The 115,343-nt window shown below is 42.5% G+C and carries 103 protein-coding genes, 6 tRNA genes and 3 pseudogenes (1 of these 112 running past the window's edge); 105 read left to right on the top strand and 7 right to left on the bottom strand.

The window, feature by feature from the left end; genetic code table 11:
• The 13 genes from rimM to D1155_RS04780 form a co-directional block, all read left to right on the top strand.
• Positions 1–490, top strand: partial view of a ribosome maturation factor RimM gene (rimM, locus tag D1155_RS04840; protein WP_160201252.1) — the 3' portion only. It extends 8 nt beyond the left edge of the window; the window shows 490 of its 498 coding nt (coding positions 9–498); its start codon lies beyond the left edge, outside the window; it ends in the stop codon at positions 488–490.
• Positions 490–1,233 carry a tRNA (guanosine(37)-N1)-methyltransferase TrmD gene (trmD, locus tag D1155_RS04835; RefSeq protein WP_160201251.1) on the top strand — a complete coding sequence of 248 codons (744 nt, stop codon included), beginning with the start codon at positions 490–492 and terminating at the stop codon, positions 1,231–1,233. The genes rimM and trmD overlap by 1 nt, the downstream gene beginning before the upstream one ends.
• A 14-nt stretch (positions 1,234–1,247) precedes the next feature.
• A complete protein-coding gene (locus tag D1155_RS04830) occupies positions 1,248–2,231 on the top strand; it encodes an HlyD family efflux transporter periplasmic adaptor subunit (RefSeq protein WP_160201250.1) in 984 nt (327 codons plus the stop codon).
• Positions 2,232–2,261: 30 nt separating this feature from the next.
• Positions 2,262–2,966, top strand: coding sequence for a YggS family pyridoxal phosphate-dependent enzyme (locus tag D1155_RS04825; RefSeq protein ID WP_160201249.1), 705 nt, complete (start codon positions 2,262–2,264; stop codon positions 2,964–2,966).
• 31 nt (positions 2,967–2,997) lie between these two features.
• Positions 2,998–3,504 (top strand): cell division protein SepF, encoded by a 507-nt coding sequence (sepF, locus tag D1155_RS04820; RefSeq protein ID WP_160201248.1) that lies wholly within the window; start codon positions 2,998–3,000, stop codon positions 3,502–3,504.
• A 6-nt stretch (positions 3,505–3,510) separates the two neighbouring features.
• Positions 3,511–3,798 carry a YggT family protein gene (locus D1155_RS04815; protein WP_160201247.1) on the top strand — a complete coding sequence of 96 codons (288 nt, stop codon included), beginning with the start codon at positions 3,511–3,513 and terminating at the stop codon, positions 3,796–3,798.
• A 21-nt stretch (positions 3,799–3,819) separates the two neighbouring features.
• Positions 3,820–4,551, top strand: coding sequence for a DivIVA domain-containing protein (locus D1155_RS04810; RefSeq protein ID WP_160201246.1), 732 nt, complete (start codon positions 3,820–3,822; stop codon positions 4,549–4,551).
• Between the two features lie 45 nt (positions 4,552–4,596).
• Positions 4,597–5,052: a signal peptidase II gene (gene lspA / locus D1155_RS04805; RefSeq protein WP_160201245.1), complete on the top strand. Its 456-nt coding sequence runs from the start codon at positions 4,597–4,599 to the stop codon at positions 5,050–5,052.
• Between the two features lie 8 nt (positions 5,053–5,060).
• On the top strand, positions 5,061–6,005 hold the full coding sequence (locus D1155_RS04800; RefSeq protein WP_160201309.1) for an RluA family pseudouridine synthase: 945 nt from the start codon (positions 5,061–5,063) through the stop codon (positions 6,003–6,005).
• A gap of 3 nt (positions 6,006–6,008) precedes the next feature.
• Positions 6,009–6,656 carry a flavin reductase family protein gene (locus D1155_RS04795; protein WP_160201244.1) on the top strand — a complete coding sequence of 216 codons (648 nt, stop codon included), beginning with the start codon at positions 6,009–6,011 and terminating at the stop codon, positions 6,654–6,656.
• A gap of 373 nt (positions 6,657–7,029) precedes the next feature.
• Entirely contained in the window at positions 7,030–7,878 is an 849-nt protein-coding gene (locus D1155_RS04790) for an alpha/beta fold hydrolase (RefSeq protein ID WP_160201243.1), read from the top strand.
• 10 nt (positions 7,879–7,888) lie between these two features.
• Positions 7,889–8,551, top strand: a complete 663-nt coding sequence (locus D1155_RS04785; RefSeq protein WP_160201242.1) for a GTP pyrophosphokinase family protein — start codon at positions 7,889–7,891, stop codon at positions 8,549–8,551.
• Positions 8,552–8,582: 31 nt separating this feature from the next.
• The gene (locus D1155_RS04780; protein WP_160201241.1) at positions 8,583–10,562 is read left to right on the top strand and encodes a hydantoinase/oxoprolinase family protein; all 1,980 of its coding nucleotides are present in this window, start codon (positions 8,583–8,585) and stop codon (positions 10,560–10,562) included.
• 107 nt (positions 10,563–10,669) lie between these two features.
• Here D1155_RS04780 and D1155_RS04775 read toward each other — a convergent pair whose 3' ends face one another.
• Positions 10,670–12,343: an NFACT RNA binding domain-containing protein gene (locus D1155_RS04775; RefSeq protein WP_207709513.1), complete on the bottom strand. Its 1,674-nt coding sequence runs from the start codon at positions 12,341–12,343 to the stop codon at positions 10,670–10,672.
• Between the two features lie 127 nt (positions 12,344–12,470).
• Here D1155_RS04775 and D1155_RS04770 point away from each other — a divergent pair, with 127 nt between their 5' ends.
• The 48 genes and pseudogenes from D1155_RS04770 to D1155_RS16080 all read left to right on the top strand — a co-directional run bounded on the left by D1155_RS04770 (position 12,471) and on the right by D1155_RS16080 (position 64,738).
• Positions 12,471–13,355, top strand: a complete 885-nt coding sequence (locus D1155_RS04770) for a YicC/YloC family endoribonuclease (RefSeq protein ID WP_160201239.1) — start codon at positions 12,471–12,473, stop codon at positions 13,353–13,355.
• Positions 13,356–13,421: 66 nt separating this feature from the next.
• Positions 13,422–14,042, top strand: coding sequence for a guanylate kinase (gene gmk / locus D1155_RS04765; RefSeq protein ID WP_160201238.1), 621 nt, complete (start codon positions 13,422–13,424; stop codon positions 14,040–14,042).
• A complete protein-coding gene (gene rpoZ, locus D1155_RS04760) occupies positions 14,042–14,269 on the top strand; it encodes a DNA-directed RNA polymerase subunit omega (RefSeq protein WP_160201237.1) in 228 nt (75 codons plus the stop codon). Before gmk ends, rpoZ begins: the two co-directional genes overlap by 1 nt.
• Positions 14,270–14,557: 288 nt before the next feature.
• The gene (locus D1155_RS04755; RefSeq protein WP_160201236.1) at positions 14,558–14,899 is read left to right on the top strand and encodes a LytTR family DNA-binding domain-containing protein; all 342 of its coding nucleotides are present in this window, start codon (positions 14,558–14,560) and stop codon (positions 14,897–14,899) included.
• A gap of 178 nt (positions 14,900–15,077) precedes the next feature.
• Positions 15,078–15,830, top strand: coding sequence for a 30S ribosomal protein S2 (gene rpsB / locus D1155_RS04750; protein ID WP_160201235.1), 753 nt, complete (start codon positions 15,078–15,080; stop codon positions 15,828–15,830).
• 38 nt (positions 15,831–15,868) lie between these two features.
• Positions 15,869–16,801 (top strand): translation elongation factor Ts, encoded by a 933-nt coding sequence (tsf, locus tag D1155_RS04745; RefSeq protein ID WP_160201234.1) that lies wholly within the window; start codon positions 15,869–15,871, stop codon positions 16,799–16,801.
• 340 nt (positions 16,802–17,141) lie between these two features.
• A complete protein-coding gene (locus D1155_RS04740) occupies positions 17,142–17,540 on the top strand; it encodes a hypothetical protein (protein ID WP_160201233.1) in 399 nt (132 codons plus the stop codon).
• Complete coding sequence (locus D1155_RS04735) at positions 17,537–18,364, top strand: ParA family protein (RefSeq protein ID WP_160201232.1); 828 nt, start codon at positions 17,537–17,539, stop codon at positions 18,362–18,364. Before D1155_RS04740 ends, D1155_RS04735 begins: the two co-directional genes overlap by 4 nt.
• On the top strand, positions 18,318–19,256 hold the full coding sequence (locus D1155_RS04730; RefSeq protein WP_160201231.1) for a ParB/RepB/Spo0J family partition protein: 939 nt from the start codon (positions 18,318–18,320) through the stop codon (positions 19,254–19,256). Before D1155_RS04735 ends, D1155_RS04730 begins: the two co-directional genes overlap by 47 nt.
• 153 nt (positions 19,257–19,409) lie before the next feature.
• The gene (locus D1155_RS04725) at positions 19,410–20,615 is read left to right on the top strand and encodes a fibronectin type III domain-containing protein (protein ID WP_160201230.1); all 1,206 of its coding nucleotides are present in this window, start codon (positions 19,410–19,412) and stop codon (positions 20,613–20,615) included.
• Positions 20,616–21,002: 387 nt separating this feature from the next.
• On the top strand, positions 21,003–27,839 hold the full coding sequence (locus D1155_RS04720) for a VaFE repeat-containing surface-anchored protein (protein WP_160201229.1): 6,837 nt from the start codon (positions 21,003–21,005) through the stop codon (positions 27,837–27,839).
• Between the two features lie 192 nt (positions 27,840–28,031).
• Positions 28,032–28,499: a JAB domain-containing protein gene (locus D1155_RS04715; protein WP_207709512.1), complete on the top strand. Its 468-nt coding sequence runs from the start codon at positions 28,032–28,034 to the stop codon at positions 28,497–28,499.
• A 26-nt stretch (positions 28,500–28,525) separates the two neighbouring features.
• Positions 28,526–29,089, top strand: a complete 564-nt coding sequence (locus D1155_RS04710; protein ID WP_160201307.1) for an MT-A70 family methyltransferase — start codon at positions 28,526–28,528, stop codon at positions 29,087–29,089.
• Positions 29,074–29,283, top strand: a complete 210-nt coding sequence (locus tag D1155_RS04705) for a hypothetical protein (protein ID WP_160201228.1) — start codon at positions 29,074–29,076, stop codon at positions 29,281–29,283. Before D1155_RS04710 ends, D1155_RS04705 begins: the two co-directional genes overlap by 16 nt.
• Positions 29,284–30,113: 830 nt before the next feature.
• Positions 30,114–30,464 (top strand): TnpV protein, encoded by a 351-nt coding sequence (locus D1155_RS15760; RefSeq protein WP_347560965.1) that lies wholly within the window; start codon positions 30,114–30,116, stop codon positions 30,462–30,464.
• Positions 30,465–30,547: 83 nt separating this feature from the next.
• Complete coding sequence (locus D1155_RS15755) at positions 30,548–35,584, top strand: N-6 DNA methylase (protein WP_347560966.1); 5,037 nt, start codon at positions 30,548–30,550, stop codon at positions 35,582–35,584.
• A complete protein-coding gene (locus D1155_RS04695) occupies positions 35,565–35,939 on the top strand; it encodes a TnpV protein (RefSeq protein WP_160201226.1) in 375 nt (124 codons plus the stop codon). The genes D1155_RS15755 and D1155_RS04695 overlap by 20 nt, the downstream gene beginning before the upstream one ends.
• A gap of 366 nt (positions 35,940–36,305) precedes the next feature.
• Positions 36,306–38,225: a tetracycline resistance ribosomal protection protein Tet(O) gene (gene tet(O) / locus D1155_RS04690; protein WP_000691758.1), complete on the top strand. Its 1,920-nt coding sequence runs from the start codon at positions 36,306–36,308 to the stop codon at positions 38,223–38,225.
• Positions 38,226–38,276: 51 nt separating this feature from the next.
• Positions 38,277–38,450: a cysteine-rich KTR domain-containing protein gene (locus D1155_RS04685; protein ID WP_002779755.1), complete on the top strand. Its 174-nt coding sequence runs from the start codon at positions 38,277–38,279 to the stop codon at positions 38,448–38,450.
• Positions 38,451–38,940: 490 nt separating this feature from the next.
• Positions 38,941–39,450, top strand: a complete 510-nt coding sequence (locus tag D1155_RS04670) for a sigma-70 family RNA polymerase sigma factor (protein ID WP_105116765.1) — start codon at positions 38,941–38,943, stop codon at positions 39,448–39,450.
• Positions 39,451–39,544: 94 nt separating this feature from the next.
• Positions 39,545–39,970, top strand: coding sequence for a sigma-70 family RNA polymerase sigma factor (locus D1155_RS04665; protein WP_000323895.1), 426 nt, complete (start codon positions 39,545–39,547; stop codon positions 39,968–39,970).
• Positions 39,971–40,053: 83 nt separating this feature from the next.
• Positions 40,054–40,528 (top strand): annotated as a pseudogene (locus D1155_RS04660) (sigma-70 family RNA polymerase sigma factor).
• A gap of 154 nt (positions 40,529–40,682) precedes the next feature.
• Positions 40,683–41,708, top strand: coding sequence for an AAA family ATPase (locus D1155_RS04655; protein ID WP_001170964.1), 1,026 nt, complete (start codon positions 40,683–40,685; stop codon positions 41,706–41,708).
• 524 nt (positions 41,709–42,232) lie between these two features.
• Entirely contained in the window at positions 42,233–43,198 is a 966-nt protein-coding gene (mobV, locus tag D1155_RS04650; RefSeq protein WP_001820668.1) for a MobV family relaxase, read from the top strand.
• Positions 43,199–43,206: 8 nt separating this feature from the next.
• Entirely contained in the window at positions 43,207–44,061 is an 855-nt protein-coding gene (locus D1155_RS04645) for a ParB/RepB/Spo0J family partition protein (protein WP_000743700.1), read from the top strand.
• Positions 44,062–44,106: 45 nt separating this feature from the next.
• A complete protein-coding gene (locus D1155_RS04640; protein ID WP_001206986.1) occupies positions 44,107–44,337 on the top strand; it encodes a PC4/YdbC family ssDNA-binding protein in 231 nt (76 codons plus the stop codon).
• On the top strand, positions 44,337–44,600 hold the full coding sequence (locus D1155_RS04635; protein WP_000253176.1) for a hypothetical protein: 264 nt from the start codon (positions 44,337–44,339) through the stop codon (positions 44,598–44,600). Before D1155_RS04640 ends, D1155_RS04635 begins: the two co-directional genes overlap by 1 nt.
• Before the next feature lie 54 nt (positions 44,601–44,654).
• Positions 44,655–46,511, top strand: a complete 1,857-nt coding sequence (locus tag D1155_RS04630; protein ID WP_001820670.1) for a recombinase family protein — start codon at positions 44,655–44,657, stop codon at positions 46,509–46,511.
• Positions 46,512–46,653: 142 nt separating this feature from the next.
• Positions 46,654–47,448 carry a hypothetical protein gene (locus tag D1155_RS04625; protein ID WP_160201225.1) on the top strand — a complete coding sequence of 265 codons (795 nt, stop codon included), beginning with the start codon at positions 46,654–46,656 and terminating at the stop codon, positions 47,446–47,448.
• A gap of 81 nt (positions 47,449–47,529) precedes the next feature.
• Entirely contained in the window at positions 47,530–47,967 is a 438-nt protein-coding gene (locus D1155_RS04620) for a GNAT family N-acetyltransferase (protein ID WP_160201224.1), read from the top strand.
• Between the two features lie 75 nt (positions 47,968–48,042).
• Complete coding sequence (locus D1155_RS04615) at positions 48,043–48,369, top strand: hypothetical protein (protein ID WP_166554388.1); 327 nt, start codon at positions 48,043–48,045, stop codon at positions 48,367–48,369.
• 185 nt (positions 48,370–48,554) lie between these two features.
• A complete protein-coding gene (locus tag D1155_RS04610) occupies positions 48,555–49,295 on the top strand; it encodes a hypothetical protein (RefSeq protein WP_160201222.1) in 741 nt (246 codons plus the stop codon).
• A gap of 18 nt (positions 49,296–49,313) precedes the next feature.
• The gene (locus D1155_RS04605; RefSeq protein ID WP_160201221.1) at positions 49,314–50,123 is read left to right on the top strand and encodes an ATP-binding protein; all 810 of its coding nucleotides are present in this window, start codon (positions 49,314–49,316) and stop codon (positions 50,121–50,123) included.
• Positions 50,124–50,726: 603 nt separating this feature from the next.
• Entirely contained in the window at positions 50,727–51,047 is a 321-nt protein-coding gene (locus tag D1155_RS04600; RefSeq protein WP_207709511.1) for a helix-turn-helix domain-containing protein, read from the top strand.
• Between the two features lie 10 nt (positions 51,048–51,057).
• Complete coding sequence (locus tag D1155_RS04595) at positions 51,058–52,020, top strand: hypothetical protein (protein ID WP_160201219.1); 963 nt, start codon at positions 51,058–51,060, stop codon at positions 52,018–52,020.
• A gap of 166 nt (positions 52,021–52,186) precedes the next feature.
• A complete protein-coding gene (locus tag D1155_RS04590) occupies positions 52,187–52,474 on the top strand; it encodes a PC4/YdbC family ssDNA-binding protein (protein WP_160201218.1) in 288 nt (95 codons plus the stop codon).
• A 131-nt stretch (positions 52,475–52,605) separates the two neighbouring features.
• Positions 52,606–53,535, top strand: a complete 930-nt coding sequence (locus tag D1155_RS04585; RefSeq protein ID WP_160201217.1) for a DUF5688 family protein — start codon at positions 52,606–52,608, stop codon at positions 53,533–53,535.
• Between the two features lie 3 nt (positions 53,536–53,538).
• Complete coding sequence (locus tag D1155_RS04580) at positions 53,539–54,474, top strand: DUF3991 and toprim domain-containing protein (protein WP_160201216.1); 936 nt, start codon at positions 53,539–53,541, stop codon at positions 54,472–54,474.
• A gap of 109 nt (positions 54,475–54,583) precedes the next feature.
• On the top strand, positions 54,584–54,919 hold the full coding sequence (gene mobC / locus D1155_RS04575; RefSeq protein ID WP_160201215.1) for a plasmid mobilization relaxosome protein MobC: 336 nt from the start codon (positions 54,584–54,586) through the stop codon (positions 54,917–54,919).
• A complete protein-coding gene (locus tag D1155_RS04570; RefSeq protein WP_160201214.1) occupies positions 54,910–56,259 on the top strand; it encodes a relaxase/mobilization nuclease domain-containing protein in 1,350 nt (449 codons plus the stop codon). Before mobC ends, D1155_RS04570 begins: the two co-directional genes overlap by 10 nt.
• A complete protein-coding gene (locus tag D1155_RS04565; protein WP_160201213.1) occupies positions 56,256–56,927 on the top strand; it encodes a PcfB family protein in 672 nt (223 codons plus the stop codon). Before D1155_RS04570 ends, D1155_RS04565 begins: the two co-directional genes overlap by 4 nt.
• 3 nt (positions 56,928–56,930) lie before the next feature.
• A complete protein-coding gene (locus D1155_RS04560; protein ID WP_160201212.1) occupies positions 56,931–57,794 on the top strand; it encodes an ArdC-like ssDNA-binding domain-containing protein in 864 nt (287 codons plus the stop codon).
• Between the two features lie 13 nt (positions 57,795–57,807).
• Positions 57,808–59,613, top strand: coding sequence for a VirD4-like conjugal transfer protein, CD1115 family (locus D1155_RS04555; protein ID WP_160201306.1), 1,806 nt, complete (start codon positions 57,808–57,810; stop codon positions 59,611–59,613).
• A gap of 44 nt (positions 59,614–59,657) precedes the next feature.
• The gene (locus tag D1155_RS04550; protein WP_243151019.1) at positions 59,658–59,930 is read left to right on the top strand and encodes a glutamyl-tRNA amidotransferase; all 273 of its coding nucleotides are present in this window, start codon (positions 59,658–59,660) and stop codon (positions 59,928–59,930) included.
• Positions 59,931–59,976: 46 nt separating this feature from the next.
• Complete coding sequence (locus D1155_RS04545; protein ID WP_160201211.1) at positions 59,977–60,813, top strand: hypothetical protein; 837 nt, start codon at positions 59,977–59,979, stop codon at positions 60,811–60,813.
• A gap of 24 nt (positions 60,814–60,837) precedes the next feature.
• Complete coding sequence (locus D1155_RS04540; RefSeq protein WP_201759525.1) at positions 60,838–61,257, top strand: PrgI family protein; 420 nt, start codon at positions 60,838–60,840, stop codon at positions 61,255–61,257.
• Positions 61,232–63,544: a VirB4-like conjugal transfer ATPase, CD1110 family gene (locus D1155_RS04535; protein WP_160201210.1), complete on the top strand. Its 2,313-nt coding sequence runs from the start codon at positions 61,232–61,234 to the stop codon at positions 63,542–63,544. Before D1155_RS04540 ends, D1155_RS04535 begins: the two co-directional genes overlap by 26 nt.
• Positions 63,545–64,738 carry a CHAP domain-containing protein gene (locus D1155_RS16080; protein WP_160201209.1) on the top strand — a complete coding sequence of 398 codons (1,194 nt, stop codon included), beginning with the start codon at positions 63,545–63,547 and terminating at the stop codon, positions 64,736–64,738.
• A 6-nt stretch (positions 64,739–64,744) separates the two neighbouring features.
• Here the strand turns inward: D1155_RS16080 and D1155_RS04525 are convergent, their stop codons facing one another.
• Entirely contained in the window at positions 64,745–65,068 is a 324-nt protein-coding gene (locus D1155_RS04525) for a helix-turn-helix transcriptional regulator (RefSeq protein ID WP_160201208.1), read from the bottom strand.
• 402 nt (positions 65,069–65,470) lie between these two features.
• On the opposite strand from D1155_RS04525, the gene D1155_RS04520 reads away from it, so the two are divergent.
• From D1155_RS04520 to D1155_RS04415, 22 genes and pseudogenes are all read left to right on the top strand, one after another.
• Positions 65,471–66,052, top strand: a complete 582-nt coding sequence (locus D1155_RS04520) for a hypothetical protein (RefSeq protein ID WP_160201207.1) — start codon at positions 65,471–65,473, stop codon at positions 66,050–66,052.
• Between the two features lie 375 nt (positions 66,053–66,427).
• Complete coding sequence (locus D1155_RS04515; protein ID WP_160201206.1) at positions 66,428–66,958, top strand: sigma-70 family RNA polymerase sigma factor; 531 nt, start codon at positions 66,428–66,430, stop codon at positions 66,956–66,958.
• Positions 66,959–66,960: 2 nt separating this feature from the next.
• On the top strand, positions 66,961–67,620 hold the full coding sequence (locus tag D1155_RS04510) for a DUF4367 domain-containing protein (RefSeq protein ID WP_160201205.1): 660 nt from the start codon (positions 66,961–66,963) through the stop codon (positions 67,618–67,620).
• A 185-nt stretch (positions 67,621–67,805) separates the two neighbouring features.
• Entirely contained in the window at positions 67,806–68,234 is a 429-nt protein-coding gene (locus D1155_RS04505; RefSeq protein ID WP_160201204.1) for a hypothetical protein, read from the top strand.
• A gap of 362 nt (positions 68,235–68,596) precedes the next feature.
• Positions 68,597–69,853, top strand: a complete 1,257-nt coding sequence (locus tag D1155_RS04500) for a hypothetical protein (protein WP_160201203.1) — start codon at positions 68,597–68,599, stop codon at positions 69,851–69,853.
• A gap of 9 nt (positions 69,854–69,862) precedes the next feature.
• Positions 69,863–70,345 carry a hypothetical protein gene (locus tag D1155_RS04495; RefSeq protein WP_160201202.1) on the top strand — a complete coding sequence of 161 codons (483 nt, stop codon included), beginning with the start codon at positions 69,863–69,865 and terminating at the stop codon, positions 70,343–70,345.
• A gap of 84 nt (positions 70,346–70,429) precedes the next feature.
• Positions 70,430–72,541: a S8 family serine peptidase gene (locus tag D1155_RS04490; RefSeq protein ID WP_160201201.1), complete on the top strand. Its 2,112-nt coding sequence runs from the start codon at positions 70,430–70,432 to the stop codon at positions 72,539–72,541.
• A 38-nt stretch (positions 72,542–72,579) separates the two neighbouring features.
• Positions 72,580–73,407, top strand: coding sequence for a hypothetical protein (locus D1155_RS04485; RefSeq protein WP_160201200.1), 828 nt, complete (start codon positions 72,580–72,582; stop codon positions 73,405–73,407).
• Positions 73,408–73,743: 336 nt separating this feature from the next.
• Complete coding sequence (locus D1155_RS04480) at positions 73,744–74,274, top strand: sigma factor-like helix-turn-helix DNA-binding protein (protein WP_160201199.1); 531 nt, start codon at positions 73,744–73,746, stop codon at positions 74,272–74,274.
• Between the two features lie 412 nt (positions 74,275–74,686).
• Positions 74,687–75,013: pseudogene (locus tag D1155_RS04475) on the top strand (type II toxin-antitoxin system PemK/MazF family toxin); the annotation flags it as partial.
• A 201-nt stretch (positions 75,014–75,214) separates the two neighbouring features.
• Positions 75,215–75,403 carry a molybdate-binding protein gene (locus D1155_RS04470; protein WP_347560964.1) on the top strand — a complete coding sequence of 63 codons (189 nt, stop codon included), beginning with the start codon at positions 75,215–75,217 and terminating at the stop codon, positions 75,401–75,403.
• A 134-nt stretch (positions 75,404–75,537) separates the two neighbouring features.
• The gene (locus D1155_RS04465) at positions 75,538–76,779 is read left to right on the top strand and encodes a tyrosine-type recombinase/integrase (RefSeq protein ID WP_347560963.1); all 1,242 of its coding nucleotides are present in this window, start codon (positions 75,538–75,540) and stop codon (positions 76,777–76,779) included.
• Between the two features lie 474 nt (positions 76,780–77,253).
• A complete protein-coding gene (locus D1155_RS04460) occupies positions 77,254–77,397 on the top strand; it encodes a hypothetical protein (protein ID WP_207709510.1) in 144 nt (47 codons plus the stop codon).
• 243 nt (positions 77,398–77,640) lie between these two features.
• A complete protein-coding gene (locus tag D1155_RS04455; RefSeq protein WP_160201196.1) occupies positions 77,641–78,759 on the top strand; it encodes an AAA family ATPase in 1,119 nt (372 codons plus the stop codon).
• A complete protein-coding gene (locus tag D1155_RS04450) occupies positions 78,756–79,154 on the top strand; it encodes a hypothetical protein (protein ID WP_243151014.1) in 399 nt (132 codons plus the stop codon). The genes D1155_RS04455 and D1155_RS04450 overlap by 4 nt, the downstream gene beginning before the upstream one ends.
• A 213-nt stretch (positions 79,155–79,367) precedes the next feature.
• On the top strand, positions 79,368–80,552 hold the full coding sequence (locus D1155_RS04445) for a winged helix-turn-helix domain-containing protein (RefSeq protein WP_160201195.1): 1,185 nt from the start codon (positions 79,368–79,370) through the stop codon (positions 80,550–80,552).
• A gap of 105 nt (positions 80,553–80,657) precedes the next feature.
• Complete coding sequence (locus tag D1155_RS04440; protein WP_160201194.1) at positions 80,658–82,748, top strand: diguanylate cyclase; 2,091 nt, start codon at positions 80,658–80,660, stop codon at positions 82,746–82,748.
• A gap of 2 nt (positions 82,749–82,750) precedes the next feature.
• Positions 82,751–83,101, top strand: coding sequence for an Hpt domain-containing protein (locus D1155_RS04435; RefSeq protein ID WP_160201193.1), 351 nt, complete (start codon positions 82,751–82,753; stop codon positions 83,099–83,101).
• A gap of 11 nt (positions 83,102–83,112) precedes the next feature.
• Complete coding sequence (locus tag D1155_RS04430; RefSeq protein WP_338545979.1) at positions 83,113–85,650, top strand: response regulator; 2,538 nt, start codon at positions 83,113–83,115, stop codon at positions 85,648–85,650.
• A gap of 178 nt (positions 85,651–85,828) precedes the next feature.
• Positions 85,829–86,845, top strand: a complete 1,017-nt coding sequence (locus D1155_RS04425) for an ornithine cyclodeaminase family protein (RefSeq protein WP_160201192.1) — start codon at positions 85,829–85,831, stop codon at positions 86,843–86,845.
• Positions 86,846–86,865: 20 nt separating this feature from the next.
• Complete coding sequence (locus D1155_RS04420) at positions 86,866–87,987, top strand: aminotransferase (RefSeq protein ID WP_160201191.1); 1,122 nt, start codon at positions 86,866–86,868, stop codon at positions 87,985–87,987.
• Between the two features lie 103 nt (positions 87,988–88,090).
• Positions 88,091–89,254 carry a PucR family transcriptional regulator gene (locus D1155_RS04415; protein ID WP_160201190.1) on the top strand — a complete coding sequence of 388 codons (1,164 nt, stop codon included), beginning with the start codon at positions 88,091–88,093 and terminating at the stop codon, positions 89,252–89,254.
• A 14-nt stretch (positions 89,255–89,268) separates the two neighbouring features.
• On the opposite strand, the gene D1155_RS04410 is transcribed toward D1155_RS04415, so the two are convergent.
• Complete coding sequence (locus D1155_RS04410; protein WP_160201189.1) at positions 89,269–89,895, bottom strand: DUF47 family protein; 627 nt, start codon at positions 89,893–89,895, stop codon at positions 89,269–89,271.
• 24 nt (positions 89,896–89,919) lie between these two features.
• Positions 89,920–90,912 (bottom strand): inorganic phosphate transporter, encoded by a 993-nt coding sequence (locus D1155_RS04405; protein ID WP_160201188.1) that lies wholly within the window; start codon positions 90,910–90,912, stop codon positions 89,920–89,922.
• 231 nt (positions 90,913–91,143) lie between these two features.
• On the opposite strand from D1155_RS04405, the gene nhaC reads away from it, so the two are divergent.
• Both nhaC and D1155_RS04395 read left to right on the top strand, forming a co-directional pair.
• Entirely contained in the window at positions 91,144–92,631 is a 1,488-nt protein-coding gene (gene nhaC / locus D1155_RS04400) for a Na+/H+ antiporter NhaC (protein WP_160201187.1), read from the top strand.
• Positions 92,631–93,458 (top strand): histidinol-phosphatase HisJ family protein, encoded by an 828-nt coding sequence (locus tag D1155_RS04395; RefSeq protein WP_160201186.1) that lies wholly within the window; start codon positions 92,631–92,633, stop codon positions 93,456–93,458. Before nhaC ends, D1155_RS04395 begins: the two co-directional genes overlap by 1 nt.
• A gap of 66 nt (positions 93,459–93,524) precedes the next feature.
• Here D1155_RS04395 and htpG read toward each other — a convergent pair whose 3' ends face one another.
• From htpG to D1155_RS04380, 3 genes are all read right to left on the bottom strand, one after another.
• Complete coding sequence (gene htpG / locus D1155_RS04390; RefSeq protein ID WP_160201185.1) at positions 93,525–95,456, bottom strand: molecular chaperone HtpG; 1,932 nt, start codon at positions 95,454–95,456, stop codon at positions 93,525–93,527.
• A 174-nt stretch (positions 95,457–95,630) separates the two neighbouring features.
• Entirely contained in the window at positions 95,631–95,939 is a 309-nt protein-coding gene (locus D1155_RS04385) for a metalloregulator ArsR/SmtB family transcription factor (RefSeq protein ID WP_160201184.1), read from the bottom strand.
• 64 nt (positions 95,940–96,003) lie between these two features.
• Positions 96,004–98,496, bottom strand: a complete 2,493-nt coding sequence (locus D1155_RS04380; protein ID WP_160201183.1) for a heavy metal translocating P-type ATPase — start codon at positions 98,494–98,496, stop codon at positions 96,004–96,006.
• Positions 98,497–99,061: 565 nt separating this feature from the next.
• Here D1155_RS04380 and D1155_RS04375 point away from each other — a divergent pair.
• From D1155_RS04375 to D1155_RS04275, 20 genes and pseudogenes are all read left to right on the top strand, one after another.
• Entirely contained in the window at positions 99,062–100,192 is a 1,131-nt protein-coding gene (locus D1155_RS04375; protein WP_160201182.1) for a helix-turn-helix domain-containing protein, read from the top strand.
• Between the two features lie 56 nt (positions 100,193–100,248).
• Positions 100,249–101,088, top strand: coding sequence for an NAD(+) diphosphatase (gene nudC / locus D1155_RS04370; protein ID WP_160201181.1), 840 nt, complete (start codon positions 100,249–100,251; stop codon positions 101,086–101,088).
• Positions 101,088–101,996, top strand: a complete 909-nt coding sequence (trxB, locus tag D1155_RS04365; protein ID WP_160201180.1) for a thioredoxin-disulfide reductase — start codon at positions 101,088–101,090, stop codon at positions 101,994–101,996. The genes nudC and trxB overlap by 1 nt, the downstream gene beginning before the upstream one ends.
• A 49-nt stretch (positions 101,997–102,045) precedes the next feature.
• Positions 102,046–102,699: a diphthine--ammonia ligase gene (locus D1155_RS04360; protein WP_160201179.1), complete on the top strand. Its 654-nt coding sequence runs from the start codon at positions 102,046–102,048 to the stop codon at positions 102,697–102,699.
• 243 nt (positions 102,700–102,942) lie between these two features.
• Positions 102,943–103,019, top strand: a tRNA-Met gene (locus tag D1155_RS04355).
• A gap of 4 nt (positions 103,020–103,023) precedes the next feature.
• Positions 103,024–103,099, top strand: a tRNA-Val gene (locus tag D1155_RS04350).
• 126 nt (positions 103,100–103,225) lie between these two features.
• A tRNA-Asp gene (locus tag D1155_RS04345) sits at positions 103,226–103,302 on the top strand.
• Positions 103,303–103,398: 96 nt separating this feature from the next.
• Positions 103,399–103,474 (top strand) — tRNA-His (locus D1155_RS04340).
• Between the two features lie 18 nt (positions 103,475–103,492).
• Positions 103,493–103,567 (top strand) — tRNA-Cys (locus D1155_RS04335).
• Positions 103,568–103,572: 5 nt separating this feature from the next.
• Positions 103,573–103,647, top strand: a tRNA-Gln gene (locus D1155_RS04330).
• A 417-nt stretch (positions 103,648–104,064) separates the two neighbouring features.
• On the top strand, positions 104,065–104,757 hold the full coding sequence (locus D1155_RS04325) for a zinc ribbon domain-containing protein (RefSeq protein WP_160201178.1): 693 nt from the start codon (positions 104,065–104,067) through the stop codon (positions 104,755–104,757).
• Positions 104,758–104,939: 182 nt separating this feature from the next.
• Positions 104,940–105,608, top strand: coding sequence for a response regulator transcription factor (locus D1155_RS04320; RefSeq protein ID WP_160201301.1), 669 nt, complete (start codon positions 104,940–104,942; stop codon positions 105,606–105,608).
• Between the two features lie 101 nt (positions 105,609–105,709).
• The gene (locus D1155_RS04315) at positions 105,710–106,624 is read left to right on the top strand and encodes an ATP-binding cassette domain-containing protein (protein ID WP_160201177.1); all 915 of its coding nucleotides are present in this window, start codon (positions 105,710–105,712) and stop codon (positions 106,622–106,624) included.
• Positions 106,617–107,444: an ABC transporter permease subunit gene (locus tag D1155_RS04310; RefSeq protein WP_160201176.1), complete on the top strand. Its 828-nt coding sequence runs from the start codon at positions 106,617–106,619 to the stop codon at positions 107,442–107,444. Before D1155_RS04315 ends, D1155_RS04310 begins: the two co-directional genes overlap by 8 nt.
• A 24-nt stretch (positions 107,445–107,468) precedes the next feature.
• On the top strand, positions 107,469–108,377 hold the full coding sequence (locus D1155_RS04305) for a HAMP domain-containing sensor histidine kinase (RefSeq protein ID WP_160201175.1): 909 nt from the start codon (positions 107,469–107,471) through the stop codon (positions 108,375–108,377).
• A gap of 85 nt (positions 108,378–108,462) precedes the next feature.
• Complete coding sequence (gene guaA, locus D1155_RS04300) at positions 108,463–109,416, top strand: glutamine-hydrolyzing GMP synthase (RefSeq protein ID WP_243151017.1); 954 nt, start codon at positions 108,463–108,465, stop codon at positions 109,414–109,416.
• A 145-nt stretch (positions 109,417–109,561) separates the two neighbouring features.
• Complete coding sequence (locus tag D1155_RS04295; protein ID WP_160201173.1) at positions 109,562–110,482, top strand: carbon-nitrogen hydrolase family protein; 921 nt, start codon at positions 109,562–109,564, stop codon at positions 110,480–110,482.
• A gap of 328 nt (positions 110,483–110,810) precedes the next feature.
• A pseudogene (locus tag D1155_RS04290) lies at positions 110,811–110,969 on the top strand (AbrB/MazE/SpoVT family DNA-binding domain-containing protein); the annotation flags it as partial.
• Between the two features lie 279 nt (positions 110,970–111,248).
• On the top strand, positions 111,249–113,501 hold the full coding sequence (locus D1155_RS04280) for a U32 family peptidase (RefSeq protein WP_160201172.1): 2,253 nt from the start codon (positions 111,249–111,251) through the stop codon (positions 113,499–113,501).
• A 25-nt stretch (positions 113,502–113,526) separates the two neighbouring features.
• Positions 113,527–115,299, top strand: coding sequence for an ABC-F family ATP-binding cassette domain-containing protein (locus D1155_RS04275; RefSeq protein WP_160201171.1), 1,773 nt, complete (start codon positions 113,527–113,529; stop codon positions 115,297–115,299).
• Positions 115,300–115,343: the final 44 nt, after the last annotated feature.

Genomic DNA, 115,343 nt, shown 5'->3' with positions numbered 1-115,343 from the left:
AATTAAAATCGGACGTGTCGTTAATGCGGTAGCGCTTCGCGGAGAAGTTAAAGTCTATAATTACTCCGGTTACAAAGAGCGCTACGAGGAATTGACACGAATTATCGTCGATGATAAAGAATATGAAGTTGAAAAAGTCAGGTATCAGCAGCACATGGTGATTTTGAAGCTTTCTGGTATAAACGACAGAAATGCAGCCGAGTCGCAGAAGACAAAGGACGTTTATATCACAGAAGATGACCTGTTAGAGCTGCCGGAGAATACCTTTTATATAAGAGATTTGATAGGCCTTGCAGTAGAGGATGTGGACAGCGGAAAGCAGCTGGGAAAGCTGAAGGACGTTCTGCAGCCTTCTAGTCAGGATGTCTACGTGGTGGAGCTTGCCGGCGGCGGTCAGATTATGATTCCAGCGGTCAGCGAGTTCATCAAGGAAGTGAATCTGAAAGAGGGCGTTATTTCTGTACATCTGATAGAGGGGATGATTCCGTAATGAAAATCAATGTATTGACGCTGTTTCCTGAAATGTTTTCTGCTGTAACGGGAAGCATACTTGGAAGAGCCTGCGAAAAGGGTATTTTGGAATTTCGGTTCATCAATATCCGTGATTTCAGTCAGGATAAGCATAAGAAAGCAGATGATTATACCTTCGGCGGAGGTCCAGGGCTTCTGATGCTGGCAGACCCCATCTTTGGCGCATTAGAACATATCGACGCAGATAAAGATAGAGACAAAAAGAAGCTGCTCTACATGTCGCCTCGCGGCAAGGTGCTGGATCAGACAAAAATTGAAGAACTTGCAGCTGAAAAAGAAATTACCATCCTTTGCGGTCATTACGAGGGAGTTGACCAGCGGGTGCTGGATTACTGGCAGATGGAGGAGGTTTCTATCGGTGATTATGTATTGACTGGTGGGGAACTGGCAGCTATGGTGCTGATGGATTCTGTCGCCAGACTGGTACCGGGTGTTTTACCACGGGAAGGATCCGCAACAGAAGAATCTATTTACAGCGGGCTTTTAGAGTATCCCCAGTATACCAAACCGAGAGACTATCGAGGCATGGAGGTGCCGGAAATTTTACTCAGCGGCAATCACAAATTAATCGATTTGTGGAGATTTGAAGAGGCGCTCCGGCTGACAAAGGAAGTTCGTCCCGATTTATTTGAAAAATTTGTGAGAAACCGTGAAGATTTGACAAAAGATGAACGAAAGGTATTGGAAAAAATACTGAAATGATGTAAAATATTTTTATGAAAAAGATTAGAAAAAGTCCAATTGTATTATTTATGCTGGCGCTGATTTTGCTGTATGTGATTATCTACATTGTACCATCAGTAACAGGGGCGCTGGTGTCTTCTTATATCGTTGAATACGGCGAGCTTAAGGTCGCCGATGAGGTGACCGGATATCTGGTTCGCAACGAACAGGTTTATACCGCAGGGACAACAGGTACCGCCAATCGGTATATTGATAACGGCACCTTGGTGCGCAAAGGCACTACAGTGATGGAAATAACCGGAGGGGCGGATGGTGAAATTGATGATAAGTTTTCGCAGATTGTGGACAGGCTGGGAGACGATGCAATTCTCACCAGTGATTATGCGGCTACAAAGGGCGGCGTTATCAGCTATTACGCCGATGGCTACGAAAGACGTATTCGCCCGAACAATATGAAAAACGGCGGATATAGCTACTACAGCAAGTTGAGTCAGGACAGCGTGCAGAACTTGCAAAGAGATACAGTTGTAAGAGGAGAGCCGGTTTTTAAAGTTGTTGATAGAACTAAGTGGTATATCGTGACTTTCGTACCTAAAGACCATGGGGCACGTTACAAAACCGGACAAGATGTCATAGTCGAATTTGAAGATGGAACTGTAGACGCAGAGGTGCACAGCGTAACAGCAGATGTAGATGGCGAACATACCAGAGTTATATTGGCATGCAGCAATTACTACGAAAAATACATGCAGATGCGTGCATGTCCGGTGACACTGGTTACTTATGAGGAGAGAGGGCTTCTTGTCGAAAACAGCAGCATCACCAAGGAAAATGGACAGCTGGGGGTTTTTGTTAAAAAGAAGACCAGCGGCTCTGACTTTGTGCCAATAAAAGTGTATGCGACTGACGGTGTTCGCTCACTGGTAGCTGACACATTCTTTGACGATGCAGAAACAGGCAAACGGTACGATACTGTAGAAATCTACGATGAAGTGCTGAAAGAGCCAAAAAATTAAAAAACTTAAACAAAGGCAGGTGCTTAAAATATGTCGATCAAGTCAAATATCGAGTATATTCAGGAGCTGAAGACAGCTGCGGCCGAAAAATCCGGCAGAAGTGGAAGTGATGTGCTGCTGGTGGCAGTTACCAAGCTGCATGGAGCAGACGAAATCAATGAGGCTATCGATGCAGGTATTACAGATATCGGTGAGAATAAAGTTCAGGAAATCATGGACAAATATGAAAAAGTAAAACCTGTTCGCTGGCATTTGATTGGACATTTACAGACAAATAAAGTAAAATATATTATTGATAAGGTGTCCATGATTCATTCCGTGGATTCACTAAAGCTTGCCAGAGAAATTGACAAGCGGGCAGCGCAGCACAATTTGACTATGGATATTCTAGTACAGGTCAACTCTGCCGAAGAAGAATCCAAATTTGGCATCACTACCGAAGAAACGGATCAGTTGATTCTAGACATTGCTAATCAGTGCCCGAATATCAGAATTAGGGGCCTGATGTGTATTGCCCCTTATGAAGAGGATCCAAATGATGCAAGGGCATACTTTTCAGAAGTAAAGCAAATTTATGATAAGTACGCAGGTAGCCAGGAAGGGAGAATTGACTTCCAGTATTTGTCTATGGGCATGACCAATGACTTTGAAGTAGCCATAGAAGAGGGTTCGAATTTAATCAGAGTCGGGACTGCCATTTTCGGGTATCGTGACTATCGAAGTGAAGAAAAATAATAAAACAAATATAATTTAGGAGGAAAACAATATGGGTTTTGCAGATTCAATCAAGAAGGTAATCGGAATCGAAGAATTAGATGACGATGAAATGATTACAGAAGAAGAAGTTAATGCAGCGAAAGAAAAGCTTGCAAAGGAGCCAAGACGTTCCTTTGTAAGTGAGACAACAGTGCTGCCAGAGAAGAAGTCGAGCGTTTCTCAATCCAAACCAAGCGAAAAGCGCTTCTCTGTAACAGGTACCAGCGCATTTAAACTGGTTCTCATCGAACCAAAAGCTTTTGAAGAATGTCCGAAACTTGTGGACAGCCTGAAAGGCAGAAGACCTATTATTATCAATTTAGAGAAATTAGAGACAGAAGTTGCAAGAAAGATTTTCGATTTTATGAGTGGTGCAACTTATGCCCTTAACGGAAATGTGCAGAAAGTAGCAAACAATATTTTTATCTTTGCTCCAGAAAACGTAGGTATTTCCGCCGCTTCTGATGATAGAACCGCCTTTGAGTTTGGTGCGGAAGAAAAGAGTCCCTGGAGGTAAATAAATTTGGCTATTGTTTTAATAAGAGCAATTTACTGGTTTGCACAGATTTTAACTATGGCTCTTGTCGTAAGAGCACTGCTGAGTTGGTTTGCAACAAATCCTTATTCAGCCGTAGGAAAGATTTATCAGTTTTTAACTAAGCTGACGGAGCCTATTGTAAATCCTTGCAGACAGCTTCTTTATAAGCTGAATATCAACACAGGCATGCTGGATTTTTCTGTGCTTCTAGCGTTCTTTCTCATCGAGATTGTAGCAAATCTTCTAGTGAAACTGGTATTAATCGTTCTTTAAGAAAAATCGGGAGGTAGAGATATGATTACTCCACAGGAAATCGAAACAAAAGAATTTTCTAAATCAATGAGAGGATATAATGCAGAGGAAGTCGATGAATTTCTGGATATGATTATCCTTGACTTGCAGCAGCTGATGGACGAAAACGCACGGCAGCAGAAGACCATCAAGAGCTTAGAAGCAGATTTAAGTCAGTATAAACGTTCAGAGACATCTGTCCTGAATACTTTGGAGTCTGCTAAAAAACTGATGAACGATATCTCTGAGAGCGCAGAAAAGAGAGCAGAGATTATCATCAGAAATGCGCAGCTGGATGCTGAGACCATTCAGAGAGAAGCACGAGACTCTGTGTCCAAGCTGACTGAAGAGGGTGAGAAACTTAAATACAGACTAAGTACATTCAGAGAACGCTACAGAAAGCTTCTTGAAGATCAGCTTAGCCAGATTGAAGGCTCCAGCGAAGAACTTTTTGCGGAGCTTGAAAGAGAGTTTATGCCTGCTTCAATGGAGGAGACAATTGCCCCGAAAGCACCGGCAAGACCAGCGCAGTCACCAATGCAGAGTAATCCGGAACCAGCAATGCCACCTTTGCAGAAAACACAGGTGCGTTCCAAGATGGATTCCAGAGATACCATGGTAATCGGCGGTGAGAAATCTTTAGAAGAGATGCTGATGGAAGACCTGCAGAGCAGGCGAAATGAAGAAACGACCCAGGTAAACAGTGACATGTTTAAAACCAGAGTCATCAAATAAGTAAGAATTAGGAGGCGGGGCACATGTGTTGCCCCGTAATTTGTCATGAGATATTATATATTAGCCTGCTTGCTTGTTATAGCAGATCAGCTTTGCAAGCTGCTGGTACGTACCCGAATGTATCTGGGAGAGTCTGTCAGTGTTGTTGGGGATTTTTTTAGATTGACGTATATTCAGAACCGAGGTGCTGCTTTTAGCATGTTCAGCGGTCAAAAAGTGATTTTAATCTTGATTCCGCTATTGGTAGTAATCGCAGCCATTGTGATTCTTCATAGAAAAAAAGGAGAACATTTCAGTTTATACCTTGCGTGGAGCATGATTCTGGCAGGAGGCATCGGCAATTTGATTGACCGCATAGCTTTGGGCTATGTGACGGATATGCTGGATTTCTCTATTTTCCCGCCGGTGTTCAATATCGCGGATATTGGTGTGACAGTGGGGTGCGGCGTATTGGTATTATATGTGCTGGCTGGAGACAAATTAAAGAGCAGGAAGTCGTGAGAAAGAAGATGGAAGAAAAAATCCAATACGAGTTTGATATAGAAGAAAAGCTGCAGGGCAGTCGAATTGATTCTGCGTGTGCGCAGGTACTTTCGGGAATGTCGAGGAGTTTTATTCAGAAGCTTTTTGAGAAAGGCAATATCTCGGTAAACGGAGAAATCTGCATTTCAAAAAAATATAAAGTAAAGTTTGGCGATAGAATTAAAATTGCTATACCGGAGCCGACAAAACTGGACATTTGCGCTGAGGATATTCCTCTGGACATAGTTTATGAAGATGAAGATGTTCTAGTTGTCAATAAGCCAAAGGGCATGGTAGTTCATCCGGCTGTAGGCAATTATACGGGAACTTTGGTTAACGGAATTATGTTTCACTGTGGGGACAGGCTATCATCAATTAATGGGGTTGTAAGACCGGGTATCGTGCACAGGATAGATAAGGACACCAGCGGACTTTTGATGATTGCCAAAAATGATGCTGCTCACGAGTCCCTGTCAAAGCAGTTAGCAGACCATACTATCACCAGAGCCTATCAGGCACTGGTGTATCATAACATAAAAGAAGATGAGGGGACAGTGGAGGCTCCTATCGGCAGAGACCCGGCAAATCGTCTCAGACAGGCGGTGACCGATTTGGACCACGGAAAGAGGGCAATTACGCACTACAAGGTACTGGAACGTTTTGGAAATTTCACGCTAATTGAGGCCAGACTGGAAACGGGACGAACTCATCAGATAAGGGTTCATATGGCGCATATTAAGCATCCCTTGGCAGGGGATATGGTATACGGACCGAGGAAAAGTGCAGTCAAGCTTCCACCTGATTGCAGTGGACAGGTGCTTCATGCTAAGGTGTTAGGATTTGTGCATCCCAGGACGGGAGAGTATATGGAGTTTGAAAGTTCTCTTCCCAGGTACTTTGAAGAGTTACTCGCCAAATTGAGAAAGGAATAGAAAATGGCAAAAATTTCAATGAAGCCCGGAACTATGCTAAATCCAGTACCGGCGGTATTAGTAACTTGCGGTGACAGTCTTGCGACAAACATTATAACCATCGCATGGACAGGGATTATTAATTCGGATCCGCCAATGACTTATGTGTCAGTGCGGAAGTCCAGATATTCCCACCATTTGATTTCTGAATCTGGCGAATTTGTCATAAACTTAACGACAGAGGAACTTGCGAAGACGACAGACTTTTGCGGTGTCAAATCGGGGCGCGATGTGAACAAGGCTTTGGAGATGGAAATTTCTTTGACAGCGGCGGACCATGTGTCTTGTCCGATGATAGAGCAGTCGCCTGTGAATCTGGAATGTAAAGTGGTGGAGGTAAAGGAATATCCGACTCACGATATGTTCATTGCAGAGATTGTAGGTGTTCATGCAGAGGAAGCGCTTTTCGATGAAAAGGGAAAGCTGTGTCTGGAGCGGGCAGGACTTCTGTGCTATAGTCACGGTGAATACTTTGGTCTGAAAAAGGAGCCTTTGGGTAAGTTTGGCTATTCAATTATGAAAGCGAAGACCCGAAAGCGGATTAACAGAGAAAGAATGGAGACTAAAAAGAAGGCCGGATACAGGTATGGGAAAAAGAGGAAGAAAGGCTGAGTGCCTTGCGGCAGTCAGCCTTGTAAGCTTGCGCCCAGCCAGATGTGCCTTTCGTTCGTGTTTGAAATCAAACTGCGATATTTTGCGGTAAGAGTGGAACTTGTACGTCAGCTAATCTAAAGTTTTTGGTTACATTTGATGTATTTAACACAATCTTCACACACATATCCGCCTTTAAATGTTGTGTTGTGATAGATGTTTCCGCAGAGGGAACAGTATTTTTGTATCATGCTAACGCCTCCTTCTAAAGCACGAGGCAAAGTGCAGCTTACAAAGCTACTGTAGACGATTTTTTTCAAAAAAACAAGGGGGATGTCGGATTTTGACACTTTTTTGTAGGATTTTGATACTTTTTTGTAAAGGAGCGTAAATCATGTACGAAAATTTTGCATTTCCAGAGAGAGATAAGGCGGTGACAGGATATCATTTTTCCTGTGAGAATCCGTCTCATGTGCTTTGCCTGATTCACGGAATCGGAGAGCATGCAGGTCGTTATAAGAGAATGGCACGGATTTTAGCAGAAAAGGGGATAGCTATCGTGTCTATGGATTTACGAGGTCATGGTATTTCAAGTGGTGTGCGTGGTGATACTGCGCCGAGAAGAGAAGTACTTGCCGATGTGGATGCGTTGATTATGCGGGCGAAGACACTTTATCCAGGACTTCCTATCACGCTTTATGGACACAGTATGGGAGGAAATATCGGTCTTGACTATATGATGCGCGGAAGCAAAAATTACATTCCCGCGAAATATATTATTTCTGCGCCGTGGATTAAGCTGGTGATGTCTGTGCCCGGACCACTGCTTCCGTTGATTCGTACTGCCGCAAAGATAGCGCCGAAAGCGACTATCAGTCAGAATATCGATGAGAAGGATCTTGGGAATCCAGACTATGTAAAACCTTTTAAGAAGGATCCGTTGGTACATTCCAGAATTTCTCTGCGTTGTGCTGTGGACGGTTTTGATATTGGTACTGCCATTTATAAGGGGAGTCACCCAGATAATGGAGGAGCAGCGGATAAACCTTTTCTTTTGATGCACGGTGACGCAGATAAAATCTGCGACGTGGAGGGAAGCAGAAGGCTTGCTGCGAGACTTTCTCAGCGAGAAAACTTTACTTATGTGGAGTGGACGGGGTATTGTCACGAAATTCACAACGGAGGAAAAGAGGATACAGGAGAGGCAGTAATAGAAAAGATAGGACAGTTTATTGTAGAATAGGGGTAAAGACATGAATGAAGAAAACACAAAGGTATTGATGGATGAATTGCTTGCAGCTCATGACGGCGATCCGAAGAAAGTGCTGCAGGAGTATGATATTTTGATGATGCGTTATGATTCTGCGATTAGAGAGGTTAGGACAAAGCTGCAGATTCTAAACGATGAGCTTTCGCTGGCACAGCAGAGCCCGATTTCATCCATTACTGCAAGACGAAAAAAGACATTCAGTATTTTAGAAAAGCTGCAGAGACAGGGATTTCCGGTATCGCTGCAATCCATTGAAGAAAACTTAAATGATGTTGCAGGAATCAGAGTGATTTGCTCCTTTCTCGACGATATCTATAATGTGGCGGACATGCTGAAGGCGCAGGATGATTTAAAGGTCATTCAGATTAAGGACTATATCAAGAATCCAAAGCCAAACGGCTACCGAAGCTACCATATGATTGTGGAAGTGCCTGTTTTTTTCTCCAACGAAAAAAGACCTATGCGGGTTGAAATACAGATTCGGACAGTAGCGATGGACTTTTGGGCTACCTTGGAACACAGGATTAAGTACAAGCAGGATATTCCGAATCAAGATGAAATTATTGAGGAACTGAAACAGTGTGCGGATACGATTTCCCAAACTGATGAGAGAATGCTCAGTATTCGTGAGAAAGCCAGAGTATAAATTTTGTTTCCGAAAAGTAAAGGAGTATAGCATGATTGGAATTGGCATTGATACCGGCGGTACCTGTACCGATGCAGTAGTTTTGAATACCGACGGAAATCAGGTATTGTCTTTCAGCAAGACGCTGACGACGAAAGGAGATTTAAAAGAGGGCATTTTGAAAGCGCTGAGAGGTCTGGATGAAAATCTCGTTAAACAGGCGGAGTATCTGTCTCTATCTACGACTCTTGCAACAAATGCCTGTGTCGAAGGCAAGGGCGGTCGTGCTAAACTGGTGCTGATCGGTGTAAAACCACAGATGATTGCGAGGATGCAGGGAATCTATGGGCTTCCGCCGGTTTCAGAAATTTGCTTTTTAGAAGGAGATGCTGCTACTGTTGATAAAGGAACGCCTCTTCCGGACTGGGAGACTTTTCGAGAGACTGTCAAAGAAACCTTTCGTGAGTTTGACAGTGTCGCAATTGTGCAGATGAACGCCAAATACAATGACGGCCAGTTTGAAAAGGAAGCAGAAGCTATCATTGGTGAAGTGCTTTCTGTACCTTGTGTGCGTGGATACGATCTTTATCAGGAGCTGAACGTGCAGAAACGAGCAGCGACAGCGCTGCTCAATGCCAGATTGATTCCTGTTATGGAGAATTTCTTTGATTCCATTGACCGATCTCTGTCGGAACTGGGGCTATCTCTGCCGATTCAGGTCGTCAAAAGCGACGGCAATATTATGAGCAGAGACTATGCCATGGGAAGGCCGGTAGAAACTTTGCTCTGCGGTCCTGCTGCCAGCATTATCGGGGCTATGGAGCTTTCTGACAAAAAAGATGCCTTGATTGTGGACATGGGCGGGACTACCAGCGATGTTGCCCTTTTAAAAAATCGAGTGCCAGTGACAAGTGATGCAGGTATTTCTATCGGAACTTGGAAGACTATGGTTAAAGGGGTCACCATTGATACCTTTGCGTTAGGTGGCGATAGTGCGGTGGAATACGAAGACAACAGCCTTTATCTGGAGAAACGACGTATTGTACCTCTCTCCATGGCGGCAGCTCAGTTTCCAAGGATTCGGGAAAAGCTGACGGAGCTTAATGCTGGTTTTGCGACCTACAGCTATCCTGCCAATCAGTTTTTTATGCTGGTAAATCGGCCTAAGAATATGGAAAAGTATACCAATAACGAGCAGAAGCTGATTGAAGCGCTGGCAGGACAGCCTTTGATGTTCAGTGAAGCAGCAGAAGCAGTAGGGGTGAGTCCGTATGTGTTTAGAAGCAAGCGTCTTGAGGATGAAGGCGTAATCATCAGGTGCGGTGTAACACCGACTGACGTTATGCATATTTGCGGCGATTATGATGCTTACGATGTGGAAGCGGCAAAACAGGGTGTGATATATCTCTGCAATGCAACGAAAAAAGATTTTGATACAGTTTGCAGGGAAATTTATGACTTGGCGAAAGCAAGACTTTACAGCAGCCTTACCGGTATTTTTATGAAATATGAGACAGACGGCAAGCTTTCTTATGAAGATGAGGCGGCTGTTGAAAAGTTGGCGGCCTATATCTTTAAACAGAGACAGAGTGGTGCAAAGTTCATGCGACCGGATTTTAAATCTCAGATAGACTTTATTGGAATTGGTGCACCGACTAGAATTTTCTTACCGGAGGTAGCAGCGCTCTTTGGTGCTTCGGCGGATGTGCCGGAATATGCTAAAGTTGCTAATGCTATCGGCGCAGCAGTTGGCAGTGTAGTCGCCGAATATACCGTGTACATTCAGCCGGCACTGGGCGTTTATCGAGTCACTGGCGGCAGTAAAACGATGACCTTTGAAGAATACGACGAAGCACTTTCAGCGGCGAAGAAAGTTGCTGAGGAGCGGGCACGCGAGAAAGCGCTGGAGCAAGGTGCTGCAAAAGTGACGCGGGTTGAGACAGAAGTTTCAGAGGATTACTATCAGCTGACTGGAGAATCGCGAAAACTGTTTCTTGAGACCCTGGTGACGGCAAAAGCTGTGACCAAATAATTGTTGTTTGTTTGAAAAAAGCCCCTTTTCCGAAGGAAAAGGGGCTTTCTATTGTGATATTTGAGGCAGCTTGCGCCCTCCTTATGCTTATTACTGAATACGGATTTTTATTTTGATTCAGGCAGCTTCGGGTTGACCCAGAGGGTGCGGTTATTAGTAAAGATTACCATGCCCGGTTTGGCGCCGGAAGGCTTTTTTACATATTTAACTTGTACATAATCTACAGGAACATTTTCTGAGGTGCGTCCCTTACTGTGATAGGCTGCGATAGCAGCTGCTTCAAAGAGCGCTTCCTCAGAAAGTGCAGCACCGCCTGTCTGAACGATAACATGAGAGCCAGGGATATCTTTGGTATGCAGCCATAAGTCCGTCTTAGAAGCAGTCTTTAGTGTTAAAATATCGTTTTCTTTGTTGTTGCGTCCCACTAAAACCTGAGATCCATCGCAAAGGGTATAGCGGTGGGGCTGAGGTTTGTATTTTTTCTCTTTAAAAGCGCTTTTACGTTTTTTGATATAGCCTGTTTCGGAAAGCTCTCCGCGGAGTGCTTCTATTTCTTCTATACTATCTGTATTGTTCAGGTAAGTCAGAACTGATTCCAGATACTGGATGTCTGCATCGGTTTCGCAAAGCTGCACCTGTTTTTCCTTAATGGCTGTTTTAGATTTTCCATAACGTTTAAAATACTGCTGCGCATTTTTTGACGGGCTATGCCGAGGGTCAAGGGGAATTTTCACTGTGCTTCCGTCATAGTAGTTCATGACCTCCACTGCAGCATCGCCCGGTTTTGCAAGGTGCATATTTGCGGTGAGAAGCTCTCCGTAAAGCCTCAGATTTTCAGAGTTTTCCGCCTTCAAAAGATCTTCGGAAAGACGCTGCTTTTTTAAGTAGAGTTTATCGAGAAGACTGGAGACAGATTTTACTAGATCGTGAGATTTTTGCCTTGCCCGGTTAGATGACTGCTTGTGATCAAAATAATAGCTGAGACATTGGCTCAGGGTCTCAAAATCAATGCGCTGCGTACTTTCTTCGTACTGAGAAAGTGAAGCGATGTGAAATTCCTGCGGCACTCCTTTTTCATCAGCGTAAATATGGGGTATAAAAGTGCCACTTGCAATAGAAGAACGCTGAGCGGAAAGCCAGCTGACGCGGTCGTCATTGATAGAAAATTCGCTAGCTACAGCAGGGGAGATACCGCCAACTTTTGAGAGAATTTCTTTTGGATTTGCAGCCATTTCTAAAAGTGCTTCATCTGAGATTTCTTTGAAGGAAATTTTGTCTTGGGCCGGCGGGTAGACGTATTCCTTGCCGGGCAGAACCTGGCGTACCCGGTTAACATCGATGGAAATTCGTTTGATACTGTCGATGATTCTGCCAGTAGTCATGTCCACCAAGATGATGTTACTGTGTTTTCCCATGATTTCAAAGATGAGCTTCTTAGATACAGTGAAGCCCAGTTCATTTAAGGTTTCCAGGGAAATCTCTATGATACGTTCTGCGTCTTTTTGAGAAACCTCTACGATACGACCGCCCACAAGGTGTTTTCGGAGCAGCATGCAGAATGCCAGTGGCGCTGGCGGATTGATCGGATTTTCTTCGATAAAATGCAGGCAGCTGTGGGCGCTGTTTATGCTGGCGTAAAGTTTTTTGTTACCCTGCTTTGTGTGTATATGAAATACCAGTTCATCACTTTCCGGTTGATAAACTTTTTCGATTTTTCCAAGCATAATGGTGTCCTGCAGCTCTTTTACCATAGCGCAGGTGATAATGCCGTCAAAAGCCATAATATGACTCCTTTCTTTTGCGATACTTTCTCTATTGTACCCCGATGTAGAATCGTTTGTCAACGAAAGGAAAATATGATAAAATAAATTTATTATCATTGATGTAAGAAAGAGAGGAAAACGTTAGATGATAAAAAGTATGACAGGATTTGGCAGAGGTGAATATAATGACGGAAAACGGAGCATCATTGTAGAGATTAAGTCTGTCAATCACAGATATTGTGATATTTCGGTGAGAATGCCAAGGAGATATTCTTTTGTAGAAGATAAAGTGAAAAACACTGTGAAGGAAAAGATCAAACGCGGCAAGGTGGACGTTTCCATCATGGTAGAGAATTTGACGGAAAATGATGTCAATATTAAGCTGAATACTATGCTTGCACAGCAGTATTTGGACAATCTGAAAGCCCTGCAGGCAAACTTTGAACTTCCAGGTGAGATCACATTGCAGTACGTGGCAGGGCTTCCCGATGTGCTAAAGGCTATTCCCGATGTGGATGATGAGGAAGAAATGACCAGATGTATTCTCACCCCCGTTAGGGAAGCGGCCTCCAATCTGGAAGCCATGCGCAGCGTAGAGGGAGAAAAGCTGGCGGCTGATCTGGTTATGCGAGGAGGTATCATCAAAGATCTGGTAGACAGAATTGAAGAACGGGCAGCAGAGGTTCCAAAGGCTTATACTGAGAAACTTCGCGAGAGAATCAAGGAACTGATTGGAAACAGCGTGACTGTGCCGGAGGACAGAATCCTTGTGGAAGCAGCCATCTTTGCGGACAAATGCAGCATTGCAGAGGAACTGACCAGACTCAACAGTCATATGGATCAGATGAAAGAAATCATTGAAAAGAGCAGCCAGCCTGATGGGAAAAAACTGGATTTTCTGGTGCAGGAGATGAACCGGGAGGCGAATACGATCGGCTCTAAAGCCAATGATATCGCAGTGACTAATTTAATGCTGCAGGTGAAAGCTGAAATTGAAAAGATTCGTGAGCAAGTGCAGAATATCGAATAATTTCCTTGAATGAGAAGGCGAAAAGTGATATAATATTTACTCATACAACGCTTCGAGGAGATAAAAATGGACAGAGCCGAACACGCAGGAAAACTATTTATTATATCCGGACCTTCTGGTGCCGGCAAAGGAACGATTTGTAAGAGACTGGTAGAAGATACCAAGGTAGAAGTATCCGTATCGATGACGACCAGAAACCCTCGTCCCGGAGAGGAAGAGGGTGTTAGTTACTACTTTACAACGAAAGAAGCGTTCTGCAAGGAGATAGAGGCTGGAGGATTTCTGGAACATGCAGAAGTCTACGGCAATTATTACGGCACGCCGAAAGCCAAAGTGATAGAAAAACTTCAGCAGGGCATCGATGTTGTACTGGAAATTGATATTCAGGGTGCGCTGAATGTAAAGACTGCATATCCTGACGGGATTTTTATCTTTATTTTGCCGCCTTCTATGGCAGAACTCAGAAAGAGAATTACTGGCAGAGGTTCAGAAACGGAAGATGCGATTAACTTGAGGCTTTCGCAGACACTGAAGGAAGTTTCCTACATAGATAAATATGATTACTGTGTGGTCAACGGCGAACTGGAAGAGGCAGTAAGCAGAGTTAAGGCTATCGTAGTTGCCGAACACTCCAGAGTGTCTCAGAATGTTTACAAGCTGATTGAAAAATATAAGGAGGAAGTATAATGCTATACCCATCAATTAACGCGATTAGAAAGAAGGCAGACAGCAGATACACCATCGTAAACATGGCTGCTAAGAGAGCTAGAGATATCATTGACGGAAAACCGATTTTAACAGAATGCGAGATTAATAAGCCTGTATCTATCGCAGCTCACGAAATTGCAGAAGATTTAATCACTTATAAGAGAGAAGCACATTTAGCGGAGTTTGAAGAAATCGAAGAATTATAAGATCCAGCTGAGACTGTAAAAACAGCCCTTTGCATTTGCAAAGGGCTGTTTTATCGTGCTATACCGATATTCTCTGGCTGAATGACAAAAAATATGTTTTTCTTTTTGATTTCTCTTAGTTCTATAAGTTGCAAAATCATAATTTTGTTTTAGGGCGATTTGCCATATTTTGTCATAACCTGTCGAAAATAGTCGGAAAAAGAGGAGAAATTGCCATAGGCTCCTATTTGTGTTTATTATATAATGAAAAGTATAATACTGAGAATAATACGACTAGGAGGAACGATAATGGAAGAACAATCCATTCTCATAATAAGCGGTGCGGAAGTGGCAAGGGTTTTCGTAGGTGACATCGTCCTTGTGGAGCAGGAGGGAAGAAAGCTTCATGTGGTAACTTCCTGCCGGGAGTACCGATATTATGAAAAGATGAGCAAACTGGAGGCGGCTCTTGACGGACGGTTTTGCCCTTGTCTGAAGGGGTGTTATGTGAATCTGGAACGCATTGTGTCGATGAGAGAGCCGGAAATCCATTTTGATAACGGGTATGTTTTTTGCTTGGGTAGGACAAATTTTATTAAACTGAGACAGAAATACAAACTTTTTCTGAAAAATAGCGTAAATTTGGCATAATAGTTTTTAAAAAGGCTTGCAATTTCAAGCTAAATGACGTATAATAATGGTCGGCTTGTTTATCTTTAGCCAAAATGAATTAATTTAACACACCCGGTTGTTTTGTAGAAGCGGTGCCGCGAAAGCGGTTTTATGCACGATAGACCGAGTGGAAGGTAAAACCAGGAGGAAAAGAATCATGGCAGTAATTTCAATGAAACAATTACTTGAAGCTGGTGTACATTTTGGACACCAGACCAGAAGATGGAACCCTAAGATGGCTCCTTACATCTTCACAGAAAGAAACGGAATTTACATCATCGACTTACAGAAGACTGTAAAGAAGATTGAGGAAGCTTATGACTTCATGAAGGAAGTTGCGGCAACCGGCAAACCAATCCTGTTCGTAGGAACTAAGAAACAGGCACAGAACGCTATTATCGACGAAGCGAAGAGATGCGGACAGTACTACGTAAGCGAAAGATGGCTGGGCGGTATGCTGACCAACTACAAGACTATCAGTGGAAGAATCAAAAGACTCTTTGACATTGACAGAATGGAAGAAGACGGAACTTTTGAAAAGTTATCCAAGAAAGAAGTTATCAAGCTGAGAGCTGAACGTGATAAATTAGAGAAGTTCTTAGGCGGTATCAAAGACATGAAGGGTATGCCTGGAGCACTGTTCATCGTTGACCCTAAGAAAGAAAGAATCGCAGTAAAGGAAGCTAGAATTCTGGGTATTCCTGTAGTAGGTATCGTAGATACAAACTGTGACCCGGACGATGTTGACTATATTATCCCTGCTAACGATGATGCAATCAGAGCAGTAAAACTTATCGCTGGCAGAATGGCTGACGCTGTAATTGAAGCTAATCAGGGCGAAAGCTTTGACGAAGGCACAGAGGAAGCAGCAGTAGAAGTTGAGGCTGCTTTAGCAGCAGACGCTGAATAATTCACATCGCTATTGATATAAGATTTGGAGGTCAAAAAATGGCTGTAACTGCACAATTAGTAAAAGAATTAAGAGAAATGACTGGTGCCGGCATGATGGACTGCAAGAAGGCACTTGTTGAAACCGATGGCGACATCGATAAAGCTGTAGAAGTTCTGAGAGAAAAGGGTTTATCCAAGGCAGCTAAGAAAGCTGGAAGAATCGCTGCAGAAGGTCTTGTTAAAATCGCATTTTCCGATGACCACAAGAGTGCTGCTGTTATCGAAGTAAACTCTGAAACAGACTTTGTTGCAAAGAACCCTGAATTCGTAGAATTCGTAGATAATCTGTCCAAGATGGCACTGGCTGACGATGCAAAGTGCATGGATTGCTTCATGGAAATGACTTATGGCGATGAGGGTACTGTAAAAGACGCTCTGACCAACAAGATTTCCAAGATTGGTGAAAATATGAACATCAGAAGATTTGAAAAGCTGGCTACTGATGGCGTTGTTTACACTGGATATATTCACGGCGGCGGCAAAATCGGCGTTATTGTAGGTATTGAGACTGAAGCAGCTGCTTCTGAAATCGAGACTGTAGGTAAGGACGTAGCTATGCAGGTTGCTTCCATGAACCCTAAGTTTGTAGACGAAACGCAGGTTGATGCTGATTGGCTTGCTTCCGAAACAGAAATTGCGAAGCAGCAGCTTCTCAACGAAGGCAAGAAGGAAGAACTGCTTGACAGAATCATCCCTGGCAAAATTAAGGCTATCTTAAAGGAAGTATGCCTTGTAGACCAGAAGTTCGTTAAGAACAGCGACCTGACAGTTGCACAGTATGTGGAAGAAGAAGCTAAGAAGCTCGGCAAATCCATGAAGGTTGTAGAAATGGTTCGTTACGAAGTAGGCGAAGGTATCGAAAAGAAAGAAGAAGACTTCGCTGCAGAAGTAGCTGCACAGCAGGCAGCTGCTGCGGCAAAGAACAACTAAAGAACCAATAGCTATTAAACCCTTGAATGTGCTGAATTTCAGTGATTCAAGGGTTTTTTGCCTGCAAAAAAGAGGGTGCCATAGTTTATCATAATTTGTCATATTTTCACCCGAATTTGGGATTTTTTTGGGATACAATTTGGGATAAATTCAATCCCAAATGGCATCTTAAACTTCGCTTCATTCTTCTGGAAGTTCGCATATCATATTTTTTTAGGGATTCTTATTGATTTACATGAGAAGTAATTTCATATCATAACTTGTTATATTTTATTTATTCAGAAGTAGGTTGAATGACTTACTTCTTTTTTTATTTATAACGTCAAGAGGAGGTAACACAATGCAGATTAAGGAAAAATTTTCAGAGATGCTCCATTATGCTTTGGCGAAGAAGGAGTTTAACAAAAAAGAGGTCGTAGAAAAAACAGATGCTGTTCGAGTATTGGCGAAGATTGTTGCAGAAAAGACGGTGGATGTATTATCGGATAACACCGATAGAGATATTATGGACTTCCTATATGCTGTGCAGGAGGTTTCAGAAGTAGGCGAACATGGTGTTGCGATGGAAATTATACTGCTGGTGTTAAGTTCGGAGGACCTGGAGTATATTCGGCTGTTAGTTGAAGGATTTGTACTTAACGATGAAGAAAGTGAAATGATTTTTATAGAAGAGCTTGTAAATACAGGAACGGATTACTGCTTTTTCAGAAGTATTGGACTGGATGGGGATGAAGCATGAAGACTACGAAAGTGATTGCGATTTGTAACCAAAAGGGCGGTGTTGGAAAGACCACTACGGCAGCCAGTTTAGGTGTGGGTCTAGTCAGAGCAGGAAAAAGAACATTGCTGATTGATGCAGATCCACAAGGTGATCTTACAACTTGCTTAGGCTGGCTTCAAACAGATAAATTAGAAAACACATTAACATCAGCTATGGGAAAGATTATAAAGAAGCAGAAAGGAAATCTGGAAGACGAGATATTACATCATCAGGAGGGCGTAGATCTGGTACCGGCAAATTTAGAATTGTCGGCGATGGAAGTATCCTTAGTGAATGCAATCAGTCGAGAAAGTGTACTTAGAAGATATATCAATAGCGTAAAAGACAACTATGACTATATTTTAATTGACTGTATGCCGTCTTTAGGCATGATTACAGTAAATGCTCTTGCTGCCGCTGATGAAATTATTATACCAGTGCAAGCGAATTATCTGCCGGCAAAAGGCATGACACAGCTGCTGCAGACCATACATCTTATCAAAGAGGATATTAACCCTGACTTAAAGATTCAAGGGATTTTACTAACTTTAGTTGATGGGAGAACCAATCATGCAAAGCAGGTGGAACAGGTTATTCGGCAGAACTACGGCGAACATATTCGGATATTTGAATCCAAGATTCCAGTAGGAGTAAAAGCTGCAGAAGTCAGCGCAAAAGGTCAGAGCCTGTTTGCTTATGATCCAAAGGGCGCAGTAACAAAAGCATACAGAGATTTTGTAAAGGAGGTGCTGCTTTATGGGGAAAGGGAAAGACGAAGAACTCAAGCTGCCCTCACTCGATGATTTGTTTTCCAGCCAGAAAACCAGAGACGAGGCAGGTTCAAGTAAAATTATAGACATACCGATTACAGAGATTGATGATTTTCCAGGTCACCCATTCAAAGTTGTCGATGATGCGGATATGCTGGAACTTTGTGAAAGTATAAAGGGAAGAGGTGTTTTGACCCCGGCAGCCGTTAGAAAAAAGGAAGACGGGCGCTATGAAATGATTGCAGGACATAGGCGTAAAAGGGCATCTGCTTTAGCTGGAATGGAAACATTACGCTGTGAAGTTGTAGAAATTGACCTTGACGCTGCCACCATTATGATGGTAGACAGCAATTTGCAGAGAACTACGATACTTCCAAGTGAAAAGGCTTTTTCTTACAAAATGCGACTTGAAGCTATGAAAAGACAGGGGCAAAGGTCAGATTTAACTTCTGTGCCATTGGCACAGAAGTTAAACAGAAAAACATCGAGACAATTATTGGGTGAACAGGTAGGAGAAAGTCAAGACAATGTTCGCAGATACATCCGATTAACGGAGCTGATACCGGAAATACTTGAACTTGTCGATCAAGGTAAAATCGGTCTTAGACCGGCAGTGGAAATATCATATCTGCCAGAGGATTTACAGAAAGTTTTATTAGACGCAATAAACATGGAAGTCTGTATGCCATCTCATGCACAAGCTATCCGTATGAAAAAACAATTCCAAGAGGAAAAACTTACTCCCGATGCAATCTATATGATTATGCAGGAGGAGAAACCTAATCAAAGGGAACGGATTGTGCTGCATGGAAATCGTGTCAATGAACTGATTCCAAGGACGGTACCAGCAGCAAAGCGGGAGGACTATGTGGTTAAAGCACTTGAATTTTACGGCAAGCATAGAGCAAAAACAAAAGAAAGATAATATATATTTATTACTACCCGAAAGAATAAATTTCTTTTTTCGGATAGTAAATAATATCTAAAAAGTATGTCTCTATACTTGATTTATCTGTGTTCTTTGTTAAACTTAAATTAGGAGTAAAGAATATATCTTAGTTTAAGGAGGAATGGGCAGATGAAAAAGAAGAAATTAATAGCAGTAGCCTTAAGTGCAGCGATGATGCTGACTATGGCAACTCCGACATTTGCAGCAGAAATTCCGTCTGCAGAAGATGTAACTACACTGGTTACTGAAACCGTAAAGGTTACCAAACCATCCAAAGTGCAGGATGTGAAAGTCTTAAAGAACGGATACAAGAGCCTGAAAGTTACTTGGAAGAAAGTAGAGGGTGCTACTAAGTATGAAGTGTATAGAAGCACTACTGGAAAGTCCGGGAGCTTCGCATTAAAGAAAACCACTACCAGTACCTCCTACACAAATACAGGCATTACTTGTGGAAAAACATATTATTATAAAGTTCGTGCCGTAAACAGTAAGGGCAAAGGTAGCTTCTCTGCCACTAAAAGTAGCAAGGTACAGCCTGCAACGCCATCTGTAAAGATTACACTTGGCGGTTCTGATAGCAAGCCATACGACCATACGCCAAAGGTAAGCTGGAAGGCTGTCAGCGGTGCATCCGGATATGAAGTGTACAGAACGATTAAGGGCAAGAACAAGTGGAAAAGAGTTGTAACCACGACTAAGATATCTTATCTTGACAGTTCAAAAGCTGGCTTTCGTTCTTACTATAGATATGAATATAAAGTGCGTTCATATAGAACTGTAAGCAAGAAGAAAGTGTATAGCTACTTTACTTCGCCAAAAGAGTACGTGCCGAACTGGACCATGGATGACCTTATGCCAGAACTGATCGCATACGGCGAGAGCATTAAAGGTAAACGCCTGCAGTACAATCTAGATACAGAAGAGTTTGAACCATATACAGGACCGGAAGGTAAATATTATACTTTGTATCACAAGATTGGGTATATTGAAGATGCAAACAGTGAAACGGGATATAGAGTAGTAAAATGGGGAGATAAAGAAGCAATGAAAGACCCTACTTTTGAAATGTGTACTCCAGAGAATAGTTCTTGGACGGCAGCATTTCCAGAAGTAATCGGATATTACTATACAAAAGAAACTGTACTGAAAGAAGCAAAATCCTTGATTAAGTTCGCAATAGAAAAGGAAATGTATGGCAATCCTGCCTCATGGATGCCGGCAGATGATATGTTCCCGGCTGGATGGATTGGCACTGAAACATTTACAATCTATACTAGAAAAGTATATAACCCATCTGGGCTTGCTAATGGATATATGTTTTGGGTAATGCATTAGAGGTTGATAAAATAGAGAAAATATGATACTCTAAAACTGACAGCAGAATAAAGGAGCCAAGCGGCAGACCCTTCGGAGAGGAGCCTGTATGTCTGACTATGAACTGCTCGTAATCGTGATTATGATTATTGGGCTTGTCAGATGGGATAACCACCGCAAGTAAAAACCGCCTCGGCTCGACCCCGATAAGCGGTTTTTAAAACATTTTTTAAATTCCCAATTGAAGGGCAGCTAGGCTCCTTCTGTTGTTATCAATATTGTATAACAGAATACTTGAAAAAGCAAGGAAAGATTAAATTTAGTCTTTCCTTTTTTAGTGCAAAAAATTCAACGGGTGCAGCAATGCGTCCGTTTTTACATAGATAAAAATCAATGAAGGAGGAACTTATGGGAAAACAAAGAAAATGTGCATGGCTGCGTAAAGGGACAGTGCTGCTTCTTGTATTTGCAATATTTCTTGCATATATGCCGACGCAGAGTATGACCACTTATGCAGCGAGCAAAGGCATTAAGGCATCGGTGTATGATGGCTCGACATTAAAAGGCTCCGATGGAAAACCATATTATCCAAATACTAAAGGCGGTGGATATTACTGGGCGAAATTTTCCAACAAAGCCGGCGATGGTTTTGTTTATCGCTTGGCTAGAGCTTTTTCTGCCAAAAAATCCATTGTTGTTAAGACGAGTAAAGGCACATACCAAGGCTATTGCTTGGAGCATGGCGCCTGGATGAATGCTGGCGCTACCGGATACAGCGCTGATGAGCAGAGTGATTTAATGCATTTGCGCTGGATGAAACCATATAGCGAGAATACGCTAGAAGGTATGCGGCTTGCACTGCTCTTCGGAAAGCAGCCGGGACACACCCAAAAGGATGTACCGGTTGCAGGCTGTAATCTGGACGACTGGTACTGGGCGACCCAGAACATCATCTGGGAGTTTCAGCAGGGGCTTCGGATCTCTGTTGACAGTGGACTAAAAAGCCGTACTGGAAAATATGCGATGAATGCCAACTGGTTTCGGGATACGGTAAAAGGCAGACCGGCAGAAAAGTGTTACAACTGGATGCTTGAACAGATGAAAAAATACAAAAAACAATTGAGTTTTACAGCAAAGGAATCAGGCTTAGTAACCAAAAGACAAACTATTCCAATGACCTTGCAACCGGATGGCATATGGAAAGCTGTGGTAAAGGATAGAAACAAACTGAATCAGGATATTAAGTCTACCAATAAGAATGTGAAAATCAAGCGTAGCGGAAATGAATATACTATTACCTGCAATGTAAACCCGAATACGATTACCAAGCCGATTAAGGCGAACAAGGTAGTAGAAGCAGCGAAGCCGAAAAAGGATTTATTGGTATTCACAACTAATCAGTCCAGTCCGGTTGCAGACTCTAACCATCTGCAGACCGTAGCCACCGGCGGTGATGACCCTGTGGAGCTATATTTCAAATTAGTTGCAGCAAAAGAACCGGAACCAGGCGAACCGGATGAGCCGAAACTGCCGTCCTTTGAACTAGATGTAGAAAAGCTGGACGCCAATACAGGATTTGATGGAGATAATCATACCGGAATGGGCGATGCAGCCCTTGATGCAACCTTTGAACTTTTGGTAGATGGGGAAGTTATAGATACAAAGACATTGGATGTCAACGGCTACAGCGATGAACCATTTTTCTTTATACCATGGGAAGATGTCTCGGAGCTTACGCACAAAACGGTCGAACACCAGGGTGAAAACGCATGGACAGAACATATCTGGACGGGAAGCGTTACAGTAGCGACTAGAGAATCTGCACCGCCGGAAGGTAGATTCCCTGACAAACTTGCAGAGCATAATCATGGAACCATTCAATATGACGCACGTACCAATGAAAAAGGTGAAATGGTTTACAACATCACCTATGAAAACGGCACGTTGACTAATGCAGATGATATAGACCAGGACAATCCGCAGCCAATGCTGGATGATAAAGGTGATAAAGCCTATGTCAATGACAACTTTAGAGGGAAACTGCAGATCGTGAAGACCAAAACCGACCTTGACCCGTTTACACCGGATAACGGCAGCGGCAAGCTGGAATATTCCACTAATTCTAAGTGGACGATTGAGTTAATATCCGGCGGTTATGAGAACCACGAATATATCAGGGTTGTGCCAATCAAGGAAGGAGAACCTGGATATGATGATTATGCAAGCTGCTACCGAGTTGTAAGAGATGACAGCGGCACTCCTGCAGACGAGCAGAATCCGCTGACTGTCAGCAAGTTCGGACAGATTCGTGTAATCGACCTGCCGTATGGCAATTACCTGGTGAAAGAAATTTCCGCAGATTCCAATGGCTATGTGCTAGAATCCCATGAAATCACTGTGACTTATGACGGCGAGCTGATTAGTACGGATACTGACAACGTGCCGAAGAAAAACAAGGTGCAGATCGTGAAAACCAACAGCGAAACCGGTAAAACCGTTCGCCTAAACGAAAATGCGGCTTTCCGTATCAAGTATCTGGGCAACCCAGATATGCCAGACCCGACTACATCTCCGAACTATGGCAAATACCTGCCAAACGGAAGCAGTTATACAGATGGCGGAGAATCTGGAAAGAACAACTATATCTTCAAGTGCAACGCCGAGGGACAGATTGTGCTGCCTTATCAGCTGGAGTATGGCAATTATCAGTTAGAGGAAATTACAGCGCCGGAGGGATATTTTGTAGGGGAATATGACGAAAACGGCGAGGGAAGCTCTGCTGATATGCCGAAAGAATTTGAAGATGCCGTTGTCATTTACGATGCTGACGGCAATAAGGTAACTGACTTTACCGCAAACGGTAAGGTTATTTTTAATAAATATACATTCAGTGTTACCGAGCAGACGCCTCATCAGGACGGTAAAGATTATGTGACATATTATCTAACCGTCCCGATGCCGAACAATCCGGTTAAGGGAAAGATTGAAATTACCAAAAACGGCGAGAGCCTAGCAGGATGGCTAGAGACTAAGTTTAACGGTAACAGCGGATATTCTGCCGTTTGGGATAAGAGCAGATTAAAAGACGCCGCTTTCAATGTTTACGCAGCAGAAGATGTGCTGCAGGTGGACGGCGTACAGAGAATCAAAGCCTTTGATTCTAAAACGGATAAGGAAATCGCTTTAGAAGAAGTGACTCGTGACCACAGCGATAAAGACGGCGCTAAGAGCTTCTGGCAGAAACTCTTAGATACCGGAGAAAAAATTCTGCGCTGGATCGGACTGGATATCGGTGATGATAACGAATGCAAGACAGAATATATCGCTAAGTCAGAAAAGGGTGCCGGATATTCTACGGAATATACGATAAAGGATAAGGAAACAGGCATTACAACCACCTACAAAGTGGATTATTCTATGAGCTATACCAAAGGCGGTATGAATTACACGAATATCCATATAAAGAAAGATATGACCGCCGATGATTATGCAGCCAAAATCGACTATACCACGCCGAAGCTGGAAACAGGCGGAGAAGAAGTTGACATCATGGACCTGATTCTGCCGAACAAGAATATGATAAAGCTGAATCAGGATACTGTCGATGAATACGGTACAGACGATATTAAGGCTAAGATTTTAGAGCCTATGACAGTTGTTTTACCACTGGATGAGGATGCTAAACCGCAGGTACCGGACGGCTGGACACTTGTGAAAAAAGCAGACAAGTATCTGGCAACAAAGGAAGAGACGGCAAACGATGAGGATACCGGAAATCCAGTTACAAATACGCTTTATCAGATTTATGTCAATGACAACGGCACAAAGAAATGGGTAGAATCCGATGAAAACGGCAAGTTTGAAGATGTGAACACACCGAAGAAAGTGCCCGATGGCTTTGACAAGACCGATAAAGAGGGAATGTTCCAGGTAAGCAAAGCTGGTGAAAAAGGAACGCTCTACATGGTATGGGCTGTGGAAGATGGAAAAGGACGCTGGATCAGCTGCGATGCAGACGGCAATTTCCATAAGTCTTATCATCAGGAATATGACTTTACCATCGCACAGCACTTTGATTGTGCAGACGGCTTTGTATTCAGCTGGGATGGTCTGATTGTAGATTCTCTTGCAGATAACAAAGCGCAGACAGCGCAGGCAGTCGTAACAAATCCGTGGGGGACAAAACCGCAGATTACCACGTCTTCCGCCTATGAGCATGAAACAAAGGATAATATCACTACATTTAAGGCACAACCTGCGGACCTTGCACCGGTATATTTCAAAACCAACAACGGTATCAAGACTTCTATGATTTATCAGGGCGGTCAGACTGTTACGACAATATTGGTAAACCAGAGCCAGCTTTATCTTTTCGGGGAAGACAGCAAGCCGGAAGATACGACTTCAACCGAAAAAATCTTCCCGTTAATTGAGTATTCTAATGACGAGGAAACAGAGCTGATTGAATGGTGTAAAGACTTGACACCGGATAACAGTAAGTTTGAGAGAGTATTTGACGACAGCAATTTTGTGAAAGTAGAAAGACTGGAAGTAAGTCCGGATAACAAGGATGAAGTTGCCTATGAAATTACCATTGTAAGCAATAACGAGGATGAAGAGAAGGGATTTAAGGTAACTTACCCGGATTCTACAGTTTTACAGCCGGTGAATGGCACTGATGAGGGCAAGGATGTAGGCAAGTTGCTTTTTACTTCTATTGAAGGAACTATGGTGCATCCGATTGGCAGTCCTGTTGCGACAATTACCACCGATGAAAACGGCATCGCAACAACACCGAACCTGCCTCTTGGCAAATACTATATCCAAGAAGTAAAATCCGGAAACGGTCATATAAATAATGGCGAGTGGAGAGAATTTAACCTGACATATAAAGACCAGTACACACCGATTATCTGGGATGAAGCAACTCTGGATAATGAGGCTGTATCGGTGAAAATCGACCTGCAGAAATTACTTGAAACAGGCTATGAATCCGGCAAGTATCAGCCAGGCGGCGGCGCAGTATTCGGTGTATTTACAGCTGACATGATTGAAGCGGTAACGAAAACTGACAAAGAAATTACAACTAAGCGTATTGATGCAGATTCTTTAGTAGGCACAATTATGATTATGCCGAATGGAAACGGCACTACCACAGTCAAATTACCGCAGGGTAAATACTATGTGAAAGAAATCTCTGCGCCTGCAGGGTATAAATTAAACGGTACGAAATACTATTTTGATGCAGTAGATATCTTATCTGCAGACCAGATTGACTTTGCATATAAGGATATTGGCGTGACCGGTTATGTTACTCAGGACGGTATTGGCAATACTGTTGTGAATATCGAGAGCAAGTATAGCAAACCGATGAATAATCTTAGCATAGACGGTAAAGCGTATGATTTACTGCAGTCTGCTGTAAACGGGAATGTGAACGTAGAAAAGCTGGACGGCAGAACCAGAACGAAGATTGTGGTAACAGCGGGGAAGAGCAGCACTGTTAAATTTGCAAATGGAGCTGCTTTACAGATTATCGCAGATAAAACCGCATATACAGCAGCCTTTGATGGACAAGAACCATCAAAACTGGAGCTTGGCAGTGATACAAATCTCACCAAGGAAACAGACGGCGGAAAAACCATTGTGAAGTACAGCCCGAAAGTTACGAAGACCAACTGGATCAGCGAAGTCGTTTACAAATATGTTGCTCCAAAGAATACTGAAATCGGCGAAGGCGGATGGACAAATGTGCAGCCTGCCAATAGGGTGCTGACTTTGACATCGCCAGAAGGAAGTTCTTCTATAACTGCTTTTGTCGATTACGAATATGGCAGTGCAGATCTGCACTTCTATGACGGAGTTGTAAACAGCATTACAGTAGACGGTGAGTCTGTAGATACCCTTGAAAACGTAACGCTAAAGAGAATCGTTCGCACTCCAGTGATGATTGAAAACCCTGACAATCCGGGGGAAGAAATCCAAAAGACTGACAAGGACGGAAATCCTGTCTTTGATACTAAGGTTAAGGAAACCAGTGCGGTTATCAATTTTGATGACGGCGTATCCTATACCGTGCAGTTTGATGAAGCTGGCAACTTCTATATGGATGCCTCCGGCAGTGTTGATAACAATCTGGAAACAGAGTCTGTTCTGACTGTAGACGGAAGCGACAAGCAGCCAAAGGGCATTAACCTGAAGAACACTACAGCTAAAACTTATGCAAGAAATAATACTTATGCAGGTGTACTCAATATTATTGTCAAAGCAGTAAAGAATGACAGACTACCGGAAGAGCCGACCACACCAGCGGAACCTGGACCTGGTCCGGGCGTACCGTCTATCAAGACCACAGCAAAAGACAGCGATACCAAAGATCATATCGCAAATGCAGATAATAAAATCACCATCATTGACACTGTAGAATACAAAGATTTGACTGTAGGCAAAGAATATGTGATGAAAGGCACGCTGATGAATGCCGAAACCAAGAAACCAATCTTAGTAGGGGGCAAAGAAGTGACTGCAGAAACAAGATTTACCGCAGAAAAGGCAAACGGCAGCATAGACATGAAGTTTACCTTTGACGGCAAAGAACTTGCAGGTGTAACGACAGTTGTCTATGAGAAACTCTTTGTTATGACAGACACAAACGGTGACGGAAAGCCGGATACACCATCTGATAAACCAGTTGCAAAACATGAAGACCCTACGGATGAAGGGCAGACTGTGTACATTCCAGAAATTAAGACTACCGCATCGCATACGGCAACAGGATTGATTACTGATGTAGTAACCTACAAAAACCTGATTCCTGGAAAAGAATACACAGTAACCGGTATCTTGATGGATAAAGAAACCGGAAATCCTGTACTTTGCGATGGCAAACAGATTACAGCTGAGAAAAAGTTCACACCGGAAAAGGCAAACGGCACTATAGAGCTTGAGTTCGGATTTAGAGAAGCTGACCTTTATGGAAAGACTATTGTAGTCTTTGAAAAGGTGAAACTTAACGGAAAACTTGTCGGAAGCCATGAGGATATCAACGATAAAAATCAGACGGTTGAAATCGAAAAGCCAAAAGAACCGAAGGATACTCCGGAAAAACCGGATGTGCCAAGGACAGGTGATACAACACGGATTTTGCCATACATCCTGCTCTTGCTGTTTGAGATTGCAACAGTATCTGTAGTGTTAGCATACAGGAAAAGAGGAGAAAGGAAAGAACATTGTAAGAAGCAATAAGCAGTTTCAGGGAGAGAAAGTCTTTCATTGCAGGGACTTTCTCTTTTGTAATAGAAAGGAGCAGGAATATGGATATGAATTTTGAGGAACTGAGAGCATTCATTGAAAGTTTGTCAGAGCCTACGGTTATAATTATTGAATTTCAGGCAGAGAAAGATAATGGAAATGGAATACAACGGTGAATTAAAGACAGTGAAAGTCAGGTTAGTGGAAGATACAAGTATCTTTTCAGCTAAAGAGATTAGCAGTCCAGAAGCTGCAGTTGAAGTGATGAAAGAGGAGCTGGCGAAATATGATAGAGAGGTGTTTTGTGTTTTGAACCTAAACACTGATGGCAGTGTTCTAAATATGAATGTTATAAGCATGGGGGCGCTATCCAGCACCCTTATACACCCACGAGAAGTATTCAAAGCCAGTATTTTATCGAATGCCGCTGCAATTATAGCGTTCCATAATCATCCCAGTGGAAATCCAACACCTTCAAGGGAAGACCGTGAAACAACCAGAAGACTTGTAGAGTGTGGAGAACTTCTGGGCATCGAGCTGGTCGATCATATTATTGTAGGAGCGCGAAGTCAGAAATACTACAGCTTTTGTGAACATGATGAGTTTGAGGAATCCCATGGAAGAAGGCGAAGCGGAGCGGTATATGAACGATAGAGGAAGATTTCAGAAAGAAGGCGCATATAAAAAAGTATCAAGTTATTTATGCGGATCCGCCATGGCAGTATCAGAGAAATACTGCATCCGGCGCAGCAGAAAAGCATTATCCAACGATGAAAACCTGTGATTTGTGCAGGCTTCCTGTTAACGAATTAGCCGATAAGAACTGCACCCTGTTCATGTGGACAACCTTTCCCATGATACCGGATGCACTCGAGCTGGTTAACGCCTGGGGCTTTCTGTATAAAACCGTTGCTTTTGTCTGGGTAAAACGGAATCGCAAAAGCGAAGGCTGGTTCTGGGGCTTAGGCGGCTGGACACGCAGTAATGCGGAAATTTGTCTGTTAGCAACAAAGGGAAAGCCAAAGCGGATATCTGCCAGCGTACACCAGATTATAGACAGCCCGGTAGAGGCGCACAGCAAAAAGCCGGAACTGGCCAGGGAAAAGATTATTGAACTGCTAGGAGAAGTGCCTAGAGTGGAATTGTTTGCCCGGCAGAGGCCGAAAGGCTGGGATGCATGGGGAAATGAGATTACAAGTGACTTTATTTTAGAAGAAAGAGGAAAAGTATGGATCGAAAACTGAATCAGAGAATATTGAATCGGGTAATTGATGCAGGCTGCAAAACAGAAAAGGATATTGAGAACTTAACGATGGCAGAGGTGCTGCGGATTCCCGGAATTACAAAGGGCGATATGATATTGATTACAAAGCTGCAAGCTGCGGTAAAGGAAAAACGGCTGATTCTTTTCCTTGCAGGTATGGAACAAGAGGAATAAGTATATGGGAAGTAAAGTTAATCTGATTCACGAGCTGTATGATGAAACCAGCAGACGGGTATCTTCCAGTAAAGATGAATGGAAAGGGTTCTTAGAAACTGCGGGTTTCAATTTCAAGCTGCGGTTTGACGAACAGCTTCTCCTCTACGCCCAAAAGCCGGACGCTACAGCTGTACTTGAAATTGAAAAATGGAATTACAGGTTTCACAGGTGGGTGAATAAAGGGGCAAAGGGGATTGCTGTCTTTGATGATTATGTAAGCGGACAGCAGAGACTAAAACATTACTTTGACATTTCCGATACACATAAGAGGTGGGGCGGCGCAGAAGTTCCTCTTTGGAATATGGATGTTAAATATGAAGAAGAAGTCATCGAAGCTCTGGAAGCCGTATATGGTGAACTGGTGGAAAAAGACAGTCTGCTGCAGGCGATTTTATGTGCCGCAGAAAACGGAGCAGAGGATCATTTTGATGCATACTTTGAGGTCTTGTCAGAAGTAAAAATAAACAGCTTTTTAGAGGAGCTAGATGAGGATAATCTGGCTGCTGCTTTTCGGGAAATTATTGCGGAAAGTGTCGCATATATGATTGGAAAGCGGCTTCGCGTAGAAGACGTGCATTTTGATGAAGATTCTTTCAGATGGCTCAGCCAGTTTAATACGAAGGATACCTTGAATGCCCTGGGATACGCGGTCAGCGACATTGCCGAGATGGGACTTTCGGAAATAGCAAAGACTATCAGAAGCATAGAAAGAGAAAATCGCACATTTGCAAAAACAGAATCCCAAGGATATAATCAGGAAAAAGAAAGTAAGGCGAGGAGGAAAAAAGATGAAACTGACCTACACAGAGAAAAACGGATACCTGTATCCGGACATCGAAATGCCGAAAGAACAGAAAGTACACCTGGGCATCTGGGCAGCAAGGAGAAAGAACTATCTGATGCAGTACAAGAAAGTGATGTACTACAATCTGCTGACTTCCTGCGAGCTGAACAGCCATCTAGCGGAAATCGAGGAATCAGCGCAGCAGATGATGGAAGCGATGATAGAACAGATGATGGAACGCGAGGGACTGACCGAGAACCTGAAAGAGACAGAACCGATGAAGTGGACCGCACTGATGAACAATATCAGACAGGCAGCCAGGGAAGCAGTACTGAACGATTTGATTTACAGTTAGAATACTTTGACCGAAGAACGGAGGACAAAAGTCTTCCGTTTTTTAATACTGATAAGGTGACGAAAGCGATTCACCAGTTTTCCATGGAGGAACTTTTTGAACTTGAAACGCTGTATCAGGAGCTGGATAATCCGAATGAAAGAATCGGCAAGCTAAAGCTGTTTTTTTCAAACAAGGTGCAGGAAGAATCACCCTATGGGTGGAAACTTTACGAAAATGTACTTTTCCTTTATGAAGGCTCTTTAGAATCTCCAGTCAGCGGTGCCTATTACGACTGGAGCGTGATTGAAAGTCATATTGAGGGGATGATTACTGTTGGAGAGCTTTATCATGAAATTTCTCATACAGATTTTACTTTTTCGCAGGAACTCATAGATTTTGCGCTGACAAGAGGAAGTAACATTGAACACAGCAAGTTCCGAATCTACGAGCAGTTTCAAAAGAGTCTGTCACAAAAGGAGAATGCAGACTTTTTGAAGAAAGAGTATGGCTGGGGTGGAACTTCCAGCATAAAAGCAGGGACCGGCATTGGAGAGGATCATAACAGCAAGGGGATTGAGCTGCATCGTGGATATATGCCGGAGGCTCCAAGGATATTTTTGAAGTGGGCGGATGCAGCAAAGAGAATTGAACTGCTAGTAAAAACTGAAAGATACCTTAATCGCAGGGAACTAGAGGAATATCCTAAATGGCTTGAGCGTGAAGAAGAACGAAGACAGCTGCGACGAGCCGAAAGAGAAAAAAGTCAGGCTGTTGAAATTAGGTATGACTACCATCTTGGTGATACGGTGTATCTGGGAGCCAGTGAATATGAAATCCTGGCTGTCGATGATGAAACGGTTAGACTTTACGACAAAGACTGTCCACTGATTAATCAGGAACTTTCAAGGGAAATCTTTGAAAGAAGGGTAAGAGAAAACCCGGCAAACAATCATCTGATACAAAAGGACGAAGCCTCGAAAGCTGAGCTTTTAGAGCAGGAAAAAGAAGAAGCAGAAAGCCAGGTCGAACCAAATGAACGGGAGAAACCGGAAAAAAAGGAGGCAGAGAAGCAGACAGAATCAAACGCTCCGGAAGAACTTACAGAAATAAATGAAAGTCTATCAGAAGATCATGAAGAAGTTCTTCCAGCGCCGCCTGAAAAGAAACGGCAGGAGAAAGCAGGGACTTTTGACCTGCATCCAGAGATTCCTCTGGCAGAGCGTATAAACTTTGACCTTACTTCTCATGAGGTGCAGGCAGCAGGGAAGAAAGAGCGCTTTCGCAGAAACATGGACGCCATCAGGGTGCTGAAATCGTGTGAATCGGAGAACCGGTTTGCTGCGCCGCAGGAACAGGAAGTTTTGTCAAAGTATGTTGGCTGGGGCGGAATTCCGGAAGCATTTGAAGGACATAACAGCGCATGGGCAAGTGAATTTGCAGAGCTTTATGAAACCCTTTCTCCGGAGGAATACGCAGAAGCCCGGGAAAGCACCCTGACCGCTTTTTATACGCCGCCGGAAGTCATACAGGCAGTCTACAAGGTCTTGGAAAATATGGGTTTTCAGACGGGAAATATTTTAGAGCCGTCCTGCGGAACAGGAAACTTTATCGGTCTTTTGCCGCCATCTATGCAGGGAAGCAAGGTATATGGCATTGAGATAGACAGCATTTCAGCTGAGATTTCTCAGCAGCTTTACCAAAAGGCGTCAATCGCCGCACAGGGCTTTGAGGAGGTGAGTCTTCCGGACAGCTTCTTTGATGCTGCTGTGGGAAATGTACCTTTCGGAGATTTTAAGGTGTTTGATAAGAAATATGACAAGCATAATTTTCTCATTCACGACTATTTCTTTGCAAAGACACTCGACAAGGTTAGACCGGGCGGTGTCATTGCTTTCATCACCTCAAAGGGTACTTTAGACAAGGCAAATCCAAAGGTAAGAAAATATATCGCGCAGAGGGCAGAGCTTCTTGGAGCAGTCAGACTGCCCAATAATACTTTTACGAAAAATGCCGGAACAGAAGTGACATCCGACATTCTTTTTTTGCAGAAAAGAGACAGGCTCATAGACATTGAACCGGAGTGGGTTTACCTTGATAAAGATGAAAATGGCATCGAAATGAACAGTTACTTTGTTGCGCATCCGGAAATGATTCTGGGCGAAATGAAGGTGGTAAGCGGCAGATTCGGGGAAGAAAGCGCCTGCGTTCCTTTTGAAAAAGCAGACCTAAAGGAGCTTTTAGAAACTGCAGTTACCAATATTCATGGAACATTTGAAGAACAGGAGATAGAGGAAGTTGAAGCGGAAGTTTACAGTATTCCAGCAGATCCCGATGTCAGAAATTTTTCCTTTACGGTAGTAGATGGAGAAATCTATTTCAGAGAAAATTCTCGTATGTACCGGACGGAAGTATCAGAAACTGCAAAGAACAGAATCAAGGGATTGATTTCCCTTCGTGAAAGCGTCAGACGGCTGATAGACTTGCAGACGGAAGGTTATCCGGACAGTGAAATCAGAAGAGAACAGGAGAACCTGAACAGACTGTACGATGCCTTTACTAAGAAGTACGGCATGATAAACAGCAGAGGTAATAGCACCGCTTTTTCTGAGGACAGCTCTTACTATCTTCTTTCCGCCCTTGAAATCCTCGACTCTGATGGAAATCTGATTCGCAAAGCAGATATGTTTTCCAAACGAACCATCAAGCCGCATACACCGGTAACTGTAGTTGACACAGCCAGTGATGCTCTTGCACTTTCCATCGGCGAAAAAGCCTGCGTGGATATGGCGTATATGGAGGAACTTACCGGAAAAGAGGAAAGTGAGCTTTGTGAAGCACTGAAAGGCGTTATCTTTTTGAATCCTCTGTATGAATCTGGAAGCAGTGAAGCCAAGTATCTGATGGCAGACGAATACCTGTCTGGCAATGTTCGAGAAAAACTTGTTATAGCGAGAAAAGCTGCGGCAGCGTCTTTGCAGGAGTACGCCGTGAATGTGGAAGCTCTTGAAAAGGTGCAGCCCAAAGATTTGACTGCAGGTGAAATCAGTGTCCGTCTAGGTGCCACCTGGCTGCCGGTTGATGTGGTGTCAGACTTTATGTTTGAACTTCTCTCTACGCCGAGATATATCCAGTGGAAGATGAAAGTGCATTACTCAGAGTACACAGGCGAGTGGAGAATCGAGGGTAAAAATACCGATAAGTCAAATGTAAAGGTTCATAAGACCTATGGGACAAATCGTATCAATGCTTACAAAATTATTGAAGAAACATTAAACCTGAAAGATGTCAGGATTTATGACTATGAGGTGGATGCAGATGGCAAAAGGACAGCAGTATTAAATACAAAAGAAACGGCAATTGCGCAGAGCAAGCAGGAGCAGATAAAAAAGGCATTTACTGACTGGATATGGAAGGAGCCTGAGAGACGAGAGCGTCTGATAAAACTGTATAACGAGAAATTTAATTCCGTAAGAACAAGAGAATATGACGGAAGCCATATCATCTTCAGCGGCATGAATCCTGAAATTACCCTTAGAAAACATCAGGTCAACGCCATTGCCCACATTTTATATGGTGGAAATACCCTGCTTGCTCATGCGGTAGGGGCAGGAAAGACCTTTGAAATGGTGGCAGCGGCAATGGAATCCAAGCGGCTGGGACTTTGCAGCAAGTCCATGTTTGTCGTTCCTAATCATCTTACGGAGCAGTGGGCGGCAGAGTTTCTGCAGCTTTATCCATCTGCCAATATCCTTGTTGCAACGAAGAAAGACTTTCTACGGAAAAACAGAAAGCGATTCTGCGGCAAAATTGCGACAGGAGAATATGACGCTGTCATTATTGGACATACACAATTTGAAAAAATCCCTATGAGTGTAGAGCGGCAAAAAGCTATGCTGGAAAAGCAGCTTGACGAAATTGTGATGGGAATCAGTGAATTAAAGGGAAATAACGGGGAGCGGTTTTCCATAAAGGCACTTGAGAAAAGTAAAAAGCAGCTGAAATTGAAGCTTGAAAAACTCAATGACCAGAGCAGAAAAGACGATGTAGTGACCTTTGAGGAGCTTGGTGTAGATAGGCTCTTTGTCGATGAAAGTCATTACTACAAGAATCTGTTCCTCTATACCAAAATGCGAAATGTAGGGGGAATCGCCCAGACGGAAGCACAAAAATCAAGTGACTTATTTATGAAATGCAGATATCTTGATGAGATGACAGGCGGCAAAGGTATTGTATTTGCTACTGGAACGCCTATCAGCAATTCCATGGTGGAACTGTATACTATACAGCGGTATTTGCAGTATGAAACACTTCAAAGAAGCGGTTTGCAGCATTTTGACGCATGGGCTTCCACTTTTGGAGAAACAGTTACGGCAATTGAGCTTGCACCGGAAGGAACCAGCTATAGAGCGAAAACACGATTTGCCAAATTCTATAACCTGCCGGAACTGATGAGTATGTTTCGTGAGGTTGCCGATATTCAGACTGCTGATACTTTGAATTTGCCAGTGCCAAAAGCAAACTATCACAATATCTCGGTAAAGCCCTCTGCCTTTCAAAAAGAGATGGTAGCAAAACTTTCCGAACGAGCAGACAGAGTTAGAAACAGAATGGTTGATGCGAGAACAGACAATATGCTGAAAATAACGAACGATGGCAGAAAGCTGGCGCTTGACCAGCGCATGATGGGAGAGCTGATACCGGATTTTGAGGGGAGTAAACTCAATGCCTGCGTTGAAAATATTTTTCACACATGGGAAAAGCATAAGGAAAAAAGCCTGACGCAGCTTGTATTTTGTGATCTCTCCACACCGAAAGGAGACGGCGCTTTTAATGTATATGATGATATGAAAAAGAAACTTGTACAGAAGGGAATTCCTGAGGATGAGGTTAGATTCATCCATGAAGCGAATTCTGAAACGAAGAAAAAAACTTTATTTTCAAAAGTACGGCAGGGGAAAGTGAGAGCACTTTTCGGCTCTACTCAGAAGATGGGAGCGGGGACGAATGTACAGACAAAACTTGTTGCACTCCATGATGTCGATTGTCCATGGAGACCGTCGGATGTAGGACGGATTTTGCGGACATTCAAAATAAAAAAGAATGTGGAGGTAACAGACAATGGCAAAGACGATTTTTGAGGAACTGGGCGGCAAATATGAGCGGCAAGGAGATTATTTAATACCGTGCTTAACTGTACCCGCCGAAGAAGAACAGCCGATAGGCACATGGGGGCAACGACATCTGAATTATCTGAAGCAGTACCGTAAGGTTACATACACCAATCTTCTCACAAGCGGCAGGCTCAACGCTTATCTTGCCGACATCGACAGACAGGCACAGGAACGCTTTGAAAGGCTCATAGAGGGTATGAAACAGGCACAGGGCATAACGGAACAGCTAAAGGCAGAAAACGCCTTAGAATGGACAGGATGCCTCAATAACATAAGGGCTTGTGCGAGGGAGATTGTGGAAAAGGAAATTATTTTTGCATAAACAGATGATTAGTGGCAGGGGGAAATCCTGCCGCTTTTTCTGCTTTAGTTTGTCAGCTTGACAAATAAAGGGTTAAGGAATATAATTAGATTCAGTATTATACAAGGAGTTAATAAATATGCGGCAAGGTATTCTTAAATAAACTGTCAATTTGATAGTGGGAACAAAAAGTAGCAGTCCCGTTTCACTTTTAATATGGGGCTTAGTTTTTTGTACCCAGTTTAAGAATACTTTTATCATGTAATTTTATATGCCCGAAAACATATAAGTGTTTTGGGGCTATTGGAGTTATTTACCCAGTGATAGGAGTATTTATCACTGGGTATTTTTATGCCCTTTTTTGGGTGTTGATAGGAGGAAAATCACATGAAAATAATTAACTTAGGCATTCTGGCTCACGTTGACGCAGGAAAGACAACATTAACGGAAAGTTTATTGTATACCAGTGGTGCAATTGCAGAACTAGGGAGCGTAGATGAAGGCACAACAAGGACAGATACAATGAATTTGGAGCGTCAAAGGGGAATCACTATCCAGACAGCAGTGACATCTTTTCAGTGGGAGGATGTAAAAGTCAACATTATAGATACGCCAGGCCATATGGATTTTTTGGCGGAAGTATACCGTTCTTTATCCGTATTAGACGGAGCAGTATTATTAGTTTCTGCAAAGGATGGCATACAGGCACAGACCCGTATACTGTTTCATGCACTACAGATAATGAAGATTCCGACAATTTTTTTCATCAATAAAATTGACCAAGAGGGGATTGATTTGCCAATGGTATATCGGGAAATGAAAGCAAAGCTTTCTTCGGAAATTATAGTGAAGCAAAAGGTTGGGCAGCATCCCCATATAAATGTAACGGACAATGACGATATGGAACAGTGGGATGCGGTAATTATGGGAAACGATGAACTATTAGAGAAATATATGTCAGGGAAACCGTTTAAAATGTCAGAACTGGAACAGGAAGAAAACAGGAGATTCCAAAACGGAACGTTATTTCCCGTTTATCACGGAAGCGCTAAAAACAATCTGGGGATTCGGCAGCTTATAGAAGTAATTGCCAGTAAATTTTATTCATCAACGCCTGAAGGTCAATCTGAACTATGCGGGCAGGTTTTTAAGATTGAATATTCAGAGAAAAGGCGGCGTTTTGTTTATGTGCGTATATATAGCGGAACATTGCATTTGAGGGATGTTATTAGAATATCTGAAAAAGAGAAAATAAAAATCACAGAGATGTGTGTTCCGACAAACGGTGAATTATATTCATCCGATACAGCCTGCTCTGGTGATATTGTAATTTTACCAAATGATGTTTTGCAGCTAAACAGTATTTTGGGGAACGAAATACTGTTGCCGCAGAGAAAATTTATTGAAAATCCTCTCCCTATGCTCCAAACAACGATTGCAGTAAAGAAATCTGAACAGCGGGAAATATTGCTTGGGGCACTTACAGAAATTTCAGATGGCGACCCTCTTTTAAAATATTATGTGGATACTACAACGCATGAGATTATACTTTCTTTTTTGGGGAATGTGCAGATGGAAGTCATTTGTGCCATCCTTGAGGAAAAATATCATGTGGAGGCAGAAATAAAAGAGCCTACTGTTATATATATGGAAAGACCGCTTAGAAAAGCAGAATATACCATCCACATAGAAGTCCCGCCAAATCCTTTCTGGGCTTCTGTCGGGTTGTCCATAGAGCCGCTCCCTATTGGAAGCGGAGTGCAGTATGAAAGCAGAGTTTCACTTGGATATTTAAATCAATCGTTCCAAAATGCGGTTATGGAGGGGGTTCTTTATGGCTGCGAGCAGGGGCTGTATGGATGGAAAGTGACAGACTGTAAAATCTGTTTTGAATATGGATTGTATTATAGTCCTGTAAGTACCCCCGCAGACTTTCGGCTGCTTTCCCCTATCGTATTGGAGCAGGCTTTAAAAAAAGCAGGGACAGAACTATTAGAGCCATATCTCCACTTTGAAATTTATGCACCGCAGGAATATCTCTCACGGGCGTATCATGATGCTCCAAGGTATTGTGCAGATATTGTAAGTACTCAGATAAAGAATGACGAGGTCATTCTGAAAGGAGAAATCCCTGCTAGATGTATTCAAGAATACAGGAACGATTTAACTTATTTCACAAATGGGCAGGGAGTCTGCTTGACAGAGTTAAAAGGATACCAGCCAGCTATTGGTAAATTTATTTGCCAACCCCGCCGCCCGAATAGCCGTATAGATAAGGTTCGGCATATGTTCCACAAGTTAGCTTAACAGCTTGCAAAAGTCATATAAAATGAGATTTGAAAGGATTAGAGACTAATTATGATGAAATGCGAATGGATATTGTGTCCTGTTTGTGGGAGCAAAACCCGTAATAAAATTAGGAAGGACACTGTTTTGGAGAATTATCCCCTTTATTGTCCAAAATGCAGACAAGAAAGATTGATTAAAGTTGACAACTTGAAGATAACTGTCATCAAAGAGCCAGACGCTTAAGACGCAGAGCCGATGAAATTGTGGAACAATTCACGAATCATCGGCTCTTTTTGTTTCGTATTTGAAAGAACAAACTCACCAAATAAAAAAAACGATATTCGGGTGGGTTATTTTGTTATACCCTAAATTACCCTCTGAATTTGTTTTTAAATTTGGAGGGATTTTTTTATGTCCTTTTTTCGGGCAGTTATCTATCTGCTCATACGAAGCAAAATTTATCAATACATAGTATATCAGAGAACGGCAGGAAACCAGTTAAAAAAATTTCTGCCAGTGCAACGGTACTTCTCACCTTGAAAGTAGAAGTACAATCTCCATACAATAGAATTACTATTTCCTATAACCGTAAAGGTCACAGAGCCTTTGCGGTTTTTCTTTTGTCGATTTTTGTTGGAAAGTGCCGTAGGGCTGTTTCTGATATGCGGTGTCGTTCTCCGCCTCTCCATCTGGATTTTTTACATTTCAAAAATTCAGATGGGAGGTATTTATGGTGAAATATGCACCAAGAAAGGTATATATCAGAGAAAGTGGCGGCTATGTGGAATTATCCTACACGGAGTTCTGCCGTTGCAGGGAATCCGACCAGACCTATATGGACAAGCTGTTTATCCCCATTCAAGGCTGTCTGCTTGAAGTCGTGAGGGAGCAATACACAGACTTCTACCGTGACAAGGAACGGTGGCGTTATCTGCAAAAATTAGATACAAAGAATAGACTGCTATCTCTCGACGGATTTACGGACAGCGAGGGGAATCCTCTGGACTTTATCACTGATGAAGCGGTGGACATTGCAGAAACCGTTGTCAATGCGGTCATGGTGGACAGGCTGAAAGCCGCCCTGCCTTTGCTGTCGGATAGTGAACAGGAGCTGATACAGGCAATCTTTTTTGACGGACTTTCCGAGCGTGAAGTCGGGGCGAGGTTGGGCATAACCCAGAGCGTTGTAAACAAACGCAAAGCCAGAATCCTAATAAAACTAAGAAAGATAATAGAAAATTAAAATTTAAGGCGTTCAGCCCCCTTGTTTTTTCCTTTGGGAAGATGAGGGGGCTTTTCTCTGCCCTCTCAATCAATTCTGATTGGAGGAAGTAAGAATGGCATACAACCACGGACGGGAGGACAGGAAATGGCGTATCTGGAAAGAAGCGGAGGAAAAGCTGCTGCGTGAGTGCGGCGTTGATGAAGCGACCATTGAGCAGATACGCATGGCGGACAGGGCAGACTTCAATTCCAACAGGCGGTTTTACCGATGGACGAATGACGTTGCGGAATATCTTGAGGACATGGCAGGCAGGGAGCGGCAGGCGGAAGTGGGTACGGTTGCGGAGTTACTGGAAGAGATTGAGAGCGAAAATCTCTATCAAGTATTAGTCACGGTGGACGGGCGTACCTTGAAAATCGTCCTGCTGAAAATGCAGGGGTATTCCACAAAGGAGATTGCCCCGCTTGTGCATTTGACGACTGGTGCCATCTATGCGAGGTTAGACCATCTGCGGAAGAAGCTGCGGAAAATTTTATAGCTTCTAAAACAGCCTGCCATCCTGCGGGCTACTGGGTGAGGGATGGAAATCCCCTCACTCATTTTTTGCAGGAGGACAACAGGATGGCATACAGGGTTAAGGCATACACGCTTCGGGAGGAATCCACGGAAAGCGGCACAAGGTATTTTATCAGCTTTAAGGACGGGCAGGGCAAATCCCACGAGTTGGAAGTGTCGGAACAGTTCTTTATGGAGTTTCGGCAGATGGAGCGCAGGAACAGGAATCTTTTCTAATGGGACGAGCGGCACAGGGAGTTTAACGAGGTATGGGACGAAACCCTTTACAGACGGGCGTTGCGTGTGCCTAAGAGCCTTGATGAACGCATGGTTGAGGAAGAACGGAATGAAACGCTCTATAAGGCGGTTGGGAGCCTTCCAGAGATACAAAGGCGGCGTTTCCTGCTCTACTACGAGTATGAGTTCAATTTTTACCAAATCGCCGCTATGGAGCATTGCACCGCTTCGGCAATACAGAAATCTGTTGCGATTGCAAAGGAGAAAGTAAAGGCGGAAATTGAAGAAATATCTCCAACCGTGACCGACACCGCCCGAAAAAGAAATCTGTTTTTTATTTGTGTGGGATTGGCGGCATTACATACTCTCACTTTTTTCCGTGGGAGTAAATCTATTTTTAAGGAGGTCAACGCCTATGTGCAACGAAAACAAAGACACCGCCCGAAAGGAGGAAAGCCATGCAGAAGTTACAGACAGTCAACGCCGAAACGCTCCTTTATGAACCGCTTGAGAAACCATCCTTTGTGGTGGACAGCCTTATCCCGACAGGCTTATCGCTGTTCTGCGGCTCACAGAAGATAGGCAAAAGCTGGCTCATGCTGAAGCTATGCTTATGCGTGTCGCAGGGAATCCCTTTATGGGATATGCCGACAATGGAGGGCGATGTGCTTTACCTCTGCCTTGAGGACACGTTCTGCCGCATACAGGACAGGTTATTTCGTTTGACGGACGAAGCAAGCGGGCGGCTCCACTTTGCCGTGGCAAGCTGCAAGCTGTCAGACGGTCTTATCGTGCAGCTTGAAGATTATCTGAAAGATTACCCAGACAGCAGGCTCATTGTCATTGATACCTTGCAGAAAGTCCGTACAGCTTCAAAAGACAATGCCTATGCAAGCGACTATGGGGACATCTCCCTCATCAAAGACTTTGCCGACAGGCACTCTCTGGCGGTCATTGTCGTACACCACATCCGAAAGCAGAATGACAGCGACGTGTTCAACAAGGTGTCTGGGACGACAGGATTAACGGGGAGTGCGGACGCTACCTTTGTTCTGGAAAAGGAGAAACGTGCGTCTGACACCGCCAAGCTGTATGTGACGGGCAGGGACACGCCTTATCAGGAATACACGCTGCGTTTCCGTGATTGCCGTTGGGAGCTTGTGGAGCGGAAAACGCAGGAGCAGCTTGCGAAAGAAACGATACCAGATGTCCTTTTTCGGTTGGTGGATTTTATGAGGGATAAGGAAGAATGGATAGGCACGGCAACGGAACTGTTAGCCGCTATGGGGGAAACGGAAACCATACCCACGGTGATTACGAAATGGCTGAATGAATACCGCACCACATTTTTAAGCGAGAACCGTATCTGCTACCAGTACAGCCGCAGGAAAGACGGCAGGCGGATTGCCCTTGCAAGGAGGGCGGGTGACAGCGGTGATGGTGGTGACAGCGATATTAGGATACCCCCCTGTTACTGTCATTGACGCTTAAAGCCATGTAAAGCTGGCGGCTCTGCCCTGCGGGTGACAGCAGTGACGGTGGTGACAGTGATTTTAGGATACCCTGCCGCTGTCATCCCTACGGGAGAACACCCCGTAAACGCAAAATGCAGGCGTGAGATTTACTCGCCCTTTTCGGTCGTGTAAAACCACCCCTGCGGTCAGAAAAATCATTCCGATTTTTCCGACTGCGTTTACAGGGTGTAACACACTACACTTTGCCCTGCAAAGTCGTGTGCCAGACGTTCCCTCTGGACTCCCTTAAGGCAGGGCTGTGCCCTGCTATCCTACGCCTTACGGCTTCGGATAAAAGAATGGCGGCATGACGGTGACGGCTCTTGCGAGGGGGGTATCCCAAAAACACCGTCATCATCGACATGACCGTCATGCAGGGGGTGAGGGTGACAGTTGCGGCAGTCGGCAGGGGGTATCCCAAAACTGCTGTCACCACCGTCACCGCTGTCACCCCAAAGGACGGTCACCCGCCGAAAGAAAGGAGGAATCCGCCTATGCCTTATGCAATCCTGCGTTTCCAGAAACGAAAAGCGGGCGGCGTTGCGGCTTGTGAACGCCACAACGAGCGGAAGAAAGAAGCCTACAAAAGCAACCCAGATATAGATATGGAACGCTCTAAAAACAATTACCATCTCATAGCACCACCAAAGTACACCTACAAGAAAGAGATTAACCGCATGGTAGCCGAAGCGGGGTGCAGGACAAGGAAAGACAGCGTGATGATGGTGGAAACGCTCATCACAGCTTCACCAGAATTTATGAACCAGTTACCGCCCGAAGAACAAAAAGCGTATTTCCAGACGGCTCTTGACTTCATTTCGGAGCGTGTTGGAAAGCAGAATATCCTCTCCGCTGTCGTCCATATGGACGAGAGAACGCCCCATATGCACCTCTGCTTTGTGCCGATTACGCCAGACAATAAGCTGTCAGCGAAAGCTATCTTAGGCAACCAGAAATCATTATCCGAGTGGCAGACCGCCTACCATGAGCGGATGTCCTCACGGTGGAATCAGCTTGAACGGGGGCAGTCCTCAATGGAAACCAAGCGGAAACACGTCCCCACATGGCTCTATAAATTAGGCGGCAGGCTTGATAAACAGTATGAAGAAATCGTGTCTGCCCTATCCGACATCAACGCCTTTAACGCAGGGAAGAAAAGGGATAAAGCGTTAGATTTACTCTCTGCATGGCTGCCAGACGTGGAGAAATTCTCTAAGGAAATCGGGAAACAGCAGGCGTATATCGACAGTTTGAAAGAGAGAATTGGGCAGGAATCAGACTATGCGGGGCGTATGCGTGATGAAAAGTACGAGCAGGAACTAAAGGTGCAGAAAGCGAATCAGAAGATATTTGAATTGCAGAGAACCAACGAGCAGATGGGGCGGCTGCTGTCAAAAATACCGCCCGAAGTGTTGGAAGAATTGCAGAAAAATCATAGAAGCAGAGCGAAAGAAAGGTAGATATGTGAATGAAGAAACAGGATTTTAAGGTGTTAAAGACCAAAGACTTGTACCCGTTCCCCGACAATCCGTTTCATGTGGCAGAAGATGAAACACTGTCAGAGTTAGCGGAAAGCATCAAGGAATTTGGCATTGTCACGCCGATAATCACACGCCCGAAAGAGGACGGGGACGGTTATGAAGTGATTGCAGGACAGCGGCGTGTCCGTGCTTCTGAACTTGCAGGGATAAATACCGTGCCTGCGTTTGTCCTGCCCTTAGACCGTGACCGAGCCATCATCACCCTTGTAGACAGCAATTTGCAGCGTGAGAATATCCTGCCATCGGAGCGGGCGTTTGCTTACAAGATGAAATCCGAAGCCATGAAGCGGCAGGGTTTCCGCACAGACTTAACCTCGTCACAAGTTGTGACGAAGTTGCGGACGGACGACAAGGTGGCACAGGGCTTCGGCGTGGGCAGGATGACCGTGCAGCGTTTTATCCGCCTGACGGAACTGATACCGCCGATTTTGCAGATGGTGGACGAGGGGAAAATCGCCCTCACGCCTGCGGTGGAACTGTCCTTCTTGAAGAAAGACGAGCAGGAAAACCTCTTTGCCACGATGGAGAGCGAAGAAGCAACGCCCTCACTCTCACAGGCACAGCGGATGAAACAGTTAAGCCAGAGCGGGCGGCTTGACATGGATACGATATTTGCGATTATGACGGAGGAAAAGGGCAACCAGAAAGAAACCTTGAAAATCAACACAAGCAAGCTGAAAAAATACTTTCCGAAGAACACAACGCCGAAGCAGATGGAGGAAACCATCATCAAACTTTTGGAGCGTGAGTTGCAGAGGAAACGCAACCGTGACAGCCGCTAATCTTCTTTTTTCGGGAAGTAAATACAGAGAGTTGAGGTATGGAGAATGAGAGAAATCCAGTATGAAATCGTAAAGGAAATCGCAGTATTGTCTACGGGCGACAGTGGCTACACAAAGGAAATCAATCTCATTTCATGGAATGGGAAAGAGCCGAAGTATGACATCCGCAGCTTTTCCCCGAACCGTGAAAAGTGCGGCAAGGGAATCACGCTGAACGCTGATGAAGCGGCGGCACTCCTTAAAGCATTACAGAAAGAATTAAACAGCGAGGATTAATGGTATCTGATTGGCAGGGCGGGGACATTTCCAAACTCTTCCCTGCCCTGTCTGGAAAGGAAGATTTAAGTATGGGCGAGGATAAGAAAGCAGATAAAAAGAGAAAGCGTATCGTGCCAAAAGCACCAGTGCAGATGATAATCAGCCGTGAATATGTCGGCACACAGACCGTTACAGAAGCGTTTGTCCCGATTATCTCCGAGGATATTCGGAAGAAGATTGCCGAGGGCGACACCTTCGACAATGAGGGGCTGTCCGCTTAGAATGTACGCAATGGGACATGAAAACAGATAGGACAGATACGGAGGTTTTACAGTATGGCAGGAATCAAAGAAGAAAAGAAAATCTATTTAGTCGGCATTTATTGCCGCTTATCTAAAGACGATGGTACGGATAACGAGAGTGCGAGCATTGCGACACAGAAATCCATCCTCACGGATTATGTGAAAAAGCAGGGATGGCACATAGCAAAAACGTATGTGGACGATGGTTATTCTGGTACAAATTTCCAAAGACCAAGTTTCCAGAATATGATAAAAGACATTGAAAGCGGTCTGATAAACTGCGTGATTACGAAAGATTTATCCCGTCTGGGGAGAAACTATCTTGATTGTGGGTTATATCTGGAAGTTTTCTTCCCAGAGCATAACGTGAGGTATATAGCGGTCAATGACGGCGTAGATACCTTGAATAAATCTGCTATGGACATCACGCCTTTCCGCAACATTTTAAACGAAATGTATGCCGCTGACATATCTGTTAAGATAAAATCGGCATATCGGGCGAGGTTTCAACAGGGGAAATTCATGGGAACTACCGCCCCTTATGGCTATATCAAAGACCCTGCCGACCACAACCATCTGCTGATAGATGATAAAGTGGCACATGTTGTAAAAGAGATATTCGACCTTGCATTAAAAGGGAATGGAGTTGCCAAAATTTGCAGACATCTTAATAAACAGCATATCCTACGCCCTGCCGCTTATGCGGCGGAGCGTGGCGAAACAGGCTTTGAACGTCATTTTGAGGGGAACGAGGACAAACGCTATATTTGGAGTGGGAACAGCGTGAGGAGCATTTTAAGAAGCCCGATATATGCGGGAAATCTTGTAGGCTACAAACGGATTGCCGCCAATATGAAAAGCAAGAAACGCCCCTCTAAGCTGCCCGAAGAATGGGAAGTGATACCCAATACCCATGAGGGAATAGTCACGCAGGAGGAATTTGATATTGTCCAACAGCTTATTACAAGTCGTAGGCTTCCACAGAACAAGGGAGGATTTGTAAATATTTTTGCAGGCGTTATCAAGTGTGTGGACTGCGGATGTGCTCTGCGGGCAATGAACGTACACAGGAGGAAACGCCCAGAGATTATCGACTGTGTACAGTATTCATGTAATAATTATGCAAGAAACGGAAGAAGCGAGTGTAGTGCCCACAATATAGAAGCAAGGGATTTATTCAATGCCGTTCTTGCCGACATCAACTGTTTTGCGGATATGGCAGTGAATGATGAAAAGGCGGTCAGGGCCATAGAAAAGCGGCTCACGGAAACAGACCAGAGCAGGGCGAAAGCATTAGAGAAAGAACGTAAGAAGCTGAACAAACGCCTTGCGGAACTGGACAGGCTGTTTTCCTCTCTCTACGAGGATAAGGTCATGGAGCGTATTACCGAGCGGAATTTTGAGATGATGTCGGGGAAATACCAGAAAGAGCAGCTTGAAATTGAAGCAAGGCTGAAAGAGGTGACGGAAACTCTTAATGAAAGCTACGAGAAATCACGGGGAATCCGTGACTTCCTCGCCCTTATCCGAAATTATCAAGGCTTAAAAGAACTGGATGCAACAGTTATAAACGCACTCATAGACAAGATACTTGTTTCGGAGCGTGAGAAGATGGCAGACGGAACAGTGAAGCAGGAAATCAAGATTTACTATAAATTCATCGGCTTTGTCGATGAATTACATATCATACCTACAAAACGGTGGGCAGCAATGCCCGCTAAAAATTGTACGGTGTGCGGCGTTGAATATGTCCCGGGCTCTGGTGCATCAAGGTATTGTCCTGCTTGTGCCAAGAAGATACGGAGGGAGAAATCAAACGAGAGCAAACGCAGGAGCAGAGAACAGAAAAGGATAGCATGTATGAACTGTCCGCAAAAAATGACCGACTGATCTGGAGCAGAGAAGCGGTAGAATTATCCGGCAGGGAAACGAAAATCCGGAGGTTGAAATTTACCGCTATGTTACAGAGGAAACCTTTGACGCCTATCTTTACCAGCTGGTAGAAAACAAGCAGAAGTTTATTTCACAGATTATGACTTCTAAAAGTCCGGTCAGATGTGCAGAAGATATCGATGAGGCGGCGCTTTCCTATGCAGAAATCAAAATGCTTGCTACAGGAAATCCACATATTAAAGAAAAGATGGACCTTGATATTCAGGTATCAAAACTAAAACTGCTAAAGCAGAATTTTCTTTCTGAAAAATATATGCTTGAAGATAGAATTATGAAGTATTATCCGGCAGAAATGCGAAAGCAGGAGGAAAAGATAGCGGGACTGGAAGAAGATTTTGCACTCCTGCAAAGTCAACCGAAAAATGATAACGAACACTTTGCAGGCATGACGGTTGTCGGCGTGTATTACACAGAAAAGGCGGAGGCAGGAGAAGCTATCATAAATGCTTGCAAGAACATGAAGAATCCAGAGCCGACACCTCTTGGCACTTACAGAGGCTTTGATATGACACTTTCCTTTGATACTTTGAATCGAGAATATGAGGTTGAGCTGAAACATAAAGCAAGGCATAGAACCTCACTTGGCAGTGATGTGCATGGCAATATCACAAGGCTTGATAATGCCCTTGAAAATATTGAGAAGAAGTTAAATGTGACAAAGGAAGAATATGAGAACCTGATTGCTCAATATGAGACTGCGAAGATAGAAGTAACCAAAGAATTTCCGAATGAAGATGAGCTGAACGAAAAGACGAAACGTCTGGATGAGCTGAATATCCTGCTGAATATGGATAAGAAGGAGAATGAAATCCTGGAAGAAAAAGAAGATGTACCCGTAGAGAAGAAGCGGAAAGCAGTGGAAAAAGAGCGGTGACAAAGAGAGGTTTTGTGGTATAATCTTTATATAGTACAAAGATATGGTATCTATTGATTTGAATTTATGGAGATGGTGAGAATGGAAGCTAAGAGTGAGAGATTAATAATGAGAAGTCATATCGAAATTTGCGATGGACATTTAATATTCCCAGAAATCGAAAAAGGAGTGGATATACTTAAGAATAAGTCTAATGTGCCGGAAGATGGCGGTTTTATATTTTATAATGAAAATGACGAACAAATTTGTCACATAGGTATTGAAACAAAAAGAAAAACTTTAGAAGTTTCATATGGCACTCAAGCCGAGTACCGTGGAAATGGATATATGAAAGAGGCATTAAACTTTTTGCTTAAGCGATTCATAACTGAAAATATTAAAGATGATGTTTATGCTCTAATTTGTAAAAATCCTGAGTCTCAGCATATATTAGAAATAAATGGCTTTAGAAAAGAATCACCATATGGAAATAACGGTTTTTGGTTTGTTTTTGATAGAGAATTATACAAGGAAAACTAATACTAAATTTGGTAAAAGGTAGCTCATAGACTTTGCCTAACAGATCCACAAATCGGACTTTTAGGTACTGTTTCAATGATAGATTATATAAAAATAGGAGTATTAATAGAAATGAGATTATCAAAGGTTCAACAAGAAACAATTGATTTTTGCAAGGCGCAAATTGATGAAGCAAGAAAACAGGTTATTGATTTGAAAAAGATTAAGAAAAGTGAGCTATGTCAAGCGATGAAAATAATTGATGCTCAAAATGGGATAGTATATACACAGGGCGGTAACTGTAGTATTAGAACATTAAAGAAACTTGAAGAACTTGGAATCTTAGAAATATTAGAAGATAACTCTGGCATTGGAACAGGCTTTGGTGCGTTTCCTTCAAAAGTAAGGATTTTGAATTATTAAAAATAGGCGAATTCTAGTCCGATGAAGTGAACACTTGTAGATAAAATTTGTTCAGGCGTAGATAAGGAAAGGTTAAGAACAATGGCAAAACCCATGAGTATAGAAAATTTTTACGAAAGCAGCGCAGAAAATTGAGAATCCATTAAAAAAATAGATTTATTAATAGGAATAAAGGAGTAAATTTAATGAAAGTATGGCATATTACGAAAGATATTGGTTATGGAGGAAATTTACTTTATAATCTAACGAACAATGCAGGAAAAATACCAGAGCCTCTTCCTTGGATTGAGCCATCAATTAATTGTTTATACAAAGAAGCTGTTTTATCATTTATGGTAGGTAATTATGATAGTGCATTAACAGATTTATGTTTACTAATGGAGCACGTGTTAAGAGCGGCTCTTTTAAATGATACAGATTCGGGAATGCAAAGAGCTGATTCTACGACAATGCTAAACAAGTATGGTTCATTATCTGCAGCTATTCAAGAAGCAAGCAATACATCTTTAATGGATGGCTGTAATAAAGCATGGTGGGATGCTGTATCTAGAGTTATACGAAATAAGTCAGCACATTATGTGCTACCTGTATTATTGAAAAGATGTGCCCAGGAAGAGGAGCTTCGCAAATATATTAATAAATACGAACTTCCGGAGAATAATTCAGAATACTGGTATGAATCGCATTTAGTAAATTGGGGAGCCTTTTATCATAGTACAGGCAAAGAATTTGTTCAAGGTTTTTTACGGGATGTAACCAACGAACTTAAGATAGTGATTGCAAATACAAAGTGGCAAGGCGATGAATCATGGTGGATTTCATTAAAAGAGCAGTATGATTCCTTTTTTTCATATGAATGGAGTATTGAAAAACTAAAATATAGTTTTGAACAGGCTAAAAGAGATTTGGGAAGTAGTGAAAAATAAGGAGCTAGGAGAATGTCTATGAAATTTCCAAAACAGATAAAGGATCTAGTATATGAATTATTACAAGAACCTACGCTTGATAAATTTAGAGAATTTTTACGCGCACAGACAGGTGAACATAATGCTATTGATTTCAAAAGCCAATGGATTGAACGTGCTGCTTTAGCAAAAGAAATGTTAGCCCTAGCTAATTCACAGGGCGGGTTCATTGTATTTGGAGTAGCAGAAAACGAAGATAAGAGTGTACATACTGATGGTTTGCCGGAGATTAAAGATAAGGCTGATGTTTCTAATGGCATAAAGAATTTTATTTCATCGAATTTGAAATATGATATCTATGATTTTTCATACACTACAGCAGAATACGAAGCATTAAGGGGTAAAAAATTTCAAATGCTGGTTGTAGAAGATACACCAGAATATATCCCCTTTTTATCTAAAAAAGACAGTGGCTCACTTAAACAAAATATGATTTATATTCGCCGGGGAACTTCTTGTGAAATTGCAAATAAGGAAGAAATAGAAGTAATGATTAATAGGCGAATGAATTACCTGCATCCATTAACTGGAGAGCCACTCCAGTTGGGAGAACATTTAAAACAATTAAAGATTCTCTATGAAAATATTGATAAAAAACATATATATTATAAAAATAGTAATTTTCAGGAGATGACTTCTTTTTTTGAATCTGTTTCAGAAAAGATCATGGTGGGAGAAAAAGTGGAAACCCCCAATCCTCTTTATCCTGACGAGAGTTATGAACAGTTTATAGCTAGAATGATTGTTGATAAAAAGAAAAAAATTGAAAGAGTGTTAGATTTATACTGAATGCATTATTTGAGAGAGATTGAAAATATTATGTGAAACTCTTTAGTTTATAAACATGGCGTCTAAATATATACAGCCGAGTGCTTCAACACCGAATCTCTCGGTTTTTTGTTACCCAAAAAGAATGAAAGGAGAATCATATGGAACAAAAGAGTAAAACAATCACCCTTGAAATCATCGGTCAGTGGTGGTATTGGCAAATTTGATAGAGTGGAGAAAGAAATTTACTCTCATATCTTGGAATAGGAATGGAGTATAATATCAGAAAATGAAAGCGAAGATATGAACCTATCAGTAGAGAAATATTTTATTTAAAATAGAATTTTATGGGATGCAGAAAGTCTATGAAAAGTCCTTATAGGGAGTTAGTAGGTAATTATTTAGAGGAGAAATAAAAAATAAGGTATATAAGATATGTGTGCTTGCGTGATATTGAAGCCGCTTATAAGAGCTATAGATCAGTTTAAAAGAAATGGAGGGTGCATAATATATGGCAAGAGTCATATTGAAAAATACAATTAGAAATCGCTTGACGAATTATTAAAATAATATTATAATAATATAAAAATAATAATTTGGAGGTATAATATGTCTTTCAATTTGATGACAGTATTTAAAAATTCTGATTTACAAAAGTTTGGTCAGACTGCAGCTAATGTTGTTTCTCTTGCTTATAAAGTGAATAAAAAGAACGGAGCACGAATTGCAAGAGCAGTATTAGACAATGGAACTACATTAATAAAAACTGTAACGGCATCAGGAACCGTAATAGAGCAGGTTACTAAATTACCGGCGATTACATCTATTGAGCAGAGAAATGATGTGATTCGCGATTTAGCAAAGAATAAAATTACCCAAGAACAAATTGCTGCAATGTTAGATATTTCTCAAGCTACCGTTTCTAATGTTTTGAGAAAAAAGTAGGGAACAAAAAATGAAATATAATAGTGAAATAGTAAAGAATGCATATCGGGAGTTAGAAATAGATTTAATATCCGACTTAAATAGAATGGCTTATAATTATTTAACAGAGCTTGGATATACTGATGTGGATCAAAACCGGGCGTTATATCAATTCTTTAATGTGCAAAAAAGAAAAATTGCAAGGAAACCGAGGAATATACATAAATCTAAGGAATTTATTTGTCCTAAGGATTATAAAGAAGCTTTTAATGAATTTGAAATGAGAGCAAAAAACGGGGATGACCTAAATGTATTTATGAGTGAAAAGTTGAAAGAAGCAAACTACAATGATGGATTATTAAATGATTGGAATATTTATCATTTTCACTTAACCAGGCAATTCAGGGATGATGGATGGGCTAAGCGTAGCAAATATTTAATTTTTGCATATGTAACAGATACGGATTTGTATATGTTACAAGTGTATAAGCATAAAGACAACCATGTATTCGCTAAACAAGAACTGGTTGAAATTATACATAAAAATTGGCCAGAGTTTATCGAAAAGAATCATTTTAAGGGTAAACCATGTGTAGATATTGATGAGAAAGGATATAACTTATTACGGAAAGCCAATATTTCGACTTTTGTCACTTTAAATGAAGATGATTGTTTTGGCTCAATCGGAGGAGGATATATGTCAGATGGCTCGTCAACAGAGGCTATGTGGGAGGAAAACAAATGGAAACGCTTAATGAAAATAGTTGAGAAAACAATTATAGCTAATATGGAGTTGTTGATTGATCTTATAAAAAAGGAAGCAGAAAATGTGACTAATTGCTTTAGAATACAGTTACTTTGGATAGATAATGAGCAAGAATTTACTTTATATGAACATAATAATGAGGTGGTTTTGCAGATAAATCTTGAAAAAAATCAGTTTAGAATTTGTGATTGGTTATATGTGTTGAAAGAAAAAATACATTTGAGATGAATTCGATGAAGCATATGAACTAAATAAGGACTATTCTTTATTGCAAATTATAAAGTCAATAGTTTGCCTTAGGAATTTGATAATTTTGATATTCTAATATATACCGCCGAGTGGTTACTAACCAAACCCCTCGGTTTTTTATTGCAAAAAACGAAAGGAGAATCATATGGAACAAAAGGACAAGACAATCACCTTTGAAATCATCAGTCAGTTAGGGGTGCTGTCGGAAAACTCGCAAGGGTGGAAAAGAGAACTCAACCTCATATCCTGGAATGGAGATGAACCTAAGTATGACATCAGAAGCTGGGACCCGAAGCATGAACGCATGAGCAGAGGTATCACTTTGTCGAAAGCGGAAATGAACAATCTGCTGCTTTACATGAGAGAGGAGAGAATGCAGCAGAGAGGTGCAAGCCGGCAGCCGGCGTGCAAAGGACAGGATTATGAAAGGTAATATGAGTAAAGAAAAGGAGGTGAAAACTATGGAAGCAGACCAGAAGAAGCGGCCGAAAAATCAAGAAATGCAGAGGCGAATGCTATGGTACAAAGAAAAACTGCAAAAGGTACTGGGAAAGGAGAAAAAATATGATGAACATGAATGAGTTTACCAATTATGTAGTGGAACGTTTAACGGACTATATGCCGCCGCCATTTCAGAATGCAGAAGTAGAACTGCATGAGGTGCTGAAAGACAATGGAAAGACTTATCACGGAGTCAATCTTCACTTACCGGGCAAAGATGCATCCCCGATACTATATATAGAGGATATGTATGACCGTGTGATATCAGGAACAGCTGTAAACGATGTGATTCGAGATACTGCAGAGAGCTTCATTGCATTATTTGAAAAAACGGATCTCTTGGCAGAGCTGATTTCCTTAAAAGGAACTGATATAAGGCAGTATATTTTTTTCAAACTGGTTAGTGGTGAAGATAATGGTGCCGGCTTAAAAAATTATCCACACAAGCGAATTGAGAATCTGGTAAAAATATATTTTTTGGAACCTGCACCAGGGTGGACGATAAAGATTACCTATGATCATCTAAAGGATATGGATATAGATTTGCAGGAACTTGACAGACTCGCACAGCAGAATTCGATGGCGCAGAAACCGGCGGAATTAACCCGTATGAATGGAATATTTCTTTCAAAAGAAAGGAACCTGTTAGAAAATGACGATCCTTTGCTGCCAGATATGTATGTACTTACCAATCGGGAAAAAACAGGGGGAGCATCAGTTATTTGTTATCCGGGTGTGCTTGCGCAGATTGGCAGAAAACTGTGTGCTGATTTTTATGTGCTTCCTAGCAGTATAGATGAGGTGATTATCATGCCAAAGTTTAGGGAGTTATCTCCAAAGCACCTTGGAAAAATTGTGCGGGAAGCTAATGCAGACGCTGTCGCAGAGGGACATATTTTAAGCAACTGTGTATATGAGTACAGCAGAAAAAAGGATACGCTTGCCATTGCGCCTGGCTCACAGGAAAGAAAATTTAAGGAAAAAGGGAGGTAACAGATGTCATATTATTCAAAGGAACTCATTGCGAGGGCAAGAGAAATGGATCTTTTAACATATTTGCGTTGCTACAATCCGGGCGAACTTGTGCGCATCAGCCCCAATGTTTATTCCACTAAGAGCCACGGCAGCCTGAAAATTTCCAACGGAAAATGGATGTGGTGGGCGCAGAATATCGGTGGTATCAGCGCACTGGATTATCTGTCTAAGGTAGAGGGTGTGCCGTTTGTAGAAGCGGTAAAATACCTGCTGGGACTGGAGCGAGTGCCGGTGCAGGATATGAAACCTGTAGTAAATGATAAAAAAGAGTTCACGCTGCCGCCGCCATGTGAAAACAACGACAGGGTAATAGCATACCTGTATCATAGAGGAATTGATATGGAAATCCTATACGATTGCATTGCGAAAGGACTGCTTTATGAAGCAAAGCCTTATCACAATGCAATTTTTATTGGAAAAAATGACGAGGGCAAAGCTGCGTATGGGGCATATCGAAGCACAAATGACAAGAGAATTCTTGGTGAAATACCGGGAAGCAGCAAAGAATTTTCTTTTCGGATTGTAAATGAGCAGGCGGATTTATCGAACCTGCACGTATTTGAAAGTGCCATTGATGCGCTGTCTTTTCTTTCTATTCGGAAGCTGAAACATAGAAGCTGGCGGGAAGATACCTGTCTGTCCCTGGGTGGAGTTGCCGTTACAAAAGAGCAGAAACTGCTGCCTGCATTAAAATATTATCTTGATACGCATGGACAGACCAGGACCGTTACGCTGCATTTAGACAACGATGACGCCGGGAAAAAGGCGGCAGCCCAGATGTGGGAACTGTTAAAATCCGACTATGATGTAGTCCTGGATTATCCTAAATACGGCAAAGACATGAACGATGAGCTGAGAGAATTAAAGAGAAAAGTATCTGATCGTCATCAAAGATGACCGGCGGATGAAACTTTAGCAAGCAGACCCTTTTTACTCCTGCCGGAGAAAAAGAGCTTGTCAGGGAGATCCCTGAAACCCTCAACACAGAAAAGGAGATGAAGAACTTATGAATCGAACAATTAAAAAACAAATATGGCTAAGCGAGGAAGAAGACCGCCAGCTGAAAGAAAAAGCAGAAGCAACCTGTCTGACAGAAGCAGCGCTGATTCGGATGCTGATTCAAGGCTTTCTTCCTAAAGAAAAGCCGCAGGCAGATTTCTACAAGGCTATGAATCAGATCACTGCCATTGGAAATAACTTAAATCAAATTGCAGCCAGAGCAAATACTTTTGGCTTTGCAGATGTGAAAGCGCTGGAATTTGAAATTGAGAATTTAAGGAATTTCAGGCTGGCACTTGAGAAGAAGTTTTTAGAACCGGAAGTTTCAGAAGTATGGCAGTAACTAAAATCTGGCAGGTAAGAGGATGGATTGGCGATGTGCTCTCCTATGTCAAGAATCCTCAAAAGACGGACATGGCTTTACAGAACGTTTTAGATTATGCGGCAAATGAAAGTAAAACAGAACAGGGACTTTTTGTCAGCGGACTTAACTGCGATGCGGAAACTGCGGCAATGCAGTTTCCGCTTGTTAAGAAACAGTTTGGTAAAACGGGCGGCATCATTGCCTATCACGCCTATCAAAGTTTTGAGCAAGGTGAACTGAGCGCAGAGCAGGCACATGAAATCGGAATGGAATTTGCCAAAGAGGTCTGGGGAAAAAGGTTTCAGGTTGTGGTAGCCACGCATCTGAATTCAAACTGCCTGCACAACCACTTTGTAGTGAACTCCGTATCCTTTGTGGATGGCAAAAGATGCAGAGCCAAACAGTGGAGAGAGCTGTCTCAAATATCAGATCAGGTATGCAGAAACCATAATCTAAAGACCATAGAAATACCGGAAAACCGCAGAGTGCCGCTGCCGATTTACAAGGAAGAACAGAAAGGAAAGCCTACACGATTAAATCTAGCGAAAGCAGCGGTTGATGAGGCGATTTTAGTCAGTCATAATCTGCAGGAACTTTCTCTGCATTTAAGAAAGGAGGGATATATCTGCCGCTTTGGTGCAAACCGGAAATACTGGACCATCAGTCAAAGGGACTGGCAGCGACCGATCAGACTTGCTCGCATGGGGGCAGCGTATACCAATGAAAAAATTATGGATAGGCTGAAAAGCCCTGTCAAGTATGCAGCGTACAGTGCATATCAAAAGCGAGAGCTTTCCTATCAGGCTAAGAAGTACAAAGTGAAAGCAAACCGTCCGAAGAAAAAAGCCGGCGGTCTGCTTGGTCTATATTTTCACTACTGCTATCTGCTTGGTGTATTTCCGCAAAGGCAGAAAGCGCAAAAGAAAAGGGTCAAGCCTTTTTATCGTGACGATTTGTTAAAACTGAATTCTATCACAGAAGAAGCGAGATTTCTTTGCAGAAACCGAATTGAAACAAAGGAACAGCTGCAGGCGAAAAAAGAACTGCTGGAAATGCAGATGAAAGAGCTGGCGGCAGAAAGGGAACTCTGCCGGGGGACTGCATATCAGAAAGGAGGCTCTGAAAAAGCAAAGTCTGCGGAAAGGGAACAGATTGCAGATTTAACAGGGCAGATGAGAACTTTGCGAAAACAAATATCACTTTGTAAAGCTATCATAAACCGAAGTGATGAGATGAAAGGGAAGATAAGAGAAGCCGGTGCCAGAGAAACAAGAAAACCTAGAGAAAAAAAGAAAGCAGAAAGGGAGATGGAACTTTGAATTACGGAGGAGATGCAGCAGAACAGGTGGTACGTATGTCACTTGAGGGTATGGATGTAGCGCTGCGGGTAAGCGGCAGTGCAGCAAAAAATCTAGTTGCAATTCTTGCAGCCCTGTCCAAAGAGGATAAAACTAGCAGAGGAAGAACCAGGCTTACAAAACTGATTAAATCCGGAAAAGAACTTACGGTGTTTTCCATTCCAGGGGAAGACCTGAAAAATTTTGCGAAGGAAGCAAAACAGTACGGGATTTTGTACTGCGTTGTAAAGAGCAAAGCCGGACAACGGGTAGACGGAGCTGTTGACATCATAACAAGGTCTGAGGATGCGCCCAAAATCAACCGCATTGTGGAGAGATTTAAGATGGCAACAGTCAGCACACAGGAGGCAGGCGAGCAAGTGCGTGAACAGTCCGCTTCCTCAAACGCAGAGAAACTGCTGGATGAGGTGCTGCTGGATGTAAACCCCCGGGATGCCGGGACAGAGGAAAAGTCTCTGTTCGGGCAAGACTTAAGGAAAACGGAAGCAGAGAGAGAAACTTTTTCTAACCCAAAACTGACTGCCAAACCGTCAGTTCGAGAGAAGCTGAATCGGTATAAAGAGATGGACGATGAGGAAAGAGAAAATATCCTCAAACGAGTTTTCAAGAAAGAAAAGGAAGAAAGGTAACATATGGACAATTTATACGACTTATTATCAGAGAAAGAAACCGGAGCACAGAAGCAGTATTCGCAGGAGGAATATAAGGAGCATAAAAGAAAAGAACGGGAGGACGCATATCACTTAGTTCAGGCACAATTTGATGCAGTGATTGAAAGTCCAAAGAAACTGGAGCAGTATCTCAATTTGCAGTCTACATTTGACCGGTACTCTGTTTCTAATGTGATGCTGATTTTAGCCCAAAGACCGAATGCGACTAAACTGAAAGAATATGCAGGATGGGCAGAAAACGGTGCGTACATTCAGAAAGGTGCGAAAGGAATTTCCATTTTAGAACCTTATACTTATCAGAAGGAAGATGGAAGTGAAGGTATCGGATATAACTTGAAAAAGGTCTTTGACATCAGTCAGACTACCAGCATAGATACCAAGAGAAAACCGGTATTAACGGAAAAGCAGATTTTAAGAGCGGTGATTGCCAAAGCGCCGGTAGAAGTCAGAGCAGATAATGAGCAGACATACAGCGAACAGCCTGCGAGATTTGATGAAGCACAGCAGGTGATTTATCTGAAACGAGGTCTTGCTGCAGAGTCTTTCTTTAAGGGACTGACTCAGGAGGTGGCAAAGCTGAAACTAGGATTTACAGATAGAACATCAGAAAGTGATATGGTTTCTTTAGCCTGCATCAGATATATGCTGGACAGGGAGTTTGGATTTCAGGCAGAATGTCCTGCGCTTCCAAAGGATATGGAGCAAGAAGCACTTCGTGATGCTTTTCACCGGGCAAAGCAGGTGTATTCACAGATGAAGAACGAGGTGTATCTGTTTACGGAAAAGGAAAAAAATCAGAAAGCAAGAGGGGACAGTGAACGCTAAATATAGTGAATCCATGACAATGCTGGCATTGACTGCCGCAGGCGTGCCGTTCGTAATCTGGCTATCATTATTGACTGCACCGTATTTATCAGAGGGGCTTGCAGGGCTGATACAGGGGCTGAATTTGTCTTTGTCAGAGCCTTTTCATGTGACATGGTGCAAGGACAGTTTAAGGGCAGTCGCCATCGGGCTGCTGCTTTACGCCGGCGGAATCTGCATCTATGTTTCGTCAAGGCGCAATTACAGGAGAGGCGTGGAACATGGTTCTGCAAGATGGGGGAATCCATCCGATATTAACAAAAAGTACAGGCAGCAGCCGGCATCAGAGAACAAGCTTTTGACCCAGTCCGTCAGCATTGGACTAGACGGCAGAAAACACCGAAGAAATTTGAATGTGCTTGTCATCGGAGGAAGCGGCGCGGGGAAAACCAGATTCTACTGCAAGCCTAACATTATGCAGGCGAATACCTCTTTTGTGGCGCTGGACCCGAAAGGCGAAATCGTAAGCTCTGTTGGACATTTATTAAAATCGCAAGGGTATGAGGTCAAGGTGATTGACTTAATCAATATGGAAAAGAGCCACTGCTATAACCCGTTTGTCTATCTCAGGTCGGATAACGATGTGCAGAAGCTGGCTACCAATTTATTTAAGTCAACTACACCGAAAGGCAGCCAGAGCAGCGATCCGTTCTGGGACACGGCAGCCTCCATGCTGCTTTTAGCCCTCATTTTCTATCTCAAATATGAAGCGCCAGAAGAGGAACAGAACTTTTCCATGGTGATGGAAATGCTTAGAGCTGGCGAAATCAAAGAAGATGAGGAGGATTTTCCAAGTCCTCTTGACAACCTGTTTTACGACCTTGAAATGGAGCACCCTGAACATATCGCAGTGAAATATTACCGGGACTATCGCAGCGGCTCTGCAAAGACCTTAAAGTCCATACAGATTACATTAGCTGCAAGGCTTGAAAAATTCAACCTGAGCAGTCTGGCAGCGCTCACCCGGACGGACGAGCTTGACCTTGATACTATGGGAGAGAAAAAAACGGCGCTCTTTGCTGTTATACCGGACAACGACACCAGCTTTAATTTCCTGGTGTCTATTTTATATACCCAGCTGTTTCAGCAGCTTTTTTATGCAGCAGACCATAAATACGGCGGAAGCCTGCCTGTCCACTGTCACTTTGTGATGGACGAGTTTGCCAATGTTTCGCTGCCTGACGATTTTGACAAAATCCTTTCCGTGATGCGCTCCCGCGGCGTTTCGGTGAGCATTATCCTGCAAAATCTGGCGCAGCTGAAAGCCCTCTTTGAAAAGCAGTGGGAAAGCATTGTGGGAAACTGCGACACCTTTTTGTATCTTGGCGGCAACGAGCAGGCTACCCATAAATATGTCAGCGAGCTTTTGGGAAAGGAGACGATTGATACCAACACCTACGGAAAATCTACAGGAAAGAGCGGCAGTTACTCTACCAATTATCAAAACAGCGGCAGAGAGCTGATGACGCCGGACGAAGTGCGTATGCTGGACAACAGATACGCACTCCTCTTTATCCGGGGCGAACGTCCTGTCATGGACTACAAACTGGACCTCATAAAACACAAGCACATCAAGCTGACCAAAGATGGCGGCATGATGCCGTATCTGCATGGAGCGGTTACAGAGGCTGCGGGGACCATCAGCACGATTGGATTTTATCCCGGCGATGAAAAGGATCGCAGCAGCCAGCTGCAGGAGCATGAAACGCAAGATCAGTTTGAGCTTTTAAGTGAAGAAGAACTATTAGAACAGTATCAGGAAGAAGGAGAATTGAATTGAAAGAGAAAAAGGCATTAAAAAGAGAGAACTCTGTAAAGAGAAGACTGCTGGCAGTCTGTTTCGGAAGCGCGCTGCTGTTTCCCCAAAGCGTATTTGCAGCAGCAACAGACCCATTAGGTGTTGTAAACAACCTGTCTAAGTTCATTTTTGCATTGATTCGGGCATTTGGCTTGATTATGCTCGGATACGGCATTATGCAGGTGGGACTTTCATTAAAATCCCATGACCCGTCACAGCGGGCAAACGGGATTTTGACAGTTGTTGGCGGCATCGTAATCACTTTTACCAAAGAAATCCTGGACCTGATTACAGGTTAACGGCAGGCTGAATGTATGGGTGAAGAAAGAGAAAGGCAGGTGACTTATGTCAGATAACTGGGTTGTACAAAACCTGCAGAACGCATTATCGACCTGGAACGGGAAGCTGTCTGAAATCTGGACCTTATTAACCGAGTCACCGGAGGAATTCAGAGGCGGCGGCATCTGGCAGGTGATACTAGATATACATGGGGCGCTGCAGGCGATTGGGCTTGCCCTTTTGGTACTGTTTTTCCTTGTAGGCGTTGTAAAGACCTGCGGAAGCATCACTGAAATGCGTAAACCGGAAAAGGCGATTCTGCTGTTTATCCGGTTTGCGCTGGCAAAAGGGGTTGTAACCTATGGTCTTGAGCTGATGATGGCAATCTTTGAAATCATGCAGGGAACCATTTCGACCGTTATGCAGACAGCAGGTCTTGGCAGCGCCTCAGTAGTGCAGCTTCCGGCAGAGCTGATTACTGCCATTGAGGACTGCGGTTTCTTCGAAAGTATTCCATTGTGGGCGGTAACCATCATCGGAAGTCTTGTAATCACGGTGCTGTCCTTTATCATCATCATGAGCGTATACGGAAGATTTTTTAAGCTGTATATGTATACGGCAATCGCTGCAGTTCCGCTGTCCACCTTTGCAGGAGAGCCGACAGAACATATCGGGAAAAGCTTTCTAAAATCCTATGCTGCAGTCTGCATGGAGGGTGTGGTTATCCTGCTTGCCTGCGTCATCTTTTCCGCCTTTGCAGCTGCGCCGCCGGAACTTGCAGCGGGAGAATCCGCAGTAGCGATGGCATGGGCATATATCGGAGAGCTGATTTTTAATATGCTGATTCTTGTCGGCGCTGTTAAAATGGCAGACCATTTGGTCAGAGAGATGATGGGACTGTAATGATTGAATCGAAAGGAGAAAAACTTGGAAACGGGAAGAGCAAATAACAGTATTTCGATCAGTGTGAATCCTGAAATTCGCAACTATTCGGAATCAGTATTCTGGGGACTGACCTTGCGTCAGTTCCTTTTTAGTGGTCTAGGCTGTCTGGTATCGGTGGGCATTTTCTTTTTATTAAAGGATGCGATTGGAATGGAGGCAGTGTCATGGGCGTGTATTCTTGGTATGCTGCCCTGCGGACTTTTAGGGTTTGTGACATATAACGGGATGACGGCAGAGCAGCTGCTTGCTGCAGTGATTCGTTCCGAACTGCTGATGCCAAAGGGCTCAGTTTTTAAGCCTGTCAATGTGCTGGAGCATACTTTGCAGAAAAGCGTAAAAAGACGAAGACTACACAAGAATACGGAAAGGAGAAGAAATGGTAAAGAAAAAGCAGAAAACTAAAAAAATGCGAATTCCAAGAAGCGTGCAGGAGGCAGTGCCGATTAGCACTATCTATGATGACGGGCTTTTTGTCACCGATAAAAACACCTACAGTCAGACTTACCGGTTTACAGATATTAATTATGCGGTGGCTTCTTACGATGACAAGATGGATATGCTGAAAGGGTATATGGCATTGATTAACTCCTTTGACGCAAGCGCATCGACCAAGATTACCGTAAACAACCGGAGACTGAACCGCAAGGACTTTGAGCGGGATATTCTTCTGCCGGAGCGGGAGGACGGCGTAAATGTTTACCGGAAAGAATACAATCAGATGCTGCTGTCTAAAGCGACCGGAAATACTATCGTGCAGGAAAAATATTTTACGGTGACAGTAGAGGCGCAGAGCATAGAGGAAGCACAGATGTCCTTTGAACGCATAGGAACAGGACTGACAGCGCATTTATCGAGAATGGGAGCTTCCTGCCAGCAGCTGAATGCAGTAGAACGGCTGCAGATCTTCCATGACTTTTATCGCTACGGAGAGGAGATTCTGTATCAGCTGGATCTCGATATGCTGCGAAGCAGAGGACACAGCTTCAAGGACTATATCTGCCCGGACCACATGGAGGTAAAGCCGGACCATATTCGCATCGGAGAGCGGTATGCGAGAGTGCTCTTCTTAAAAGAGTATGCGTCATATATTCCGGACGACATTGTGACCCAGCTGACAGACCGGAAGAAGAACATGATGCTGTCGGTAGATGTGACGCCGGTTTCGACCGGCGCAGCCATTCGAGATGTGGAGAACAGACTGCTTGGCGTGGATACAAACATTACCCAGTGGCAGCGGAGGCAGAATGCGAACAACAACTTTACGGCAGAAGTGCCTTATGACATGGAGCTACAAAGGAAACAGCTGAGAGAGTTTTTAGACGACCTGCAGACCAGGGACCAGCGTATGATGCTTGCAGCTATTACCATTGTGCATACGGCAGATACCCTGGAAGAGCTGAATCGGGACACAAAAACGATTCAGGCTGCCGGGCAGGAAAGTCTGTGCCAAATCGGCGTGCTGAAATTTCAGCAGCTTGACGGACTGAACACGGTGCTTCCTGCAGGTCCGAAAAGACTTAACTTAAGCAGAACTTTAACCACAGAAGCACTTACTGCCTTTATTCCATTTCGTGTGCAGGAAGTTCGCCACGAACATGGCATTTATTACGGTCAGAATGTAAAGAGCCGCAATATGATTATTGCAGACCGCAGACGGCTTCTCAACGGCAATTCCTTTATACTCGGTGTCTCTGGTTCCGGCAAATCCTTTGCTGCTAAAAGTGAAATCACAAATTTAATGCTTTCCACGGACGCGGACATCATCATTGTAGATCCAGAGCGGGAGTATGCGCCTCTTGTCAATGCTCTTGGCGGTGAAGTCATTGAGATTTCTGCAAGCAGCGGCGCCCACATCAACGCCATGGATATGCACAAGGATTACGGAGAAGTCAATCCTATCATTGAAAAGTCCCAGTTTCTGCAGTCCCTCTGCGAACAGATCATAGCGGGAAACAAGTTTGCCAAAGGGCAGCAGTCCATCATAGACCGCTGCACCGAAAATGTCTACCGCTACTATATGCAGGGGAACTACCAGGGGGTGCCGCCGACTTTGCAGGATTTCAGAGATGAGCTTTTAAGGCAGCCGGAGCCTGCAGCAAAGTCTTTAGCGCTGGAGCTGGAACTGTTTACTACAGGCAGTCTCAACACCTTTGCCAAACAGACCAATGCAGATACCCACAGCAGACTTTTATGCTACGATATTTTAGAGCTTGGCGACCAGCTGAAAGCCGTTGGAATGCTTGTCATACTGGACAACATTTTGAATAGGATTACAAAGAACCGAATGACAGGAAAGCAGACCTTTATCTATATTGATGAAATTTACCTGCTCTTTATGCACGAATATACGGCGCAGTTCCTCTTTAAACTTTGGAAACGAGTGAGAAAGTACGGCGCTTACTGCACCGGTATTACACAGGACGTGGAAGATCTGCTCCAGTCCCATACGGCAAGAACCATGATTTCCAACTCGGAATTTGTAATCATGCTGAATCAGGCGGCAATTAACCGGGCAGAGCTTGCCAAGCTGCTGAACATTTCAGACAATCAGCTGTCCTATATCACCAATGTGGAAGCAGGAAGCGGTCTGGTTAAGGTCGGGAACACCCTGGTTCCTTTTGAAAACAGTTTTCCTAGAAATACACAGCTTTATCAGCTGATGACTACAAAACCCGGAGAGGAACGATAAATGAATGTAAAGATAAAGGAAGTAGAGCTGAAAACTTCTGAGATGAGAAAAGACAGATTCCAAATCAAGATGAGACGGCAGCTTGTTCGGTACGCCTGGATCAAAGGTGGCAGAGCAGCGAAGGAGTATGGAAAGCTGCAAAGCCGGGAAGCCTCATCGCAGCGGCAGGATAACCCTGCCGCTTATGCACAGGAACATATTGCAGATGCCTCTGGACGAATTGTTCGCCAGGGGCGTTCTCTTTTCGTGGAGCAAAGGAGAAAACAGAAAATCAAAATGAAATATATGGGGCAGAATACGCAGGTTTTGCATGGCAGATCAGAAGAACATCGCCAGAGGGCAGGGCTGCAAGGTGCAGAAAACACAGAAATGGAAGAAAGAGCAGGCGGGTTTACTTCGGCTCTAAGCCAGCCGTCAAGGCGTTTTATAGCTTCCAGAAAGAGAGCGAGAAAACAGTTTGAGCGTAGAAGAATGATACAGATTATGATTCGGAAACGGCGTTCTTCCAGTAGTACTAAGGTATATTCTTCATACCGGGGTAGTGGCGGAAACAAGGCAGTTCTGTCTTTCTTTCAGGAACTGCCAGTTTTCCAGAACATGAATGTGGCAACTTCTTTACAGAGAACTATGAGGAGAGGGAAGTTCTATAGGCGAGTAAAGATACCGATGCTTTCCAGCAGTATGTTTGTCGCTATAATTCTTGTAGTAGTTATACTCTTTGCTGCGTCGATGGCGCTTTATGGAGATGACGAGAGTGACGATATTCCTGAAAATGGGACGATTGTAGAGATTGCAGAATCACAGCTTGGAAATGTCGGGGGAATGAAATACTGGAGCTGGTATGGTTTTGAAACTCATGTTGACTGGTGCGCCTGCTTTGTCAGCTGGTGCGCAGATAAGGCGGGATATATAGAGAAGGGTGATGCACCGAAGTTCTCTTATTGCCAGGACGGTGTAAACTGGTTTATATCGAAAAAGCAATGGTACAGCGGGAAGATAGAACCCAAAGCTGGTATGATTATATTTTTTGACTGGAACGGCAACGGAGTAGCCGACCATGTCGGCATTGTAAAGGGCTGCAAGAACGATATTGTAACTACCATAGAGGGCAATAGCGGAGACCAGTGTAAAGAAAGACAATATGCGGTGGGGAATGGATGGATTATGGGGTATGGACGAATTAGCAAACTATAGATGAATTTAAAGTTGGTCACTTCTTAGTCCACTTTTTAAAGATTTAATTACAAGTGTAAAAATACGTAATTCTTCTTCTGAACAATCAGCGAGCACCCTATAGATTTCTGTATTAGGATTTTCTGCAATACCAAAAACAATCCAATCGAGAGATACTTGTAAGGTAGTTGCTAGTTTCATGAGCATTGATAATGAAGGTCCACTATATCCATTTTCTAGTGCACACATATGTGTTAAAGAGATTTCTAATTTCTCGGCTAGAGCTTCTTGGGTATAGTGTGATTGATTTCTTGCCAGTTGTATTCTTTTTCCGATATCTTTCTTATTCAATAATAAATCTCTCCTTTTTACAATAAGATTGCTTTTATTGTATCTCGGATGTAAGAAGTTTATAATATTCTAAAACAGGTATATTTATTATTGTTATAAAATGGATGTGCGATAAATATCGCTTATTTTGAACTATATCATAGCTAATAAATTTTTTAATAAGAGATTTTAATTATTTTGAAAATCCTGTCCCCAAATGTATGACTCGATTTGTTTTATATATAAACAAAGATAAAAATACCAATGAAATTCAGGTAGAAGACTTAATTGTAAAGGTAATAAAGTTTTGCTAACAAATCAAGTAGTAAAAAGAAGGTATAGACTAATGTGGAAGCAAGAGAATGAAGTTGAATGCAAATAGTAAAAAGAGCCATTGAAATATAGAGTTGGGAAAAGTCTGCCATGAAAAACAGATGTAGAAAAGCACTTCCATATATTGCACTTGTAATCCTGCTTTTGATTTTTAATGTGCCTTTTCCGGTGCATAGGGAGTTTTCCGGCATTCTGATACAGACGAAAAATCTGGATTTTTGCGAGAAAGTGACGGTGAAACTTGATGGCAGTTATCATTTGAACTGTCTGACTCATGACGAATACAAGGGATATTTTCGTATCTCCAATGATGTCCTGACTTTGAAAAAAGAACTGCTCTTCCCCGTTGCAGTGGGAGTAGGATTTGATGAGGCTGAATCGGATTTGGAATATAATCTGAAAGGCGAAAATCTTTCAAAAGCGGAATTAGAGCGGATTATGGATGATGAGCTTAAAAGGTATATTGGCGGCAGAGTTCTTTCTAAACGATTCCTTCGCAAAGTCTGTATTGTAGTGCCTTCTGTAGAAAGCTATGATGGTGGGGGAATGAGCTGGAATTATGGAGATCTATCCAATGGAAAATGCAAGGTAATTGTTACCGGTGCAGATACCTATGAGGATGCAGTGGGCATTCTGACTGCCAGTTATGGCGATGCTATTAAGCTACCATAGTTGCATAGTATTGGCATGAAGCTTTTGTTTGTACCATTTTGAACGAAGTCTTTTAAGGGAAGCAACTTGCGAAGGAAAGATGAAAGAACACCGTCGCAAGGCTTCCTTTTGATTTAATGTTAGCATACCTATTTAGTGACTTTGTCACTGCCACTATATGGTTCCTATATGGGCAATTGTCAAGGTGACTTCAATCACTAAGTGGGATTTAATTTGACAAATATAGAATATAATTTTACTAATAAAATAATCTAAACACACTTTTCATACTTCTTTGATATTGTATAAATAAAGAATTTATACTTGCAAAATCACACTATGAATACTCTCCTAAACAGAGTATAATAAAAACAGGAATTATTTAGGAGAAATTTTATGAGTGATTTAGCAAGAGATAAAGTTATAGAGCTTTTGATAGAAAAATATAGTACGGTTATACATAAAATTGCTTACGAGATATTGAAAGATTGGCATCTTGTAGAAGATGTAGAGCAAGAAATTCTTTTTAAATTGATAGAAAGATATGAAGATAAGTTATTGTTACCCCAAGATGAATTGAAAAGCTATCTTTGTACAGCTGCAAAAAATACTGCAATTAATATTGGGCGAAAAAATGGAGCTATCCAAGAAGCAGAAGAATTATATTTTACAAATGCACCATTAACAATGGAAGCGGTAGATATAGCCGTGCTCTATGATGAATACGGCTTTGGGATAGAGATGCAGGATATATTGAGGACGCTTGACAATATTGATAGGGATATTATTTGTTTACAATATGGTGAAGGATATCAACGGAAAGAGATTGCAGAAATTCTTGGTGTCAGCGAAGAGTTTGTAAAGAAAAGAGTGTACAGAGCAAGAATTAAAATTAAAAGCATTTTGGTTGACAGAAAGGAGGATTAAGGATGAACGAGCATGATATTGAAAAGAAAACCGATGAGATATTGATGGCTTTGGGAAAAGAGCTAAGCAAAAGCCGCAAAGTCTATGCTGAAGCCCTTTTGGACGAAAGTATGCCGGATCCACCTTTTGTTATGCACGAGAAAGCAAAAAGTAAAAGTTCGAAAAAAATGTTAAAGAGGGCTTTGATACTGGTTGCAGTTTTAACCTTGACACTGGGGATGCTGGTTGTTTCGGTAGATGCTGTGAGATTGAAATTGTTTGAATTTTTTATGGTGGATAAAGATGGGTATACGGATTTGCAGCCATCAGATGGAAACGTAATAGAAAATGAAATGCCTGAATTTTATTTGAGTTATGTGCCAGAAGGATATGCGCTTTCCCTTAAAAATGTAGAACAGGGGATGACGACCATTATATACAAGGATGATAATGATCAATATATTAATTTTGAGGCATATACCAGTAATGATACAACAGCTTCGATTGATAATGAGAATTTACAAAGGGAGCAGATTCGTGTAAATGAATTTGAAGGATGGCATTTTTACAATGATGACTTTGATATGGTCGTTTGGCAAGTAGGAGACTATCTTTTAAATATCAGCAGTAGTCTAGGTAAGGAAGAAACTTTAAAAATTGCTCAAAATACCTTTATAAAATAAGTTTGTTACAGTCGTATTAAAAATACAGCATGAGAGAATTGAACTATCAAGGCTCTTGTGCTTTTTTGTTACTATAAATGTAAGTGTTTACGTAGTTAAAAAAAATAAAAATTTTTCAGAAAAATTGTCCCCATAAGAACAGTCTTATTTGTTTTATATATAAAAGAATAAAGGAGATTTCTATTATGAGAAAAACAATTTTAGTAATGTGTGTATTACTATCATTAGTAATATCAACAGTTTCTGTAAGTGCGGAAACTGATTTATCAACAGCAGTAACCCCTGACATTGAACTACAGTATGAGAATTTTGCAACAGCGAATGTTACATTTTCTATAACTAATGGAACCGCAAACTGCGTGATGAGTACTCGACTGTTTCCGGGGAAAGAGATTGATTATGGACAAATAACAGCCTATATAAAAAATTCGTCAGGTAAAATAGTGAAAACTTTTAGCAAGAAAGTATATCCACAATTAAATCAATGGATATGGTCAGATAGTTACAAATTAACAAGTAAGGGAACATATCATTTGCAGGCAACAGTTAAATTTTATAAAAATGGAAAGTTAGTTGAGACAATAACAAAAACGAGTTATGAAAAAGCATATTAAACTTAAGACTTTATATATGGACTATGTTATAACAGTCTTATACAGCGCAATGATGATTCTAACTTACTGAGGTATAAAAGAAACCGTTATGGACGATGAATTAGCTGATTGAAGAAGGGAATAGGAAAGATGAGAAAGATGAATCCGATGAGGTACAAAACAGGCGATATATATTTAGCTATTCTAGCAAACAAATGGAATAGCTAAATAGAACATTTTGCATAAATACAAACTTTATCAAAATGGTAATCAGAGTAAAATTGAAGCCGTAATTTACAATGTTTTCTATATATTTTCATTACGAATAGCAATATAGGAAAAGAAGAAAGGAAGAAAAATGAAAAAAATTTTTTGTTATTGTTATGTCTGTTTTGCTTATATTAACTTCGAGTTTAACGGCATTTGCAAATTCATCGGTAGCTAAAAAAGCTACAATTAAACTGGATATTTCTACATCCAAAGAAGATAAAGAAATTATCAAACAGTATAAGAAAATAGGTGATGATACTTATTCGAAAGAGAATAATAATATTATTATGAATGTGACGGATATTCAAGAATCCGAGGACAAGGTTTTGGTTTCGGGTGATGCTGTCGCCAAAATGTTTGGAGAGTCCTATAACTTTTCTTTTAAAGAAAAGGAACTAGACATCAAATATGTGAAGAATAAAAAGTTCTATACAGGTGCTTTTGAGGTTGTAATTGACGATAAATACAATGGAATTATCGATATTACTGCAATGGCAACTTTCAGCAAGACGATTATCAGTTTTACCTTACTTGACCTAGAAGATGAAGATAATCAGTCTGTTATGCTTTATGGCAACACATTCAAGGAACAGGTTGAACTTTTTAATCAGGAATTGGAAGCTGCAGAGAAGGAAGCTGTGCAAGAGCCTGAAGTAGAATCAAAAAAATTTGCAATGGCAGCATCTACATCGGCTTATCAGCATGTAGCCAATAAGTCCAATTCCTCGCTTGGGGGAGTTGCGAGGGACAAGCAAATGGTGGTAATAAGTGTAAGCAAGTGCGATCCAAAAAATTTTGGTTCTGGGACAACTGGATTTGAGATGATTCGCGTTTTTTCAAGATCGCATAATGCGACAGAAATGAAATATGAATCTCCAATTCTTTTAGCAAAGCCGTCTCGTGTAAAAGTGACTTTTAAGGGAGATCCAGATAATTTGATGTCGGTTAATAGTACAAAACCTACAAGTGGCAATGGGGCATTAACATCAGTTTTTAAAGTGTTCAACTCTGTTGTAGGCAGCCAGGGAAGTGGTTTGATTGCTGCGATATCTGCGATTATTGACCATCTGTCTATCAGCGTAGGTGACACTATTAGCAAAAGCGGAACAAATGCAACTTTTGATATTGGAATATCTAATTTAAATGCAAGTAGTATTGATTTGCCAAGAGCAACGACTTCTTCTAATGCAAAGGATGATACAAAGCATGGGATACCTTTTAAAGTGTGTTATACGCAAGATGTAGAAGATAAAACTGCAAATATATCAGTTTCAGCTGTTTTAACTTATCAATTATTTTTGAATACTAATAGAACTGTGTCACTCAAAACGGGAGCCGCAACAATTTCTCATACAGTGAATTTGAATTAAGGTGCTAAAATGGATAAAGGTAAACTAAAAAAGATTATCTGCATTGTGTTATGCGTGGCAGTAGCCGTTGTATGGTACGCAGGAGAGGGACGACAAAAGGATATAGAAGAATATAATCTTAACGCAGACAAATCAGCTGCAACTGTTTATTCCTTTTGTGATAATGTGCTGGGAATTTATGATGAGGAACCCACAACCTTTTCTGAGTTAAATGACAGTTATACTGCTACTCAAATACGTATTTGGAGATGGCAAGCATGGAGTTACCGCGATAATAACTTAAATGGGGAACGTCCATTTGAGAATGGAGAAGATTGTGATAGAATGATAATAATAGCTGAGGATATTTCGAAATTAAATAGCGATCTCATGAACGCATACTTCCTCAAAAATCCTGAAAAGAATGTAGAACTGACAAAGGAAGAGGTGACGAAACGAGTCGAGGATATCCGTCGGCGAACTAACATACTTTGTGCCCCTTTTCCTGAATGAGAAATTTAATTTTGAGACTTAATATTGAGGAAATTCAACTTTCATATTACATTACTTTAAGATTTAAGAAAGGGGCAGAGTAAAATGAGAAAACAAATTCAAGGCTGTAAATGGACCAGGGCAATAGTAATTACACTTGCCTTTCTATTGGTATTTCAATGTGGCTGGATTACAAATGATGGAATCGCTTTAGCAGCTACTGCAAAAGATGAGTACATTATCATTACAGAAAACTCAACTGCTGCGCAAAAAGTAAAGAATGATCACGCCGTCATTACAGAAAATGGAGAGGCATTAACAGCTGAACTTTCTGCAGTGGAGGCAGAGCAACTTGAGAAGGAAAAAGACATTATATGTGTTGAAAAAGATTCTCTCATTGTGAGTCCAGTTGAGGTTGGATGGGATATGGTAAAACCAGCTGCTGAAAAGTGGAACCTGCAGGCTATCAATGCTCAAAATGTAAATGTGCCTGCTAAAGTTAAAGTTGCCATTATTGATTCTGGAGTTGACTATTCAAATAATGTTGAAGTTTACAAAAGAAAGAACTTCATTGCTGATAAACCAGTGACGACTGAATTTTATGAAGATTTAACCGGACATGGAACAAGTGTTGCTAGTTTGTTAGCAGGGAAGCAAGATGACAGTAATGTGCAAGGTACTAATGACAATATTCAATTGTACTCTGCAAGAGTGTTGGATGAAAATAACCAGGGAACAATTAGCAGCGTAGTTGAAGCTATTTTCTGGGCTATGGAGAATGATGTGAACATCATTAATATCAGCTTTGGAACACCAGTATATTCTGAAGCATTAAAGAAGGCAATTGATGCAGCAGAAGAACAGGGAATTCTAATTGTTGCAGCTGTAGGAAATAGAGGAACGGAAGGGGTGGAATATCCGGCAGCTTTTGAAAATGTATTAGCAGTTGGTTCAGTTAATGCAGCTGGAGAAGTAAGTGATTTTAGTGGAAAAGGTACGGAAGTTGATGTTGTTGCTCCTGGTGAAGCAGTATTAGCACAGTGCAATTTTGGCGATGATTTAATCTTATCCGGGACAAGTCTTGCAGCTCCTCAAGTATCCGGTATTGCGGCAGCATTATGGAGCAAAGATTTGACGAAACCTGCTGCGTTTATAAAAACTCTCATTAAATCAAGCGCAAAGAGCTTGTCAGATTCCGGTGGTGGATACGGACTTGTTGATTATGCATATGCACTTGAAATTTATGATGACGTAGCAGCAGAGTTGGAATCTGTTGTAGAAGAAAATGAAGATGGTGAAATGCTTAAAGAAAATTCTGCAAAACTTGAACAACCTCAAAAGAAAGTAGAACGTGATAATGCAGAACACAAAAAATTAACTGCTTCTTATGAATTTGAGGAAAAACTGATGGAGGCGGTCGATTACGCAAATATTGCACCAAATAGTAAGTCGGTAGAAGTCTTAAAAGACCCTTATGTCGATGGCAGTTGGGGAAGTGGTGTACATGAAGCCTATTCTGCTAATGCGGCAATGAAAGCGGGGGCTGTCTTTTCTGACAAAGAGATATCTGGGGTTAAAGGAATGACTTCACATTCAGAGTTTCATGGATTTAGCTGGCATGGCACTACAGATGATGGATTAAATACAGGGACTTGCAATTATATCGCAAATTACAAGTACTTGGTGCTAGTAGCAAACAAAGTGGGCAACGGTGATAGCTATACTTCTGTAACGAATTCTAATGTAATAGGATTAAGTGCTACTTGCTATGGAAAGTTAAAAAGCGGTGTAAAAAGTATTATAGGTACAACCGCCTATACCAACAACAAAACTGCAGCAGATAAAAAAGCATTTCTAATGGGAGTAGCTATGCATACGGCTACTGATGCATTCGCCCATTCAGCTTTTCAACAAATGCAAGCAGGGTCATATTCTTGGCGTAGAATTACACACACTAATGATGCAGCAGATAAAACAAGTGTTGTTCCTAGGCGCGCAGAAATGGCATATGCGGTCGAAAAAAATGTAATAGCAAGATTTAAGGGAAACCGTAGTGGTGAAAAGATTGGAAATGATTTTCATGATGATACAGGAGCATGTTATAAACTGGCAATTGGTTTCCGCCAAAATAAGCTGATGACTTTTGCCCAGGCAGCTGATGTAACTAAGGCTACGATTATTTCAGATTTTAAGTTAGTACAAACGGGCGCAAGATAAAAATGTTGCAATGCAAATATGCACAATAGGGGTAAGACATGATGAAAAAAATAATAAAAGGTGCGATTGTACTGACTGCTATAATAGCCTTTTTCTATTTTGGAACGGGTCAGCATATCAGTGACGACAGTCCAGACTGCAAGGCGATGGAGCCACTGTCAGTAGATACTTTTGCACATTTTCGAACTCTTGACTTTTCGAATAAAACCAGATTAACGTCTAACAAGTTTGGATTTAGAAAAAAACTGGTCATTGAGGAAGTCAGCATTGTAACTCAGGATGTTGGAGGGGCACCGGATTCAAGTGCATACTATGGCATTTACAGGGATGAACAGTTGAGGGAACCTGTTGAGGAAGTGGATTTTAACTGGCTGTATCGCGATGGAGCTTTTGAGGAAGGAAAAACCGATACTGTACCATACGACGAAAAAAAAGACGGCATTGTAATTCTGGAGCCGGGTACCTATTATGCCGCCGTTTATACGCCAAGCTTTTTCGAAGATTTTGAAGCCAGTTATCTTAGCTATATCTGTCCTCTCAATCAGCAAGGTGAATTGAGAGAGAATGAGACGAAAAAATTTTATGTTGTAGAAGAGGGGCAGAAAAATACATTTACATTCAAGAGTGAAAAAAATGGCGAGGTTAAGATAACGATTAATATTTACAGCCAGGGGACAATGAAGATTTATGATGATGACGGCGTTTTGCTTCAGCGGAAAACCGCAAAGAAAAATACGGGCAAGCCGCTTACTTTGACTTTCCATGGGAAAAAAGATCATACTTACCGTATTGAGATTGAAGATTGTGAGGTCAGCAACGATGCAAATTATATGTATTTATACAAAATCAGCTGCATATTTGTATAAATACAGTAAAGAAAAATTCACAAAAGCATATAAGCATTTTTTGAGTAATACTTTGAAATTAAAGTGATTCTTGAAATGGTAGAAAACCAGCCTAAGAAGAGGGCTGGTTTTCTTTTAAGAGGGAGTATCAATCTGAAATTAAGAGGAAACATAATGATTTTAGATATTCTGAATAGGCAGCTGACATTAATTGAAATGAAGCGATAAAGATGAAAATTGATAAATAAATATAGATTTAATATACTTAAGACAGCAAAAATGGGTTGAATACCTTGCAAAGTATCCGTGACCTCGTTTTGAAATTTTAACGAAATCAAAACGAAAGGAAACGGAACTATGAAACAGAAAATCTATTTACTTAAAAATACAGAATTCAACACCAATAGTCATGCGGAACGGCTTGTAGAGGTAACAGGAAACGAGTTCTATCATTACATAAATGCTGCGGGAAGCGAAAAGAAATATTTTGTACATATTACGGACAATTTGTTTTTTGAGGCTGCCGAAATTATTGTTGAAGTTTCTGCTTCTGATTATTACAGCTGGAAGAAAGAATACGACAGGCTGTATTACCAGGCAAAACTGTCTGAAGAAATATCAGAGATATCCTGGGATAATCTTAATGCAAAGATTGAACTTAATCCAGAGATCATTCCAGAGGAATCCCTTTTGAAAAAGGAGAATTATTGGAATCTAAAACGAGCCTTGCTTTCTTTAGAAACTGATGAACGAAAACTGATAGGAATGCTTTACTTGTCAGAAAAGCCTGCTACAATGCGACAAGCTGCGGAACATTTTGGGGTTAGTGTTTCTGCTATACATAAACGGAAGGAAAAAATCTTGAAAAAAATGAAAAATTTCTGGTGAACAAATTCGACTTTTTTTCACAATATATATAGTAGAAACAATTAAATAGTCATCTCAGCAAATACATTCCTGCAGCTGCCAGCACATCAGAGGATGCGCCATGACCACATAAAAGTGCGAGCGGACAACCATCCGACTGAAAAAGCTGAATTGCAATCAGCTATGCCATAACCAGCTGCAGGGACAATGATACGCCTGCCTAGCCACAGACATCGCAATGGGGGCAGCTCGGACGGAGTCGGAGGGGTGGAATTCCCGTGGAGTCAGTTAGCAGCTGACCGTCTGCTGAGATCCTGCGCCTCAGGGAGTTGAGAACAAATAAAGGCATTAATATATACGCAAAGCAATGAAACCGGTCTATTTTTTGGACAAGAATCATTGCTTTGCGTTGCTTTGTTTAGAAGGGGAAAACATGAAAAGAGGAGACATTTACATAGCGCAGCTAGGAGAAGCACAGGGTTGTGAGCAAAGGGGAAGACGACCGGTGCTGGTTGTGCAGAATAATATTGGAAACAAGTATAGTCCGGTAGTCATTGTTGCAGCAATCACAGGAAAGAGAAAACCTAAATTGCCAACACACGTAGAATTGTTTGATGAAAAAGGTGTTGCGAACCATTCGATTGTTTTATTGGAACAACTTCGTACCATTGACAAGCGACGCTTAATGAAAAAGGTCGGATATCTAAAGAACAGCACCATGAAGGAGATAGATGCACGCCTGCAGTACAGCTTAGGATTGACCAAAGCATATCCTTTAGAGATTACACTTTGTTCAAAGTGCCTGACGCAGTTTAACCATGTTAAATCAGGGAAGATATGGAGAGTAAATTCAGATTAGACAGAAAGGGAAGCCTGTACTTACTGCGGAATCAAGAGAGGGTACGACTACTATATATTAGACTAAGGCAGGGTTAGATGTAAACGGAAGAGGGGATTTGTTGTGGAAGGAAATGAAAAAGTGTTATTCAATGTTAAAGAAACAGCAGCATATCTGAATTTAGGCTTAACAAAAACGAGAGAACTTATGAAAGCAAATGAGGCTATTTTTGTTATACGATTTGGAAACCGGCGATATGCACATAAACTGCTACTTGATAAATGGCTGCTGGCACAGATAAAGCAACACTAATAAATGTTATAAAGAAGAAAATAATTAGTGATGCAGCTCTGCGATAGAATAATTCGCAGAGTTGTTTCATTTTAGGGGAATATGGTACTTTGATAGCGGTATACCAAATAAATTGAATTTAGGAGGAACACATCGTGGCAAAGAAATTACCGAAGGGAATTAGAAAAAGTAAATCTGGTGGATATGAAGCCAGAGCAATGGTTAAAGGAAAGCGTATTTATATATATAGCAGAGACTTGGATTCATTAGTTGTAGATTTTGAAAAGGCAAAAGAAGAAGCTGCCAATGAGGTGGAGTATCTGAAACGAAATCTTACTTTGGATAACTGGTTTCATGAGTGGTTTGAAAATGTAAAGTGCCATAAGGTTAAAGAAACCAGCAGACCCACTATGAGAAACGGCTACAAAAGGACATTTGGATTCTATATGGGACGAATGAAGATTACAGACATCCGACCAATAGATATTCAGAATACGATTAACGCGATGGAAAAGGCAGGTGCATCGCACAGTGCCATGCGTGACAACTTGGGACGCATTCGTGAATGTTTGGAATTTGCTGTTGCAAATCAATTTATTCCAGCAAATCCTTGTATTCAAATAGAGGTGCCGTGGTCTTTTAGACGCCCTAAAGAGGAAGTTGCATTATCACAGGAAGAACAAAATGAATTTTTGAGCGCAATGGAGGACAATTGGTATCGAGAACTTGCATATTTTATGTGTTTGACAGGAGTGCGAGTTGGAGAACTAGGCGGAGTAAAGTGGAAAGATATAGACGTTAAGAATAAGACAATCCGAATTGAAAGAGCACTTAGCTGCAATTATGTTGATGGTGTTAAGCGGCAGGCTCTTACGACACCAAAGACTGTGAACTCAATTAGGACAATTCCTTTTATTGGTGAAATGGAAGAAATTCTTCTTTCACAGAAGCAGAAGCAATCAGTTTTAAAAAAGGAATTGGGTAAACGCTGGAGAGGGAAAGGTGAATTTGAAGACTTAGTTTTCACAACCGGAATGGGAAGTCCTTGCAGCAGATATATTGTAGATAAAGAAATAAAAAAAGCGTTAAATCGAATGAGAACAAAGGAAGCACAAAGTGCAATGGAAGAAAATAGGGAACCTAGAGAGTTTAGAGATTTTCACCCACATTCCTTAAGGCATACTTTCGCAACACGATGTTTTGAAGCTGGTATGGAGCCCAAAGTGGTACAGATGCTAATGGGGCATTCGAGCATTACTGTCACATTGAACATTTACACACACGTAATGAAAAGCAAACTACATGAGGAAGTGAGTAAGTTTGGACTTGCCAATAAAGAACCAATAGTGATTACCCCTATAGAAACGCCAAGCTTTAGCGCTCATGCTTACTATTAAAACCCCAAAATTGAAAAAATTTATCCCATATTTCATATAACTATCCAATATGTGTGTAGATATAGAGTTCTCAAATCCCAAAAAAGAGGAATCAGGGATAGGGAAAAAGTTCAAGAAGAAATAGAGAGATTGAAGTGAGAATCTACATATCAGATGACTGATGTGCAGAATTAAGAACTCTCACAATAGCAAGCCGATTTTGCTAGAAAGTAGCATAGCAGCAGGCTGCAGCAGCTGCTAAGAACTAATCAAAACAGCAACTGGCAAATAAGTAAGAATGAAAACCCTTGAAAGACTCACCGGCTGAGCGCTTTCAAGGGTTTTTTAGTGGTTTTGATTGTAACGGTTACAAAAAAACAGCGGATTTATTTGTCAGGGCGAATAAAGATAAAGTGAGGAAGGCCTGCTACCATGATTTAGTGAAGAGCAAAGAGCCACGGCGCTGCGCATATCGCTTTAGTAAAACCGGTAGATTTGACGGTGCTGGAGCTTCGGGAAAATGATTTAATCCAGCGGCTTGTCAGCTGCTGCAAAGAGTTTGAAAAAGACAGGATTACCACCGTTATTTTAGGCTGCACCGGTATGAACCGGGCGGCAGATGCTGTGCAGCTTGCTTAAAAAGAGGTCGGAAGTTGTGTGCAGGTCATTGAACCTTTGAAAACAGGAATCAAACTGCTTGAACTGATGATACAGATGAAATTTGTCAACGGTATTAAAAGTATAGAGATAAAAAGGAGCGATTATATCGCAGAGTAGGAAATGATACAGGGTAGGCTTTCATACAAAATCAAAAAATGATTTTAAACAAAAATGTTGTTTAAAATCATTTTTTGGTGTATACTATAAACAGAGGTGATATACATGAAATTATTGAGAGTAAAAGCGAATGGATTCAAGAATTGTAAAGATGATTTTACGATAGACTTTACGGCAAAATCTAAGAAGACTGCTGAAGACAAAGAGTACGAGCTTCAAAAGATAGCGGAAGATTTGTATGTGTTCAATACGATGGCATTTGTAGGAAAAAATGCCTCTGGAAAAACGAGTGCAATAGAGCTTTTGGATTGCTGCTATTCTATACTCGGCAATTTTAGACTTGAGGAAAAATACTATCATTACGACGGAATTCAGCTTGAAATCATTTTTTTTCATGAGAATTCTATCTATCGCTATACAACGGAATTGAAAGGCGACAGCTCTCTTGGAAACAAAGCGAACTTTGTAAGTCAGCATTTGTATCAGAAACCGTATTATAAATCCAAGGTAAACGGTATTTTTGATTTGGAAGATTTCACAGAGTTAAAGGATTTGGGTGCATTGCCGGAGGATACCTCTATTCTGTTCTTTGCTTTGGAGAAGAAAAGAACGCAGGCTTTTTATTTTGATAGTTTCGGAAGCGGCACAGACACATATCAGCTTCTTTTTAAGGCAATGAAAGCTTACGAGATAGAAGAATCGGTATTTCTTACCATTATAAGGATTTTCGACGAAAATATTAAAAAAATAGAACGTGTAGATGCGCATAATTACAGATTAGCTTACGGCAGCAGTGAAGAAGTTGTATCGGATAACGAACTTTTGCATTTTCTTTCCAGCGGAACGACCAAAGGAATTTTTTTATACATTTTGATGGTAGCTTCTCTCAAAAATGGATTTGACCTTTTGATTGATGAAATAGAAAATCACTTTCATAAGACGCTGGTCGAAAATATGATTAGTTTATATAAAGATAAAAATGTAAACAGAAAAAATGCCTCTTTAATTTTTACCACCCACTATTGTGAAGTGCTGGATTTATTTAACAGGCAGGATAATATATGGATTTCCAAGGCGTCAGATAAGGTGGAATTGTATAACATGTATAGCGAGTACAATGTCAGATCCGAGCTTTTAAAGAGTAAACAGTTTTATTGTAATGCATTTAATACAGCAGTAGATTACGAGACACTGATGAAGATGAAGAAGGAGCTGATGGCATGAAAATTCTTATGATGTGCGAAGGCTCTAACGAACTGGAAATCATGAGGATTCTTTTGAAAAATAACTGTTTGAAGTATTCCGAAGATGACCTTTTGAATGTAACCCCTTATCATGCGAGACAGATTGAGAAAAACAGTGCAGTAAAAACGGCATTAAATCTCTATCAAGGCGAGGTGAAGGTTTTTCGTATCGGTGACGGATTTGGCGACAAGCTGAGAATCCCCAAAGATTATAAAGATAAAATCATCAGTGTAGAGAAATACTGCACGAAACCTGAGCTGGAAATGCTTCTTATCATTGCAGAAAAAATGACTGCAGAATTTGAAAAGGTGAAGTCATCGGTTAAGGCAAAGAATTGCAAAGAAATATATCCGCTGCGGCAGAAGAAAGTATGACAACAGCAGTGCATTTTACCAGGAATATTTTGGAAATCGTGCAGAATTACTGGTTGATTCCATAAAAGAGTATAAGAGAATAAAAGGAACGCACAAAAAAGACGAGGGATATTTGGCAGACCTTCTAAAATGACGGCAAATCTTATTGACATAGACTGGGAATTACCTATATAATAGAGGTACATTTATGTGGCGGAAATCGGAGGTATAGGTATGTCCAAAAATGACTTTGTGTGTGTTCGCATGTTTGGTGGATTCGTCATTAGCTATCAAGGCACGAAGTATAATATGACGCAGCATTTAAACAAGCAGCCGCTGAATCTTTTGCAGTATCTGCTGCTCAATCATGAAAAAATTGTTTCTAATGAGGACCTTTATGACGCACTTTGGAGTGAGAGTAAGAATCCAAAGAGTGCGCTGAAGTTCACTATCCACAGCCTGCGAGCATCCTTGAAGGAATTATTTGGAGATGATACTGACTGGATTGTTTCCAGCAAAGGCGGATACAGAATTACAAATCAGATTAGATTTGTTCTGGATACGGATTTACTCACTGAGATTTCTCAAAAACTGGAAGGAAAAGTGGAACTGACAGAGAAAGAGTACAAGTCAGCCATGAAAGTTATGGATCTTTATACCGGACACCTCTATATGACGTCTTCTCAGCATTTTTGGATTATGCAGCTTGCAGAATGGTACAGAGCAAGCTTTGCCAATATTGTAGGAAGAATCTGCAAATATCTGATTAATCAGGGCGAATATGAGCGAATGATTAAGATTGATTATCAGGCAATTTTGCGAGAACCTTTCTATGAGGGTTTGCATTACTTTTACATACAGGGACTGATTAAGACCCAGGAATATCACAAGGCGATTCAATATTACGACGAGATTAATGAAGCCTTTTACAAAGAACTGGGAACGGGCTTGTCACCAAAGTTTAAAGAACTTTATGAACTGATTGAGGAAGAGAACAAGTCAAAAATTCTTAAGATATCAGAAGTAAAAAAAGAACTCAATGACAATCGGGATAAGCAGGCAGACAGAGGTGGATTTTACTGCACCTACGATATGTTTAAGCACGTGTATGAGTTGACTTCCAAGGTTGCTAAGCGTGAAAACAAGAATTATTATCTCATTTTGTTTAATGTGACGGGTGCTGCAGAAATTGATAAGAAAAGCACCATTTTAAACAAACTGAAGGCTATGATTTTAGATTCTATCCGTTCGTCTGATATTTGTGCAAGAGTGGCAGATGATCAGTTCGTGCTTTTGGTGCAGTGCGCTAAACCGGATGATACCTATATCATTGTGCAGCGTATTTCCCAGCTCTTTTATAAATCCTATTCTTCCCGCCAGTATCGTCTGAATTACAGCGTGGAAGACATTAATGATTAAGTAGATAAAAATATCCACATATACTAAAAAAGGACTTTCAAAAAAGTCCTTTTTTTAGTATACTTAAAGTGAGACTAAAGCTTGAATTATAGAGGAAATTTAGATATGGCAGGCAAAGAAAAACAAAAGATTTTAATCGTAGATGATTCAGAGATGAATCGTCTGATTTTAAGTGATATTTTAGAGGAAGAATTTGAAATTCTGGAGGCAGAAGATGGTGAGGAAGGCATTATGATTCTCCAGAAAAGAAATATGGAAATTTCTTTGGTACTTTTAGATATCGTTATGCCGGGCATGGACGGGTTCGGTGTGCTGGAGGTGATGAATCAGAATCGCTGGATTAAAGATATTCCTGTGGTGATGATTTCCGCAGAGAATTCCACCGATTATATCGCAAGGGCCTATGAACTTGGGGTAACGGATTTTATTTCGCGTCCCTTTGACTCTTCTGTGGTTTACCGGCGAGTGAATAACACCATCATGCTTTATGCCAAGCAGAAGAAGCTGGCGACTATGGTTGCAGACCAAATTTATGAGACTGAGAAGCGAAGCGGACTATTAGTTTCCATCTTAAGCCATATTGTTGAATTTAGAAACGGCGAAAGCGGCATGCACGTCATTCATGTACAGGCGTTGACAGAACTGCTGCTTAGAAGTCTGGCGAGGAAGACGGATAAGTATAACCTGACCCCGGCGCAGATTTCGCTGATTTCCGTCACTTCGGCCCTGCACGATATCGGAAAGATTGGCATTCCCGATCAAGTTTTAAATAAACCGGGCAAGCTAACCGATGAAGAGTTTGCCATTATGAAGACTCACTCTCAGCTGGGCGCATCTATGCTTGAGGCCATTCCTTTTTACAAAGATGAGGAGCTGGTTAAGGTTGCGATTGACATTTGTCAGTCACACCATGAGCGATACGATGGAAGAGGCTATCCTAACGGTCTGGTTGGTGAGGAAATTCCTATTGCGGCGCAGGTTGTGGCTTTGGCGGACGTCTACGATGCGCTGACTAGTGAGCGCGTTTACAAAAAAGCCTTTTCTCACGAAAAAGCCATAGATATGATTTTGCATGGGGAGTGCGGCGCATTTAATCCGTTGATTATGGAGTGCCTTAGAGACAACGAAGAGGAAGTGCGCAAGGTCATGGATAATGAGACACTGGGCTCCAGCTTAGACAAGGAGTTTTATCATATTTCCGACAGCATTGCCGACCGTGAGGAACTTTCTGCAGTGGACAAAGCTATGCGTCTTTTGGAATATGAACGGAAAAAGAATGAATTTTATGCGGAGATGTCCAAGGAAATTCAGTTTGAATATATAGCAGCGCCCCCTTTGCTTACAGTATCAGCGTGGGGTGCTAAAGTGCTGGGAATTTCTGAAAATATCCTAAATCCTATGGAGGATGAGAGCTTAGGTAATTGTTTCGGGAAAGAAAACATACAGAAGCTTATTGAATGTCTGGAGCAGACGTCACCGGAGAATCCAATTGTTCAGTTGGATTTTGAAATGACGCAGGCAGGCGAGGCAAGATGGAAACGGGTCGTTGCACAGACCATTTGGAGCAGTGAAGGCAGCGAAGGTGTAGGTTCCTTTGTAAAGTTCTATGGAAAGATTACTGACATTCATGAAGAATATGTCGAGCTATCCATTCTGAAGCAAATGTCGTCAAGAGATGGATTAACTGGTCTTTATAACAGAGCTGCTGCCACGGAAATGATGGTGGAGCGCATGCAGAAAAACCCGGATCATTCCTTTGCTTTCATTATGTTTGATATAGATGATTTTAAGTCAGCTAACGACCAGTATGGGCACATTTTTGGTGACTCGGTGCTGAAGTATGTGGCAGATAAGTTAACGCAGAGTATTAGAAGTTCTGATATTGCAGCACGTATTGGCGGAGATGAATTTATGTTGTTCCTGGAATACAGAACCAGTTTAGAGATGGTTGTTGAACGTATCTTTACGGCAATCAACAGCATGTTTAATGAATTTTCTGTTTCAATCAGTATGGGCATTGCAAAATCCGACGATGTGGGAACAGATTATACGCAGCTTTACCACTGTGCGGACTGCGCTTTATATACTGCAAAGAAAGGTGGAAAAGGACGTTACTATTTTTATGATGAAACCATGAAGGACACGTTGCTTGCGACTTCGCAGAACAAAGAGGAAGAAGAGAAAGTGAGGGAGTAAAAATGACAGTAAAAGAATGTTATGAAATGATGGGCGGCGACTACGAAGGCGTACTTTCTCGCCTGCGCAAAGATGAGAGAATTGAAAAGTTTGCGCTGAAATTTTTAGATGATGGCAGCTATCAGCTGCTGTGCGACTCTTTAGCAGCAGGCAATTATGACGAAGCCTTCCGGGCTTCACACACCATTAAAGGTGTTTGTCAGAATTTAGGTTTTGATAAACTTCATGTATCGGCAGACGCTTTGACAGAAAAGTTGAGGGCGAAAGACACCGATGGTCTGGAGGCATATATAGATTGCCTGAAAGAAGATTATGCCGTTACTATTCAGGCAATTCAAGGATTGCTGAAATAAGGAGAAAGAATGTGAAGAAAAATTTTAGCAGATATTTATTAATCAGCATTATAGTCGCAGCGGTTTTGAGTACTGCTGTTCTCGCCGGGGTTACTATGTTTATGAAGGATAAGAGCGAATCCTCCATCAGTAAAATCGGTGAAATCTATATGGCAGAGATGAACCGTCAGATTCAGCAGAAATTTGATACGGTAGTTGAGCTGCGAATTTCTCAGATAGAAGGACTGATTCAAAGGACACCACCGGAGAAATATGATTTCGGTGAGGCACTGATTGCAGAATTGCAGACAGGTGTTCGTGTGCGGGATTTTCAATATTTAGCCCTTTACACCCAAGAAGGAGATTTCTATCGAATTTTCGGAGAGGAAATACAGCCTTTCGACGAGGCGGAATTTCTGCAGCTTTTGCGAGGGGATGGTAAACAGATTTCACGTGCATATACGGCGGATGAACAGAGCATGCTGATGCTTTCTGTACCTGTCAAATATGATATGGGTGGCGGAAAGAAAAGTGATGTCATCGTTGCAGGCATTTCTATGGAGTATATCAGCCAGAATCTGTTTTTAAATGAGCAGGATACGACTGCATATTCCCATATCATTAACAGCGATGGGGATTTTGTTATTCGTGGCGGCGATGCTTTTAGAGACAACTTTTTTGACCGAATGATGGCAACCTTAGAAACCTATAATGGAAAAACCAAGGAAAGTTATGCAGCGGAATTAGAGGAAGCGATTGCGAAAAATATAAAATACTCCACTGTCATTTCTATTAATGGAGAGAGAAGACATCTCTATATGACGGAGCTGTCCGATTCGGAATGGTACTTAATCAGTATTATGCCGTTTGGGGATTTGGACAAGATTGTCTATGAGTTGGACGAAGTGCGTGCTGTTGCTATGCTGACAGCTGGTGGCACCATCCTGATTATGCTGCTTCTGATTTTCCTGCTTTATTACAGAATGATGAAGACACAAATGCGGGAACTGGAGGAGGCAAAGAGAGAAGCTGTGCATGCTAATGCAGCTAAGAGCGAGTTTCTTTCTAGCATGAGCCATGATATCAGAACACCGATGAACGCCATTGTCGGCATGACGGAGATTGCAATTAAGAATGAGGGAGACAGCAGCAGAGTAGATGATTGCCTGCAGAAAATTAAATTGTCCAGCAAACACCTGCTTGGACTGATTAACGATGTTCTCGACATGTCTAAGATAGAAAGTGGAAAGATGAACCTTTCTATGGACCAGCTTTCTCTGCGGGAAGCAATGAAAGATATCGTACAGATTATGCAGCCACAGTTTAAGTCGAAGAATCAGCATTTTGATATTTTTATTCAGAAGATTGTTTCTGAGAATGTTATGTGTGATAGCGTGCGTCTGAATCAGGTGCTTTTGAATTTGCTTTCAAATGCTCATAAGTTCACACCGGAAGACGGTACTATCAATGTATATTTAGTGCAGGAAAATTCTCCTTTAGGCGAAGAATATGTCAGAAATCAGTTCCGTATTAAGGATACCGGAATCGGCATGAGTCCGGAATTTATGGACAAGATATTTGACTCCTTTACCAGAGAAAAATCTATGGCGGTAGAGAAGACTGTAGGCAGCGGTCTGGGAATGGCAATTACTAAACATATCCTTGATGCCATGGGCGGCACCATAGAAATAGAAAGTGAACTGGGAAAAGGAAGCGAATTCCGCATTACTGTTGATTTAAAGAAGGCGACCATAGAAGAAGAGGAGATGACACTGTCGGTTGATAGAGTGCTGGTGGTTGACGACAACGAAAATCTTTGTTTTAGTGCGGTCGCAGCCTTGGAAGAACTGGGAGTTAAAGCAGAATATGCCCTTAGCGGTGAAGCAGCACTGGAAATGATTGAGGCAAAACATAAAGAAGGCAAGGACTATCAGGTGGTTCTCCTTGACTGGAAAATGCCAGGTATGGATGGTGTGCATACTATGCGCGAAATCAGCAGAAGAGTAGAACATAAAATTCCGGTATTTTTAATTTCTGCCTATGACTGGAGTGATATAGAACGTCAGGCGCTGGAAGCAGGCATTACCGGCTTTATTGCGAAACCGCTCTTTAAATCTACCCTTTATTATGGGCTGAAACGTTATCTTCAGGGAGAAGCGGCAGACGAAGAAAAGGAAGCAAGTTATGACTTTTCAGGGAAAAGAATTTTGCTGACAGAGGATAATGAACTGAACTATGAGATTGCCAATGATATTTTGACGGAAGTTGGATTTGAAGTAGAGTGGGCAGAAAATGGACAGATCTGTGTTGATAAAATGAGTCAGTCACCGCTTTACTACTATGATGCAATTCTGATGGATATTCGGATGCCGGTAATGAATGGATATGAGGCGACCACTGCTGTGCGTGCGCTTGAACGTGAGGATAATAATCTTCCGATTATTGCTATGTCAGCTGATGCATTTGCAGAAGATATCCAGCATAGTTTGGACTGCGGTATGAATGCTCATACAGCAAAGCCAATCGACATCGATGAAGTGATGAAACTTCTTGTTAAATACATTCAATAGATAATAGAAAGCCCCCCTTTGAGAAAGCAGTGAACTGCCTTCTCAAAGGGGGCTCTTGTATAATTTTCAAAAAAAGCGGCGGGAGTTCTGGAATTTTACAAAACATTTGCTTTTTCAAAGTTGATATACTTTAAATAGATTTTAGACAAGAAGCGTAGTTTTGGAAAGGAAATGAGAGATGTTTACATTACGAGTATTGAGCAGGGAAGTCACAGAAAAAGTTCTGAAGCTTTCCGATGTTATCAGCACGGTAGAGGAAGTATACCGTCTAAAAGCTATGGGAGAGACTGCGGTATTTCCTCTGGTGTTTCATGAATTTGAACCGGGCGTAGCAGACATGGATATCAAGTCCGGCTGGCTGAAAGGCAGCGATATTTTCGGTCTAAAAGTGGTATCCTGGTTTGGCGAAAACACAAAGAAGGATCTTCCAGCGCTGATTGGAACCGTTCTGGTTATGGATGCAAAGACTGGCGTTCCGCAGGGAATTTTAGACGGCAGTCACATTACAGGAATCAGAACTGGCGCGGCAGGCGCAATCGGTGCAAAGCTCCTTGCAAGAAAAGATTCTAAAAGTTTGATGGTAGTAGGCGCGGGTCATGTGGCAACTTTTCAGGTGGCTGCGACTTTGACACAGCTTCCTGATATCGAGAAGGTCTATGTTTACGATGCTCTGAGCCAGGAAAATGCGGAGCGTTTTGCAGCGTCTATGCCGGAAGTTCTAACTGAAACTTTTGAGATGAAGGACTGTAGGGCAGTCTTTGAGGCGGTGACAGATTTACCGGCTGCCACAAGGGACAGCGATATCATCATTACGGTGACACCGTCCAAAGAGCCGATTATCCGCAAGGAGTGGGTAAAACCGGGCACTCATTTCAGCTGTATTGGCGCTGACATGAGTGGAAAGGAGGAAATCGACGCAGAAATCTTTGACGGCGCAAGGGTATTTACCGATGATACACCGCAGTGCATCAATGTAGGTGAAATCGAGATTCCAATCAAGAAGGGCATCCTAAAGGCAGAAGATATCGCAGGGGAAATCGGAGAAATTCTCACAGGAAAGACCTGCGGCAGAGAAAGTGATGAGCAGATTACCGTATTTGATGCAACTGGCACGGCACTGTTAGATTTGCTTACTGCAAAGTTGGCGCTTTCAAAGGCTTTGGAGCAGGGTCTTGGTGAAACCGTAAATCTGTAATAAAGAATTGGAGGAAAAACATGGATATTAAAACTTTTAAAGTAGAACGCTGGATGAATGAGTATGAAGAGCAGGCGGTATATAACCTGGCAGAAACCTGCGTAGATTCTATTACTATTAAAGAACTGTTAGAACTGGCAGGGGAGGATGTGGATAGCTATATGAGAAGCCTTGCAGACCTGCGCCTTTCCTACAGTCATATCTTTGGATCTCCGCAGCTTCTTGCCGGCATTGCGAGCCTTTATAAAGACGTAAAGCCGCAGCACGTAATTCCAACTCACGGTGCAATCGGTGCAAATAATCAGGTGATTACTACGTTGATTGGTCGTGATGACAACATGGTTTCCGTTATGCCGACTTACCAGCAGCATTACTCCATTCCGGAGTCCATCGGTGCAGATGTAAGAATTTTGCAGCTGACCCTAGAGGATGATTATCTTCCAAATCTTGATGTGCTTCGGTCCTTAGTTGATGAAAAAACCAAGATGATTACCATCAATAATCCGAATAACCCGACCGGTTCATGGATTCCGGTAGATATTATGCAGGAAATCATTGAAATTGCAAAGAGCGTGGACGCTTATGTTCTCTGCGATGAAGTATACAGAGGTATTGCTGAGGATGAAAGATATATGCACTCCATCGTAGATCTTTACGACAAGGGTATTTCTGTAGGCAGCATGTCCAAGGTATTTTCCATGGCAGGCGTTAGAATGGGCTGGATTGTTACTAAGGACGAAGCTGCACTGCATTTGTGCCACGAAAGACGCGACTACGATACCATCAGCTGCGGCGTGGTAGATGATGCGCTGTCTTCACTGGCCCTTGCTCATAAGGAGGCAATCTTTGCAAGAAACAGAGGCATATTAAATAAAAATAGAGCGATTTTAGACCAGTGGGTGAATGAAACCCCAGAAGTAAAATATCTCAGACCTGTTGCAGGAACCACAGCTTTAGTGTATTATAATAAGGACATACCATCACAGGAACTGTGCAAAAAGCTCCTTTTTGAAAAGGGTGTGCTTTTTACACCGGGCGAGTGTTTTGAAATGGAAGGAGCAGTCAGAATCGGCTACGCATACGATTCCAAAACCCTGCGTGAAGGACTGGATAAATTCACAGAGTTTCTTAGAGAACTGTAAAATGGCGGGCGGGCTGCTTTAATCATGTAAGCATAAAACTTCGTAAAACGATGGGTGATTCATTGTGCCCATCGTTTTGTTTTTAGCAGAAAGGAGAGAAAAGATGGCATTAAAAGTAAAAGATCTGCTGCATTTGCAAAGTTTGCAGGGACTTAGGCTTCTTTCCGGAGAGAGGGGGCTTGACCGGGTGGTCTGCTCTGTTGGCATTATGGACTATGAGTTTGCTGAGGGTGTGGACTATCAGAATGAGGCGCCTTTTGAGAGGGACAGCTTTGTCATTTCCTCTCTTTTGTTCGCACAGTCGGACAGCAGCAGAATTCTGGAGGCGGTTAAGGCGCTGTACGAAATGGGAACTTCTGCTTTTGCCTTTAAGAGTGTCATCTTTGATACATTGCCTCAGGAGGTACTGGATTTTTCCAGGGAAAAGAACTACCCGATCTTTGTTTTTGGGCTGGAGCGGTATTTTGAAAATATTGTCTACGAAATCATGGAAGCGGTGCAGCGAGATGACACGCAGATTTTAGACGAACAGATGATTAAACGAATGATAGAAGGCGACATGCCAGGGGATGAGGTAAGCCGTATTTGCAAGAACCTTTCACTGTTTTTTAAAGAGCATGCGCAGGCCGTTTACGTGCGACCTAGGGCAAAGGGAGAGAGGCTTAAGACTACGCGCATTTTCAGAAACTTTTATATGAACAAGGCCCTTAAGAAAAAAAGTCTGTTGTGCCGTTATGATGGCGGTGTTTTTGTGATTCTGACTGCCGCCTCTGAAAACCTTGAAGGTTTTGAAGTGATTCTAAAGGAAGTGTGCGACAATTTATCCTTTGAAGGGGCTGTATACTTTAGCAGAAGCGACATTCACCCGCCTCACGAGGCGTTGGACTTGTGTCTTCGAGAGAGTTTTCATACCTTTGCCGCCAGCATGGCAGAAGGTAGAGAATATGCAAACTATGAGAAAATCGGCGCATTTTCCTATCTGGTGCCTCTAGCAAATACGCAAGCCATGCGAACTTTTTCGGAAGGCTTCTTAAAACCGCTTTTGGGCAGAGAGGAATACCTTTCTACCTGTCAGGAATGGGTATTTCAAAAGGGCGATATCAACGCTACCGCCCTTTCTATGAACTGTCATCAAAACACCATTCGCTACAGACTCTCTAAGGTGAAAGAACTTTTGGCTGCGGAGGAAAAGACTGAAGCTGAATTTTATGGAGAATTGTCCGCAGCGCTTCGGATTCATCTGCTCCATGAAAGTGGTGTTCTGTAAATGCAGTTTGTATGTTATTTGATGGACTTGATTTTCAAATCACTGATACTGTCTGCGGCACGACCAATCTTGTTGGCGAGGCAGTTAAGGTCTTTAGAAAATTCACGCATAATAATGATTTCCTTTAAGGGAAGCGTCTGTTTGTCAAGTTCTGCGATGATTTCCCAGTAAAGTCTCTTAACTTGGTTTTCGTTCTTCTTTGCCTTGACTAGATTTTCCCAGAAAACATCACAGTTATCGTTCCAGCTTTCCATGGCTGATGTGATGGCGAGAATGGAACTTGCAATGCAGCGTGCCATTTCTACGTGCTTTTCAAAGGGGGTATAGCTGAAAAATACCAGAAAATCCTTTAAATCCTTGACTTTATCTGTCATGTCGTCGATAGAGCGGGACACGGCAAATAGATCGTGACGATCAAGGGGTGTGATGAAAGAGTTTTCTACATAGTCGATGAGGCTTCTTCTGACCTTATCGGCTTTTTTTTCGCATTGCTCGATAGAATCTGCCAGTTGGTCGTCTGGCTGATTCATAAAGTTTAAGAGCAGGGAAATACTTTTGGATGTATATTCACACTGTTTGAGCAACATGGAGTGAAAATCGGGTCTTTCGTTTTTCTTGAAAAAATTTGGTTTTCTTTTCATGATATTCGAGTTCCTTTCTACCAGTTAAATCAGGTGAAGCAGCAGGAAGACCAGGCCGCCGGTTGCTGCCGAGGCGGGAATGGTAATCAGCCACGCGAGGAGAATTTTTTTTGTAACAGTCCAGTTGACGGATTTAGGCGTATTGCCGCTGCCGACTCCCATGACCGAGGAGGTGATGACCTGGGTGGCGCTGATGGGAAGTCCGGTCAGGTTAGCAAGGGTCATTACGCTGATGGTAGCAATCTGGGAGGCAAAGGAATTGTGAATATCGATTTTACAAATTTCCATGCCCACAGTTTTAATCATATTATATCCGCCGGTGATAGTACCGATGGCAAGAGCGGCGCTGCAGCTTACGATGAGCCAGAATGGGATCTCAATTCCTGCGGAAAAATATCCGGCAAGGCCGATGGCGATAAGTCCCATGACCTTTTGGGCATCATTGCTGCCATAGCTGAACGCTAGGAAAAAACTGCTCAGTTTATGCAGAATACGAATCCTGGGCTGCCATACGATGGTAGCGTTTTTTAAAAGGGTGTTCTGCAATTTCAGGAACAAATAGCCGAAGATAAATCCCAGCAGAGGGGATATGAGCATAGCGAGAATGACTTTTACAAAGATAGAGTTCCAAAGTATGTATCCTGCGCCATAAGCGGCAATACCGCTGCCAATCATGGAGCCAATCATAGAGTGAGAGGCGCTTGAGGGAAGTTTGATGATCCAGGTCAGGATATTCCAGACCATGCTTCCTGCAAAGGAAGCAGCCACAAAGGTGTAGCACTGGTCAGAACTTCCGGCAAGAACTGACGTGATATCAATGATGTTTTCTGATACGGTGTAGGCCACTGCTGTACCCAGTGCTAGAGCCCCTAAAAGGTTTGCAAGCCCGGCGATAAAAACGGCTTTCGCAGGCGGAATAAGCCGAGAGGAAATGGTGGTGGCAACGATGGTGCCGCCATCGTGCATACCGTTGATATAGGCGAAAATAAGTCCAATGGCAATCATAAAATAAAACATAAAATACGCTCCGTTTCAGTATTGTCAACTTCATTATATATGCAAGAAGGAAGAGAAAAGTTTAGAGAATCCTAGAATTTTCGGAAGTTTTTTTGTAGAAAGTTACAATTTATAAATTCCACAAAAAAGTACCGAAATCTTTGTGTTTTATCAAATCCATATTTGTAGAAATATTGCTATAATTTACACAGTGCAATAATACTATATAAATTTTAAAGGAGGAACTTATTTATGAAAGATAAGGCTAAGACCAAAGAGCGTCCGGTTCGCGTAAAGAGAAAACCGAACATTGTGGAAGCGCTCTCAGCAGTCATCGTGCTGCTTGTAATCTTTTTCTTCGGTTCCCTTGCAGACCTGTCTGCGCCAGCGCTGATTGGCATTTCCCTGTGCTGGGTGGTATTCATCGGCTGGCGCTGCGGCTATAGCTGGGAAGAGATGGAAAAATATACCGCAGAGAAAATTAAATCTGCTGCACCGGCAATGTCGGTTCTCATTGCAGTAGGGTTTCTGCTGGGCTCCTGGATGTACTCCGGAACCATTCCAATGTTTATTTATTACGGCGTACAGCTTGTCAGTGAAAAGTGGATTTTAGTTTCCGCATTTGCATTGTGTGCGATCTTCTCCACCTGTACAGGTACTTCATGGGGATCTGCTGCAACAGCAGGTATTACTATGATGGGAATCGCAACAGCAATGCCGAACGTAAACATTGCAGCGGTAGCAGGTGCGTGCTACACTGGCGCCATCTTCGGGGACAAGCTTTCTCCGCTGTCTGATACTACCATTTTAGCAGCGCTGTCCACGAAGAACGATATTTTCGATCATATTAAGCACATGTCTAAAACGGTTATTCCGGCTGCGGTCATCGGTGTGGCAGTATATCTGGTGATGGGTATCAGTGCTTCCACCACAGGTACAGGACTTCCGGAAAACACGCTGCAGCTTCTTTCTACGCTGGATTCCGTATTTAAGTGGAATATTCTGGTGCTGCTGCCTCTGGTAATCGTAGTATACGGCGCGGTTACTAAAAAGCCGTCTACGGTAGTGATGATGATTTCTGCGGTTGTAGCGCTGCTCATCGGTATGTTCTATCAGGGATTTGAACTGGCAGACGGTGTAACTGCCCTTTACAGCGGATTTAATCTGGAAATGGTGGAAGGCGCAAGACCTGGATTTATAGCTGCAGAGGCAGGGGAAGACGCTATGACGCTTCTGAATCGAGGCGGACTTTCCTCCATGCTGAAATCTTTCATTCTAATCTATATTTGCTTCTATTTTGCAGGTATTATGGAACAGATTGGCGCAATCGAAGTACTGCTTGGTAAACTGTTGCAATCTGTAAAGACCAGATTCACGCTAATTCTGGCAACTGCGGTTTCTGTAATTATTTTGGTTGCGATCGGCGGAAGCTCTTCGCTAGCACTGATTCTGACTGGTGAGATGTATAACGAAAAGTATAAGGAAATGGGTCTTTCTACACTGAACCTTTCCAGAACTATGGAAGATTTCGGTACTGGTATGGCAGGGTTTATCCCGTGGTCTGGCTCCGGCGTTTACTATCCGTCAGTGCTGGGCGTTCCAATCAGCGCATATCTTCCGTATTGCTTCATGAGCTATGCAGTATGGGTAATCGCACTGGTATACGCTATGACCGGTATTTGCATGAAACCTCTGGAAGCAGATGCTGAACTGAAAGAAAGTGAAGGAGCTGAAGCATAATGATTGCGGATATGCATGTACATACAAGATGGTCCAGTGATTCTACAACACCGGTGGCAGAGCAGGTAGAGCGCGCCATTGAACTGGGCATGGAGTCTATCTGCATTACTGACCATCAGGACTTTGATGCACCGAGATTTCCCCCGGACTATTTTACGTTTCTCATCGACGACAGAGGCGATGATGCGGCAATTTCTGCATATGTTGCAGATTTAGCCAGTGTAAAGGAGCGTTATGGGGACAGAATTGAAGTACTTACAGGTATTGAGCTTGGCATGCAGCCTCATCTTTGTGAAAGATTGACAGAACTTGCAAATTCCTTTCCGTTTGATTTCATCATCGGTTCAACCCATACGTTTCACAAGATGGACGCTGAGGATAAGAGGCATTATGAAGGCGTAGATATCCAGCTTGCAGTCTCTCAATATTTTGAGGAGGAGCTGGAAAATATCAAACGTTTTCAGGTATTTGATGTAGCAGGCCACATGGATTTTGTACTGCGCTACGGTCCCGGTGCACTGGAACAGTTCACTTATGCTAAATATGCAGATATTCTAGATGCGATTTTGAAAGAACTCATCGAAACAGGGCGGGGCATTGAGTGCAACACTTCTAAGTTTGTTGCAAAGAACATGACCAATCCACACCGTGATATTATAAAGCGGTATGCAGAACTGGGTGGTGAAATTATCACCTTTGGTTCTGACTCTCATGTATCTTCCCGCTTAGGCGAGGGCTTTTGTGAGGTCGCAGAGATGGTGAAGGCTTGCGGCATTGATTACTATGCGGTGTTCCGCCAGCATAAACCTTCGTTCTATAAAATTTAAAAAGTAATAAAGAACCCGGATATGTAGGTCATATGCGGGTTCTTTTGCAGTTAAAAGGAAAATCGGTTATTTTGTTATTAGTTTACAGATGTCTTCACCTAGTTTCATCGGGTCTTCTACAGTGAGACCGGAGATCAGGACTGCCTGGCTGTAGAGCAGGTTTGCATAAGTTGCGACGAGATCTTTGCCGTCGTCTCCTTTTGCATAGGTTTCTTTCAGCGTTTCCATTACCGGATGGTTTGGATTGATTTCTAAAATGCGCTCTGCCTTTACATTCTGGTCTGTCGGCATAGCGTTGAGCACCTTTTCCATTTCCAGTGAAAGTCCGCCTTTAGTAGTCAGGCATACTGCGGAGTTTTTCAGGCGAGGGGACAGCTTTACTTCGGTGACCTTGCCTGCCAGGGTTTCTGTCAGGAATGCGAGAAGGTCTTTGCTTTCTTCTTCTGCTTTTTTCATTTCTTCCTGCTGGGCTTCTGATTCCTCAAAAGAAAGGTCTTCTGCGGAAACGGACTTAAACGGTTTTTCCTTGTAAGTTCCCATCATCTGCAGAACAAATTCATCGATTTCATCGGTCAGGTAAAGGATTTCATAGCCTTTATCCTTGATAAATTCAGTCTGCGGCAGCATGTCGATTTTTTCTACAGATTCACCTGATGCATAGTAGATTGCGTTCTGCGCTTCTCCCATTTTGGCAAGATATTCGTCTAGGGAAATCATTTTCTTTTCCATGGACGAGTAGAAAAGGACTAAGTCGGAAAGTACATCTTTGTGCATTCCAAAGTCGTCGTAAATGCCGTATTTTAACTGTCTGCCGAAGTGATTGAAGAACTGCTCGTAGCCTTCGCGGTCGTTCTTCATAAAGTCTGCCAGTTCTTTTTTGATTTTCTTTTCCAGGTTCTTTGCAATGTTGCGAAGCTGTCTGTCGTGCTGCAATGTTTCCCGGGAAATATTCAGTGTTAAATCCTGAGAATCTACGAGCCCCTTTACAAAGTTGAAATAATCTGGCAGCAGTTCTTTGCATTTATCCATAATCATCACGCTGCTGGAGTAAAGCTGCAGACCTTTTTCGTAGTCCTTAGTATAGTAGTCGTATGGTGTGTGTCCCGGAATAAACAGAAGGGCAGTGTAGCTGGAAACGCCTTCTACACTGGTTCTGATGACACGACAAGGATCCTGGTAATCGCCGAATTTACTCTTGTAATATTCGTTGTAATCTTCGGCTTTAACTTGGCTTTTGGCGCGCTTCCAGATTGGTTCCATGGTGTTTAGCGTATCCAGCTCCATGTAGCTTTCCATTTCCGGCATTTCGCCTTCTTTGGTTTCAGCATCTTCCTTTGGACGGCGCTTTTCGACCATCATCTGAATCGGGTAGCGAATGTAGTCGGAGTATTTTTTGATTAAATTGCGAATGGTATACTCTTCCAGGAATGTGGTATAGTTTTCGCCTTCGGTATCCTCTTTGATATGAAGTACGATTTCGGTACCTGGGCTTGTTTTTTCCGCTGGTTTGATGGTGTAACCATCTGCACCCTGGGATTTCCAGACATTAGCTTCCTCGCTGCCGTAGGCTTTAGATGTGACAGTAACTTCGTCAGCCACCATAAATGCGGAATAAAAGCCAACGCCGAATTGTCCGATGATGTCAATCGGGTTTGTATCTTCAGATTTCTTTTCTTCAGCATGTTCTTCCTTAAAGGCAAGGCTGCCGCTCTTTGCGATGGTACCAAGGTTTGCTTCCATTTCAGCGGCGCTCATACCGATGCCGTTATCGCTGATGGAAAGGGTGCGGTTTTCCTTGTCTGCTGTGATGTCAATGTGAAAATCGGAACGCTTGATGCCGGTGTCGCCGGACTGCAGACTTTGGTAATACAGCTTATCCAGTGCGTCACTGGCATTGCTGATAAGTTCTCTTAAAAAAATCTCTTTATGGGTATAGATTGAGTTAATCATTAAATCCAAGAGTTTCTTGGACTCTGCTTTGAATTGTTTCTTAGCCATTGTCTCTCCTCCATAGTCTTCTACTTTGTGTTGTTAGCACTCGATAATAATGAGTGCTAAAACTCATATAATATAATGTACCACTTCTGGCAAAAAAGTCAAGAGGGATTCGAAAAGAAGTCAAAAATGAAAATCTAGTGGCCGTTTTGCAGCTCTTTACTGAGAATCAATAAATTATTCCAAAACATGTTCAAGCCCCTGTGCCATGATGGTAGCGACATGATCGTCAGCCAGTGAATAGTAGATGGTTTTTCCTTCTCGGCGGAATTTTACCAGGGCAGTCTGCTTGAGAACGCGCAGCTGATGAGAAATTGCGCTCTGGGTCATTGACAACGTATCTGCAATTTCCTGTACGCAGAGTTCCTGAGAGGATAAGATATACAAAATCCGGACTCTGGTAGGATCGCCAAAGACCTTAAATAGCTCTGCTAAGCTGTAAAGGGTTTCTTCCTCGATAGGGTGATCTGTTTTTTCAAAGTCCATGTTTCTTCCTCCGTATTTTTATGGATGGGAGGAAAGCAGCCTGAAGCGTTTCCTCCCGATAACATTATTTTTTGTATAGTGCTCTGATTGAGTTCAGTACGCACAGCATAGCCACGCCTGTGTCGGCAAATACAGCAAGCCACATGTTGGCAAAGCCGATAACACCTAGAACCATGACGGCTGCTTTGATTACAAGGGCAAAGATGATGTTTTGCTTTGCGATTGCGTTTGTTGCTCGTGCAATAGAAATAGCGCTTGGAATAGAGTTTACCTCTGTTTGCATAAATACTGCATCGGCAGCTTCAATTGCTGCATCGGCGCCGCTTCCCATAGCAGCACCTACATCAGCTCCGGCGAGAACAGGTGCATCGTTGATGCCGTCTCCGACAAACATAACGCTGCCTTTTTCTTCTCTCACTTTTGTCAGCATGGTCAATTTATCCTGCGGAAGCAGTTTTGCATATACCTGATCGATGCCTACTTGAGCTGCAACAGCTTCAGCGCTGTTTTTTCCATCGCCCGTCAGCATGACAGTGTGAAGTCCCATTGCCTTAAGACGGCTGATGGCGTCTTTTGCATCAGCTTTTATAGTATCTGCGATGATGAGGCGCCCTGCAAATTTTCCGTCGATGGCGACAAAGACTTCGGCGCCGCTTGCAGCCTCAGAAAGTGTCGGCATAGCAATTTGATATTTTTCCATTAGTTTTTGATTGCCGCAGAGGACAAGCCCTTCTTTCATTTGGGCGACGATACCGTATCCTGCGATTTCATTCCGCTTTTCTGGAACCGAAAGGGTGAGTCCTTTACCAGTGGCAGCGCTGACGATGCTGGTTGCGATCGGATGAGTAGAGTGCTGCTCACAACTTGCACAGATTGCAAGCAGTTCGTCCTCGCCATAAGTTCCGGCGGAGATGATTTTCTGCAGGAGGAAATTTCCTTCTGTAATCGTGCCAGTTTTGTCCATGACAACGGCCTTCAGCTTACCCAGGGCTTCTATGGAAAGTCCTCCTTTAAACAGGATGCCTTTCTTTGAGCCTGCACCGATGCCGGAGAAAAAGGCAAGGGGTACACTGAGTACTAGCGCACAAGGGCAGCTCATAACAAGGAAGGTAAGGGCAGTATAAACCCAGTAGTTCCAATTTCCTGTTGCCAGAGAAGGTACCACAGCAAGAAGAAGTGCAGCGATAACGACGCAAGGCGTATAGACTCTGGAGAATCTGGTAATAAAGCGGTCTAATTTCGGTTTACTTGCAGCAGCGTTTTCGACAGAATCTAAAATTTTGGAAACCATAGATTCGGAAAGGGGTTTTTCTACTCTGATTTGCAGTTGACCGGAAGTATTGAGGCAGCCGCTGGTTACAGCGGTGCCTGGTTTTGCGCTAACAGGAACAGGTTCTCCTGTGATTGGAGAGGTATCAATACGGCTTTCTCCATCTATGATGATGCCGTCCAGAGGGATTCTGTCTCCAGGACGGATAAGCAGGATGTCTCCGACTGCAGCTTGTTCTGCGGGGATTATTGCTACGGATGTTCCTTTTACTAAATTAACCACTTCGGGACGCATATCGATAGCATCCATGATCTGTACGCGGCTTTTCTCGACAGCTTTATGTTCAAAGTATTCGCCGATGCGGTAAAAGAGCATAACGCCTACCGCTTCTAAGTATTCAGCGATGATAAAGGCACCGATGGTAGCAATGCTCATCAGGAAGTTTTCATCAAAGATCTGTCCTTTTGTAATGTTTCTCAGGGCTTCTAAGATGATTTTTCCTCCCAGAATCAGGTAGGATATGACGGACAGTGCAATCATAATGCGGGGATCCAGCCCCATATGGTGGGTAATGACACCGCCTGCAAAGAGGAGGGCGCCTGCCAGAATCGTGCCGAGTTCCAGTTTGTCTTCTGAAATTTTTTTCTTTTTGGAATTGCTGCGGGCTTCTTTTGTATCTGCAACGCTGGATGGCTGTTTTGCCTGCATTGTAGCAGGATCTACGACTTTTACCTGAGATTCAATAGAACTGCAGATTCTGCGGATTTCTGGCAGCAGTGCATCACAGTCATCAGCAGCAATGCGAAGCTGTTTTGTCGCGTAGGTAATGGTTGCGTCTTTTACAGTCGGCAGCTGATTGATTTTGTCTTCCATCTTGGAAGCACAGTGGGCGCAGCCAAGATTTTCCAGTAGATAGATTTTTTTGTCTGCCTTAGCAAGAACAGCAGCGTCAACGTGGTGATGCTCATGCTCGTGGTGCTCATCGTGTTCGTGGTGGTCGTGCTCGCAATGGCAGTCGCAGTGTTCATGATGATGGTGCGAGTGTTCCTCATCTCCATCACCGCCGCTGTCATCTTCCTCACAGCAGTGCTCATGCTCATGGTGATCGTGGCCGCAACCGCAATCGCAGATTTCTTCTTGGTGTTCATGGTGATGCTCATGGCTATGACCGCCATCACAGTGTACACCGGCTTCGTGATGGTCGTGATGCGCATGACCGCAGCCACAGTGTTCATCGTGATGGTGAAGTAATGGCTGTAAAGAATTTCTTTTGTGAATTGCTTTCATTATAAAACCTCCTCTTTATCATTCAATTAACATGAATGAATGTTCATGTGTTTATTTAATCATATATCGTGGCTGTTGTCAAGAGGAAAAGGCAAATTTTAAATAAGTACACCATAGAAGCAGTGTAAAACGTCAAAGAAAAACTGGAAAAAGGAAAACTTTAACCTAAATTGCGATTTTTATTAAATGATGTATAAAAGATTTTTGGCAGAAATCTTTACTTTTGCGTTTTATGCAAGATACTGAGTAAAGCTTCAAATAAACTTACGCAAAATGCAAAGTATCAACAAGGCAGCAGGGATAATATCTGTAAGAATAACCGGTAAGTATGTTTTTTCAGATGGTTTTATACATTTTTTCAGCATTTTATAATTTTCGGTTAAGAATCGCACATCCACTTTATACACTTTTTCAAGAAATACCTGTTTTAAGTTAAAATCATTGCACGGGTAAGACAATTTTCAGGTGGATAATTTTTTCTTCATGCCCTTGCCATGTTACTCAACTATCAGTTGGTTGCGGCTTTAGATATGTCTGTGGTAAAATATAAAAAAGGAGGAAGAGGATGGACACCAGGACTTTAGATTATGAGAAAATCGGCGCATTTATTGCGCAGCGGAGGAAGGAAAAGCATTTGACCCAGCTGCAGCTGGCAGAACTTTTAGGGGTAACAGATCGGGCAGTTTCTAAGTGGGAGAGAGCAAAGAGTTTTCCCGATGTATCAATATTGCATTCTTTATGTGATGCTCTTTCGATTTCGGTAAATGAGCTCTTTGCAGGGGAACTGAGCACGCAAAGATGTTTTTGCGAACCAGAAGTCGGAGAGAGGATGCTTAAAGGGATTAGAAGTTATTTAAAAAAACAGAGAAAGAGAACAGTCGCAGCTTGGATGACTGTAGGTGTTCTGATGATTATAATTCTTTTTTCAGTAATTTTTTACTGGCAGAGTAAACAGCCAGTAAATTTTGCTGAAGGAGATTTTGTAATTCGTGAGATACAGGGAGTGCTTTCCGATGGCACGGTGTATACGCTTGCTACGGAAAGCGGGACTGAGGAAATAGCACAGAAGAGAATTAAGACGTTGCTGCAGAATATTGAAGGCATAGAGCGGCTTGATGCGAGGCAGCTTTATCAGGAATATTACATAGAAATAAAGGGGATTGGGATTTTTTATCAGAACGGATATTATGACGAAAAAAGTGCGTGTTATTATAGCTATGAACAGATTTGGTTTACTTATCTAGAAAATCTGGTGAGGAATTATGCAGAAGAAGAAAACTATATTTATAGAGGAAAGAAAGAGTTTGATTTTGGGGACAGATCTGTTACGCTGAACACAGAGGTGGTAGAAAAACCACAGGAACTGATTATAGATGAATTTTGTGATATGATCAAAGGGAATGAGGCAGGTAATAAATCGGCGCATGTGGAAAGTATTAAAATTTTGTCTATAGAAAATCTTTCTGATGATATACTGTTTTCTCATTCTGAGGTGGAAGCGATTCAAAAAGAAATTACATATCTCTCCTTGTATGATTATCGAGTATATGAAGTTGTTTCGGAATTTAAATATACTGAATCGCTCAAGGCTTTAGGACCGCAGATAAAAGAGGGTGTACGGCAGCAGCTTTTTCTCATTGGAGATAGAGGCGATGGCTATGAGATCTGTTATAAAACTTTTCCTTTCTTTCCTTGAATTTCGTGATAAAATAGAGTTGAAAGTAAATACTATTTTAGTCAGAGGTGTGACAAATGATTCAGGAATTAGGAGAACGGAAGTTGTACAACGAGTTTGAAAAGAAAGAGGCAGAGGCGGAAGATTGGGTCTTTGTCTTTGACGAGGATAGAATTTTAGTAAGGAAAGGTAGCAACGGCAGGCTGACAGTGCCTAGTGCTGCTTTTTTCGAAGGGGCTGATCTGCAGTACCTTTTCAGAATTGAAAAAGATGGTTACTTCTTAATGAAAAGCGACGGGGAATCTGTAATTCAACAACTTTTGAATGATGGATATTTTTGGGAATCCACAAGGAATTTGCGGGATTTGGAACATAAGGAACTGGCCTTCGCGGCATCTACTGCACATCATTTATATCAATGGTACAGAACCAGCAGATTTTGCGGGAGGTGCGGAAAGCGTCTGAAACCCGATGATAAAGAGCGGATGATGCGCTGTGCTTGCTGTGGAAATACAGTGTATCCGAGAATTGCGCCGGCAGTTATCGTAGGGGTAATCAATGGCGATAAGATACTCCTCACAAAGTACAATGGCAGAGCGTACAAGAAATATGCATTGATTGCTGGCTTTACAGAGATCGGCGAAACAGCGGAAGAAACGGTGAGTCGTGAAGTCATGGAAGAAGCTGGGCTTAAGGTAAAAGATATTACCTATTATAAGAGTCAGCCATGGGGAACGGATTGCAATTTGCTTTTGGGCTTTTTCTGCCATGTGGATGGAAACGACGAGATTACTATGGATTCTGAAGAACTTTCTGTTGCGGAATGGGTCAGCCGGGATGAGATGGATGTTAAGGACGATGGCATCAGTCTGACGAGAGAAATGATGCGCATTTTCAAGGAAGGAAAAGTAGAGTGATGTATGACATTATAATTATTGGAGCGGGACCTGCGGGGCTTACTGCCGCTATTTACGGACAACGTGCCGGAAAGAAAACTCTTCTGATTGATGCAAAAGGATTTGGAGGGCAGATATTAAACACGCCGGAGGTAGAAAATTACCCGGGGATCAAGAAAATTTCGGGGTTTGAACTGGCGACAAGTTTCTATGAACAGGCGACAGAGCAGGGCGCTGAGATTATCTATGAAGAAGTGGTTTCTGTTGAAACTTGTGAGAATGTAAAGCTCGTTGTGACAAAGAACGGCAGCTACGAGGCGAAAACAGTTATCCTCGCTGCTGGGGCGAAAAATCGTCCGCTGGGTCTTCCAGAAGAAGAAAGATTTGTGGGAAGCGGAGTTTCCTACTGTGCAACTTGTGATGGCGCTTTCTTCAGAGGGAAAAAAGTAGCGGTCATCGGCGGCGGAAATACAGCCCTGGAGGATGCGGAGGTTCTTTCTGATCTGGCAGAAGAAGTCTATCTGATTCACAGAAGAGGCACTTTTCGCGGAGAGCAGACTGTCGTAAAAAGACTGCTCACTAAGGATAATGTAGAGTTTTATCTGGATAGCGTTCCTGAAGCAATTATGGGAGAGGCGCTGGTGAATGGTCTTAAGATCCGTAATGTGAAAACAGAGGAAGTTACAACGCTGCAGGTGTCAGGCGTATTCGTCGCTATCGGACAGATGCCTGCAAATCAGGCGTTTTCAAAGGTAGTAGACCTGGATGAGAAAGGCTATATCATCGCTGGTGAAGACTGTCTTACAAAGACACCCGGCGTTTTTGCCTGCGGAGACTGCAGAACCAAGTCTGTTCGCCAGCTGGCTACAGCTACCGCCGATGGAGCCGTAGCAGCACTTGCAGCTGCAGCGCATGTGAATGGGTTGTAAAGGAAAATTTGTCTGCGGTAGAGTGATATGAATAGTAAGAGGAGAAAGCATGACAGAGAAGAAAAAATTTGTAGCATCATTTAGTACAGGCAAAGATAGCAGTTTAGCACTTTATAAAGCGATAGAAGCCGATATGGAGCCGCTGGGACTTTTAATTACTTATAATACAAACGCAGAGAAAGCTTGGTTTCACGGAGTGGGACGGGATGTGCTCGATAGACTTTCTGCGGCGCTGGAAATTCCAATCGATTTAATTTTGACGGACGGAACAGATTACGAGGAAAGGTTCGAGGAGAAACTGCGTGAGTGGAAAGGCAGGGGCGCTGAGTACTGTGTCTTTGGCGATATCGATTTAGAAGCACATCTTAAGTGGGACAAGGATCGATGTGAGGCAGCAGGCCTTACAGGATATTTTCCTCTCTGGCAGATGGATCGCAAAGAAGCGGTGAAGGAACTTTTGAAAGCGGGATTTACTGCAAGAATCACTACAGTAAATACAAAATATATGGGTGCAGAGTATCTGGGGAAAGCATTATCTTTGGAACTGCTTACACGTCTTGCAGCAGAAGGTGTTGATGTCTGTGGAGAGAATGGAGAATATCATACGCTGGTTACAGATGGTCCACTGTTTAAACAGACTTTTGATTATGAGTTTGGAAAAACGGTTTTTGACCATGGATATGCAAAGCTTATGGTGGAATAGATCGTGTGCGAAAGTTTAAGAAAAACTTCTGAGGAATTTTAAAATTCCTATTGACAAACCTCCAAGAAAATGGTAATCTATTCAAGCTGTTCATTGAATGGAAAGATAGGCAGTGCAGGAAAGATACCTGCCGGCAGAATGTTAAGTTGCGACATATTAAAAGCATAAAATACTAAAAAAGTTCTTGACATTCTCAGCTAGGTTTGATAATATATTTCTTGCAGTGATTTGAAGAAACTATGTGGCGGTGTAGCTTAGTTGGCTAGAGCGTCCGGTTCATACCCGGAAGGTCGGTGGTTCGACTCCACTCGCCGCTACCACTTTGGGCGTTTAGCTCAGCTGGGAGAGCATCTGCCTTACAAGCAGAGGGTCATAGGTTCGAGCCCTATAACGCCCACCATTTTTCAAATCACTGACGCTTGTATGCGAGCTGTGTAAGTGATAGTTCCTCAGCTAGCAAGCAAGTGGCTTACGGAGGTCGTTTACTGTATTTGTAGTGGCAGTACGGTAAATGAACCGGTAATGCGGCCTGGTAGTTCAGTTGGTTAGAATGCCAGCCTGTCACGCTGGAGGTCGACGGTTCGAGCCCGTTCCAGGTCGCCAATTTTTTTAAAGTATATTTTGCTGTGGATGATGCAAAAGCTGAGCATAAATTGACGGTGAATTGCATAATTTCAGCAGAGTAGTATATACTATATGGTGGGTATCGTCAAGTGGTTAAGACACAGGGTTGTGGCTCCTGTATACGTGGGTTCGAATCCCACTATCCACCCCATATCATTTTTATGATTATGGCGACATAGCCAAGTGGTAAGGCAGAGGTCTGCAAAACCTTTATTCCCCAGTTCAAATCTGGGTGTCGCCTCCAAATGTTGGGGTATCGCCAAGCGGTAAGGCAATGGATTCTGATTCCATCATGCGCAGGTTCGAATCCTGCTACCCTAGCCAATTTATTGAAAATGCTTGAGTCCAGCGACTTGAGCATTTTTTTTATTAGGAATAATAGGCAGTTCATTTTGCTAAGGTGAATTTGCTCAGTATAAATATAATAAATTTATAGAGGATTGATATATATATTTAGTAAATTTTCTTATAAGAATAGCTATATAGGTATTTTGAAGATATAAGTAATGGTTCCATTGATGACAGACTTCTGCGGATTGACTATCGTTATCCACAGGGACGTGAACGTTTTACCGGTGGCGAAGATATCACTGTTTACGGGGTAGTGGGTGGTTATAGAGAAAATGATCCATATGTGCAGTCGTTATGAGTTAAATAACTTCAAAATATAGACATATAAATATATTCTATGATATAATACAAGAAAAACCCAATACCGAGATTTATATTAGGAGGTAGAAGATGTATTGCAGTAAATGTGGAACTAAGGCAGATGATGATGCTTTGTTTTGTGCATCATGCGGAGCAAAACTTGTACATATTGAGCCTGCTAAGGAAGAGAAAGTGATAGGAGCGGAGACAGCAAATAATCTGGAAGAGGCAGAACTTGCTCAAGGAGAGATCCCCATGGATGCAGTTGCTGCAAACAAAGCGAAGAGATTTAAATGGCTGATTGCAGCAGGAGTTGTAGTTGTGATTCTAGTTGTTTTCTTAATTTTGAAAATGACTTCTGCTCAAGGATATTTAGGCAAAATGCCATATGGTATTAACTTCGGAGAAAGCTATGAGCAGATTTTGGAAAAAGATGCTGACGCAGGGAAACCTAACTGGAATGATACGCAGGACATCAGTACACATGAATCGCTGGACGGAACATTTTTGGGTCTGGAGAAAGATGACCTGGAAATTAATTTGTCTTATGCATTAGGAACGGATAATTCTCTTCGGACAATCACTGAGGTAATACAGAGAACGAATGATTCTGATATTCCTGAAGGAGAATTATTTGACACTTTGCAGGAACGTATGACCAAGAAGCTAGGTGAACCAGAAACTACAACGTTGGGCGTGCAGTGGAAGAATTCTGATGGTATCACATTTGAATTACTTTACTTTGGTGATGATATCATATTTTTGACTATTTCACCAGAATAAATTGAACAATCTGAGAGGATAGCAGCAGCGGTCGGGCTTGTGTATTTGCAGCCTGACCGTTTTTTATTGGTTTCACAAACCACCCATTTTGATGTATAATGAACGCAGACGATTATACCAGCGTTGCTGCAAGGAATCGTCATGGTATAATGAACGCAGTTATGAAAACAGAGGGGGATTTCATGAAAAATATCGCAAAGACTATTGCAATCATAGATGATGATGTACCAATCGGAGACATGCTCTGTGAGGTGCTCGAAAAGGAAGGTTACAGCGTGTGCAGAGCTTATTCGGGCACAGAGGCTCTCTATTTGCTTGCGCAGAAAAGACCGGATTTAATCCTGCTGGATTTAATGTTACCGGGTCTTTGCGGCGAGGAAGTCCTGAAACATACTTCCGGGATACCGGTCATCGTAATCAGCGCGAAAGTAGATGTAGAGGATAAAGTCAATCTGCTGATGAGCGGCGCTGTAGATTATGTGAGCAAGCCATTTGCAGTGAAAGAGCTTTTGGCGCGCATCGCGGTGCACCTCAGGACTGCGGTAACGCCTTCGGAGCTTCTTTCTTTTGGGGATTTAAGACTGGACGAACAGCGCCGGCTGGTGACCGTAGCCAATCAGGAGGTAAAACTTACGAAGACAGAGTTTGCGATTTTGAAGCTGCTGATGCAGCAGGCAGGCGGCGCGATTTCAAAGTCAGCCATTTTGGAGCGCATCAGTTTCGATACGCCGGACTGCACAGAGGCTTCGCTGAAAATCCATGTCAGCAATCTTCGCAAGAAGCTGCGTGAGACTTCCGGCAGAGATTATATTGAAGCCGTATGGGGAATTGGATTTAAGCTGACAGAATAAACCTTGTAAAAGCTTTACGAAATCTTTACATTTTTCTTTACCGCTTTCTTTACCGTCTGCTTGTAAACTGATAGGCGTGAAGAGAAGGAGGTATATCATATATGGAATACGTTTTAACGACGGAGGGTCTGTCCAAAAGCTACAAGCAGTTTAAGGCGCTGGACGGACTTTCTATGCATGTGCCGAAGGGCTCTATTTATGGGTTTGTAGGAAGAAACGGCGCGGGAAAAACGACACTGATTCGGTTAATTTGTGGTTTGCAGGAGCCATCTGCGGGAAGCTTTGTCCTCTATGGGAGAAAAAACTGCGAGAAATCAATTGCAGCAAGCCGCAGCAGAATGGGTGCTGTGGTAGAAACGCCATCTATTTATGGCGAGCTTACGGCTGTCGATAATCTAAAAATGCAGTGCAGGGTGCTGGGGCTGCCGTCTTTTGACGGTATTGCGGAAATTTTGGCGTTGGTAGGACTTGGGCATACCGAAAGAAAGAAGGCGAAACATTTTTCTCTTGGTATGCGCCAGAGACTGGGGATTGCCATTGCCCTTGTAGGAAATCCTGATTTTCTGCTGCTAGACGAGCCGATTAACGGATTGGATCCGCAGGGGATTATTGAAATGCGGGAATTAATTTTGAAGCTGAATCGGGAGCATCAGATTACGGTACTGATTTCCAGCCATATTTTAGATGAACTTTCCAAGCTGGCGACCCATTATGGGTTCATTGACGGCGGCAGAATGATGAAAGAAATCAGTGCGAAGGAGCTTGAGGAGGTTTGCCGCAAATGTGTGCGCACGGAGGTTTCAGATACGAAACGTCTTGCGGTAGTCCTGGACCGCATGGGAATCGAGTATCACATTTTCTCAGAAAAACAGGCTGATATCTATGCGAAGGTCAACGTTTCAGAACTTGCGATGGAATTGGCAAAGGAAAATTGTCAAATCATTTCAATGGAAGAACGGGACGAAAGTCTGGAAAGCTACTTTGTCAGTCTGGTGGGAGGTGCAAGTCATGAATAATTTAATTTTGGCAAATTTGATGAGATTAAAAAAATCAAAAATCTTCTGGGGCATTGCGGCTTTTATGGCAATGTTGGGATTTTTTTTCGCTTTTATGAAGAAACAGGTCCGGGACAGTGGAATGGACGCTACCCTGGAAAGCGGGGCTTTTCAGTACGTGGCGCTTGTTGGAATAGTGATTGCCGTATTTTGTGCAATTTTTACAGGAACGGAATACGCTGACGGAACGCTTCGAAATAAGATTATTGCAGGACACCAGCGGTGGGAGATCTATCTGTCGACGTTTGTGGTATGCAGTCTTACCTCGATGTTTTTCTGCCTGATTCATATGGTCTGCTACCTTGGATTGGGCGCGGTGCTTTTGGGCGGCTTTGGCGAGGCAGTTTGGGCGATGGTGATTTTTGCCGGCTGCGCTCTGATGTTAAGCGTCTGCTTTTCCGCAATTTTTACGCTGGTTGTGCTTTTGTGCCACAACAAAGCAGCCTCTGCGGTAGCCTGCATTCTTTTGGCGCTGCTGCTGCTTTTTGCCGGTTCTTATATAAAGGGGTTGCTTGATGAACCGGAGGTTTACGGAGGCTATTACATGGATGAAACGGGAACGCTGCAAAATGCTGAGCCGGAACCGAACCCGAGATATATTTCCGGGACTACGCGGGATGTCTATACATTTTTATTGGATGCGACGCCGGGCGGACAGCAGATACAGGTATCCACGATGGAAAATGATAAACCATGGCTGCTGGCTGGCTACTCGTCGGTTATATCGGTTGCGGTCACGGCTTTGGGTATTGCGCTGTTCAGAAAAAAAGAACTGAAATAGAGGCTAAGATAAAGGACGTGTTTTATGGTATTTTTCTTATGGGGAATAATCGGTGTTTTAGGCTGCACTGTGGTAGTGCTTGGCTATAAGCTTTATGGAGTTAGAAGAGCGGCAGAGGAGATTCAGCGGGAATTCGCGCTGCGTCTTGAAATGGATACAAACACGTTGATTCATCTGTCACATCAAGATCCCGCAATGCGAAAGTTGGCGGCGGCAATCAACGACCAACTGCGCAGGCTGCGCAAACAACGTATGCATTTTTTGCAAGGGGATACGGAGCTAAAGGAGGCAGTCACGAATATTTCTCATGATCTTAGAACACCGCTTACGGCAATCTGCGGTTACCTGGAACTTTTAGAGGATATAGAAAAAGACGAGGTGGCGGAACGCTATCTGACACAGATTACCAGCAGGGTGGAAGTGATGAAGCAACTGACGGAAGAACTCTTTCGCTATTCGGTAGTTGCTTCGGTGAAAGAACTGTCGGAGGAAACGCTGGACTTGCGTAGGGTGCTGGAGGAAAGCCTACTTTCCTATTACGGCGCTATGCAGCAAAGAGGTATTATGCCGAAAATCAATATATGCACAGAGCCGGTTGAACGATATCTGGATAAAGCGGCGGTGAATCGAATTTTCGGTAATGTCATCAGCAATGCACTGAAATATAGTGATGGAGATTTTGAGGTAACCATGAGTGCAGGTGGTGTAATCATTTTTGCTAATACAGCAAGGGATTTAACATCACTGGATGTGGAGCGACTTTTTGATCGGTTCTATACAGTGGAGACAGGCAGAAACAGCAGCGGTCTGGGACTTTCTATTGCAAAGCTTTTAACGGAAAAAATGGATTGTACTATAGAGGCCGAATATGTGTGTGATAAGCTGCTTATTATTCTAAAATTTCCTTGCATGGGAGAAGACGGTAGGCTATAATATTTGGTATGAAAAATATTGTACGCTATTTTCTTTAACAATATATGGAGGAAAAAATATGGAAAAAATTGTACGTCCTGAGTCGATGGAAAGAATCACAACTGCCGCATTGGCAGAGGCTTTCATTTCCGAACAGGTGGAAGAAGTGAGAAAACAGGTTGGGGATAAGAAGGTACTGCTGGCGCTTTCCGGCGGGGTAGACTCCTCTGTCGTAGCGGCGCTTTTGATTAAGGCAATCGGAAGCCAATTGGTCTGCGTGCACGTAAATCACGGTCTTCTGCGCAAAGGCGAGCCAGAGCAGGTAGTAGAGGTGTTCAGAAACCAGATGAACGCGAATTTGATTTACGTAGATGCTGTGGATCGTTTTCTGGACAAGCTTGCCGGTGTGGATGAACCTGAGAGAAAGCGTAAGATTATCGGCGCGGAGTTTATCAGAGTATTCGAAGAGGAGGCTCGCAAGCAGTCCGGCATTGAATTCCTGGCACAGGGTACAATTTATCCGGATATTTTAGAAAGTGATGGCGTTAAGGCGCACCACAATGTTGGCGGTCTTCCGGAAGACCTGCAGTTTGAACTGGTTGAACCGGTGAAGCTTCTCTTTAAGGACGAGGTCAGAGTGGTAGGAAAAGCGCTGGGACTGCCTGACAACATGGTGTTCCGTCAGCCGTTTCCTGGTCCTGGACTTGGCGTTCGCTGTCTTGGCGCGATTACAAGAGATCGTCTTGAAGCGGTTCGCGAGTCTGACGCAATCGTTCGTGAAGAGTTTGCGAAAAATGGGCTTGAGGGCAAGGTATGGCAGTATTTTACCGCGGTGCCTGATTTTAAATCTGTAGGCGTAAAGGATGGCGCAAGAAGCTACGAATATCCAGTCATTATTCGTGCGGTCAACACTGTGGACGCGATGACTGCAACGATTGAAGACATCGACTGGCCGGTGCTTCACAAGATTACTGATAGAATTTTGGCTGAGGTTGAAGGGGTAAACCGAGTGTGCTATGATTTGACACCGAAGCCATGCGGCACCATTGAGTGGGAATAAATCATAAAAAATCCTACATTCCTTGAAATGAAAGGAAACGACAGGCTGGTGCTCCTTGGAGCGCCGGCCTGATTTATGCTTGTCGACGGGAGTGTTTGCTGTTATAATGAAAGAAACAAATCGGTATTTGAAGGAGAGAATCACTGTGAAAGACATCAAAAAAATCTGCAAAATTGCATTGGTACAGGCAGAGCCTGTTTTGTTTGATAAAAAAGCATCTCTGGAAAAGACACTTCGATATATCGACGAAGCGGCATCCCAAAATCCAGACCTAATCGTTTTTCCTGAGCTTTTCATTCCCGGCTACCCGATTGGAATGAACTTTGGTTTTAGCATGGGCAAGCGAACTGAGGAAGGCCGAAAGGATTGGAAACGGTATTATGATGCTTCTGTTGTTGCCGGGGCTGAGGAATTCAGAGAACTTGCCGACAGAGCGAAGAAGACAGGTGCCTATATTAGTCTTGGCTTTTCTGAGCGGGATGCGGTCAACGGGACGCTTTATAACAGCAATGTCATTTTCGAGCCGGATGGGACCTATAAGGTGCATCGCAAGTTGAAACCGACCGGATCAGAACGGACTGTCTGGGGTGACGCAAACAAGGATTATTTTCCGGTGACAGAAACGTCGTGGGGGCCGATTGGCAGCCTGATTTGCTGGGAGAGCTATATGCCTCTTGCCAGGGTAGCACTTTATCAAAAAGGAATCACCATCTATATTTCGCCGAATACGAACGACAATCCGGAGTGGCAGGCTACGATTCAACATATCGCGATTGAGGGCAAATGCTACTTTATCAATGCGGATATGATTGTTAGACGTTCCTCCTATCCTTCTGACCTCAATGAGAACAAAGCGGTTCTTCAGCTGCCGGAAATGGTCTGCAGTGGGGGCAGCTGTATCATTGATCCCTATGGGCATTATGTGACAGAGCCTGTTTGGAATGAGGAAACGATTATCTACGCGGAGCTTGATATGGATTTGCCTGCTGCGTGCAAGATGGAGCATGACGCGGTGGGCCACTACGCAAGGCCGGATGTACTGAAGCTGCTTGTCAATGAGCAATAACTTCTGGTTTATCAGAAGCTTTCTATTAATAAATGTCTTGGAAAAAGGCGGGGAATGCGGTTGTATTTTCCGCCTTTTGTAATTCTATTTTGACACTAAGAAAATGAGCGACCCAAAATAACAGGTGAAATATTAATAAACCTGCGAATTTTTTTCCGTGAGTGCACAGAAAATACAGCCCCATATAAAATAGACGTTTTCGTGGTTCTATTGTCATTTTGGGAAAAAAGAAGTATGTCTAGTTATATAAATTATACTTATGAGATAGAAGAAAATGAAAGCACCTGAAGGAAAATATGTATGAACAGCCAGTGCCGGTGAAAAGGAACAGATTGTAATACCGAAACAGGCTCGTGATATTTTGGGGATTAAGCCGGGAGATACGCTCCTCCTGCTTTGCGATATTGAGTGTGGGATTGCGATACCTCCGAAAGGAGCATTTGCCGAATTGTTCGGTATAGCATATGGAGAAAAGGGCGGTGATTGAAGAAAATAGCCTTTTGTATCCCTGCACATGGTAAACCCAATCCCATGCTGCCAGTTGCAACAGAACTGGTGAAACATGGAGATGCGGTCAGGTTTTATTCGTTCAACGAATTTGAGTGCTGTAAATTTGCATTTTGAACCGTGTGATATCTAAAAGAAAACGACAGAGTATTTGAAGCTGAAAAGACAGCTGAAAGTGCTATTTTTCTTGCATTTTGGCAGGCGATGCCGTATAATGCATGGCGGAGGCGATAACTACTAAACCAGACGGGAGGAACCAATGACTGAACTATTAGCTCCGGCGGGAAACATGGAAGCGTTAAAGGCTGCGATTGCAAACGGCTGCGACGCAGTCTATTTGGGGATGCGGAAATTCGGCGCCCGCGCTTATTCGTCCAACTTTGATACGGAATTATTAAAAGAAGCGGTTGCTTATGCGCATCTCAGAAATGTAAAAATATATGTAACCATGAATACGATTGTATTTGAAGATGAGATTGACGACATGAAGAGGCAGCTTCAGCTGCTGAATGAGATTGGCGTAGATGGTGTCATCGTGCAGGATTTAGCGGTTTTTGACTATGCTGTCAACCATTTTGAGGATATGGAAGTACACTGCTCGACCCAGATGGGCATTGATGACCTTGAAGGCACTTTACTTTTCAAAGAATTGGGTGCTAAAAGAGTTGTTCTGTCGCGAGAAGTCGAAATTGAAAAGGTGAAAGAAATCAAACGGACTGCGAAGATACCTCTGGAAATCTTTGTCCACGGCGCTCTGTGTGTATCTTACTCAGGAAATTGTCTTATGTCCGGTCTCATCGGATATCGGAGTGGAAATCGGGGCAGATGTGTTGGATCCTGCCGCAAACCTTATGAACTAATTGACAGGACCACAGGCGAGTCTTTTGGAAAAAACTACCTGTTATCGACCAAGGACTTAAATACCATCGACTATATAGAGGAACTTAAGGAAATCGACTCTCTGAAAATCGAGGGGCGTATGAAAGAGCCTGCCTATGTGGCAAACGTCGTTTCAAAATACAGAGCCGCACTGGATGGCAAGGTGACAGTAAGTGACAAGGAAGATTTGAAAAAAACTTTCAATAGAACCTTTACAAAAGGGTATCTGTTTCACGAGGACCCGAAAGACTTGTCCAATATTCAAAGACCGAACAACTTCGGTTACGAGATTGGCAGAATTACAGGATTTTACAAAGGCATGTATGAAATCACCCTGGATAAGGTATTAAATCAGAACGATATCATCAGAATCGATGCTGGAGGCGAAGACGTTAATCTGTCCGTTGTAAAACTGTACGACAGAGAGGGAATGCTGATTAACAAAGCTGAAGATGTTTGCTATATCAAAATAAAAGAAAAGCTATCCATAGGAGACGTAATCTATAAGACGAAAGACTACCTGTTTTATAATGAGCTGGGAAACGGTTTACAAGACGAATTCAGACGATTTCCGCTACATATGAAAGTTTACGCTTATCCCGGTGCAAATCTGGTCATTGACGCAGAAGGGCTGGGATGCAGCTACTTGTATGAAAGCGGAGAAATTTTGGAAGAGGCGATGAATAATCCGACCACTAGAGAGCAAGTTGTGAAACAGCTTTCTAAACTGAAAGACACAGTCTTTTCCCTTGGTGATGTGGAATTTGAAGAGTACAACGCTTTTATTCCGGTGAAAATGCTCAACAGCGCCAGACGCACAATCGTCCAGGCCTTATACGACGCAAAGATTACAGGCAAAGCACGACGTACGAAAATTCCCGAGGCGAAAAAGAAAATCTCTTTCGCACAGAAGAATCCGTATCTTACTGTTTCCGTTACGACAAAAGCGCAGTATGACGCCTGCGTAAAGTGCGGCATAAAGGAAATCTATTTTGACAATGTTATTCGAAGAAATCAAATTACTTATGAAGAAAAAGAAGGGGAACTTTTGATCGGCGGATACGGCGGAATCTATTATTACAGAGACCGCAATCCATTTGTCACCGACTATTCTCTAAATGTAGTCAATGCAGATAGCTGCTACGAGCTTTTTCGACTGGGCGCAAAGCGAGTAACTTTGTCCTATGAGTTGAACAAAAAGCAGATTGGTGATCTAATTGACGCATACTATGCAAAAAATGATGGCTATCCAGCTTTGGAAATGGTGGTATACGGACGTGCACCGTTGATGTTCACAAAGTATTGTCCTATGAAAAAAATGAATCAGTGTGGTAACTGCAGAGCAAAGACCTACGAGATGAAAGATGAATACGGTACCTTTCCGATTCTTTCCCATGGTGACTGCACAACCACGATTTTGAACGGCAAGATACTGAATCTTCTAGATGAAATACCGTCCATTAGAGGTATTGAGGCTTTTAGACTGAACTTCACCATTGAATCAGAAGACGAGGTAGTCAAAGTAGTTAAAGCAGCGCAGCAAAAGCTGAACAGCGCAAATGCTACAGCTAACAAACCTCTTTTCAATCAGGAAACAGATACCAGGGGACACTTTAATAAAGAAATTATCTAGCAATAGTAGAAACGAGGATAAAAGAATGATTCGAGTAGAAAAACTATCTTACGGTTTTCCTGCAAAAGATTTATATCACGATATTTCGTTTTCTTTAGAAATAGGGCAACACTGCGCTTTAATCGGAAGCAACGGAAGCGGCAAATCAACGTTAGTCGATATGCTGATACAACCTGACGAATATCTTTACGACGGAAAAATATACAGATCAGAAGATTACAGAATTGGATATGCTAGCCAGTTCAATGCAAAAGATAAATTACAGGATTGTACTGTTTTTGAATATCTCAGTGAAAGATTTTTAAAAATCCAGAAAGACATCGCTCAGATTTGCGAAGAAATGGCGACAGCGGAGGATATGGAGGCGGCACTGGAAAAATATCAGCAGCTTCTTGACATAAATGAAGCCATGGACGGGGACAATTATGAAAGCAATATCCGCAAACAGCTACACATAGCACATATGAGTGGCCTCGCAGAAACAAAGCTGTCTAAGATTAGCGGAGGCGAATACAAGGTTCTGCAGATTATCAGAGAAATGCTTCTTGCACCGGATCTGCTAATTTTGGATGAACCCGATGCATTCTTGGATTTTGCCAATCTGAGCAGTCTCTGTCAGTTAATCAACGAGTATAAAGGAACTTTGCTGGTGGTGACTCACAGCAGATATCTGCTCAATCACTGTTTTAACAAAATCCTGCATTTGGAGAATGCAGATTTGCAGGAATTTGACGGCAATTACACGGAATACCGCTGCTCTATTTTTAGAGAAAAGTTGAAACTGAGGATGCAAAACGCAGCGGAGCAGGAGGAAATTGAACGTACAGAACAGATGGTTCAAATCCTTCGCAAAAGAGCAACGGATATGGTGAATCCGGTCATCGGAAGGTCTGTCAATGCAAAACAGTCACAACTTGATCGTCTGCGCGCAAGGCAGATTAAGGCTCCCTTTATTGAAATTCGCGAGCCGGAAATCGTGCTGCCGGAGGTTTCGGCTGCTGAGTCTGGAACTGAAACAAAGAAAACTGTACTTCACGTTGCAGATTATGAGGCAGCGTTTGATGAAGACTTGCTGCAGAATGTGAATTTTCAACTGTTTGCAGGGGAAAAGGTGACGATTGTTGGCGCAAACGGCACAGGTAAGACTACTTTAATCCGTGACATTTTGGAAAATGATAATCCTTCCATTTATATAGACGAGAACACAAAGTATGCGTATCTGTCACAGCTACAAGGAGTATTACACGATGAAAACAAGACTGTATATCAGGTTCTGCAGAATTATGGCTTTGAGACAAAGGAAAGGGCGCGTGGATACCTTGCAAAGTTTTGCCTGGAAGAAGCGCTGCTGGATCAAAGAGTAGGGCAGCTTTCTGGAGGTGAACAGAATTTGCTTCAGATTGCCCTCATCACAAATTCAAACGCAGAGCTTTTAATTCTCGACGAACCGACCAGTCATCTGGATATTTACGCGCAGATGGCCTTGGAAAAAGCGATTTCCGAATACAGAGGAGCGGTGCTCATGGTCAGTCATGACTTTTATTTAGCAGCAGGATGTGCGGATTATGTGCTTTTAGTAGAAGATAATACTGTCAGACGCATGCGAACGAAGAATTTTCGTAAAATGGTGTATGATAAGTATTTTGACCGAAATTACCTGGAAACAGATAAACGGAAGCAGGAGCTGGAAGCAACCATCGCTGCAGCCTTTAAGCGTGACGACTTTGCCGCAGTGGAGAAACTGTGCGGAGAATTGGAAGAAGTGAGCGCTGAAGGATTCAGAAAAAAAGAACAATAGAAAAAAGGGAAAAAGGTACTTGACGGGAGAAGAAAAGGGTGATA

The sequence above is a fragment of the Anaerotruncus sp. 80 genome (genome assembly GCF_009936115.1).
In the GTDB taxonomy this organism is placed as follows: Bacteria; Bacillota; Clostridia; order Peptostreptococcales; family Anaerovoracaceae; genus Senimuribacter; species Senimuribacter intestinalis.
This window is presented reverse-complemented; position numbering and strand designations above follow the sequence as displayed.

What these genes read in the sequence shown, in the direction of transcription:
- trmD (WP_160201251.1), top strand. Translation starts at nt 490, where the DNA reads ATGAAAATCAATGTATTGACGCTGTTTCCTGAAATGTTTTCTGCTGTA.
- D1155_RS04830 (WP_160201250.1), top strand. Translation starts at nt 1,248, where the DNA reads ATGAAAAAGATTAGAAAAAGTCCAATTGTATTATTTATGCTGGCGCTG.
- D1155_RS04825 (WP_160201249.1), top strand. Translation starts at nt 2,262, where the DNA reads ATGTCGATCAAGTCAAATATCGAGTATATTCAGGAGCTGAAGACAGCT.
- sepF (WP_160201248.1), top strand. Translation starts at nt 2,998, where the DNA reads ATGGGTTTTGCAGATTCAATCAAGAAGGTAATCGGAATCGAAGAATTA.
- D1155_RS04810 (WP_160201246.1), top strand. Translation starts at nt 3,820, where the DNA reads ATGATTACTCCACAGGAAATCGAAACAAAAGAATTTTCTAAATCAATG.
- lspA (WP_160201245.1), top strand. Translation starts at nt 4,597, where the DNA reads ATGAGATATTATATATTAGCCTGCTTGCTTGTTATAGCAGATCAGCTT.
- D1155_RS04800 (WP_160201309.1), top strand. Translation starts at nt 5,061, where the DNA reads ATGGAAGAAAAAATCCAATACGAGTTTGATATAGAAGAAAAGCTGCAG.
- D1155_RS04795 (WP_160201244.1), top strand. Translation starts at nt 6,009, where the DNA reads ATGGCAAAAATTTCAATGAAGCCCGGAACTATGCTAAATCCAGTACCG.
- D1155_RS04790 (WP_160201243.1), top strand. Translation starts at nt 7,030, where the DNA reads ATGTACGAAAATTTTGCATTTCCAGAGAGAGATAAGGCGGTGACAGGA.
- D1155_RS04785 (WP_160201242.1), top strand. Translation starts at nt 7,889, where the DNA reads ATGAATGAAGAAAACACAAAGGTATTGATGGATGAATTGCTTGCAGCT.
- D1155_RS04780 (WP_160201241.1), top strand. Translation starts at nt 8,583, where the DNA reads ATGATTGGAATTGGCATTGATACCGGCGGTACCTGTACCGATGCAGTA.
- D1155_RS04775 (WP_207709513.1), bottom strand. Translation starts at nt 12,343, where the DNA reads ATGGCTTTTGACGGCATTATCACCTGCGCTATGGTAAAAGAGCTGCAG.
- D1155_RS04770 (WP_160201239.1), top strand. Translation starts at nt 12,471, where the DNA reads ATGATAAAAAGTATGACAGGATTTGGCAGAGGTGAATATAATGACGGA.
- gmk (WP_160201238.1), top strand. Translation starts at nt 13,422, where the DNA reads ATGGACAGAGCCGAACACGCAGGAAAACTATTTATTATATCCGGACCT.
- rpoZ (WP_160201237.1), top strand. Translation starts at nt 14,042, where the DNA reads ATGCTATACCCATCAATTAACGCGATTAGAAAGAAGGCAGACAGCAGA.
- D1155_RS04755 (WP_160201236.1), top strand. Translation starts at nt 14,558, where the DNA reads ATGGAAGAACAATCCATTCTCATAATAAGCGGTGCGGAAGTGGCAAGG.
- rpsB (WP_160201235.1), top strand. Translation starts at nt 15,078, where the DNA reads ATGGCAGTAATTTCAATGAAACAATTACTTGAAGCTGGTGTACATTTT.
- tsf (WP_160201234.1), top strand. Translation starts at nt 15,869, where the DNA reads ATGGCTGTAACTGCACAATTAGTAAAAGAATTAAGAGAAATGACTGGT.
- D1155_RS04740 (WP_160201233.1), top strand. Translation starts at nt 17,142, where the DNA reads ATGCAGATTAAGGAAAAATTTTCAGAGATGCTCCATTATGCTTTGGCG.
- D1155_RS04735 (WP_160201232.1), top strand. Translation starts at nt 17,537, where the DNA reads ATGAAGACTACGAAAGTGATTGCGATTTGTAACCAAAAGGGCGGTGTT.
- D1155_RS04730 (WP_160201231.1), top strand. Translation starts at nt 18,318, where the DNA reads ATGGGGAAAGGGAAAGACGAAGAACTCAAGCTGCCCTCACTCGATGAT.
- D1155_RS04725 (WP_160201230.1), top strand. Translation starts at nt 19,410, where the DNA reads ATGAAAAAGAAGAAATTAATAGCAGTAGCCTTAAGTGCAGCGATGATG.
- D1155_RS04720 (WP_160201229.1), top strand. Translation starts at nt 21,003, where the DNA reads ATGGGAAAACAAAGAAAATGTGCATGGCTGCGTAAAGGGACAGTGCTG.
- D1155_RS04705 (WP_160201228.1), top strand. Translation starts at nt 29,074, where the DNA reads ATGGATCGAAAACTGAATCAGAGAATATTGAATCGGGTAATTGATGCA.
- D1155_RS15760 (WP_347560965.1), top strand. Translation starts at nt 30,114, where the DNA reads ATGAAACTGACCTACACAGAGAAAAACGGATACCTGTATCCGGACATC.
- D1155_RS15755 (WP_347560966.1), top strand. Translation starts at nt 30,548, where the DNA reads ATGGAGGAACTTTTTGAACTTGAAACGCTGTATCAGGAGCTGGATAAT.
- D1155_RS04695 (WP_160201226.1), top strand. Translation starts at nt 35,565, where the DNA reads ATGGCAAAGACGATTTTTGAGGAACTGGGCGGCAAATATGAGCGGCAA.
- D1155_RS04685 (WP_002779755.1), top strand. Translation starts at nt 38,277, where the DNA reads ATGATGAAATGCGAATGGATATTGTGTCCTGTTTGTGGGAGCAAAACC.
- D1155_RS04665 (WP_000323895.1), top strand. Translation starts at nt 39,545, where the DNA reads ATGGCATACAACCACGGACGGGAGGACAGGAAATGGCGTATCTGGAAA.
- D1155_RS04655 (WP_001170964.1), top strand. Translation starts at nt 40,683, where the DNA reads ATGCAGAAGTTACAGACAGTCAACGCCGAAACGCTCCTTTATGAACCG.
- mobV (WP_001820668.1), top strand. Translation starts at nt 42,233, where the DNA reads ATGCCTTATGCAATCCTGCGTTTCCAGAAACGAAAAGCGGGCGGCGTT.
- D1155_RS04645 (WP_000743700.1), top strand. Translation starts at nt 43,207, where the DNA reads ATGAAGAAACAGGATTTTAAGGTGTTAAAGACCAAAGACTTGTACCCG.
- D1155_RS04640 (WP_001206986.1), top strand. Translation starts at nt 44,107, where the DNA reads ATGAGAGAAATCCAGTATGAAATCGTAAAGGAAATCGCAGTATTGTCT.
- D1155_RS04635 (WP_000253176.1), top strand. Translation starts at nt 44,337, where the DNA reads ATGGTATCTGATTGGCAGGGCGGGGACATTTCCAAACTCTTCCCTGCC.
- D1155_RS04630 (WP_001820670.1), top strand. Translation starts at nt 44,655, where the DNA reads ATGGCAGGAATCAAAGAAGAAAAGAAAATCTATTTAGTCGGCATTTAT.
- D1155_RS04625 (WP_160201225.1), top strand. Translation starts at nt 46,654, where the DNA reads ATGACTTCTAAAAGTCCGGTCAGATGTGCAGAAGATATCGATGAGGCG.
- D1155_RS04620 (WP_160201224.1), top strand. Translation starts at nt 47,530, where the DNA reads ATGGAAGCTAAGAGTGAGAGATTAATAATGAGAAGTCATATCGAAATT.
- D1155_RS04615 (WP_166554388.1), top strand. Translation starts at nt 48,043, where the DNA reads ATGATAGATTATATAAAAATAGGAGTATTAATAGAAATGAGATTATCA.
- D1155_RS04610 (WP_160201222.1), top strand. Translation starts at nt 48,555, where the DNA reads ATGAAAGTATGGCATATTACGAAAGATATTGGTTATGGAGGAAATTTA.
- D1155_RS04605 (WP_160201221.1), top strand. Translation starts at nt 49,314, where the DNA reads ATGAAATTTCCAAAACAGATAAAGGATCTAGTATATGAATTATTACAA.
- D1155_RS04600 (WP_207709511.1), top strand. Translation starts at nt 50,727, where the DNA reads ATGACAGTATTTAAAAATTCTGATTTACAAAAGTTTGGTCAGACTGCA.
- D1155_RS04595 (WP_160201219.1), top strand. Translation starts at nt 51,058, where the DNA reads ATGAAATATAATAGTGAAATAGTAAAGAATGCATATCGGGAGTTAGAA.
- D1155_RS04590 (WP_160201218.1), top strand. Translation starts at nt 52,187, where the DNA reads ATGGAACAAAAGGACAAGACAATCACCTTTGAAATCATCAGTCAGTTA.
- D1155_RS04585 (WP_160201217.1), top strand. Translation starts at nt 52,606, where the DNA reads ATGATGAACATGAATGAGTTTACCAATTATGTAGTGGAACGTTTAACG.
- D1155_RS04580 (WP_160201216.1), top strand. Translation starts at nt 53,539, where the DNA reads ATGTCATATTATTCAAAGGAACTCATTGCGAGGGCAAGAGAAATGGAT.
- mobC (WP_160201215.1), top strand. Translation starts at nt 54,584, where the DNA reads ATGAATCGAACAATTAAAAAACAAATATGGCTAAGCGAGGAAGAAGAC.
- D1155_RS04570 (WP_160201214.1), top strand. Translation starts at nt 54,910, where the DNA reads ATGGCAGTAACTAAAATCTGGCAGGTAAGAGGATGGATTGGCGATGTG.
- D1155_RS04560 (WP_160201212.1), top strand. Translation starts at nt 56,931, where the DNA reads ATGGACAATTTATACGACTTATTATCAGAGAAAGAAACCGGAGCACAG.
- D1155_RS04555 (WP_160201306.1), top strand. Translation starts at nt 57,808, where the DNA reads ATGACAATGCTGGCATTGACTGCCGCAGGCGTGCCGTTCGTAATCTGG.
- D1155_RS04545 (WP_160201211.1), top strand. Translation starts at nt 59,977, where the DNA reads ATGTCAGATAACTGGGTTGTACAAAACCTGCAGAACGCATTATCGACC.
- D1155_RS04535 (WP_160201210.1), top strand. Translation starts at nt 61,232, where the DNA reads ATGGTAAAGAAAAAGCAGAAAACTAAAAAAATGCGAATTCCAAGAAGC.
- D1155_RS16080 (WP_160201209.1), top strand. Translation starts at nt 63,545, where the DNA reads ATGAATGTAAAGATAAAGGAAGTAGAGCTGAAAACTTCTGAGATGAGA.
- D1155_RS04520 (WP_160201207.1), top strand. Translation starts at nt 65,471, where the DNA reads ATGAAAAACAGATGTAGAAAAGCACTTCCATATATTGCACTTGTAATC.
- D1155_RS04515 (WP_160201206.1), top strand. Translation starts at nt 66,428, where the DNA reads ATGAGTGATTTAGCAAGAGATAAAGTTATAGAGCTTTTGATAGAAAAA.
- D1155_RS04510 (WP_160201205.1), top strand. Translation starts at nt 66,961, where the DNA reads ATGAACGAGCATGATATTGAAAAGAAAACCGATGAGATATTGATGGCT.
- D1155_RS04505 (WP_160201204.1), top strand. Translation starts at nt 67,806, where the DNA reads ATGAGAAAAACAATTTTAGTAATGTGTGTATTACTATCATTAGTAATA.
- D1155_RS04500 (WP_160201203.1), top strand. Translation starts at nt 68,597, where the DNA reads ATGTCTGTTTTGCTTATATTAACTTCGAGTTTAACGGCATTTGCAAAT.
- D1155_RS04495 (WP_160201202.1), top strand. Translation starts at nt 69,863, where the DNA reads ATGGATAAAGGTAAACTAAAAAAGATTATCTGCATTGTGTTATGCGTG.
- D1155_RS04490 (WP_160201201.1), top strand. Translation starts at nt 70,430, where the DNA reads ATGAGAAAACAAATTCAAGGCTGTAAATGGACCAGGGCAATAGTAATT.
- D1155_RS04485 (WP_160201200.1), top strand. Translation starts at nt 72,580, where the DNA reads ATGATGAAAAAAATAATAAAAGGTGCGATTGTACTGACTGCTATAATA.
- D1155_RS04480 (WP_160201199.1), top strand. Translation starts at nt 73,744, where the DNA reads ATGAAACAGAAAATCTATTTACTTAAAAATACAGAATTCAACACCAAT.
- D1155_RS04455 (WP_160201196.1), top strand. Translation starts at nt 77,641, where the DNA reads ATGAAATTATTGAGAGTAAAAGCGAATGGATTCAAGAATTGTAAAGAT.
- D1155_RS04450 (WP_243151014.1), top strand. Translation starts at nt 78,756, where the DNA reads ATGAAAATTCTTATGATGTGCGAAGGCTCTAACGAACTGGAAATCATG.
- D1155_RS04445 (WP_160201195.1), top strand. Translation starts at nt 79,368, where the DNA reads ATGTCCAAAAATGACTTTGTGTGTGTTCGCATGTTTGGTGGATTCGTC.
- D1155_RS04440 (WP_160201194.1), top strand. Translation starts at nt 80,658, where the DNA reads ATGGCAGGCAAAGAAAAACAAAAGATTTTAATCGTAGATGATTCAGAG.
- D1155_RS04435 (WP_160201193.1), top strand. Translation starts at nt 82,751, where the DNA reads ATGACAGTAAAAGAATGTTATGAAATGATGGGCGGCGACTACGAAGGC.
- D1155_RS04425 (WP_160201192.1), top strand. Translation starts at nt 85,829, where the DNA reads ATGTTTACATTACGAGTATTGAGCAGGGAAGTCACAGAAAAAGTTCTG.
- D1155_RS04420 (WP_160201191.1), top strand. Translation starts at nt 86,866, where the DNA reads ATGGATATTAAAACTTTTAAAGTAGAACGCTGGATGAATGAGTATGAA.
- D1155_RS04415 (WP_160201190.1), top strand. Translation starts at nt 88,091, where the DNA reads ATGGCATTAAAAGTAAAAGATCTGCTGCATTTGCAAAGTTTGCAGGGA.
- D1155_RS04410 (WP_160201189.1), bottom strand. Translation starts at nt 89,895, where the DNA reads ATGAAAAGAAAACCAAATTTTTTCAAGAAAAACGAAAGACCCGATTTT.
- D1155_RS04405 (WP_160201188.1), bottom strand. Translation starts at nt 90,912, where the DNA reads ATGTTTTATTTTATGATTGCCATTGGACTTATTTTCGCCTATATCAAC.
- nhaC (WP_160201187.1), top strand. Translation starts at nt 91,144, where the DNA reads ATGAAAGATAAGGCTAAGACCAAAGAGCGTCCGGTTCGCGTAAAGAGA.
- D1155_RS04395 (WP_160201186.1), top strand. Translation starts at nt 92,631, where the DNA reads ATGATTGCGGATATGCATGTACATACAAGATGGTCCAGTGATTCTACA.
- htpG (WP_160201185.1), bottom strand. Translation starts at nt 95,456, where the DNA reads ATGGCTAAGAAACAATTCAAAGCAGAGTCCAAGAAACTCTTGGATTTA.
- D1155_RS04385 (WP_160201184.1), bottom strand. Translation starts at nt 95,939, where the DNA reads ATGGACTTTGAAAAAACAGATCACCCTATCGAGGAAGAAACCCTTTAC.
- D1155_RS04380 (WP_160201183.1), bottom strand. Translation starts at nt 98,496, where the DNA reads ATGAAAGCAATTCACAAAAGAAATTCTTTACAGCCATTACTTCACCAT.
- D1155_RS04375 (WP_160201182.1), top strand. Translation starts at nt 99,062, where the DNA reads ATGGACACCAGGACTTTAGATTATGAGAAAATCGGCGCATTTATTGCG.
- nudC (WP_160201181.1), top strand. Translation starts at nt 100,249, where the DNA reads ATGATTCAGGAATTAGGAGAACGGAAGTTGTACAACGAGTTTGAAAAG.
- trxB (WP_160201180.1), top strand. Translation starts at nt 101,088, where the DNA reads ATGTATGACATTATAATTATTGGAGCGGGACCTGCGGGGCTTACTGCC.
- D1155_RS04360 (WP_160201179.1), top strand. Translation starts at nt 102,046, where the DNA reads ATGACAGAGAAGAAAAAATTTGTAGCATCATTTAGTACAGGCAAAGAT.
- D1155_RS04325 (WP_160201178.1), top strand. Translation starts at nt 104,065, where the DNA reads ATGTATTGCAGTAAATGTGGAACTAAGGCAGATGATGATGCTTTGTTT.
- D1155_RS04320 (WP_160201301.1), top strand. Translation starts at nt 104,940, where the DNA reads ATGAAAAATATCGCAAAGACTATTGCAATCATAGATGATGATGTACCA.
- D1155_RS04315 (WP_160201177.1), top strand. Translation starts at nt 105,710, where the DNA reads ATGGAATACGTTTTAACGACGGAGGGTCTGTCCAAAAGCTACAAGCAG.
- D1155_RS04310 (WP_160201176.1), top strand. Translation starts at nt 106,617, where the DNA reads ATGAATAATTTAATTTTGGCAAATTTGATGAGATTAAAAAAATCAAAA.
- D1155_RS04305 (WP_160201175.1), top strand. Translation starts at nt 107,469, where the DNA reads ATGGTATTTTTCTTATGGGGAATAATCGGTGTTTTAGGCTGCACTGTG.
- guaA (WP_243151017.1), top strand. Translation starts at nt 108,463, where the DNA reads ATGGAAAGAATCACAACTGCCGCATTGGCAGAGGCTTTCATTTCCGAA.
- D1155_RS04280 (WP_160201172.1), top strand. Translation starts at nt 111,249, where the DNA reads ATGACTGAACTATTAGCTCCGGCGGGAAACATGGAAGCGTTAAAGGCT.
- D1155_RS04275 (WP_160201171.1), top strand. Translation starts at nt 113,527, where the DNA reads ATGATTCGAGTAGAAAAACTATCTTACGGTTTTCCTGCAAAAGATTTA.